The following is a 114,706-nucleotide window of genomic DNA, read 5'->3' as shown; positions in this document are numbered from 1 at the left end:
ACCGAGGCCTACACCGCCGTGTTCGACGCGTTCGCCGCCCAACTGGCCCCCGGCGGCACCCTCGTCGTCTGCGTCGACGACCCCGGCGCGGCGGCGTTCGCCGAACGCGCCCGCGCCCGCGGAATCCCGGTGATGACCTACGGCAGTGGGCCGGGGGAGCTGAACGGCCGCCTGCTGGACTGGCAGCAGCACGGCACCACCGCCACCGCGCGCATCCAGGTGGCCGGCGAGCCCGAGGCCCGGACGCTGTCGCTGGCGGTGCCGGGCCGGCACATGGCTCTCAACGCCGTGGGCGCGTTGCTGGCGGGGCTGGCCGCCGGCGCGCCGACGGAGGCCCTGCTGGCCGGACTCGCCGGGTTCGAGGGGGTGCGCCGGCGCTTCGACCTGGTCGGCACCACCGCCGGGGTGCGGGTCTTCGACGACTACGCCCATCACCCCACCGAGATCCGGGCCACGTTGGCCGCGGCGCGCAGCATGTTGGCCGAAGCGGGGGCCGGGCGGCTGCTGGTGGTGTTCCAGCCGCACCTGTATTCGCGGACCAAGGCGCTGGCCGCCGAGTTCGGCGCGGCGCTCAGCGCCGCCGACGAGGTGTTCGTCCTTGACGTCTACGGCGCCCGCGAACAACCGTTGGCCGGGGTCAGCGGGGCCAGCGTCGCCGAGCACGTCAGCGCCCCGGTGCACTACCTGCCGGACTTCTCCGCGGTGGCGCAGACCGTGGCCGCGGCCGCGGCCCCCGGTGACGCGGTGATCACCATGGGTGCCGGTGACGTCACGCTGCTGGGGCCGGAGATCGTGACCGCGGTGCGCGGCCGGGCCGAGGCGGGGGAGCGGGCGTGACCGACCCGGAGCACCCGCTGACCGAGCCCGCCGCCGACGACGAGACGGTCGCGCCCGCCGACGACGACCAGGCGGCCACGCCCGCCGCCGACGACGATGAGTTCGAAGGCCCGCGCCGGCGGGCCCGGCGCGAGCGGGCCGAGCGCCGGGCCGCCCAGCAGCGGGCACGGGCGATCGAGGAGGCCCGCCGCGAGGCCAAACGCCGCCTTCGGGGCTCCGCGACGCCCACCACCGCGCGACCGGTGCCGCGCGGCGCGGTGCGCGGCCTGAAGATGCTGCTGTGGGGCGTGCTGGCGGTTGCGGTGACCGTCGGGCTCGGCCTGGTGCTGTATTTCACGCCGGTGATGTCGGTGCGCACCCTCGACGTCGTCGGGTTGGCTGCGGTCACCGACGCCGAAGTCCTCGACGCCGCCCAGGTCGCTCCGGGCACCCCGCTGCTGCAGGTCGACACCGACGCGGTCGCCGACCGGGTGGCGACGATCCGGCGGGTGGCCAGCGCCCGGGTGCAACGTCAATACCCTTCGACGTTGCGGATCACCATCGTGGAACGGGTGCCGGTGGCGGTGCGGGATTTCCCCGACGGGCCCCACCTGTATGACCGGGACGGCGTCGACTTCGCCACCGGTCCGCCGCCGCCGTCGCTGCCGTACCTCGACGTGGCCACCCCCGGACCGACCGACCCGGCGACCACCGCCGCTCTCGACGTGCTCACCGCGCTGCGCCCCGAGGTGGTCGCCCAGGTCGGCCAGATCGCGGCGCCGTCGGTCGCCTCGATCACGTTGACCCTCGTCGACGGGCGCACCGTGATCTGGGGCACCTCCGACCGCACCCAGAAGAAGGCCGACACGCTCGCCGCACTGCTGACCCAGCCCGGCGAGGTCTACGACGTGTCCAGCCCGGACCTGCCGACTGTGCGCTGATCGCCGCGGCACGGGAAAAAATTCGCGGGGCGCGACTCGGCGCGCCTTCCCGGTTCCTGCGGGATTCGCCCCTACCGTTCTGTTTGCACGGAACTACTTGACATAACTCTAAGCCTCTGGTTGAGGTTGAGGGTTTGCCCGGGGGGTTCCGGAACCGACAAACCCGTCAGGGAGGACCGAATGATGACCGCCCCGCACAACTACCTCGCCGTCATCAAAGTCGTCGGCATCGGCGGCGGTGGCGTCAACGCCGTCAACCGGATGATCGAGCAGGGACTCAAGGGCGTGGAGTTCATCGCGATCAACACCGACGCGCAGGCGCTGCTGATGAGCGACGCCGACGTCAAGCTCGACGTCGGTCGCGAATCCACTCGCGGGCTCGGCGCCGGAGCGGACCCCGACGTCGGTCGCAAGGCCGCCGAAGACGCCAAGGACGAGATCGAGGAGCTGCTGCGCGGCGCCGACATGGTCTTCGTCACCGCCGGGGAGGGTGGCGGCACCGGCACCGGCGGAGCGCCGGTGGTGGCCTCGATCGCCCGCAAACTCGGTGCGCTCACCGTCGGGGTGGTCACCCGGCCGTTCTCGTTTGAGGGCAAGCGGCGCTCCAATCAGGCCGAGGCCGGGATCACCGAGTTGCGGGAGAGCTGCGACACCCTCATCGTCATCCCCAACGACCGGCTGCTGCAGATGGGCGACGCGGCGATCTCGCTGATGGACGCCTTCCGCAGCGCCGACGAGGTGCTGCTCAACGGGGTGCAGGGCATCACCGACCTGATCACCACCCCGGGGCTGATCAACGTCGACTTCGCCGACGTCAAGGGCGTGATGTCCGGCGCGGGCACCGCCTTGATGGGGATCGGGTCGGCGCGCGGGGACGGGCGGGCGCTCAAGGCGGCCGAGATCGCGATCAACTCGCCGCTGCTGGAGGCCTCGATGGAGGGCGCTCAGGGCGTGCTGATGTCGATCGCCGGCGGTAGCGACCTGGGGCTCTTCGAGATCAACGAGGCCGCCTCGCTGGTCCAGGATGCCGCCCACCACGAGGCCAACATCATCTTCGGCACCGTCATCGACGACTCGCTCGGCGACGAGGTGCGGGTGACCGTGATCGCCGCCGGCTTCGACGCCAGCGGGCCGAGCCGCAAGCCGGTGGTCGGTGCCGCACCCGGCGCCCCCGGCGCCCAGAGCGGTGGTGCCCCCGGCGGCGGCGGTCAGTCCTTCACTCCCGGGCAGGCCGGGCGGGTGTCCTCGTCGCTGTTCGAGCCCGCCGATGCGGCCAGCATCCCGGCGCCGACCAACGGGGCGACGGTCAGTGTCGGCGGCGGGCGTGACGACGATGACGACGACGACGTCGACGTGCCGCCGTTCATGCGCCGCTGAGTGACGCCGGGCCGATGAGCGTGCGGATCCGTCGGGTGAGCACCACCCGCGCCGGCGGTGTCTCGACACCCCCGTTCGACACCTTCAACCTCGGCGACCACGTCGGGGACGCACCGGAGGCGGTGGCGGCCAACCGAGCCCGGCTGGCCGCGACGATCGGGCTGCCGGTCGAGCGGGTGATCTGGATGCACCAGGTGCACGGCACCCGCGTGCAGCGGGTGACCGGCCCGGGGCCGACGGTGCCCGACACCGACGCGCTGGTCACCATCGAGCCCGCTCTGGCGCTGGCGGTGGTCACCGCCGACTGCGTGCCGGTGCTGCTCGCCGACGCCCGCGCCGGGGTGATCGGCGCCGCGCACGCCGGCCGGGTCGGCGCGCAGCGCGGGGTGGTCGCGGCCACGGTGGACGCGATGATCGCCGCCGGAGCCGCGCGCGAGGACATCTCGGCGTTTCTGGGACCGGCCGTCAGCGGCGCCCATTACGAGGTGCCCGCGGCCATGGCCGACGAGGTCGAGCAGGCGCTGCCGGGAAGCCGCACCGAGACCATCGCCGGGACCCCGGGATTGGATCTTCGCTCCGGAATCGCTTGCCAGCTAAGGTCTTTGGGCATCACGGCGATCGACGCCGACCCGCGCTGCACGGTCGCCGACCCTCAGCTGTTCAGCCATCGCCGCGACGCTCCCACCGGCCGACTGGCATCGCTGGTGTGGATGGAGTGACCGCTGTGACAGGAGAGACGGGCCCGCCCTCCGGTCGCGACCGGAGGGCGCCTCGGGCCTTATCGGGGTCAACGCCCGACCAGCCGCCCCGGAACGGCCCAGGAAAACCCGCGTGAATCGGGATGGCGCCGTGTGCGTGTCGGTACCGCGGTTACCGCGATGCGGCGGTTACGGTCACCGTGAATCGTCACTCCAGTCACATCTTCATCACGAACATCATCTCGCTTAGAAGGGCCCCGCGATGAGCACACTGCACAAGGTCAAGGCCTACTTCGGTATGGCTCCCATGGAGGACTACGACGACGAGTACTACGACGACGACGGCCGGGCCCCGATGCGGGGATACGGCCGGCGGGGCGACCGGTTCGGCGACGAGGAGTTCGACCGCTTCGAGCGTGACTACGAGGATCCCCGCGACGCCCGTGACCCGCGCGCCGATCTCGACGACTTCCCTCCGGGCAGCTACCGCGGTGGCTACGACGCCGACCCGCGGGAGCCGCGGTTCCGGCCGCGGGAATTCGAGCGCCCGCACGACCTGGGTCGCAGCCGGTTCGCAGGACTGCGCGGAGCGACCCGCGGGTCGTTGGCGATGGACCCGCGGCGGATGGCCATGCTGTTCGACGAGGGCAGCCCAATGTCGAAGATCACCACCCTGCGGCCGAAGGATTACAGCGAGGCCCGCACCATCGGCGAGCGCTTCCGTGACGGCACCCCGGTGATCATGGACCTGGTGTCGATGGACAACGCCGACGCCAAGCGGTTGGTCGACTTCGCCGCCGGGCTGGCGTTCGCGCTGCGCGGATCCTTCGACAAGGTGGCGACCAAGGTGTTCCTGCTCTCACCGGCCGACGTCGACGTCACCCCCGAGGAGCGTCGCCGGATCGCCGAGACCGGGTTCTACGCCTACCAGTAACCGCCCATAATGGCTCACCGGTAGCGCCGACCAGCACCGGTGGTGTCGCACCCACCGGCGATGCGAGGCGGTGCGCGGGACTCGGTAGGGTGGTCGACGTCGGGCTGGCCGCCGGTCAGCGATCCGTGCTCATCGGAGTGGTCGTTTAGGTGGCGTAGATGGCGTTGTTCTTCGGGATTCTCGGTTTCGCGCTGTTCTTGTTCTGGCTGTTGCTGATCGCGCGGATCGTCATCGAGTTCGTCCGGTCGTTGAGCCGCGATTGGCATCCGCGCGGGTTCACCGTGGTGATCCTCGAGCTGATCATGAGCATCACCGATCCGCCGGTGAACCTGTTGCGCCGGTTGATCCCTCAGCTGACCATCGGCTCGATCCGGCTGGACCTGTCGATCATGGTTTTGCTGGTGGTCGCGTTCTTCGGGATGGAACTGGCGTTTAACCAGGCCACGGGGTAATTCCGGGGCCCGCGACGGTCTTCGTATCGGCATCCGACCGTGTCGATATTGAGATTGAAAATCCCTCTTATTTATTGGGCTGCAGGGTAATCTGCGCGTCAGGTGTGACAGGATGGGCGCCAGTTACTTGCCGGGTACCGTATCGTTCAGCACGATCACATCAGTTCGATAAGCGACGGTCCAGACTTGAGGGGTTCGACAATGCCGCTGACACCAGCCGATGTGCACAATGTGGCGTTCAGTAAGCCGCCGATCGGGAAGCGCGGATACAACGAGGACGAAGTCGACGCGTTCCTCGATTTGGTCGAGGGAGAGCTCGCCCGCCTGCTGGAGGAGAACTCCGATCTGCGTCAGCGTGTCAGCGAACTGGACCAGGAGCTGACCACCGCCCGCGCCGGCGGCGGGGCCGCCGCCCAGGCCACCCCGGCGGTGCCGCTGTACACCCCCGAACCCGAGCCCGAGCCGGTCCGCGAGCCGGCGCGGGCGGTCAGTGACGGCACCGACGAACAGCACCTCAAGGCCGCCGCTCGGGTGCTGAGCATGGCCGAGGACCAGGCCGACCGGATGACCAGCACCGCGCGCGCCGAGTCGGAGAAGATGATGTCCGACGCACGCGCCAACGCCGACCAGATCGTCACCGAGGCCCGTCAGACCGCCGAGACCACCGTCGCCGAGGCCCGCCAGCGTGCCGACTCGCTGCTCGCCGACGCGCAGAGCCGCTCGGAGGCCCAGCTGCGCCAGGCCCAGGAGAAGGCCGACGCCCTGCAGGCCGACGCTGAACGCAAGCACTCCGAGATCATGGGCAACATCAACCAGCAGCGGACCGTGTTGGAGGGGCGCCTCGAACAGCTGCGCACCTTCGAACGCGAGTACCGCACCCGGCTCAAGACCTATCTGGAATCCCAGCTGGAGGAACTCGGCCAGCGCGGCTCGGCCGCGCCGGTGGACACCAGTGCCGGCGGGGACCCGAGTGGTTACGGTCAGTACAACCGGGGAAGTAACTAACCACGCCGTCGCGACCGCGATGTCGGGAGCAACACGGTTGGAGGGGAAACGATGCTGATCATCGCGTTGGTGCTGGCGGTCATCGGCTTGGCCGCGCTGGTCGTCGCGATCGTGACCAGCAACGCCGTCGTGGCGTGGGTCTGCATCGGTGCCAGCGTGCTGGGGGTGTTGCTGTTGACCGCCGACGCGCTGCGTGAACGCCGCCGCCGCGGTGTCAGCGCGGCTGAGGAGGAGCACCCCGACATCGCCGACCCCGAGGCGGGGGAGGACCTCGAGGAGACCGAGGATATCGACGAGGCCGAGGAGTCCGAGGATGGCGCGGGCGCCGCGGTCGAAGCCGGTGACTCCGAGGACTCGGAGGTGACCCCCGACCCGCTGAGCAGCGAGGACTCTGCGGAGGACTCTCAGGAGGCCGCCGACGACGGCGGTGAGGCTCCCGAGGCCGACGACCGCGACGACTAGCGTCGTCGCCGGGCCGGTTCAGCTCCGCGGGGCCAGCAGCGCACGCACCTCGTCGTCACTGACTTGGTGAAAGTCGACGAACGCCTGCCCCACGGCCTCAAAGGTCGCCGGGGTGTGCACCGCCACCACCACGTCGGCCTCGTGCTCGAGGGTGCGGAACACCGACGGCGGGGCCACCGGCACCGCCACCACCACCGCGGCCGCGCCGCCCGCGCGCACCGCTTGCACCGCCACGCGCATGCTGGCCCCGGTGGCGATCCCGTCGTCGACGAGCAGCACCGTCTTGTCGCGCACCGCTACCGGCGGCCGATTCCCCCGGTAGGCGCCTTCACGGCGGTGCAATTCGGTGCGTTCCCGGTCGATGACCCGTTGCAGTTGCTCGTCGCTGACGCGAGCGTCGGCGATCACCGCGTCGTTGAGCACCACCGCGTCGCCGCTGGCCAACGCCCCCATAGCCAACTCCGGCCAGTGCGGCACGCCGAGTTTGCGGACCAGAAATACATCCAGGGGCGCGTCGAGCGCGGCGGCGACCTCGGCGGCCACCGGCACCCCGCCGCGGGCCAACCCCAACACGAGCACATCGGGGCGGCCACGGTAGGCGGTGAGTTGCTCGGCCACCGCCTGGCCGGCCTCGCGGCGGTCACGGAAACCGCGGAAGCCCCGGGAGCCGCCCAAGGTACGCATCACTGCTCAGGGTGGCATCAACGGCGTGTTTTTGCAGCCGGTTCACCCCGCGTCAATGGTGGTTCGTGTGTTTCATGGGCGTAGGGCGGCGACGGGTATCACCTGGATTCCGTCCTTGCGGGTGTAGCCGTAGGTTGCCGTGGTGATGACGCCCAGAACGGCGGGGTCACCGGCTTTCTCCGTGTCTATGGTCGAGGCGAACCTCAGCAGGGTCCCGGCGGCGGCGTCGATGCGGCCGGGGCCGAGTTTCATTTTGAAGGCTCCCCACGTCCCATCGGGAACCTGAAGGATGACATCAACCTCTTTGCCATTGCTGTCCCGGTAGTGCGCAACGGTTCCGCGTAGGGGTGAGGACAGTACCCGCAGATCCCGCACGACGAGGGACTCGAACAGCGGTCCACCGAAACTGAGATCGTCCAGCAGCCGTGTCGGGGTGCTGGCAAGTGCCGCGACGGCCAGTGAAGGATCGACGAAGTGGCGTTTGGGTTCTTGTCGCAGCGTCGCCCTGGATCGCAGGTGCGTTGACCAGGCCGGCACGTCGTCGATGAGCATGAGCCGTTCGAGTGCGGCCAGGTAATCGTAGATAGTGGTTCGAGCGAGTTCTGTTTCGTTGTCGCCCAATGTTTCCCGCGATAGCGCAGAGATCTTCACCTCGGTTGCGGTGTTCCGCGCCAGTGACGTCAGTAATCGTCGCAGGCGCTTGGGGTCGCGTCGCGGCCCAGAGATCGATGGGATGTCGACTTCGCGCGCGTGATCCAGATAGTCGATGTTGCGCTGCAGTGCGCTGTCGACGGTGCTGCCCAGGTTGGAGGGCCAGCCACCGACGGCGATGCGATCGATGATCTCTCGTACTCCCAGTCCGGGATCTGGACAGGACGTGTGCTCTCCGGCCAGGAGGCCGGCCACAGAGATCTCGCCGGTGGAATCGCCGACCTCGTACAGCGACATCGGGCGCATCGAGACCTTGGCGCATCGCCCGGCCCCACTATGTCGCATCACGTCGTCGGTCGGAGTCGATGAACCGGTGAGGATGAACTGTCCGACTGACCGCCGGTCATCGCGCGATCCGAGGTCGAAGTGATTCTTATAGCTGCATCGCTAACAAAAAATGTGTCCGAGGGGGGACTTGTCCGTCTACGACACGGGTCGTGGTCTGGCGATTGGGGCGCTGACCGCTTCGGTCAAGCACCGGTCCACCTTTTTCGCTCAATCGCGACGCCGAGGAGCTCGCCCATCGGGCGGCCAGCCGTCGGTACCGGACTCAAGCGGAATATTCAGAGATCGAAGCAGGATCGAAAAGAGCCGCCAATTGGCGATTGCTCCGACAAGTTCGACCAAAACCGCGTGATCGCTATTGAACGCCTTCTGGCACCCAGCCCAGTTTTCCTCGGAGATGACCCCGTCGCGTACCACATCATCGGTCGCTGCGAGGACCGCACGCTCGACTGGCCCGAGGCTTTCGGAATTCTGCCAGTCGCGCACCGCGAGGAGATCACGCTCAGGCACGCCGAGCAGTGTGGCGATTCGCCAATGTTGAGTCCATTCGTATTCGGAGCCAGTGATCCAGCCGATGCGCAAGATGACCAGCTCGCGTAGCCGCGCGTCAAGGGAACCGCGGAAGAGTAACGCGTCCAGCAGCCCATACAGCGCAACCGCCACACGCGGCTGATGAAGTGCCACGCGGAATACCGACAGCTCTGCCAACTCTTCGGGCAACCCACATTCGGCAGCTCGCAGCTGGGCCTGCTCACGGTCGAGCATCGGTACGCGTTCCGCCATGGTCACGGGTGGCCCTCTCTGTTGAACCTCTGCACCGCCGTTAGGGCGTGGGCAAAAAGACGTTGTGGAGCGCCCCACTTGATCGGGCACTTTCATCTGCAAGCGAAGTGAGCAGCTGTGCGAGCCCAGCGAATCCGGTTGATTCTCTGGTGATCCGGTCGAACGGCCAGCGGCCCATGGCGAGAATCTCGAGGGCTGCCCGGTAGGCGGGATACTCCACGCCGAGTGCGCCTACGACGTGTAATTCTTTATAGACCAACAAGTCTGGTTCAAACCGGGGCGCGCCGCCTCCTCCGCGGGTGCCGGCCACCACAATTGTGCCGCCGGGCCTGGCAAGGCCGACGGCATCGGCGAACGCGGAGGGTGCTTTGGCGGTGACGTCGACGACCACGTCGGCAAGCCGTCCGCCTGTCTCACGCTGAAGCGCGGTCGCTGCATCGTCCTGCGATACATCGATGGGCAGGTCGACACCGAATGATCTGGCGATGGCCAGTCGTTGTTCGTCGCGTGGGCCGACGCCGGTCATCGCGACGAACGCGGCTCCCGCCTCTTTGGCCGCCACCGCCGCACAGATTCCGCGGATGCCGGGCCCCAGGATCGCTACGACGTCCCCGGCCTTGGTGTCGGGAAGAGTCGCCCCCCATTGGATACCGGCCCCGAGAGGGTTGAACAACGTGGCGAGAACGGGGTCCATGTCTTCGGCAATCGGGAGCAGCATCGCGTCCCACGGAAGCTCCACATGGGTGGCGTATCCGCCCCATAAGCCCGCGCCGATCTCCACGTCGACGAACCCGAACATGGTGGCGATGCCGTTCACCGCGCACCGCCGGTATTCGCCGCGGCGGCACTCGGGGCAGTCTCGGCAGGACCGGAACACCTCAACGGCCACGCGCTGGCCGGCTTGTACACCCCAGCGTTGGCCGGCCGCAGCGCCGACATGTTCGACGATGCCGACGATTTCGTGCCCTGGAACGAATGAGAAGCCGGCAGGCAGGTGTCCGGTGAATTGTTCGTGATCTGTTCCGCACAGACCGCATGCTTCAACTCGCAGGATCGCACCCCGGTCGCCGACGTCGGGGATGATCATCTGGCGCCGCTGCAGACTCCGCGGTCCGGTCAGCACCATCGCCTCGGCGATCATGGAAGCTCGAATCCGGTGAACGACCCTGTGTTTCGGAGGCACACCGTTTTACCTACATACATTTCCCCGCCCATCGCCTCGGCAATCTGCGGATCGTCGCTGCGTGCGACGACTCTTCGCCCGTCGGACAGGTGCGCGATGATCGGAGTCCATCGAGGTTGCCCGTCTCGGTCGTAGACGACGGTGTATCCGTCCACTGTCGCGCAACCGGTCGCCTCGTCGACGCCTGCGACACCCAACCTCGATGAATCGATCTGAGCTTGCTCGACCGCCGTGTCGAGCAGTCGCCACCCGGTTGGTGGCGGGGTGGCCGACCACAGACCGACCGAATGCTTCGTCGAATACCACCCGAGGCCGGTGACGAGTCCGACATCGGTTGGGTCGCGTCTACACCGTCGGACCATCTCAACGATCGAGTGGCTGACGTAATTGTTTCCGGGACCGCCGTGATACGGCAGGCCTCCGGTTACTGTGAGGCCTCTGTCGTCGAGGGGGTCCAAGTCGAGAGCCTCGGCAGTCATCTCAATTGCCGACGGGAAGCAGGAGTAGAGATCGAACCACCGGATGTCGTCGATGGTCAACCGCCCCGCATTGAGAGCCTTCCGTGCCGCTACCTCGATACCCGATGAGCGACTGAGGTCCGGCCGTTCCACGGGGAAGTACACGTCGTTGCAAGTCGCTGCTGACCAGGGAAAGACCCAACGATCGCGCGCGACGCCCAATTCGTCCGCCACCTCGGCCGCCATGAGAATGAAGGCGGCAGCCATGTCGACGGACATGATGCTGTTGAGCAACTTGGGATAGGGCAAGCAGACCATGCGGTTTTCCGCGGTGACTTCGCTGAGTTCGGTGGCACTTCGTGCGCGTGGGAACCAGGCCTGTTCCGGATGGCGTGCCGCCTCGGCTGTGAACGGTGCCATCAGCGTGCCCAGCCACTCCCGTTGAGCATCGAAGTCGCGGCCGTGGCGCGCGGCGATCGCGGACTCGAAGATGGGATACACCTCGTGCGGCCAACTCAGACCCACCGACAATTCGGCTTGACTCAGCCCGGGGCGGGCGTCGCCCAGGGATTCGTCGCCGGAGCGGGGTGGGGGCGGCGAGTCGAGAAGTGCCCTGCCCTGAAGCTTGCGTGCGGAATGCCCGCTCTCCGCCCCGACGACCAGGACGACATCTGCACGGCCTTCGCGTATTTCGCCACCCAACACCTCGACGAGATACTGCGGGGTGTTTCCGCCGACGGGACAGCTGATGCGGCGGGCGGGACTGATGTGCATCGCTTCGGCGATCCTGCTGGCGGGATTGTCGCGCGGTATGACCAGGATGCCGGGAGTCGCGACGGTGTCGATGCGCCGCTCGACCGGGCGACCTGCGTCTTTGACCGCGCGGCGTGCGGCTTCTACCGCCAAGTCGATCGGGTCCACGAAGTCGTTCCCGCGATGGGTAACTTCGCCCACGCCGACGACAACCGGGGTACGCGCTTCTACCAACATCGGCATCGGCATCCGCTCAGGGCCACGGGGCTGACTTGAGACATAACTGCGATGGTGTCATGTGCGTGGGCAAGTCACAATGGTGTGCGCGCGCGGCATACTGGCTGTGTGTCGACGAGGTTGTTGAGATGGGGCGCCGCCGCGCCGACAGATCGTGGGTCCGCTCGCGACCGGTTGCTCGATGCTGCCGAGCGGTGCCTCGAGAGTTGCGGTGTGGTGGGCACGACTATGGAGGACATCGGCAGAACAGCGGGTGTGTCCAGGGCAACGGTGTATCGCTACTTCCCCAGTCGGGAGGCGGTGATGTCGGGCGTCATCATTCGCGCCGCCGAGCGCTATCTCGACCGCATCAGCCCGCGGATCGCGGCGCACGCCGACCTGGGCTCCGCGCTCGTCGACTTCGTGGAATACACGGTTGAGGCCGCGCGCCGCGAAGAGATCATCGGATTGTTGTTCGGCAGCGACGAGGAACTAGCCGGCGTGGGTCTCGCGGCGGGGACCTCGACGTCCCTCTTCGAAATCGTCACCGAATTTCTGCGTCCCATCTTCACCAGACACTGGAGTTGCGTGGAACCGGGCGTCTCCGTCGACGACGCCGCCGAGTGGGTTGTCCGCACGATACTGAGCCTGCTGACTGTTCGAGGGCCGCGGGAGCGCAGTCGTGACGGACTCCGGGCGTTTCTGTCGAGGTTTCTCCTTCCGGCGATCCTGGCGGGTGACCACGCTCGACCGATGTGACATCTATGGAGTAATGTCTCGACGGCAGATGAGGTAGGAGGGCCTGTGCAATTCACCACGTTCAACGAACAGGTCGCTGAGCAACTCAAGAGCGCAGCAGAAACCACGGGCGGGTTGGCCGGTTACCTCGGCTTCCGTCACACCGAATTCGCTGCGGGACGGCTCGTCGCGGAGATGGACGCACGCGACGACCTGAAGACGCCGTTCGGCAACCTGCATGGGGGCTGCTTATCGGCCATGGTCGACCACTGCCTCGGCGTGGTGTTTTATCCCGTGATTCCACTGGGATCTTGGGTCGCGACAACGGAGTTCAAACTGAATCTGCTTCGTCCGGTCTCCAGCGGCACCTGTGTAGCCACAGCTGAGATCATCGCGCTGGGCAGAACCAGCGGGGTGGCGCGGATCGACATCTGCAACGACGGCAGAGCGGTGTGTGCGGCCCAGGGAACCGTCACCGTCGTCGCACCGAAGACGAGCTCCTGATGTCGGCAAAGAGAACAGGCGATTCGTCGGCTCCTGTGGTCGAGCGCGTGCCCACGGCAGACGGGCTGGCGCTGGCCGTCGACCTCTACCACTGTGACGCACCGCGGGCGGTCGTGTTGCTCCTTCACGGCGGCGGTCAAAGCCGACACGCCTGGGACGTCACCGCCCAACGCCTGCACCAGCGGGGATACACGGTGGCCGCGTACGACACCAGGGGACACGGGGACAGCGACTGGGACCCCGACGGACGCTACGACATGGACCGGCTGGGGTCCGACCTATTGGCCGTGCGCTCATACGCCGATTCCGGCCGCCCCGTCGCCGCGATCGGCGCATCTCTGGGCGGGTTGACCATTCTCGGAACACACTTGCTCGCCCCGCCGGATCTATGGCAGGCCGTCGTGCTGGTTGACGTCACTCCGAGAATGGAGATGGACGGCGCCCGACGAGTCGTAGCGTTCATGTCGGCACACCCCGAAGGTTTCGACAGCCTAGAGTCGGCCGCTGACGTGATCGCCGCCTACAACCCGCACCGCCCTCGCCCCGAAAACCTCGACGGGCTCCGAAAAGTCCTCGCCCGTCGCGAAGACGGTCGCTGGTCCTGGCGATGGGATCCAGCCTTCGTGACGTCGAATTTCCAGTTCCTGCAGGGTGATCCAGACGAGGGCGCTGAGTACTTCGAGATGATGAGCGCCTTCCTTCTCGATGGTGCGCGGCAGGTGTCCGCGCCAACGCTGCTGGTCCGGGGCCTACTATCTGACATCGTCTCCGAAGAGACAGTAAGGCATTTCCTGACCGTCGTTCCGCACGCGCAAACCGTTGACGTGTCGGGCGCGGGACACATGATTGCCGGCGACAACAACGACGCATTCTCGACGGCGGTCGTCGAATTCCTCGACAGGACCATATGAACCCTGCTGTCGGTTGACTGCCCATGTAGGGCTGGCGCCTATCCTGCTCCTATGCCAACTGAACCAGTGCGGGTGTCTTTCCGCCGGCATGTGCGCGAAAAGGTTTTGAGGGCGACACGAGAACTCGCCATCGAGAAGGGCTGGGATCAGGTCCGGATGAGCGAGGTTGCCGAATCGGTCGGCGTCTCCCGCCCGACGTTGTACAAAGAGTTCGGCGACAAACAGGGGCTCGGCGACGCGCTTGTGGTGTCGGAGGGCCAGCGCTTTATGGAAGGCATTCTTGCCGTCCTTGCCGAACACGTGGGCGACGTGCGGGGCGGCATCACCGCAGCGGTGCAATTCACCCTCTGTGAAGCAGAAGACAGCCCGCTCCTCAAGGCAGTTCTGACGTCCAACGCTTCGGGGAATGATCGCGGTGGCTCGTCGTCTACTGGAGTCCTACCTCTTCTGCCGACGTCGGCTTCCCTGCTTCAGCTCTGCTCCGCGGCTCTGATCACGTGGTTTAACGACCACTTCGACGATCTCGATCCCGAAGACGTTGAGGAGGTCGCAGATGTTCTGGTGCGACTGACAGTGAGTCATGTTGTACTCCCCGCCGCGGACATCGCCACCACCGGTGAGCGGATCTCCCGCGTAGCACTCAGGTACCTGGGAGTTGTCCACAGTTTGTAGCCAGCAAGCTCTCGTGTCAGATCGAGCCGGCGAGGAGCTCTGAGCGGTCAACTCGGAGCTGCTGGCTGATGGCCCGCTTACTGGACATGAAATCGCGAGGACGATTGACGCAGTCGGCGGCGATGAGTTCGCCCTCGCGGAAGTAGAAGCAGCTGAAGTCACGGTCACGCGACGGGTCACCACTGAGCAACAGTTCGTCGTATCCGGCGTTGAGACCGGCAATCTGGAGTTTGAGATCGTACTGGTCGGACCAGAACCACGGAAGCGCAGCGATTGCGCTGTGTTTTCCGCAGATTGTCGCCGCAGCGATCTTGGCCTGCTCGCCGGCGCTCGATACGGATTCCAAACGAATACGCGAGCCGTATCGAGCCATGGTGTGGCTCGTGCAGTCGCCGGCGGCCACGATGTCGGGGTCGCTGGTGCGGGCCTGGTCGTCGATCACGATGCCGTTGTCGACGGATAATCCTGCGGCCGAGGCGAGCTCGGTGTTCGGCACCACACCGACGCCGACGATGACCAAGTCGGCGGGGATCGATTCGCCGTCAGCCAGCACGACCTCCTGCACCCCACCGTTACCGGAGAAGGCTTCGACGAGGGCGTGTGTTCGGATCTCCACTCCCTCGCCGCGGTGGATTCGCGTGTAAAACGCGGAAACCTCCGGCGCGGTGACCCTTTCGAGTACACGCTCGGTTGCCTCGAGGACGGTGACGTTCATGCCGAGCGAACACAGCGAGGCCGCCGTTTCCAACCCGATGTAACCGCCGCCCACGATCACAACCCTCCGACCCGGTGTGGCGGCGGCACGGATCAACTCGACGTCTGCAGCGGTACGCAGGTAGTGAATTCCGGGAAGATCCACCCCTGGTGTGGGGAGTCGTCTGGCCCTTGCGCCGGTGCACAACGCGAGCTTGGTGTACGTCAGCGTGTCGCCGGTGCTCAGAGACACACGCTTGGCACTCCGGTGGATCGCCTCCACGGTCGCATTCAAGAGTCGAATGTGCTGCTTTTCGTAGAAATCAGCGCCGCGAATCAGGAGGTCGTCGAGGCCGTTCTTGCCGGCCAGGTATCCCTTCGACAACGGAGGCCGGTGGTAGGGCAGTCCCCCCTCGTCGCCGATGAGCACGACCTCCCCAGACCACCCCTCCCTTCGAAGATTAGCTGCCAACTGCGCGCCGGCGTGGCTCGCGCCGACGATCACCGCTCGTTCGGGAGTCATGCACTCGGCCTGGGAGTGAGGCGAACCATCAGCTTGCTGATACCCCTGACGAAATTCGATTGCACATACTCGGGTTCGCCGACCACCTCGATGTTCTCAAAGCGAGGGAGCAATTCCTCCCACAGGATTCGAAGCTGCAACTCAGCAAGTCGGTTTCCCATGCACCTGTGCACGCCGAACCCGAACGAGATGTGATTGCGGGCGTTGCTCCTATCGATGATCAACTCATCGGCCCGCTCGAAGACACGCTCATCGCGGTTACCAGAGGCGTACCACATCACGACCTTGTCGCCCTTGCGGATGAATTGCCCGTTCAACATGATGTCTTTTTTCGCGACTCGGCGCATGTACGCCAACGGGGTCTGCCAGCGAATGATCTCGGACACCATGTTGGGAATCAGGTCAGGGTTCGCCTTCAACTTCTCGAACTGATCGGGGAACTGGTTCAAGGCGAGAACCCCTCCGCTCATCGAGTTGCGAGTCGTGTCGTTTCCCCCGACGATCAGCAATACCAAATTGCCGAGGAATTCCATCGGGCGGTCGATGAGATCCTTAGTGTCCTCGTTGGCCTGCAGCATCGTGATCAGATCGAAGCCCGGTCGCTCCCCGTTGGCGGTACGGGCCGCCTTGTCATGCCAGAGAGCGCTGAGCCCCTTCGCCATGTCGACCATGCCACGAAACACTCTGTCGTTGTCGGAAGGACCGCCATTGGCTTGCTCCATGGAGGTGGCGAGGTCCGACCATTCCACGAGCTTGTGCCGCTGCTCGTACGGGAAGTCCAGCAGGGTCGCGAGCATGCGCGCTGTCAGTTCGATGGAGACGTGGTGCACCCAATTGAACGGCTGATCCACCGGTAGATCGTCCAGCACTTCCTGGACACGCGAGCGGATCAGCCCCTCCATCTCGCGCAGGTTCTTCGGCGCGACAACCCCTTGGACGGAAGCGCGCTGCAAGTCGTGTTGTGGCGGATCCATCGCGATGAACATGGCGATGTCCATAAAACGAGGCGGTCTCCCGATGATGATGAACGGCTCTGCGGAGAAAGCCTCGTGGTTCTTGTCGACGGCGATGATGTCCGCGTGGCGGGTCACCGACCAGAACGGGCCGAACGGACTGCGAGCCTGGTAATGCACCGGCGCCTCGTTGCGCACGCGTTCGAAGTAGGACTTCCAGCGGCCTTGGCGGTAGAGGAACGGGTTGCTGAGATCGATGTCGGCGATATCGACGTCCTCGACCGGAGGAATGGGCGTCTCGGTGAAGATCTTCTTACCATTGGTTCCGGTTACCCACCGACGTGTCTTGTCGTAGAGGTGTGCGCCGCGGATTTGCAGCTCCAGAGGCACGGCAGACTGGGCTTTGGCGGCCACTGCCGCGGGAATACTCATTATTGTTTCCTCCAAATCCATGACGTTGTTTCAGAGCTGGAACTCAGGTAGCTCGACCGTCAAGCCATCCCATGCCTCGGAGGCGGCCATCTGGCAGGACAGCCTCGACGTCCGCTGACGCTCGGGGTTCATCGCGAGCATCTCCTCTTCGTTGGCGCCGCAGAGTCCCACCGTGTCCGACCACTCGGGAGCGACGATCACGTGGCATGTTCCGCATGCGGCTTCCCCTCCGCAATCGCCGTCGATGCCGGGCACCGCGTTATTGACCGCAATCTGCATCAAGGACTGCCCTTCGGCCAAGGGGGCTTCGTACTTCTCGCCGTCATGAGAGACGAAGGTGACGACTGCCATGATTAACTCTCCTCAATCTGGAACTTCTCTTTTTAGTGTTGTCGCGCGTGACCAGCGTCGCTAGACTCGCAGGAGTCAAAGAGTTGTGTTTTTAGCTCACGCGCAGGGAGGCACGTGAAACTCGACGACTCGGGTATGCCAGCGCTGGCTTTCCTGCAGATGCTGGACAGTGAGGCGCTGGGGCATGACGCCAGCATTGCGCTGCGCAGCATCATGGTTCGCGAGCACGTCACCGAGTCGATGTTGGTGGGCCGCGACGCGCAGGTCCCCTTACGGTGGTTCAGGGAGATATATTCCGATTTCGATTGTGATCAGGGAACCCGTCTGGGTTTCGCGTTCGCTGAACACGCCAAACTGACGTCCTTTGGGGCACTCAGTGTTCCCTTGGTCAGCGCGGGCTCGGTAGCCGAGGTTGTCGAGTTGCTTGCTTATCTGCCGGTGATCACCACAGCCCTCAGCCCGTCGTTCCATTCGACGGAACGCGGCCTCACGATCGGGCTCACCGGTCGCACCGGTGACGCGGGCCTGAACTGCCTGGCCGTCACCTACGGTGGGCTGGCGCTGTTGCGTCTGCTCGACATGCTCGCGGGTGCCGTACCGAATATTGAACTGCATCTGAGTCATTCAGCGCCGGAGTCGTGGGTTCTTCATGACGAAGTGTTGGCGGGTCGGATCTTCTTCGACGCCCCCAGCTCGTTCGTCCACGTTCCCGCGGCTACGCTGGAGGAGGTCTGTCGATTCTCCGATCCTGTGGCGTACCGGATTGCCGTCACCGATTTGCAGCGAACTCTCGATCAACGACGTGACACGTCGGTCTCCGAAAAAGTAAGGGACCTGCTCGAGAAAGATCCCGGAAAAACGAACATCAGCCGGACGGCGGGCGAGCTCTCGATATCCCCGAGCACGTTGAAGCGGCGCCTGCGCGAAGAGGGGACCACCTTTCGAGAATTACGTCAGTCGTTCTTGCAGGAGCGAGCAATTCTGCGAATTCTCGACAGATCGGTGTCTGTAAGCGAGATCGCGGCAGAACTCGGGTACGCGGACCTCACGAACTTCACACATGCGTTCAAACGGTGGACCGGTCGGTCACCGCGCCACTTCAGAAAAACGCGCGACTGAGCGCGCAAAGTTCCGCCCGGGCGCGTGCCGGGCGTCCACCGGAACCAGCGGGCTTCGCGATCGGCCTCATCTGTCACCTGGACATCGTCGAGAAACGACACGATCGGCGCGGGTTTCGGTCATCGCAGCACCCTCTTGGGAAGAGGCGCAACGACATCCAGAGAATCCATACCGCGCTGGCGGCGGGTGCGGGCCGGGGGTGACGCGGACCCCCTAGTCACGCTATGCTAACCGTCGTTCACGTCGGGACCGGCGTTGAACGCGTGGTCGGAAGGAGTCCGGATGCCACACGACCAGCCGGCCATCATCGGTGCCGCCGAAGTCGCTCCAGGAAGAAACGTTCCGTACACCTCCACTGAATTGCATGTGCGCGCCGCGGTCGCGGCTCTCGCCGACGCAGGGGTGGTCCCAGACGAGGTCGACGGTCTCGTGTGCGCCGGGCCGATGACGAACGAGGGTTCGATCTTCCTGTCCGAGGACCTCATGGACTATCTCGGGCTGCACAACCTGAAACTTCAGATGACCTGTCAGCTTGGCGGCGGGACCCATCTGGCCATGACGCGCATGGCGAGTAACGTCATCGCCCGGGGCGAGGCCGAGACGGTGCTGGTCGTGTCGGCGGGCAAGTTTCCACCGATCCGCGATGGCGGGCGCGAACTGATGGCGCTGGTGTGTGACCACGCGTTCGAGATGCCCTACGGACCCTCCGTGCCGGCGCTGTACGGTTTGATCGCGCAGGCCTGGATGCACGAGACGGGACAGGGCAAGGCGGACATCGCCGAGGTCACCGCGTCGCAGGACCGGTGGGCCGCGCTGAATCCCGCGGCGATCGCGCACCGCTCACAACGCCTGACTGTGGAGGACGTGCTGGCGTCCCGCCCGATCGCCGGGCCGTTCCACTTCTACCACTGCTCGATTCCCTGCGAGGGCGGTGGCGCGCTCGTGCTGGGCTCGGCCCGCCGGGCTCGCGCGGGCAAACACCGGCCGGTACACCTGCTCGGGTTTGGAGAGGGTCACACCCACGGTTTTCTGACCTCGCTGGCCCGCCCGGGTCGTACCGGGGCCGCCCGTTCGGGTCCGATGGCCTTCGAGCGCTCCGGACGGGCGCCGGCCGACATCGACATCGCCTTGCTCTACGACGCCTTCGCCTCAAACCCGGCGATGATCCTGGAGGAGGCGGGCTTCGTGAAGCCCGGCGGGGCAGGCGATTTCTACCGTGACGGCCGCGCCGATCCGGGGGGCGACCTTCCGGTGAACACCGACGGCGGCCTGATCCGGTTCGGGCACACCGGGACCTCCTCTGGCATTTCGCAGATCCTCGAGGGTTATTGGCAGTTGTCCCGGTCGCGCCGAGGGCCGTCAGGTCTTCGGGGCGGACACCGCGTTCGTGCACAGCTACGGCTCGATGCTGTGCAGTCACGTCAGCATGGTGATGGAGGGAGCGTCATGACCGCAGCTTCGAGTTCCCTCGACGGTCTGCACGATCCTGAGGCGCTGCCGCCGCTGACCGATGTCAACCGTCCCTACTTCGCAGCAGCGGCCCGCGGCGTACTCGTCTTCCAGCGGTGCGCGAACGGCCACCCGTTCCTCTACCCGCGGCTGGTGTGTCCCGTCTGCCATGACGGTGAGTTGGCCTGGGAGACCGCGGCGGGTACTGGTGAGATCGTCAGTTTCGCGCCGGTGTACCGCCCCCCGTGGGACTCGTTCCCGCGCAGCGAGCCGTACGTCGTCGTGCTCGTTCGTCTGGACGAGGGGCCGCAGTTGTTGGCCAGTCTCGAGGGCGTGGCCCCCGATGAAGTTGCGATCGGCGCAAGAGTGCGCGCAGTGTTCGAGCGGGTGAACGAGGACCTTGGGCTGGTCCGATTCAGGCCGGCGGCGTCGTGAGCACGTACGGGGTCTCGGTGCTCGGCGCGGACTTGGCCACCCTTGTCGAGACCGCCGAGGCTACCGACCTCGCCGGCTTCGACGCCGCCTGGGCCTCGGAGTTCTACTCGCGCTCCGGCTCGATCTCGATGGCCGCGATGGCCGCGCGCACAAAGCGCTGCCGCATCGGGTCGTCGATCCTGTATGGCGTCGGGCGCAGCCCGCTCGTGCTCGCCACCGAGGCGCGTGACCTCGACGAGCTTTCAGGCGGGCGCGTCGTGCTCGGGCTCGGCAACGGCACACGCCGCATGATGAGCGACTGGCACGGCGTGGAGGACACCTCCGCTCCCGCTCTGCGCATGGAGGAGCTGGTCCCGCTCGTGCGTCGGATCTGGAACCTGCACGAGGGCCCCGTGCGCCATGAGGGTCGCTTCTATCGGATGAATCTCGTCCCGACCGGCGACGTCGCGCCGCCGCAGCGGGCCATCCCGATCATCACCGCGGGCGTGCGTCCGCGGATGTGCGAGGTGGCAGGGCGCGTCGCCGACGGGTTGGCCGGTCATCCGCTATTCACCACGACCTACGTCGAGGAGGTCGCCCGCCCAGCCGTCGTGCGCGGTGCGGAGCGGGCCGGACGCGATCCCGCCGACATTGAGATCGTCTCGATGGTCATCTGCGCGGTGCACGACGACCCACAGATCGCACGCCGTGAGGCCGCGCAGCAGATCGCGTTCTACTCCTCGGTGAAGACCTACGAACACGTTCTCGATGTGAGCGGCTTCGCCAGGCAGGGGGCGGCGATTCGCGACGCGTTCGCGCGGCGTGACCTGCCGGCCATGTTCGCAGCCGTCACCGACGACATGATCGACGCGATGGCGGTGGCCGGCACCGCCGCCGAGGTCCGAGAAGGGCTGCGCCGCTACGAGGGCGTGCTGGACCACATCGTTCTCTACTCACCCTCGATCGGCCTCGCGCCCGAGCGCATCGCCGAGAACCTAGGCAGCCTCATTCGCGATTGTGCACCGGCCTTCGCCGGCGGGAAAGGTGACCAGAGTGGCTGACGCATCGCTCATCGGGACGCAACTCGGGAGCACCACATTTCCCGTCGACCGGTCCAAAGTGCGCGAGTTCGCGCTGTCCCTCGACGACCACGACCCGATCTACCAGGACGCCGCAGCGGCCCGCGCCGCCGGCTTCGGCGCGATCCCCGCTCCGCCGACCTTCGTCGTCTCCTCGGCTCACTGGCGCGCCGACGACGACATGTTCGGCGCCCTCGGGCTCGACCTGCGACGCGTACTGCACGGTGAGTGCGGCTGGGAGTATTTCGCGCCGGTGGTCGTCGGCGACGAGCTCACCGAGACGCGTCGGGTGTCGAACGTGACCAGCCGCGAGGGCAAGCGCGGCGGCACCATGACAATCGTGACGATCGAGACCGACTTCACCAACCAGCGCGACGAACTCGTCGTGCGCCAGACCGACGTCTTGATCGAAACCGGAGGCTCCACCCAATGACGACATCCCCCGCGCCGGTGGCGTTGGCCGCCGGCGACGAGATGCCGAGCTCACAGTTCGGCCCGCTGACGCGCTCGCACATCGTCCGCTACGCCGGGTCCGGCGGCGACTTCAACCCGATCCACCATGACGAGGAGTTCGCCCGCGCGGCCGGCATGCCCGGTGTGTTCGGTATGGGACTGCTGCACGGCGGTGTGCTCGCCCAGCGGCTGACCGCCTGGGTGGGGCTGGCCAACATCCGCTCGTTCCGCATCCGGTTCACCGGTCAGGTATGGCCCGGTGACCTGCTCAGCTTCGGCGGCAGGGTCACCGGCGTGCGCGAGGCCGGAGGGCAGCAGGTGGCAGACCTCGAACTCGTGGTCACGCGCCAGTCCGGCGAACCCGCGATAAAGGGGAGCGCCGTCGTGCAGGTGGCCCGGTGAGCGCGCCAACGAGCGACGTCACCGGCCTCGGGATGACATTCGGGACCTTCGACGAAGGCCGGGCGTGGGTCGGTCATCGCTCCGAACCGCGGCGTGCGTGGTTCCCGATCGACCGCTCGATGGTGTTGTACTACTGCTCGCTCGTCGAGGACGCGAACCCCCGTTACTGGGAGGGTGAGGACTGCCCGCCCGGGCTGCTGATGAGCCTCGGCTTCGCGCCGCAGTGGGTGCCCGGGTACCTAGCGCGTGCCGACATGATGTTCGCGCTCAGCGTCCCGTTGCCGGGCCACCACATCATCAACGCCTCGACGACGACGGAGTTCGAACGCCGGCCCCGGGTAGGCGATCACGTGTCGATCGTGGAGGAGATCGCCTCGATCTCCGAGCCGAAGACGACGCGGGTGGGCACCGGCGTGTTCATCACCACGGTGAGTACGTTCTCCGACCAGCACGGTGAGGTCCTCGGCCGCAACACCAACGTGCTCTTCCGATACGACACCGCCGATAGTGAAGGCGCATCATGAACGGATCCACCGAGCACAGCATGGTCCGCTTCCCCGTGCGGTTCGAGGACATCGCCGTCGGCGACACCCTGACGCCCGTCTCGATCGAGATCAGCTACAAGCGCATCTGCATGAACGCGGCTTCGACATGGGACTGGTTCCCCGGTCACCACGACCCCGACTACGCGCGCAGCCAGGGCCAGCGCACAATCTACCTGTCAACCCTCTTCTTCCATGGCTTCATCGACCGCGGCCTCAACGAATGGGCCGGACCCGACGCGCTCATCCGGCGCCGCAGAATCTCAATGATCCGGTCGATCTACCCGGGCCAGACCGCGACCCTGAGCGGCAAGGTCGTGGCCAAACGCGACGATGGCGGACGGCGCCTCGTCGACCTCGAGTTGCTCGTCTCGAGCGAAGATGGTCCGTGCGTGCCGAGTGAAGCCACCGTTGAGCTGGCCGACCCGTTTGTCGAGGTGCCGGGGTGAACTGCCACTCACATGCGAGACGACGGTGAGGGACGGAGGCTCGGTGGCCGAGCAACCGATTCGCTACGAGGTCGTCGACAGCGTGGCCTGGCTGACGATCAACCGGCCCGAGGCGCGCAACGCGCTGAACAACGCTGTGCGCACGGGGCTTATCGACGCGGTACTCCGCTTCAATGACGACGACGCGGCGAAGGTGCTCGTCCTCACCGGCGTGGGCGATAAGGCGTTCTGCGCCGGCGGGGACTTGAAGGAGATGGCGCAGAACGCGCTCAAGGTGCCCCCGAAGGACTTCGCTCCGCAGTTCGGCCGCAACATCGATGTCGCGAAGCCGACGATCGCGGCCGTCAACGGTGTCGCGTTCGCCGGGGGCTTCCTGCTCGCGCAGCAGTGCGACCTGGTCGTGGCCGCCGAACACGCGACCTTCGCCGTCAGCGAGGTCAAGGTCGGCCGCGGTTCGCCGTGGGCGACACCCCTGTCGTGGCTGGTGCCCCCGCGCGTTGCCATGCAAATCCTGCTGACCGGCGACCCGATCACCGCCGCGCGCGCCCACCAGGTCGGCTTGGTCAATGAGGTGGTGCCGGCCGATCAGTTACGCGAGCGTACCCAGCAGTTGGCGCTCAGCATCGCCGCGAACGCACCGCTGTCCGTGCTCGCGTCCAAGCGCACCGTGTACCTCTCGGCGCAGCACCACCTCGCCGCCGCGTACGACCTGGCCGACGAGATATGGGAGCCGGTCTATCTGAGCGACGACGCGCAGGAAGGCCCGGCGGCGTTCCGCGAGAAGCGCGCGCCGCAGTGGAAGGGACACTGACATGGCGGTGAGCATGCAGTCGGTTATCACCGACATCGAAGCGGAGACGGCAGCCCTACGCGGATTGGTCGCGCCGCTGACCGAAGGTCCGCGCGGCTGGGACGCGCCGACTCCGGCCGTGGGCTGGACGATCCGCGACCAGATCAGCCATCTGGCGTTCTTCGACGACGTCGCGGTGCGCTCGGCCACCGACCCCGACGGGTTCAGCAGCGACTACCTGCCGATGATGGCCGACGGAGCCATCTCACCCGACGTCATCGCCGAGCGCTACCGTCAAATGCCGGCTGCCGACCTGCTCGCGTGGTTCGACACGTCGCGTGCCGCCCTCGTTGCGGCGTTCGCGGACATTGACCCGGCGACCCGCCTGCCGTGGTTCGGGCCGCCGATGAGCGCGGTCTCGTCGCTGACAGCGCGACTCATGGAGACCTGGGCGCACGGCCAGGACGTCGTCGACGCGCTCGGCGCGACCCGCGAGGCCACGGCACGGCTGCGTCACGTGGCCCACATCGGGGTGGGTGCACGCGCGTTCAGCTACCTGGCCAACGGTCTGGACCTGCCCGCGGACCCGGTACGCGTTGAGCTGACCGCTCCGGACGGCAGCGTCTGGACGTGGGGGCCAGCCGACGCGGCCAACCGCGTGAGCGGGCCGGCGCTCGACTTTTGCCTGTTGGTCACCCAACGCCGCCACCGCGACGACACCGCTTTGGTCGCCGACGGCCCGCTGGCCGACCAGTGGCTCGCGATCGCCCAGGCCTTCGCGGGGCCCCCTGGCGGCGGGCGCGTGGCGGGCCAGTTTGCAGGGCGTCAGCGGTGAGCGTCCCGGTCCGCATCGGCAACTGCTCCGGCTTTTACGGCGACCGCATCGCCGCAGCCCGCGAGATGGTCGAGGGCGGACCGATCGACGTCCTGTGCGGTGACTATCTGGCCGAGCTGACCATGCTCATCCTGGCCAAGGCCCAGGCCAAAGACCCGTCCGGCGGGTACGCGCGGACTTTCCTCACCCAAATGGAACAGGTGCTGGGCACCTGTCTCGATCATGGCATCAAGGTCGTCGCGAACGCGGGCGGGCTGAATCCCGCCGGCTTGGCCGCCGCGTTGCGCGAGCTGTCCGCCCGTCTCGGCCTCACCGCGCGCGTCGCTCACGTCGAGGGCGACGACCTACGTGGCGACCTCCACGCAATCACGCCGCCCGTCGGCGACATCAAACCGGTATCGGCCAACGCGTACCTCGGCGCCTGGGGCATCACCGAGGCGCTGCGTTCGGGCGCCGACGTCGTCGTGACCGGCCGGGTCACCGACGCATCCCTGGTCGTCGGTCCAGCCGCCTGGTGGCACGCCTGGGCACCCGCCGACTGGGATCGGCTCGCGGGCGCGGTCGTCGCCGGGCACGTGATCGAGTGCGGCCCTCAGGCGACGGGCGGCAACTACGCGTTCCTGGACGAGATCACGGACCGCCGCTACCCGGGGTTTCCGATCGCCGAGGTCGCCGAGGACGGCTCTTCGGTGATCACGAAGCATCCCGGCACCGGGGGACTGGTCTCAGTCGGCACGGTCACCGCCCAGCTGCTCTACGAGACCGCTGAACCTGCCTACCTCGGCCCCGACGTCGTCGCCCACTTCGACACCATCCGGCTGGCTCAACAGGGTGAGCACCGCGTCGCGATCAGCGGTACGAAAGGCAGTCCGCCGCCGGACACGTTGAAGGTGGCGTTGAATGAGGTGGGCGGCTTCCGTAACACAATGACCATGGTGCTCACCGGCCTCGACATCGGGGCCAAGGCGGCTTTCGCCGAACAGCAGCTCTTCGACGTTCTCGGCGGACGCGACGCCTTCGACGAAGTCGACGTGAGGCTGTTGCGTTTCGACGTCTCCGACGCACCGACGAACGAGCAAGCCTGCGCGCACCTGCGTGTGACGGTGAAGGACGCCGACCCGCGCAAGGTGGGCCGAGCCTTCTCCGGGGGGGGTCATGGAGATCGCCCTGGCTGGTTTCGCCGGCTTCCACACCACCACGCCACCGTCCTCGGAGACCGCCTTCGGCGTCTACCGGCCGGCCTACGTAGCGCGGTCGGCCCTCACGCACGTACTCGTCGACGCCGACGGCACACGGCACGAGATCCCCGACCCGCCGACCGGTGCCGTCCCGCCGGCTAGGATCGCCGCGCTCGCGAAGCTGCCAGTGCCGTCCGGGCCGACACGTCGCGCGCCGCTCGGGTCGGTACTCGGCGCGCGGTCCGGAGACAAGGGCGGCAACGCTAACCTCGGCCTGTGGGCACGGGATGACCCTGGGTACGCGTGGGCGCGTGACTACCTCAGCGTCGAGCGGCTGCGCACTCTGCTCGGGCCGGAGACGGCGCACCTGCCCATGGAGCGCTTCGAACTGCCGAACCTGCGCGCCCTCAACGTGGTGGTGCACGGCTTGCTCGGTGACGGGGTGGCCTCCTCGACCCGGCTGGACGCACAGGCCAAGGGGCTCGGGGAATACGTGCGGTCCCGCATGGTGGACATTCCCCAGTCGCTGCTCGACACACACTAAATCCGGTGCGGGGCGCCGTCTACCTGCTGTGTAACCGCGCGGCTGAACAGCGCCGCAACGGCCGCGGCGGCCAGCATCGCCTCAATCGTCGCGTCGTCCAGCGACGCCGGCATGTACGCGGACGCGTTGAGCAATGACAGCACGGCGGCGACCAGGCCCTGTGCGCGCTCACGGTCCAGATCGCCCCGTGCTCGTACGAGTGCCTCGACCCAAAAGGACTCGTAGCTGTGCTGTCGGCGTCGCAGGGCACGGGTCGCCAGCGGCGACAGCGAGCGGTGCTCGCGGGCGTAGACGGCCAACAGGCCGCGTCGTCGCGCGCCGAAGGCCGCGTGCAGGTCGACAAGGGCGTGCAGGACCTCCGTCGGTGTGCCGGCCGTGGTGGCGCGCCGGGCGCCGGCCAGCAGCTCAGTCATGGCGGCGTCGCATAACTCGCGAAGGATCGCGTCCTTGTTCTGAAAGTGCCGGTAGACGGCCGGCCCGCTCACCCCTGCTGCGGCACCGATGTCGTCGATGCCCACGGCGTGAAAGCCTTGCCGCGCGAACAGGTCGGCGGCGGCCTCGAGGAGCAGTTTGCGGCGCAAACCGGCCACTTTCAGGCCTCCTGTCGATTTGTGGTTACGTTGTTCGCCGTCCGATCCGCTGGGCTGGGATCCTACCGACGCTGGGGTTGCCTGCGTCGGCACCCGCCGCACCGAATCGAGGGAGGTGAACGAAACCGCTAGCCCCCGCCGATGCTGTCGATCCTTTTCTCAGTTCATGATTTAGGGGCCCTGCTCCGAACCCGCGATGTGCAGCGGCACGACTCAGCGCAAAACGACTCCGCCCTCGATGCCCGTGAACTGCGCGCGCAGCTCGGTCTTGAGCAGCTTGCCGGTGGCGTTGCGCGGCAGTTCGGCGACGAAGTGCACGTCACGCGGACACTTGAAGTGTGCCAGCCGCTCCCGGCACCACGCCACGATCTCCTCGGCGCTCGGCGCCTGCGTCGCCGGGTCGGCAACCACGACCGCGACGACGCGTTCGCCCCACTTCGCGTCCTTACCGCCGATCACGGCGGCGTCGAACACCGCCGGGTGGCGGAAGAGGACCTGCTCGACCTCGATCGGGTAGACGTTCTCGCCGCCGGAGATGATCATGTCCTTCTTGCGGTCGACGAGGGTGATGAAGCCCTCCGCGTCCATGCGCCCGAGATCGCCCGTGTGGAACCAGCCCCCGCGCAACGCCTCGGCGCTCGAATCGGCCTTCATCCAGTAGCCGGTGAACACATTCGGACCGCGCACGATCAGTTCGCCCACGGTGTCGGTCGCGACGTCGCGGTCGTCGTCGTCGACGATGCGGGCGTCGACATGCATCGCGACGCGGCCGATCGACCCGGCCCGCGTGCTGATGTTCTCGGCGTCGAGGACGGTCACCAGGGGAGCGGTCTCGGTCATGCCGAAGCCCTCGGTGAAGGGCACGCCTCGCTCGCGCATGAAGTCGATGACCGTGAGGGGGACGGGCGACCCGCCGCCCATGGCGAAACGCAGCGCAGACAGGTTGAAGGAGTCGAAGTCGGACACCTGTGTGAGAGCGGTCCACATGGCCGGCACCATGAACTGAACCGTGACGTGGTGGTCGGCCATCGCCTGCAGCGTAGCTCGCGGCTCGAAGGACGGCATGATGACGCTGGTGCCGCCGACGTAGAGCAGCGGCAGGGTGTGTACTCCCAGCCCGCCGATGTGGAACAACGGCGCCACCGCGACGGTGACGTCCTCGCCCCGCAGGCCGATGTCGGTGCCGAGGACGTTGATCGCGTTCCATAGCAGGTTGTCGTGGGTGAGGATCGCGCCCTTGGGTCGGCCCGTCGTCCCCGACGTGTACATGATGAACGCGGGGTCGCTGCCGTCGACGTCACCGTTGAGCGGTTCGGGCGCGGCGCCCGAGACGACGTCTTCGTAGCCGAGCTCGCCCGGCGCCGGCGCCCCACCGGCGCGTACGACATGGCGCACGCGGACTCCGGACTCGGTGACGGCGCTCTTGGCCTGCGCGGCGAACGGCTCGTGGAAGACCAGAACATCGGCGCCTGAGTCGGCCAGGATGTAGCCGATCTCGGGTCCGGCAAGGCGCACGTTGAGCGGAACTGCAAGTGCGCCGATTTTGGCGCAGCCCAGCAGCACCTGGATGAACTCGGTCGAATTGACCAGCAGCATCGCGACCCGATCGCCCTTGCGCACGCCGAGGGCGATGAGTGCGGCGGCGACCTGGTTGGTGCGCCGATCGAGGTCGGCGTAGGTGATGTGCGCGCCGTTGCTGATCAACGCGGTGCGCCCGCCGTTGAGGAAGGCGCGCCGGGTCACCCACTGACCGATGCCGAGTTGCATGCGATTCCCTTTCCGTCCGCGGCGACTCAGTAGGACGCGGGCAGTTTCAGGCTGTGCTGCGCCACGAAGTTGAGGATCATTTCGCGGCTGATCGGCGCGGTGCGCATGAGCCGGGCCGGACCCCACAACGTGGCGAGGCCGTACTCGGTGGCCATGCCGTTGCCGCCGTGGGTCTGAATCGCCTGGTCGAGCGCCAGGATGCCCGCCTCGGCTGCGGCATATTTCGCCATGTTCGACGCCTCACCCGACCCCGGATCGCCGGCGTCGTGCAGGGCGGCGGCACGCTGGGTCATCAACCGGGCCAGCTCGACCTGGATCTTGGCGTGGGCGAGGGGGTGCGATACGCCCTGGTGCGAGCCGATCGGCGCTCCCCACACGTGGCGGTTGCGGGCGTAATCGGCGGCTTTATCCAGCGCGTAACGGCCGATGCCGTTGCCGAGCGCTGCCCCCATGATTCGCTCCGGGTTCAGGCCCATGAAGACCTGGCGCAGGCCCTCGTTCTCCGTGCCGATAAGGTTGGCGGCCGGCACGCGGACGTCATCGAAGAATAGAGTGAACTGCTTCTCTGGAGTGACCGCCTGGACCGGGATGAGTGACTTGGTGAGCCCGGGGACATCGGTGGGCACGACGAGCAGGCTGAGTAGTCCGCGACCACTGTCGTTGGTAGACGTTCGGGTGACGACCAGGATCGCTTCGGCTTCGTCGACACCGGAGATGTAGTACTTGGTGCCGTTGATGACCCAGTCGTCGCCGTCGCGTTTCGCGGTCGTGGAGATGTTGTGCGAGTTCGAGCCCGCGTCCGGCTCGGTGATTGCGAATGCCATGATCGTCTCGCCGCTGGCGATGCCCGGCAGCCACTGCTGCTTGAGTTCCTCACTGCCGAATGCCTGGATGATCGTGCCGCAGATGGTTGGCGAGACGACGGTCATCAGCAGCGGGCAGCCCGCCGCGGCGAGCTCCTCACCGACGATCTGCATGTCGTAGATGCCGCCGCCGCCGCCGCCGTACTGCTCGGAAAGGTTCACCCCGAGGAAGCCCTGTTTGCCCACGGCCTGCCACAGCTCGGTGCTCTTCGCGCCGGCCAGCGATTTTTCCAGGTAGTACTCGTGTCCGAAGTCCTTGGCGATCTCGGCGACCGCCTTGCGCAGGTCCTGACGTTCCTCTGTCTCGTGCAATTCCATGACACTCCTCACATCGGTATCGACGCGCCACCGATCGGGAGCGCGCCGGGTTCATTAGAGCTCGGTGGCGTCCGACGCCACTTCACCGCCGTCCACCGCCTCGACCACGGCGAGGACGTCACCGCTCGAGACCTGATGGCCGACCTGGACCGGCAGGGCGCTCAGCACCCCGTCGATCGGGCTCGCGACGGTGTGCTCCATCTTCATCGCCTCCAGGACGACAAGGGTTTGGCCCGCCGAGACCGTCTCGCCCTCGGCGACCGGTAGTCGGATCACCGAGCCCGGCATCGGCGCGGTGAGCGACCCGGGCGGGTTGAGAGTGCTCGGGTCGACGAAGCGTGGCGCCAGCCGCAGGGCGGAGTAGCCGGCGACCGAGTCGAGGTGGGCAACATCGCCGTCGAGGACGACATCATAAGTGCGGCGCACCCCGTCGACGCGCAGCACCACCCGCTCGCTACTGCCCTCGACAACCTCGACGTCGGCCAACGGCTCGTCGTCGACCTGCAGGCAGGTCCCTGTCGAACCTAACGTGTACCCGACGCGCACTTCGCGCCCACCCTGGGTCTGCCAGGTCGTGGTCTGCGGCTGCGAAGGGTTGTTGCGCCAGCCGGCGGGCAACGTGGCCTGCAGAGTTGCGACGGCACGCCGCGCGGCCACCCCGGCCACGGTCGCCGCGACGGCGTGCAGGCGCTCGGACTGCGTGTCTGGGAGGGCAGCGCCGAGTTGGGCGACGTCGTGTCGGTCAAGGAACCCAGTGTCGGTGCCCCGCCCGGCGAACTCGTCATGGCGCAGGACGCGAACAAGCAGGTTGCGATTGGTGGTCACGCCGTGAATACGGGCGCCGGCCAGCGCCGCCGAGAGGCTGGCAAGTGCCTCGTCGCGCGTTGGTGCCCACGCGATGACCTTGGCCAGCAGCGAATCGTAGTAATGACTGATGACCGAACCGGCACGAAAACCCGAGTCAACCCGCACGCCGGCAAGCGCCGGGACATCCAAGGTGCGCAGGGTGCCGGTACAGGGCCGGTAGTCATCGGCCGGATCCTCGGCGCACAGACGGGCCTCGACCGCGTGACCGCGAATTCGCGGGTTGTGCATCTCCTCAGGCAGCGGGCGGCCCATGGCTACGAGCAGCTGGGCACGCACCAGGTCGAGGCCGGTGATCAGCTCGGTAACCGGGTGCTCGACCTGCAGCCGGGTGTTCATCTCGAGGAAGGCGAAGGAGTCGGCTTTGCCATCCTGAGCGGCGTCGTAGACGAACTCGACCGTCCCGGCGCCTACGTAGCCGACGGCGCGCGCGGCGGCGATGGCGGCCTCGCTCATCCGAGCGCGCAACGCGTCGTCGACGACCGGTGACGGCGCCTCCTCGATCACCTTCTGGTGTCGACGCTGCACGGAGCACTCGCGCTCGAACAGAGAGACGACGTTTCCGTGCGTGTCGGCCATGATCTGGATCTCGACGTGGCGTGGGCGCTGGACGTAACGCTCGAGGAAGACGGTGCCGTCGGCGAACGCGGCGGCGGCCTCACGCGAAGCGGAGGTGACCGCTTCGTCGAGCTCGTCCGGCGACGCGACAATGCGCATGCCTCGGCCACCGCCGCCGGCGCTGGCCTTGACCAGCACGGGGTAGCCGACGTCGGCGGCCAGCTTCGCCAGCTGCTCGGCCGATAGCCCCGTCGTGTCGCCACCGGGCAGCACAGGCACCCCCGCGTCGGACATCGTCTTCTTGGCCTGCAGCTTCGAGCCCATCGCGTCGATCGCCCCGGGCGGCGGACCGATGAAGACGAGGTCGGCGGCGGCACAGGCGCGCGCGAACCCGGCGTTTTCCGAAAGGAAGCCGTAGCCGGGGTGTACTGCGTCCGCGCCGGTGAGCGAGGCAGCGGCGATGATCCGGTGGATGTCGAGGTAGGTCTCAGCGGCAGACGAGCCGGGAAGGTGCACGGCCTCGTCGGCGTCGGCGACGTGCCACGCGTCGGCGTCGGCGTCGGAATAGACCGCGACGGTGGCGATGCCGAGATCGCGGCAAGTGCGGAACACCCGCCGCGCGATCTCGCCACGGTTGGCGACCAGGACCTTGCGGATCTTGGGCATCGCCATCACATCCGGAACACGCCGTAGCCACGCTGGCCACGGACCTCGCCGTTGTGGATCACCGACAGGCAGAACCCGAGAACGGTCCGCGTATCGCGGGGATCGATGATCCCGTCGTCGTAAAGTCGGCCGCTGTTGGCCAGTGCGACGGATTCGCGCTCGATCTGTTCCTCGACGGCGGCGCGCATCTGGGCGTCGGCCTCCTCGTCGAAGGGCAGCCCGCGGTCGGCGGCGGACTCGCGCGCCACGATGGACAGCACTCCGGCCAGTTGCGCCGGACCCATCACGGCCGACTTCGAGTTAGGCCAAGCGAATAGGAAACGCGGCGAGTACGATCGCCCGCACATGCCGTAGTTCCCGGCACCGTAGGACGCACCCATGGTGATGGTCACGTGGGGGACCGTGCTGTTGGATACGGCGTTGATCATCTTGGCGCCGTCCTTGATGATGCCGCCCTGTTCGTACTCGGCACCGACCATGAAACCGGTGGTGTTCTGCAGGAAGATGAGGGGGGTGTCGATCTGATTTGCCAGTTGGATGAACTGCGAACCTTTCTCGGCCTCCTCACTGAACAGGATGCCCCGTGCGTTGGCGAGGATGCCGACTGGGAAGCCGTGGATCGAGGCCCAGCCGGTGACGAGTGACGTGCCGTAGAGAGGTTTGAACTCGTCGAAGGCCGAGCCGTCGACCACTCGGGCGATGACGTCGCGGGGGTCGAAGGGCACCTTCGGATCGACCGACGCGATGCCGAGCAGCTGATCGGGGTCGTGCACCGGTGGGTGCGGCGGCGTGGTGGGTCCGGGGCCGTTCTTCCGCCAGTTGAGCCGCGCCATGATGCGACGGCCGATGCGGATCGCATCCTGCTCGTCCTCGGCCATGTAATCGGCCAGCCCCGAGGTGCGGGCGTGCATGTCGGCGCCGCCGAGCGACTCGTCATCGGAGACCTCGCCCGTGGCCATCTTGACCAGCGGCGGACCCCCGAGGAACACCTTGGAACGGTTGCGAACCATCACGACGTAGTCGCACATGCCCGGGACGTACGCACCTCCAGCGGTGGAGTTGCCGAAGACCAAGGCCAGTGTCGGCAGCCCCGCTGCGCTGTGCTGTGTCAAGTCGTGGAACAGCTGTCCGCCGGGCACGAAGATGTCTGCCTGTGTGGGCAGGTCGGCGCCGCCAGACTCGACGATGTTGATGATGGGCAGTCGGTTCTCCCGCGCGATGGCCATGCCGCGGAACACCTTGCGGAAGGTATAGGGGTTCGATGCGCCGCCGCGGACGGTGGGGTCGTGGGCGATGATCATCGACTCGATGCCCTCGACTACGCCGATGCCGACCACCACGCTACCGCCGACGGGGAACTTACTGCCCCAGGCGGCGAAGGGACATAGTTCGAGGAACGCCGTGTCGGGGTCGAGCATCAGCTCGATGCGCTCGCGGACGAGCAGCTTGCCCCGCTTGCGGTGGCGCGCAACGTATTTCGCGCCTCCGCCGCCGTTGACCAGCGCCAGTTGCTCCACGATGGTGTGGAGTTGCGCGCTCAGTCCTTCGCGGTTCTTGAGATACCCGGGCGCGGTGTCGTCGACCCGGTCGGGCAAGACCTGTACCAAAATTTTCCCTCCGGGCGAGCATCGACGTCATCTGCTAGGCGCTGATGTTAGCCGCAATTAACATCAGGTGACAACGGCGGCAGGGCTTGCGTCAGATTTGTTTCCCGCGCCGCGATTCCGTCGAAGCGCGATGGATCGAAGCGGTGCGCTTCGCTGCAGATCGAGCGATCAAAGGAATTGACTGCGGGCGCGACGGCACACACAGGGCCCTTGCTAGGTCGTATCGAGTTCCTCGTCCGGCGCGCGTGGAGTCTACGGTCGCGATCTCGGGTGAACGCCAGCAGTGATTATCAGCGTCGCGCCATGCGCCTCAGCCAACCGAGTCGTATATAAATCCGGGTCGGTCAGAATCTATCGGGTCTCGTCAACTGCGGCCAGCCGCGGAGCGGCCTGATCAGGCGCCTGCCCGAGGGTATATAGGCCGAGACTGCCGAGAAAACCCGCACAGTGCTCGATAAGCATTTCAGTCGAGAGGTTCAGTTGTCCGTCTATCCAGCGACGGAGTATCTCGAACAGGCCCCCGACACCGTAGGTGGCGGCGAGATCTGCGACTTGAAGCACCTCGCTGGGTATATCGAGGTGCAAGCGGGCCTCTCTGAGCACCAGCTCCGCAAAATCGGTCATCAGCTCGCTTCGCAGCTGCCGAAGGAGGGGTTCTGCGCCCGATTCGACAAACAGTATGCGGGCCATGCTGGGATCGTTCTCGATCACCTGAACCAGGGCCTTGATCGGAGCGTAAGCGAGTTCTTGAGGAGCAACCGTGTCGTCCGGAATGGCGCTGGTTATCACCGCCTGGAAGGTGGCGGAGATCTTGGCAAATACCGCGCGCAAGAGTGCGTCTCGGGGGCTGCTGCACGGATAGGTGACAACTGATCTGTCTGGTCGAGTGACCGGGCTGGAAGGATGTCGCTGTGCCCAAGCCCTACCCCAAAGAGTTCCGTGAGGATGTTGTTCGTGTTGCTCAGAACCGGGACCCGAAGACGACGTTGGAGGAGATCGCCGAGGACTTCGGGATCCATGCCACGACGCTGACGAAGTGGCTTCATCAGGCCGACGTCGAGGATGGCGTGAAGCCCGGGATGACCGCAGACCAGTCGGCGGCGTTGTGGGAGCTCAAGCGCCGCAACCGGCTGTTGGAGCAGGAGAACGAGGTCCTGCGGCGGGCGGCGGCGTATTTGTCGCAGGCTAATCTGCCGGGAAAAGGCTCTACCCGCTCGTGAAGGAGCTCGCCGCCGACGGGATCCCCGTCGCGGTGACGTGCCGGGTCCTCAAGCTCGCCCGTCAGCCCTACTACCGCTGGCTGGCTAATCCCATCACCGACGCCGAACTCACCGAGGCCTACCGCGCCAACGCGCTGTTCGACGCCCACTGCGAAGACCCGGAGTTCGGCTACCGTTTCCTCGTCGATGAGGCCGGCGACGCCGGTGAGCCGATGGCGCAGCGGACCGCGTGGCGGATCTGCTCGAACAATGGCTGGTGGAGCGCATTCGGGAAGCGCAAACGCGGCAAGAACGGCAAAGCCGGCCCACCGGTGCACGATGATCTGGTCGGCCGGGACTTCACCGCGCACGCGCCAAATCAAGTGTGGCTCAGTGATATTACTGAGCATCGCACCGGCGAAGGCAAGCTCTATTTGTGTGCGATCAAGGACGTGTTCTCCAACCGGATCGTCGGCTACAGCATCGACTCTCGGATGACCTCGCGGCTGGTCACCCAGGCCCTCAACAGTGCAGCGGCACGTCGTGGTGAGGTCGCCGGGTGCATCCTGCACAGCGACCGCGGCAGCCAGTTCCGCAGCCGGAAATTCGTCCGCGCCCTGGGACGCCTCGACATGGTCGGCTCCATGGGCCGCGTAGGGGCAGCCGGGGACAACGCCGCCATGGAGAGCTTCTTTTCCCTGCTGCAGAAGAACGTCCTGGACCGCCGCCGCTGGGACACCCGCGAACAGCTGCGCATCGCCATCGTCACCTGGATCGAGCGCACCTACCACCGCCGACGCCGGCAAGCCGGCCTCGGCCGGTTGACCCCCATCGAATACGAAGCAATCATGACCACACCGGCCAGTCAGGCCGCGTGACCGAAACTGTCACCTAACCGTGCAGCAGACCCTCGGTCGCGAAACTGCTGGTAGAAGTACCGGCTCGTCACTCCTGACTTCGCACACACGGCGGTCACGGTGCACGCGGTAGCTCCGTGGGTGCCCATGATTGAGACCGCGGCATCAATCAACATCACGCGGCGCTGCGCATCGCGTTGAGCTGCGGACAGCCCGCCATAAACACGTGCTGGACTCATGTCCTACAGTCTGGCAGTCTTATCTGACAAGGCATAAAGTCAGATCCAACTTCGAGGAAGGACCTCCAGTGTCGGAAGATCAAGCCCGGACCAGGACCCGCGTGCTGCCAAAACCCAGGCGTGTTCGTTTTCCGATGCCGACCTCCACGAAGCGGCAACACTTCGTGGATGGCGACCTGGTGATGAGCCATTTCATCTCGGTGCTTTCTGCGACGTTCCCGGAAGGCGAGGATTTCTTCATCCGATCGGTCAGGAACTTCCAGAGCTCCATCGACGATCCCCAATTGGATACAGCGGTCAAGGGTTTCATCGGACAAGAGGCCACACATCGACACCAGCATCGTCTCCTCAACGAGCGACTCCAGGTCATGGGGTATCCGACGGCGCGAATCGACCGTCATGTCGCACGCCTGATCAAGCGATTGGAACGGCGCTTTTCGCCGGAAATGCGGCTGTCCATGACCTCCGCGTTGGAGCACTACACCGCTACGCTGGCAGAAATCATTCTTACCAGCGAAGACGCCCAGAAGCTCATCGGACAGACAGAGGTTCGACCGATTCTGCTGTGGCATGCCTTCGAGGAGTCGGAGCACAAAGCGGTTGCCTTCGATGTCTATCGGCTCGTGGGAGGAACCGAGCGCACCCGTGTACGCGGCATGCGGATCGCTTCAGTAATTCTGTTCGGCGAACTCATTCTGCAGACTGCCCTGTCCATGGCCGCTGACAAAGCCTCATATAACCCGGTCACGTTGGTGCGCAGTCTGTACCGCTTCAGTCGCACCCCGATGTTCACCGCCGATGCGCTGCGGCGTTTCCGTTCCTACAATCGCCCGGGTTTCCATCCTGATGATTGGGACAGCGCCGCGGTCCTGGAGCATTGGAGCAAAGAACTGTTCGACCAAGACGGTTCACAGCGAGTTATCGCTTCGTCGGGATAGCAAAGATGCGGAAGTGCGGCGACGCAGGAGCACCGTTCCTGCGTCGCTCCTTCCGAACAGGGTGCGACGCGTCGGTCGACTCACGGATTCGGTGCTCGGTGGCCGGTGAAGGTGGCGGTCGGACCCGCAAATGCGGTTCGCAGCGATCGCCACGGGGCTGGCTGGCCCTGTTGTGAGCCTCGATCAGTCGCTGATGACATAGCGTTGAGCCAGGGTTTCAGCAAGTCTGCTGGTGTGCGCGACCACTTCTTTCTCGGTCACCGCAAGCAAACCGGAGTGCCAGGCGGTGATGACTTCGACGAATCCCCCGACAGCGATCAGGGTGTCCATGCGAAGGGCTATCTCGTCGGCATCTTGTCGGAGGTGTGGCCGGCTTGCCTCAACGACCAACTGCGTTGCTTCCTGTAGCGCCACGGCGCGGCGGTCTTGTAGCGGTGAGCTACCGACATGCTGAGCGAGGAGGATGCGTGCCCGGCCGGGATCGCGTGCGATCCGGTCGACCACGATGGTGATCGCCGCGGTGATGGTTTCGATCGGCGGCCGATTCGCACGCTCGTTGAAGAGCGCGGCGACCTCGCCGAGCATGTCATTGCGGACGCCATCCCACGCAGCAACGAGCAGCTCATCGCGCGTCTTGAAGCCCTCGTAGAAGTATCGATCGTTCAGCCCTGTGCGGGCGCATACGCCGCGCATAGTGACCGCGGCCCAACCGCTCTCACTCCAAATCTCGGTTGCGGCCTCGATCAATTGCTGCCGTCGCTCGGCACGACGCTCGGCCCCGGTCCGACCACCCCAGCGCTTGTTTCTCGACCGCACCTCTCCATCTTGACAAGGTGCTCGTTCCACCACCAAACTGGTGGCATGCGACACCAATGGTGGCTGGTGCCCCCAGATGAGAGTTTCCCCACAGCAGACGTCCATGTCGCGACCCGAAAGGCAGACGGATGAGATTGCTGCCCTTCGGCGGCGCACCAGGCAGAACGCACCGCGCCGATGCAGTCGTCACGGGCGCAGGAAGCGGTATCGGCCGCGCATTCGCCGTGGAGCTTGCGCGCCGAGGTGGACGCGTGGTGTGCGCCGACAAAGATCCCGTCACTGCAAAAGAGTCGGCAGAGTTGGTGAGGCAGGCTGGCGGCGAGGGCTTCGACATCGCATGCGATGTCACCGATCTTGAGCAGGTCCGCAACCTCGCTGATGTGAGCGAAGACTGGTTCGAGAAGGCTGCGAGCCTCGTCATCAACAACGCCGGAATCGGTGCGGGCGGCAACCGCATCGGCGCGACGTCGATCGAGGACTGGAACGCGGCGATTTCTGTCAACCTCTGGGGCGTTATCTACGGCTGCGAGACTTTTGTGCCTCGGCTCCGCAGCAATGGGCATGGCGGAGTCATCAATGTGGCGTCGGCAGCGAGCTTTGGCTCGGCCCCTCGGATGGCGGCTTACAACGTGAGCAAGGCCGGGGTGCTCGCTCTGTCGGAGACATTGGCGGCCGAACTGAGCGGTACTGACATCAACGTCACAGTGCTTTGCCCCACCTTCGTGAAGACGAACATCGTCAACAATCCTCAAATCGACGAGGCGGCTGCAAGACTCGCGGCCAACCTGATGAAATGGACCGGCATTTCGCCACAGCACGTTGCTCGAACGACGTTGAACGCGCACGATCGCGGACAAATTTATGTAGTACCCCAACTCGATGCCAAAGTCTTGTGGCAACTCAAGAGAGCCCTACCCGGCCCCTTTACTCGCACGCTGGGCCTCGTGGAGCGCATGGCCTCATGGAACGATTCAGCCGAGTAGAGGAGCAGGGAAAATGGCTTTCGCATACAGTGACATGCTCGAGACAATCAAAAACAAGCAATGGGCTCTTGCCGATATCGATTGGAACGCCCCTGGCGCGGAACTGATCACCGATGAACAGCGTCCCAAACTCAAGCAATTCATGTCCGACGTGGTGTGGATTGAGCATGTTGGAGCACGTGCCTTCGCCGCGATGGCTCCAAAGGCGCCATTCGAAGCGCTCGGAGACATTTACCGTTACTTTCACGCCGAGGAGCAGCGTCACGCCAATGCCGAACTTGCCTTGATGCGTCGCTGGGGCATGCTCGAGGAAGGCGAGAAACCGGTCCCGAACAAGAATATTCGGCTGGTCATCGAATGGCTGGACCGTTATGCGGAAGCCCTGCCCCTGACCGTCATCGGGGCCGCGATTCCGGCACTGGAGACTGCGCTCGATGGAGCGCTGCTGAAGTTTCTCCTCGATGAGGTTGACGACCCTGTGTGCGGGGAGGTGTTCAACAAGGTCAACAGCGACGAATCAAGGCATCTCGCGGTTGGCTTCCAGGTCTTGAATGACCTGGGCGCCAGCCCGATGCGAATCCACGCCATTCAAACTGCGGGTGCTCTTGTCGACCCGCGAATTCTCACCGGCGCTTTGCTGTATATCCCGCTCCTGACGCGCATGTTGATGAATCTCAACGCTATGGGTCTGTCCGAGGAGAAGTTATACAACGCAGTGACGCGGTATGCCAATGTCGGCGATCGCAGTGAGCATACGCGGAGGGTGCCCGGCTATCACATCTTGAAGGCGCACATGTCGTCGTCCATCAAGCGGTCCCAGCCTCTGCACTTCGTGTCTCAGCGCCTTGGCAATGCGATCGATGTTTTCCCTGTTCAGATTTTCGGTCGGCCGCCATCCTGGACGGACGAACTGACCTACGAACCGGTTGCCAAATGACAGGCACCACGACGACGTTGATCGTCGGCGCCGGGTTCGCAGGTATCGGTGCGGCGATCAGACTGCTTCAAGAGGGCACGGATGACTTGGTCATCCTGGAACGGTCAGATCGCGTCGGAGGCACCTGGCGAGACAATACTTATCCCGGTGCGGCCTGCGATATTCCCTCGCTTCTCTACTCCTACTCGTTCGAGCCGAATCCGGGCTGGACTCGTACCTACTCGGGGAGCGCTGAGATCCTCGAATATATCGACGATATGGTCGCCAAGTACGATCTTGCCCGGTTCATCCAGTTTGATACCGACGTGACTGCCTTGGAATTCGATGAGAGTGCCGGCATCTGGATGGCCGACACGGCAGATGGAAAGCGGTATCACACCCGGTCAGTTGTGATGGCCAGTGGACCACTTGCCAACGCCAGCTTTCCCGATATTCGGGGTATTGACTCGTACGGTGGAAAAAAGATCCACAGCGCTCGATGGGACCATGGCTACGATCTCGGCGGTAAGAGGGTTGCAGTCATCGGGACAGGCGCGAGCGCGGTTCAGATCATTCCCGAGCTCGTAAAGTCGGCTGCCTCGGTCAAAGTCTTCCAGAGAACGCCCGGCTGGGTGTTGCCCAGGGTGAACTTCAGGCATCCGGCCTGGGCGCGTTCGACCTTCACACACCTGCCGGTGAGCGAACAAGCGCTCCGCGACGCGTGGTTTTGGGCCCACGAAGTGATGGCAGTGGGTATGGTCTGGAACACCGCCGCGACGTCCGCGATACAGCTGGCGGCCAAGGCTCATCTCCGTCGGCAGGTGAAAGACTCCTGGTTGAGACGTCAGTTGACGCCCCATTTCAGGCCTGGATGCAAGCGCATGCTCATGACCAGTGATTATTACCCTGCGCTACAGGCGGATAACTGCAAGCTGATCAGCTGGCCGATCGCCACATTGTCACCCAACGGTGTTCGGACCGCCGACGGTGTCGAGCACGAAGTGGACTGTATCGTATTTGCCACTGGCTTCGATGTGGCCAAACGTGGCACCCCGTTCCCGATTAGCGGCCTCGGCGGTCGGAAGCTCGGCGATGAATGGTCTCAGGGGACATTTGCCTTCAAGAGCGTGAGCGTGGCCGGGTATCCGAACTTATTCTTCACTTTCGGACCGAATTCGGGGCCAGGCCACAACTCGGCGCTCGTATATATGGAGGCTGCAATTGACTATATAGTCAAGGCGATCAAGCTCCTTCAGCAAAATGACATCGGCACTTTGGATGTGAGGGAGGATCGTCAGGACCGCTATCACTCCGAAATTCAGCGCCGCCTTCGACGAACGACTTGGAATTCGGGGTGCAGCAGTTGGTATTTGACCGAGGACGGCTACAACGGCACGATGTACCCAGGTTTCGCGACCCAGTTTATGAGAGAACTATCCCGCTTGGATCCTCATGATTACGTGATAACCCGGCGCGACGATACACACGTCGAGCTGACGCAATCACTCTGAATACAAGTTTGCAAGGCTGACCGTCAGAACGGTGAAATACAGGAATGGATCGCAAGTCCGACCGTAATTACGAGATAATTATCATAGGAGCTGGATTTTCCGGCATCGGGTCTGGCATTAGCTTGATGAAGGCGGGATTTACCGACTTCTTGATGGTTGATGACGCCGATGGCGTAGGTGGTACGTGGCACTGGAACACCTACCCGGGTATCGCTGTCGATATACCGTCGTTCAGTTATCAATTCTCATACGAAATGCGGCCCTCTTGGTCGCGCACGTACGCCCACGGCAATGAGCTCAAAGCCTATGCCGAGCGATGTGTTGAAAAGTATCGGCTCTGGGACCATATTCGTTTCAACACAACCATTACCGAGGCTTGTTTCGACGAGAACGCAACACGGTGGCATTTGACCAGTGCCAATGGTGAGGAGTTCACGGCACGCTTCGTGATAAATTGCTCCGGCGTTCTCAGTCGGCCAAAGTGGCCTGAAATCAAGGGGGTGCGAGATTTCGCCGGCGTTACGCTCCACACGGCTAGATGGGACAATGCCAAAGATCTCAGCGGGAAGAGGGTTGCAGTAATCGGTACCGGTGCATCGGCGGTGCAACTGATACCCGAAGTCGCAAAGAAAGCAGAGAGTCTGACGGTATTTCAGCGAACTCCAATTTATTGTCTGCCGAAGCCAGACTTCCCCATACCGACGTGGGGTGGAAGGCTTCTACATTTCCTGCCGGGGGCACAATTGGCGACCCGGACCGCCAGCCAGGCGTTCGTGGAAATCACTTTCCCAATCGCCGCTCACTTTCATACGGTGATACCGTTCGCCGATGTCATGGAGAGCGCCGCAAAGCGGTACATGCGGCGTGAGGTCCATGACCCGACGACGAGAGAACAACTCATTCCGCGCTACTCGTTGGGCTGTAAACGACCCAGCTTCCACAATTCCTATCTCGCAACCTACAACCGGTCCAACGTTTCGCTCGAGACGAGCGGCATAACCCATATCGACCATGCATCCGTCCATACTCGAGACGGCAAAGCTCATCCCATTGACGTCTTGATCCTGGCCACCGGCTTCAAAGTGATGGAGTCGGGCAACATGCCTACTTACGTATTGAAGGGACGCGGCGGGCTGGAGCAGGCTACATGGTGGGGCGAGCATCGACTGCAGGCCTTCGAAGGGGTGAGCGTCCCGGGATTTCCGAATCATTTCAACATCTTCGGCCCGTACGGCTACAACGGTTCCTCGTACTTCACGCTCATCGAGGCGCAGAGTCGGCACATCGTCCGGTGTCTTCGTCGCGCGCGGGCGCTGGGTGCTAACTGGGTGGAGGTCAAGAAGGAGGCGAACGACCGTTATTTCGCCGAAGTGCTAAGGCGGCGTCACAGACAGGTTTTCTGGCAGCCGAGCTGTTCCAGTGCCAACAGCTACTACTTCGACAGGCACGGTGACGTTCCACTCCGTCCATCAACGACTCTGGAGACCTATTGGCGGAGCCGCACCTTTCGCCTCTCGGACTACCGATTCGAGAATCGGCCCGAAGAGGTGTGTCCCCGGTGACCAGAATGGATGCCCCTGACTGGCAGCCCAGTCTTGCCAGTCATCTCGTCGCGATGTCCTCGCGAACCACGCTGCGGCCACTGGCGCAGCTGATGCCATCAAACGCCTACGGACTTGCGGTGATGGATCGCGTGCTTCGAACAGCGCTCGTAGCCTCACGGCCTCGGCGCGGCGTCACAGTGCGCAAGGTTGACACTGTATTCGCCGGAGGCCCGGTTCGTGGGGACTGGATCACCACGCCTGCCATTAATCCGCATGCCAACCCTTTGCTGTACATCCACGGCGGCGCCTATTCTATGTGCTCGCCGGAGACGCACCGCGGTCTTCTTGGTGAACTCGCCTCGGCGAGCGGGCGCCCCATCTTCGCAGTGAAGTATCGTCTTGCCCCGCGGTATCCCTATCCCGCAGCCGCGGACGATGCGCTGAATGCGTATCGCTGGCTTACCAGCGGAGGGTCCCCGGGTTCTTGTCAGCGCACCGTCGCGGTTGCCGGCGATTCAGCGGGCGGTCAGCTCACGATGGCCACGGCCTTGGGCGCTCGTGCAGTTGGATTGCCGCTCCCTGATGCGATGCTGCTGATGTCTCCCGTCCTGGATCTCAGGTGCGAACTTGCCAGAGCGCGTGAACTTCGCCGCCGGGATCCTTTTGCCTCCGCTCAATCAGCGGCGCGCGCTCTTGACCTCTACGTAGGTGGCGCAGATCGCGGAGATCCGCGCCTCAGCGTGCTTGACGCGGACCTCACCTCGATGCCGCCGATCCTCATTCAGGTGGGCGGGAGAGAAATGTTGATCGATGACTCGCGCCGTCTCGCCGAGCGACTTCAATCAGCTGGATCCCACGTCGACATCCAGGTATACCGGGGACAGATCCATGTATTCCAGGCTATGTTCCGGATTCTTCCCGAAGCCCGAGACGCGATTCATCGAGCGGGACGCTTCCTTGAAGCCTCGGAAGTCAGGTGAAAGTGTCCGAACAGGCAATGCTCCTACACCTACACCACCTCGACCGCCGCAGCGTGAAGTCAGTCGTCTCTGCCTCATGAGCAGCAACTTCGCGACGGCCTGTCGCGCGTACGATCCGTCGATCGTGATCATCGGGGCCGGCTTCGCCGGGGTTGCGATGGCCCACCGGCTGAAGAAGGACGGGTTCACGAACTTCACGATCCTGGAAAAGGCTGCAGACATCGGGGGTGTTTGGCGTGACAACACCTATCCGGGAGCGGCCTGCGACGTGCCGTCAGCGTTGTACTCACTCTCGTACAAGCCCAATCCTCGTTGGTCACGGCGATATGCCGAGCAGCCCGAGATACTCAAGTACCTCCAACAACTCGTGGAGAGTGGCGGACTGGCCGCGCATCTGCGTACCCAGACCGAAGTTGTCGCAATGACCTTCGATGACCAGCCAGGGCGTTGGACCCTGGTTACGAACTCGAACGAGACAATAACCTGCGATGTCGTCGTCTCGGCCGTGGGTCAGCTCTCCTTGCCCCACGTACCCGTTATTGCCGACGCAGACACCTTCCAGGGGCCGCGCTTTCATTCGGCGCGTTGGGACCGATCGGTTTCGCTTCGCGGCAAGCAAGTAGCCGTCATCGGCACAGGAGCTAGTGCCATCCAATTCGTGCCACACATCGCCCAGGAGGCGGAGCATGTCACGCTATATCAGCGCACGGCTCCGTGGATCTTGCCGAAGTGGGACAGCAGGTATGGAGTCCTTCACGACAGGGTGAGCGAGTTATTGCCGATGGCGCTGCGCCTCGAGCGTTTCGCGGTATGGCTAATTTTCGAGTTGCTCGCTGTGACGCTAGTCGACGCGAAGCCCCTCTCACGCGTCCTCGGTGCGATCGCGCGCCGCCACCTACATCGGCAGGTTGCTAGCCCATCTTTGCGCGAGCAATTGATGCCTTCGGACGCGCCAGGGTGCAAGCGAGTGCTGTTCTCGAATGATTACTATCCAGCAATCGCGAGTGATCGCGTGTCGTTGGTGCCGAAGGCTATCGCAGAGCTCTGCGACAACGGTGTCAAGACCGTGGATGGAAAGTTTCGTCCTGCAGATGTCGTGATCTACGGAACCGGGTTTCGCGCCACCGATTTTCTCGCCCCGATGTCCGTGCGCGGCTCTCGCGGAGTCTCCTTGGCCGAGGGTTGGAAGACCCAGGCGTACGCATATCTGGGCATCACTGTCCCCATGTTCCCGAACCTGTTCCTGCTTTATGGTCCCAACACGAATGTGGGCTCGGGGTCGATCCTCTACATGATCGAGTCACAAGTCCGTCACATCGCAACGCTCATCAAAGCCGTGGCTGCTCATCCGGGTCATGCGATCGATGTCAGGGCGGAGAGCGCGCAACGCTACAACACGCGCTTGAGAAGGCGACTACGGAGGTCGGTGTGGGCGCTGTGTGCGAGCTGGTATCGAACCTCGAGCGGGGAAATCCCGACGAACTGGCCGGGGCCTACCTTGGTTTATCGACTCCTTACCCGGAAGCCGCACAGCGGCGATTACGTCTTGAGAAACGTCGGGCGTCTAAAGGTCGGAGACCCTGCAGAACCGAGCCTGGCCGACTAAGGGCACGAGACGCGCACTTAACCGCTAGGCCAATAATGTCTAGATATTGACATCAATGGCATCTTTGTAAAGACTGGTGGACGCCGTCAAAGCGGCCCAGCGTCCAGGAGGAACCATGACGAATCACCTTCTCGCACCTGCGCACCACGTGAAGGAGCGGTTGTCCTCTGTGATCATGGTCCCCGCGCCTCACGCCGTCGACGACAGATGGCGTCGATGGAGCCGGGACTGGCCGGTTCGTGAACTGGCACCGGCACCCGCGGGCAGTGGATTGAAAGCCGTCCGGGGGGATGCCGGACTGCCCTTCGTAGGTCACACGCTCGACTACATCCGATTCGGCTCGGATTTCAGTCGAGAGCGCTACGACCGTCTGGGTTCGGTGTCGTGGATGGGCGCGTTCGGCACCAAGATGGTGGTCATCGCCGGCCCTGACGCCACTCGAGAGGCGTTCACGAGCGAAGCGAAGGCATTCTCTCAGGATGGCTGGTCCTTCCTGATCGACGCCTTCTTCCATCGCGGTTTGATGCTCATGAGCTTCGACGAGCACTTGATGCACCGGCGCATCATGCAGGAGGCGTTTACGCGTCCGCGCCTGACCGGATACGTCGAACAGGTAACGCCATGCGTTCGCTCGGCAGTGCCTGCGTGGCCGGTGGGCCCGTCGGTTCGAATCTACCCACTGTTGAAGGAACTCACCCTCGACATCGCTACCGACGTCTTCATGGGCGGCCGCGGCAAGGACGAGAGCGATGCTGTCAACAAGGCGTTCGTCGCTACGGTCCGGGCGGCGAGTTCCCTTGTGCGTGCTCCGCTTCCGGGAACCAGATTCCGCGCTGGTGTGCAAGGGCGGCGCGTTTTGGAGGACTACTTCTTCCGGCATCTGCCGGCCGCGCGAGCCGGTGAAACGGAGGATCTGTTCGCTGCTCTCTGTCAAGCCACGACCGAAGACGGGGAGCGGTTTTCCGACGAGGATGTGGTGAATCACATGATCTTCTTGATGATGGCGGCCCACGACACCTCGACGATCACCACCACAGCGGTCACCTATTTCCTTGCCAAGTATCCGCAGTGGCAGGAGGCTGCGGCTGCGGAAGCCGCGGCCATCGGTGACGGGTTGCCGGACATCGAGGCCCTGGAGAAGATGACGGTCATCGACCTCGTGATCAAGGAAGCGCTCAGACTGCTTGCACCTGTTCCGCTGGTGATGCGCAAGACGGTTCGAGATGTCGCCATCGATGGATATCACATCCCCTCGAACACGTTATGCGCTATAACGCCTGCCGTAAATCACTTCGATCGAACGATCTGGAGTGATCCGGGGCGGTTCGATCCCTCACGTTTCGACGAGCCTCGGCGCGAAGACCAACACCACCGATTCGCCTGGGTTCCGTTCGGAGGTGGAGCGCACAAGTGCATCGGCATGCAATTCGGGACGCTCGAGGTCAAAGCAATCCTGCACAGGATGCTGCGTTCGCTCACCTGGACGGTGCCGGAGAACTATCACGTCCGATGGGACAACACCTCCCTGCCCATTCCGGTGGACGGACTTCCGTTGCAGTTGAAGCGCCGATGACCGTCGACCACAGGCCCTACCTCGAACCCACGGAGTTTCTTGACTGGCAACAAGATTCGGTACGTGACTTCGTGTCATCGACGATCCGTGATGCCTGCGGCGACACCGAGAAGGCCATCGCCATCTTCACCGCGGTCCGTGACTCCATTTGGTACGACCCCTACACGGTGACCGACAACCCGCACGCGTATCGCGCCAGCACCGTCGCGACCGCAGAACGGGCCTACTGCGTCCCGAAGGCCGTGCTCTTGACTGCAGCGTGCCGAGCGGCGGGAATCCCGGCGCGGCTGGGGTTCGCCGACGTCCGAAACCACCTCCAGACCAAGGCATTGCGCGAGCGGATGGGTGGTAGCGACGTTTTCGTCTACCACGGCTACAGTCTCATGTTCCTCAACGGTGCGTGGGTAAAGGCCACCCCGGCGTTCAATCGCGAGCTGTGCGCACGCTTCGGTGTCTCGCCGATCGAGTTCGACGGCCGTAGCGACGCGCTACTCCATGGTTTCACCGCTGACGGCACCCAGCACATGGAGTATCTGCGCGACCGGGGAGCCTACGACGATCTACCCCTAGCAGACATCCTGCAAGCACTGAGAACGCATTACGGCACATTCATCGATCAGCCGAACAGCCGTCCCGACCTCTTCGCCTGAAAGGGCACTACACGATGCAAAGCACAATGCAAAATGTTCCGCTCACGGTGTCGGCGATCGTCCAGCATGCGGCAGCCATACACGGTGACAGCGAGGTCGTCACTCCGACCGGAAATGGATATCGGAGAACGCCTTACCGCATTGTGCTGGCGCGAGTGGCTCGCCTTGCCAATGCGCTGCGCAGTCTTGGCGTCACGGCAGACCAACGCGTGGCCACCTTCCAGTGGAGCAACCAGGAACATCTGGAGGCCTACTGTGCGATTCCCTCCATGGGCGCGGTCCTGCACACGCTCAACATTCGTTTGGCCCCAGAGCAACTGGCGTACATCGCCAACCACGCGAGCGATCAGATCGTCCTAGTCGACGCTTCGGTTGCCCCGTTGTTGGCGCGCGCGCTCCCAGCGATGGCGTCGGTGCACACCGTCATCGTCACCGGAGAGGGCGACCTTGCCCCGCTACAGGGATGCGGGAAGACCGTTCTGCGTTACGAGGAAGTGCTTGCCGGCCAAGAAGAATCATTCGACTGGCCTGAGCTCGACGAGCTGTCCGCCGCGGCCATGTGTTATACGAGCGGTACCACCGGAGATCCCAAAGGCGTCGTCTACAGCCACCGTTCGACGTACCTTCACTCCCTGACCGCCTGCACAGCTAACGCTTTGTCAGTCAGCGAGGCCGACCGTCTGCTGGCCATCGTCCCAATGTTTCACGCCAATGCGTGGGGGCTTATTTACGCAGCGTTGATGTCCGGTGCGGATCTGGTACTGCCTGACCGGTATCTCCAAGCCGAACCGTTGGTGTCGATCATCGAAGACACCAGACCGACCTTGGCCGGTGCAGTGCCGACGATCTGGAACGATGTCGACCGATATCTGGATTCGCACCCTGAGCGGGACATTTCTTCGTTACGGCTGGTCGCGTGCGGGGGGTCTGCTGTTCCGCTTTCGTTGATGCGGGCATTCGAAGAGAAGTACGACGTGCCCATTGTGCAGGCCTGGGGTATGACCGAAACCTCTCCGTTGGCGACCGTTGCACGTCCGCCTCACAGAGCCGACGCGACGCGGCGCTGGGAGCTGCGCGCATCCCAGGGCCGGCCGATCTGCGGTGTCGAAATCCGGTTGCGGGACGACGACGGGAAAGACGTGCCGTGGGACGGGCAATCAGTTGGGGAGATCCAGGCGCGCGGTCCCTGGATCACCGGGTCCTATTTCGGAGACAACGATACGGAGAAGTTCGACGAAGGATGGCTGCGTACCGGTGATGTGGGCAAGATCGAGGCCGAGGGCTATCTGACACTGACCGACCGCTCGAAAGACGTCATCAAGTCAGGTGGCGAATGGATCTCCTCGGTGGAGCTGGAAAACACGCTGATCGGCCACCCTGCCGTGTACGAAGCGGCGGTAGTCGGCGTCGCGGACGATAAATGGCAGGAAAGGCCGTTGGCGCTTGTCGTCGTCCACCCCGGAACCGATGTTGACATTGACCAACTCCGATCGTTCCTTGCGGACAAAGTCGCCAAATGGTGGATTCCCGAGCGATGGAGCTTCGTGTCCGATATTCCGAGAACGAGCGTCGGAAAGTACGACAAAAAGGCCATCCGTGCGCGCCACTCTGCCGGCGAATACCTCATCGAAATCGAAACGTCATAACGTCAAATCCCTGAAATTCCAACTGTCGGAAGGTAATCATGTCCTCACCAATCTCTCCCTGGATGAATGCCGAATTACTCGAGCTTCGTGACCTCGCTGCGAAGTTCTTCTCGGCCGAATTGGCGCCGCATGCGAACCGCTTTGCAGACCAGCACCACGTCGACCGAGAACTGTGGAACCGAGCAGGCGAGCTGGGCCTGCTCTGCATGTCTATACCTGAGGAATACGGCGGAGGCGGTGGCACTTTCGCGCACGAAGCGGTCGTGCTTGAAGAGCAGGCCCGCATAGGTGACAGCTCATGGGGCGCGGGACTGCACAGCGGAATCGTCGCCCACTACATCCTGCAGTACGCGACTGAAGAGCTGCGCGCGCAGTGGCTTCCCAAGATGGCGTCCGGTGAAATGATCGGGGCGATCGCCATGACAGAACCGGGGACCGGGTCCGATCTGCAGAGCGTCAAGACAAAAGCCCTCCTGGACGGTGACGAGTACGTGATCACCGGCTCCAAGACTTTCATCACCAACGGCCAACAGGCCGACCTCATCATCGTTGTTGCCAAGACAGATCCGAGCCAGGGCGCTGCGGGCATCTCTTTGATCGTTGTCGAGGCTGACCGGGCGGGATTCCGGCGCGGCAAGGTTCTCGACAAAATCGGCCAGCGCGGCCAGGACACCTCCGAGTTGTTCTTCGATGAAGTGAGAGTTCCGCGCTCGCATCTACTGGGCCAGTCTGAGGGACAGGGCTTCATTCAGCTGATGACGCAGCTGCCACAAGAGCGACTCATCGTCGCGGTGGGGGCTGTCGCAGCGATGGAACTTGCCCTGGAGCAGACGCTCAAGTACACCCGTGAGCGGGAGGCGTTCGGTCGGCCTGTCTTTGGCTTTCAGAACACTAAGTTCACGCTGGCTGAAGCCGCGACAGAAACGCGCATCGCACGAGTGTTCCTCGACTACTGCATCGACCTGCACCTTGCGGGTCAACTCGACGTGCAGACCGTCGCCATGGCGAAGTGGTGGACCACTGAGCGAGCGATGAAGGTACTCGATGACTGTATGCAGCTTCACGGCGGATATGGCTACATGACCGAGTACCCCATCTCGAGGTTGTGGGTGGATCAGCGCGTGCAAAAAATCTATGCCGGCACGAACGAGGTGATGAAGGAAATCATCTCGCGTTCCCTATGACTCAGAGGAGTTGCCGCCCGCACGTTAGTCATCTAGAGGAGGAGGACTGATGGCATCGATGGTGGTGCCGTATCGCCACGACATGGGCGGCCACTGCGGATCGGGGGCTCTTCGGGATTTGACCGAATGGGCCGGGATCCGTTGGGGTGATGACACCCCGGACGAAGGCATCGTGTTTGCTCTCGGCGGGGCCCTCGACTTCTCGTATGTTCGCTCGGCCCACCTACGTCCACCGATCTACCTCGTTGGACGCAGCGCGGACCTCGAAGACGAATACTTGACCCGGTTGGGCGCGCGCTTCGAGTGTCGTTCGACAGACGACCCCGATCTCGGGTGGAAATGGGTGACCGAACAGATCGATGCCGGTACGCCGGTCATGGTGTGGACTGACATCGCCGAATTGCCCTATCTGAGAACGCGTCTGAGTATGAGCCGGCACGATGTCGTGATCGTAGGGTACGACGACGACGAGGAACTCGCCTTCGTGGTCGATAACGATCGCGATACACCTCAAGCCGTGCCTTACGAGAATCTACGGAAGGCGCGGGCATCGACGGGATTTCCCGTCCCCACGCGGCACACCACCTACGTAGTCGAGTGGCCCGGCGCGGCACCAGATCTCGGCAATGCTGCCCGGTCGGCCTTCCGTAGGTCCGCGGACGCGATGCAGGGTTCGTGTGTGAGCGCGCCGATCACCGAGGACTCCGATTGTGAAATTCAGGTGCGTGGGCTACCAGGGGTATCGACTTTTGTGGAGGATCTCAAGCGGTGGCCGAAGATCTTTGACGACGACACCCTCGACGGAGCCTTGTTTGCGCTGAGCGCCTTCATCGAAAAAGCCGGAACCGGAGGCGGTCTGTTCCGAGATCTGCAAGCACGTGGATGTCGGCGCGTCGCTGAAGAGTTGAGTTTCGAACCTGCGTTTAAAGCAGCGGAGGCTGCAAAGACCGCATCTGAGTTGTGGACCGCGGTTGCGCACGCCGCTTATGACCGCGGTGCAGATCCGCACCGAAGAGCGAGCGGCGCCGCGTCCGTGGCTGCGCAATTGCCGACAGCCGAACGTCGACTCGCGGAGGCGCTGAGGGAGGCAGGAGATCTACTCCTATGAGTTCTGATTGCTTCGGAGCAAGCCGAACTGGTTGCGACCCAGCAGATTTATTTGAGCGCTTTGAATTGTGTCATAAGAAGGGAGAATCACGATGGCTGTCTTCGCTGATGCGGAAGAGGTTTACCGCTACCTCGCCGGCATCTTTCGACGAGGTTTGGAGAACGAAGACCTTGCGAACAGACTTGCCGGGTCCGGGGTGGTGTTACGGATCCACTACACCGATCCGGATGCGGTACTAACCGTGGATATGCCGGAGAAGGTCGTAGAGACCGGCGCGGACAGTGGCGTTACACCGAATGTCGAATTGTTCATGTCCGCGGATACCGGCAACAGGTTCTGGTTGGGGAAGGTGAACTTGACCATGGCGATGGCGAAAGGAACTGTACGAGCGAAAGGTCCTGTCACCAAACTGATCAAGCTCATACCGCAGGCAAAGAACCTCTTTCCGGAATACCGGGCAATCCTTGAGGCCGACAAGCGTCACGACCTGCTCAATGTGTGATGTCGGTGCGGTACCGCGCCCGGGCACGGGTGAGCGGCGCGGGCCTCTGGGCGATGTGCCCGGAGATCATCCAGGACAGTTCGCGCGACCACCGTGCGCGGTCGGGATAACTACTCGAGAAGCGTAATTCGATAGAAGGGACTTCAACATGAAGACACGTGCGGCTGTTTTGTGGGGCTTGGAGCAGAAGTGGGAGGTCGAAGAAGTCGATTTGGATCCGCCAGGTCCCGGGGAGGTCCTCGTGCGGCTGGCGGCCACCGGCTTGTGCCATTCCGACGAACATCTGGTGACCGGCGACCTCCCGATCCCATTGCCGGTAGTGGGGGGTCATGAGGGTGCTGGCACAGTCGTGGAGTGCGGCGAAGGGGTTGAGGAACTGTCCGAAGGTGATTCTGTCATCTTGACCTTCCTTCCCTCGTGTGGGCGCTGCTCGTACTGCGCGCGCGGCATGGGCAATCTCTGTGAGTTGGGAGCGGCGCTCATGATGGGACCGCAGATCGACGGCACCTATCGCTTTCACGCACGAGGCGAGGACGTCGGGCAGATGTGTTTGCTCGGGACGTTTTCCGAGTACACAGTGGTGCCGCAGGCGTCCGTGGTCAAGATTGACGGCGGAATCCCCCTGGATCGGGCAGCCTTGATCGGTTGCGGCGTCACGACCGGTTACGGATCTGCGGTGCGGACTGGGGAGGTGCGCGCCGGGGACACCGTCGTGGTAGTGGGAGCGGGCGGAATCGGAATGAATGCGATTCAGGGCGCGCGAATCGCGGGAGCGCTGGCGATTGTGGCGGTCGATCCGGTGAAGTTCAAGCGAGAGCAAGCGAGCGGGTTCGGTGCGACGCACACCGCGGCCTCGATGGATGAAGCTTGGTCGCTGGTCAGCGATATGACGCTGGGCAAGCTGGCTGATGTCTGCATCCTCACCACCGATGTGGCTGAGGCCTCCTACACCGCGGAAGCGCTGGCCTTGGTCGGAAAGCGCGGGCGCGTCGTGGTCACGGCCATCGGGCACCCCGACGACTCATCGATCTCAGGATCACTGCTTGAAATGACGCTTTACGAGAAGCAGATTCGTGGCGCTTTGTATGGCTCATCCAATGCGCCGCACGATATTCCGCGACTGGTCGAGCTGTACTCCGCTGGGTTGTTGAAGCTCGATGAATTGGTCACCCGCGAATACTCCCTCGACCAAATCAATGAGGGCTACGAGGATATGCGTTCAGGAAAAAACATCCGAGGGCTGGTCCGGTTCTGAAGAGCATCATGCCCACTGCTGGTCTTCATGTCCTTGCGTCGCTGCAGATCATGCGGCCGGGCCGCTTGGGTGGTTGGCGTCGCGTCCTTCTTTCCCGTCGTGAGGACGGCAAGCATCAGACACCTCATAGATCATTTATCAAATTCTCTGGAGGCTGAGATGACGGACGCTGGCACGACCACGGCAAGCGGGGATGGGGCTGCTCGTTTCGCTATCGCCCCGGAGGTGTGGACCACGCCGGAGCGACGAGCGCTGAGCCAAATGGCGCGGTCTTTCGTGGAACGTGAAATCGCGCCGAAGCTAGCGGAATGGGAGCACGTGGGTGAGATTCCGCGCGACCTGCATCTCAATGCTGCCGAGGTGGGGCTTCTCGGAATCGGGTTCCCGGAAGAAGTCGGCGGCAGCGGCGGCAATGCGATTGACTCTGCACTGGTCACTGAGGCCATCCTGGCCGCAGGCGGGTCCACTGGCGTCTGCGCCGCCTTGTTCACCCATGGCATTGCCCTTCCCCACATTGCCGCCAATGGCTCCGACGCCCTGATTGAACGATATGTCCGTCCGACGCTCGCAGGAAAGATGATCGGCTCGCTGGGCGTTACCGAGCCTGGGGCAGGTTCAGATGTCGCGAATTTGCGCACACGCGCAGTGCGCGACGGCGACACCTACGTGGTCAACGGAGCAAAGACGTTCATCACCAGCGGAGTTCGGGCGGACTTCGTTACTACGGCGGTACGCACCGGCGGACCGGGTTACGGTGGAGTTTCATTGCTCGTGATCGACAAGAATTCGCCTGGATTCGAAGTGTCCCGCCGGTTGGACAAGATGGGATGGCGATGTAGCGACACCGCCGAGTTGTCTTTCGTCGACGTTCGCGTACCGGCTGAGAACCTGGTGGGGGCAGCAAACAGCGGGTTTTTGCAGATCATGCAGCAATTTCAGGCTGAACGGCTCGGCATCGCCGTCCAGGCGTACGCGACGGCGGGTCGGGCTCTCGATCTCGCCAAGAGTTGGGCGCGGGAGCGTGAAACGTTCGGTAGACCCTTGACGGGGCGCCAGGTCATTCGCCATAAGCTCGCGGAGATGGCTCGACAGGTCGACGTGGCGTGCACCTATACCCGTGCGGTCATGCAGAGGTGGCTAGCGGGGGAGGATGTCGTTGCCGAGGTGTCGATGGCCAAGAACACCGCTGTGTATGCGTGCGACTACGTGGTCAATGAGGCGGTTCAGATCTTTGGTGGGATGGGCTACATGCGTGAGTCTGAGATCGAGAGACACTACCGAGACTGCCGGATTCTCGGAATAGGCGGCGGCACCAACGAAATCATGAATGAGATCATTGCCAAACGTATCGGACTCTAGTTCTTGATACCAGTAAAGAAAGTTCTCACATCGCAGGTCAACGACGGTCAGGCGGCTGTTGGTCCAGCCTGCCGCTCGCGGCGTCTCGATGCGGCGAGGAGCGAGGGCAGCTGCGCTTCGTCGTGATGCCAGAGCTGTGGTGGCCTGCGACTTAGTTCCGGCGCCGGTCGTGGGTGCATGTGTGCGTGGCGGCGGACGGAGGGCGAAGCGCAGGGAGCGGCGCGGACGGGAGCGCCAGCGTACGGGAGCAGAGCGAGCGTAGCGAAGCCTGCAGGTAGCCGCCGTTCCTCGCAGATCCTGGCCTCCAGGATCTACGTCATAAGCTGCGAGGGGGCTGCGTCATGGTGCTGTGGCTCGTAAGCTGGCGGCTGTGAGCGGGGTTCTGACGCAGCGTGCACGGCGCGAGACCGAGACGCGGCTGGCTGAGCAGCCGCGGCGGTTGGCGCATGTCCGGGGCGTCGCGGCGACTGCCGAGCGGTTGAGTCGGCGTTTCGATCCCCAGACAGCGGACTGTCTGGTCGCAGCGGCGTGGCTGCACGATATCGGTTACGCATCGTCGTTGCGCCGGACCGGGTTTCATCCGCTCGATGGAGCGGAGTACGTGCGAGCGGCCGGCTTCGGGGAGCTGGCCGCCTCCTTGGTGGCCTTTCATACCGGAGCGCACGCGGAGGCTGCCGAGCGGGGCTTGTCAGGCTTATCCGCGTTCAGTGATCCGCCCAGCGATTTCCTTGATGTGCTGACTTTTTGCGATCTGACGACCGGACCTGACGGGGCGCCGATATCACCGCGCGATCGGTTACGCGACGTGCTGTCGCGTTATGGATCCGAGGACCCGGTGCACCGGGCGGTCGACGCGGGCCGCGACGAATTGTTGGCGGCCGTCCGGCGAGTACGCGACTGGCTATAAACCCAGCCGGTTAGCCGAGGTAGGGGCCGTCGCGGTGTTGCAGGTAGTGCTCGATGCGCAGCCTCATCGACGGATGCATATCCAGGTTAGGGATCTCGTCGGGTGCAGTCCAGGCGATGTCCGTGCTTTCGTGGTCGATGGCAAGGGTGCCGCCGAGCACCGTGGTGGTGAACAGGAGCGAGAATTGCTGGCGGACTTCGCCATCGGTGAACGCGACCACGTGGCGGGGATTGGTGTAGACACCGACCAGACCCGTGACTTTGACGTCAAGCCCGGTTTCCTCTTTGACTTCCCGCACGGCGGTGTCGGCGATAGTTTCGCCGATGTCGTGGCCGCCGCCCGGTAGCGCCCACAGGGTGTTGTCGCGGCGTTTGATCAGCAGAATGCGACCGTGTTCGTCGGTGACGATGGCCGAGGCCGACGGAACGACACTGTTGGGCGCCGGGGCGTTGGGGTCGTTGTAGTAGTCGGTGCGCATCGGGGTCAGCCTTTCGAGGTCAGCGGTCTGGCATGGTCCCAGACCTGGGTGAAAGCGTCTTCAAGGGTGGCCCAGAGCCGTGGCTCGTGGTGACGTGACAGAACCAGCACAGGGTTGTTGCGCCCGGCTGAGCCGTAGATGTGGAAGTTGACGATCATGGCGTCATCGACCCGAAAGATCGACGTGTAGAGCGCGGTGTCGTGGGTGCGGATGTCCAGCCCCGGGGTGCCGGCGTGAGGGGCGAGCAGTTCCACGGACGTGCGGCAGCGGGCGATGACGGCCTCGCCGATCCCTTCCTCCTCGCCGCGCAGGATCGTGGTGGGGGTGTCGGGGTCCCCGACGAGAAACCGCACCGTCACACCGCGGGCGGCGGCGGCGAGCAGGGTGTCGAGGAATCCGTCGAGGGTGTCGAACAGGAACGTGGCCGCCAGGACGAGGATGTCGATGCCGGTGGTGGCGTCGGCGAAATGCTGCTGCCACATGGTGATGGGTAGCTGGGTGCGGCTGGCATACAGGGTCGCGGTGAACGGCCCACCCGCAGACGCTGTTGCCACTGCGCTCGCGGTGGAGGGTGGGTACTGGTTGGGCCACAGGTCATGCGGGGTGCAGTCGAGCACCTCGCTGGCTCTGTGGGCGTTGTGTTCGCGAATTCTGTAGTCGCTATCGGCCAGCCAGCGTCGCACCGACTTGATATCGACACCCACCGCGGTGGCGAACCGCTGCGAGGACAGACCTTTGGCGTGTAGCCGCTGCACGAGGCGATCGTTGGGAGTGATGGCGGCCTCGGTGCCGTCCTGCTCGTCCATCGTGCCAGCGCACATCTTCCCGTGTCGTCCGTATCCATCCCTCAGCGCGTGGTGTCTAGTTTGCCATGCGACTGCCGCCACCCGGCGGCGATAGTGCCGGTGTGATGTCCGTGGGTATGTCCGGGCCGTGTCCGAAATGCCCGTGGATGTGTCGGAAATGTCGGCATATGTCTCTCGCAACGTCCGTGATGTCCACGTGAACTGAGTCCAGCGCCGGACCGGCGTCAACAGCTCACGAAAGGACCAGTAGGACAATGCGTTTGAGAATCGATACGTCTGGGACTCGTTTTATCGTCACCCGCGCTCCTGAGCCACGGCTGAACTTCGAAACCGGCGCCCCGAAAGTCGACACCGCCACCGGGATGCCGATGTACGCCACCCAGGTCCTCGCGCTGGATGACTCCGGCGGCGAAGTGCTCATTGTCACTGTGGCAGGAGACCCCAAAGTGACAGTCACGCAGCCTGTTTCGGTAGTTGGTCTGGTGGCCATCCCGTGGGCCCAAGGTGATCGCAGCGGGGTGGCGTTCCGTGCTGATGCCCTCACCGCCGCCACCGCCAGTGGTGCTGCGCCGAGTGAGCAGACACGCCCGCAGAAGTAACAACCCCCAAGCGGGTGTGGGGTGCGGTGAGCAGATCATCGCACCCCGCCACCCCGACACCCCGGGCATTGCTGTTGACCACACGCTCACGGAGGGCATCTCTCATGACATCGAACAAGAAGAACACCACCAACAGTGGATCAGGCGATGACGACTGGTTCGGAGAACTGGTCATGTCGCTGTTCACCGCATCCGGGTATGTGCTGTGGTGGGCGGTGCTGTTCCCGGCGATCAGCGTGCCCATCATCGCCAGCCTCGTCCTTGCTATCAGCCACGGCCCACGCGTGGGCCTGATCTGCGCGATCGTGTGCAGTGCCGGGTATGCGGGCTGGGCCTGGCTCCAACCGGGGTCATTTCGCGCCTGGGTGACCGAACCGGTACGGCGGCGCTGGCTCACGTGGTCGCGCTACACCCGCACCTGGGAATCGACCTGCACCTTGCACGGCCTGACCGCCACCCTCGGCGGACGCACTCTCACTCCCACCCTGCGCACGGTGACGATCGGTAAAACCACCGATGTGCTCGTGGTGCGGATCGTCACCGGCCAGTCCGTGGCAGATTGGCATAAACAGTCCGACGCGCTGGCCGCCGCGTGGCGCGCCGGCCGCATCAGCATCACCGCCATCTCGCCCGGCGAACTGCGCATCACGTTAATGCGCGCAGACGTGCTGGCTGAACCGATCGCCCTGCCCATGCCAACCCCGGCCACCCCGGTCGATCTGGTGTCGGTGCGGGTCGGGATCACCGAAACGCGACATTGGTGGCAGGTGCCGCTGCTCGGTCACCACGTGCTGATCGCCGGGGCAACCGGCGCAGGCAAAGGCTCAGTGCTGTGGTCGTTGATCGCCGGCATTGCCCCCGCGGTGAAGACCGGGCTGGTCCGGTTGTGTGTCATCGACCCCAAAGGCGGCATGGAACTCGGTGCCGGAGCACCCCTGTTCACCGTGTTCACCCACGACGCCACCGACACCACCCTGGAGTTGCTACGCCAGCTCGTCACGGTGATGCACGCCCGGGCGAATCGTCTGCGCGGCCACACCCGCCTACACACCCCCACGACGTCGGAGCCGTTGTTCGTTGCGGTGATCGATGAGATCGCCGCACTGACCGCATACGTGACCGACCGCAAGGTCCGCACCGAAGTCGAACAACTCCTGGGCCTGCTGCTCTCCCAAGGCCGCGCAGTCGGCATCAGCGTGGTCGCCGCGGTCCAAGACCCGGCCAAAGACACCCTGCCGGTACGGCAGCTGTTCACGGTGCGGATCGGGTTGCGGCTGACCGAAGCCACCCAAACCACCATGGTCCTCGGCCAAGGGGCGCGCGATGCCGGGGCAGAATGCGACCGCATCCCCGACACCACCCCCGGGGTGGGCTACATGATGGTTGACGGCACCGCCCACGCCCAGCGGGTGCGGGCCTTTCACGTCACCGACCACGACATTACCGCCCTGGCCAGCCGGTTCCGCCGAACCGCGAGGCGACCGAACAAGCCCCACCAGCCACACAACACCGATACCGGCCACACCGCGAGTGAGGGCAGCGGTGAATAGCTCCACGACATCGGCGCAGCTTGTCCTACCGGGTGTTCCGGATACAGCTGACACCGCCCGGGTGGTCGAGCAGATGGTGCGGCGCGCCGCCTCGATGGGATACGAATCCTGGTGGCGACGAGCAGAATCCGTCGGATTCTGCGCCCACCCCATCCAGCTGATCGGTGCCGATGAGTACGGGCGTCAGCGGGTGGTATGGACGCGCTGCAACAACCGTCGCGCCCACATCTGCCCCTCCTGCTCGGATCTCTACGCCCGCGACACCTGGCAACTCGTGCACGCCGGTGCCGCTGGCGGTCACCACGGCATGCCCACCACGGTGGCCGATCATCCGCAAGTGTTTGTCACTCTCACCGCACCGAGCTTCGGGGCCGTCCACACCGCCACGAAGTCACGGGAGAAGGCAGCGCAGGTGTGCCGCGACCAGCACCGGGTCGGCGGCTACCGACGCTGCCCGCATGGAAAACAATTGTGGTGCAGCATGTCCCATGATCATGGCGACGAGCGGGTCGGCCAGCCGCTGTGTCCGGAGTGCTACGACTATGCCGGGCATGTGCTGTTCACGTGGCACCTGCCCGAACTGTGGCGACGCTTCACCATCACCCTGCGGCGCGCCCTACGCAAAAGCCTGAAAGCCGCCGGAGTTGACCCGGATACGGTGCGAGTGAGCTTCATCAAGATCGTCGAACTGCAAGCCCGCGCTATCCCACACATCCACGCACTGATCCGCCTGGATCCCCACGACGACCTTGACCGCCCCGGGTGGGAATCACCTATCGGTGCAGTCGAACTCGCTAAGGTCATCCAGTACGCCATCCGCACCGTCACACTCACCGTCAACGACCCGACAGCCGATGGCGGTGGGCAGACGATACGGTTCGGCACACAGATCGACACCCAACCGCTAACCGCATCGGTGGATCCGCCGCCAAATGAGCACAATTCAGGCTCAAGCCGGTCCATGTCTAGCCGGCTGGTGGCGCGCTATCTCGCCAAGTATGTCACCAAATCCTTGGCAGCCCTCGGAATCAGCGCACGCCGCCTATCTACGGAAGCCATACCCGACCTGGACGTGTCCGAGCATGTGCGGACCATCCTGACCACCATCAGCGATCTCGCGGACAAAGGACTGTCCGGCATCGGGCGGTGGTTGCACACCCTCGGATTCCGCGGCCACATCACCAGCAAATCCCGCCGTTATTCGACTACCATGACCGTGCTGCGCGAACAGCGCGCCATTTGGACGCGTCAGGAAAGCTCGAAAAGCACTGCATACCAATACGATCCCGACTGTGACTTCGCCGGTGGCGATGATCTGGTGGCGTGGGAGTTTGACCGTGCCGGCCCCGGCAGCCTCGGCGATCGCAGTCTCGTCTATTCCGCGGCCCTCCAACGTATTCACATCCGCCGCATCGGACTAGTGGAAGCCCGTCGCCACACACGCAGCCAGCATTGGGATCCACCAGGGGCAAGCGATGGCTGAACGATGCCCAACCCCACATGCTCGCTCCGAATGTGACGCTCGAATTAATGCACCGAGCATGTCAGAGGGAGGTGTTCAAATTGACCTGCCGAACCGGAATCGGCTTCCGCGCGAGGCCAACCGCGCGCTGGTAAACGTCATACTGGCTGTGCGGGACCGGACCCGCGGATCACGAAGGGAAGTGGCATGAGCCTCAGGTTCGCTTTCTATGGCCGAGTGAGTACCGAGGACGCTCAAGATCCCGAGGCGAGCCGCAGCTGGCAGAAACGTCGTGCCATCGATCTGATCACTCCGCATGGCGGAGTCCTCGCTGTCGACTACTTCGATATAGGTCAAAGCCGTTCGCTTCCCTGGAAACGCAGACCGGAGGCTTCACGTCTGCTTGCAGATGTCACTTCTCGTGACCGTGGCTTCGATGCCGTGGTGATCGGGGAACCTGCTCGCGCGTTCTACGGACCGCAATTTGCGCTCACTTTCCCGGTGCTCACGCACTACGGGGTTGGCCTATGGGTGCCTGAAGTCGGCGGAGCGGTTGATCCCGGATCCGAGGCACACGACCTCGTGATGACGCTCTTCGGCGGTATGAGCAAGGGAGAACGCGCACGAATCCAGATGCGCGTCCGTACCGCGATGTCGGCACTCGCGCAGGACACAACCAGATACCTCGGCGGTCGCCCACCGTACGGGTATCGACTCGTCGATGCCGGCCCGCATCCCAACCCTGCCAAGGCAAGTCTTGGGCAGCGGCTCCATCGTCTCGAACCCGACCCCGCGACATGTTCGGTCGTCGAGCGGATCTACCGCATGTACGCCGATGGTGCTGGCTTGCGCTTCATCGCACAGCAGCTCACCGACGATGGAGTGCCATCACCAAGCCAATATGACCCGGAGCGGAACCGGCACCGTGATCCGCGCGGATGGTCCCATTCGGCGATCCGCGCAATCCTCGACAACCCGGCGTACCGCGGTATTCGTGTGTGGGGCAAGCAGGAGAAATACGAGGTCTTGGTCAACCCCGACGATGTCGCTGCCGGGTACGAGACTCGCATGCGGTGGCGTGACGAGGTCGACTGGATCGCACCTGACCGGCGAACGCACGAAGCGCTGATCACTGACGAGCTGGCGCGGGCTGTCCGACTTCGGATGCAGGCGCGGCGGGGTCCGGGTCTTGTGTGTAGCAGAGAATCGACGGTGCCATATGCGCTGCGCGGGCTGCTGTTCTGTGCCGCATGTGGACGCCGCATGCAGGGCGCCGCCCGGCCGGGGAAGCAAACAACGCGGATCCTCTACCGTTGTGAGTTCGGCAAGTCACGTTCTGTACCTGTGGACCTGAGTGATCATCCGCGCACCGTCTATCTCCGCGAAGACGCAGTGACAGCGCGACTCGACGAATGGATCGCCACTCTGGCCGATCCAGAAGACCTCGCACGCGGGCAAGACGTGGACCCGGCGGCCGGACCTGGCTACGCCGCCTTGCAGCGCCAGCTGAGCGAGGCGAATGCCAAAGTGGCTGCCTTGATCACCGCCGTGGAGTCTGGCGTGGCCGTTGAGGATCTAACTGCTGCGTTGCGTCAACGTACCGCCGAGCGCGACGAGCTGAGGGCACGCGTTGAGCGAGTGGCGCGGCCCCGCGCCATGTGTGCCGCCGAGATCAGTGAGTTAGTTAAGGAGTTAGGCGGACTGTCGGTCATCCTCGGCGCGGCAACCGGAGCTGAGCGCGCCGAGGTGTACGCAAGCTTGGGCCTGCGTCTCGACTACGACCCGCATCTTCGGCGAGTCACGGCGACTGCCGACCTGAGTCGTGTCGCCGGATGTGTCCGAGGGGGGACTTGAACCCCCACGCCCGTTAATAGGGCACTAGCACCTCAAGCTAGCGCGTCTGCCATTCCGCCACTCGGACCGATGCCCCGACAACGCCGGGGCAGCTAAGGCTATCGGATCACCGTCGGTGGACCCAAACCCGGCGGGCCCGACGGCGGGTGCAATGGTAGGAACGGTGAGTGTGAACCCTGCCCCGAGCGTCCCGGCCGCCCGCGATGAGGTGGTCGAGTTCGTCAGTCGGCTGATCCGGTTCGACACCACCAACACCGGGGAGCCCGAAACCACCGTCGGGGAGGCCGACTGCGCCCGCTGGGTAGCCGCGCAACTCGAGGCGGTCGGCTATGAGACCGAATACGTCGAATCCGGGGCACCCGGGCGCGGCAACGTGATCACCCGACTGGCCGGCGCCGACCCGAGCCGCGGAGCGCTGCTGATCCACGGCCACCTCGATGTGGTGCCCGCCGAGCCCGCCGACTGGAGTGTGCACCCGTTCTCCGGGGCGGTGGAGGACGGCTATGTGTGGGGCCGCGGCGCCGTCGACATGAAGAACATGATCGGGATGATGATCGCGGTGGCCCGCCGGTTCAAACGTGCCGGGGTGGTGCCGCCGCGTGATCTCGTGTTCGCGTTCGTCGCCGACGAGGAGGCCGGTGGGCGCTTCGGGGCGCAGTGGCTCGTCGAGCACCGCCCGGACCTGTTCGCCGGGGTCACCGAGGCGATCGGGGAAGTCGGCGGCTTCTCGTTGACCGTGCCGCGCCGCGACGGCGGCGAGCGCCGACTGTATCTGATCGAGACCGCCGAGAAGGGCATGCGCTGGATGCGGTTGACCGCCCGCGGGCGCGCCGGGCACGGCTCGATGATCCACGACGACAACGCGGTCACCGCCGTCGCCGAGGCGGTCGCGGCGCTGGGCCGCCACCGGTTCCCGCTGGTGCTCACCGAGGCGGTGGGGGAGTTCCTCGCCGCGGTGGCCGAGGAGACCGGCCACGACTTCGACCCGGCGTCACCGGACTTGGAGGGCACGATCGCCAAACTCGGCCCGATCGCGCGACTGATCGGGGCCACACTGCGCGACACCGTCAACCCCACCATGCTGGCCGCCGGATACAAGGCCAACGTCATCCCCGCGGTCGCGGAGGCGGTGGTGGACTGCCGGGTGCTGCCCGGCCGGCAGGCCGCCTTCGAGGCCGAGGTCGACGAGCTGATCGGCCCGGACGTCAGCCGCGAATGGATCACCGCGCTGGACGCCTACGAGACCGGATTCGACGGCGACCTGGTCGACGCGATGAACGCCGCGCTGCTGGCCGTCGACCCCGAGGCCCGCACGGTGCCCTACATGCTGTCGGGTGGCACCGACGCAAAGGCGTTCGACCGCTTGGGAATCCGGTGTTTCGGGTTCATCCCGCTGCGCCTGCCCCCGGAGCTGGATTTCACGGCGCTGTTCCACGGTGTCGACGAGCGTGTGCCCGTCGACGCCCTGCGGTTCGGCACCGAGGTGCTCGAACATTTTCTGACCCACTGTTAGCACACACGAAAGGAACATCGATGAGCACGAATGCATCGCCGGACCCCTACGCCGCGCTGCCGCAGCTGCCGAGCTTCACCTTGACCTCCACCTCGATCACCGACGGTCAGCCGCTGGGCAACGCCCAGGTCTCGGGCATCATGGGCGCCGGTGGCGAAGACGAGAGTCCGCAGCTGAGCTGGTCGGGATTCCCGGAGGAGACCCGCAGTTTCGCGGTCACCGTCTATGACCCCGATGCCCCCACCGCGTCGGGGTTCTGGCACTGGGCGGTGGCCAACCTGCCGGCCACCTGCACCGAGTTGCCCGCTGGCGTCGGGGACGGCAGCCTGCTGCCCGGTGAAGCGCTGACCCTGGTCAACGACGCGGGGATGCGCCGCTACGTCGGTGCCGCCCCGCCCGCCGGACACGGTGCGCACCGCTACTACGTCGCGGTGCACGCGGTGAAGGTGGAGAAGCTGGAACTGTCCGAGGACGCCAGCCCGGCGTTTCTGGGATTCAACCTGTTCATGAACGCCATCGCGCGCGCCGTCATCGTCGGCACCTACGAGCAGCGCTGAACGGCACTGCGTAAGACCCGCGGGGCTGGCTCGATGCTGCCGCTCAGCGCACCGCCGAGCCGACCGCCTCGGTCAGTGAGGTGAACCCGCCGGCGCGCAGGCGCGCGGCCAGCGCATCGTGAATGCGCTTGACCCACAGCCCGCCGCCGTAGACGAAGCCGGTGTAGCCCTGCAGCAGCGACGCCCCGGCAGTGATCCGCTCCCAGGCGTCGTCGGCGGTCTCGATGCCACCGACGCTGATCAACACCAGCTGGTCGCCCACGCGGGCGCGCAGCCGGCGCAGCACCGCCAGCGACCGGTCGGCCACCGGAGGCCCGGAGATCCCGCCGGGGCCCAGCGCATCGACGTCACCGGTGGCCAGCCCGGCCCGCGACACCGTGGTGTTGGTGGCGACGATGCCGGCCAGGCCCAGCTCGACGGCCAAATCGGCGATGGCGTCGACGTCGTCGTCGGAGAGATCCGGGGCGATCTTCACCAGCACCGGGGTGGTGGTCTCCGCGCGCACCGCCGCCAGGATCGGGCGCAGCGCATCCACCGCCTGCAGGTCACGCAGCCCCGGGGTGTTCGGCGAGCTGACATTGACCACCAGGTAAGCGGCCCGGGAGCCGAGCAGCCGGGCGCTGTAGCGGTAGTCGTCGACCGCCCGCGCCGGCGGGGTCAGCTTGGTCTTGCCGATGTTCACCCCGATCGGCACGCCGCGCTGCGCGGGGCCGGCCGCGGCCAGCCGGGTCGCCAGGGCGGCCGCGCCGGCGTTGTTGAACCCCATCCGGTTGAGCAGCGCCCGGTCGGCGGGCAGCCGGAACAGTCGCGGTTTCGGGTTGCCGGGCTGCGCTTCGGCGGTGACGGTGCCGATCTCGGCGTAGCCGAACCCGAGTGCCCCCCAACTGGTGATCCCGGTGCCGTCCTTGTCGAACCCGGCTGCCAGCCCCAGCGGGCCGGGAAAGCGCACACCGAACACGGTGCTGGCCAGCACCGGGTCCGACGGCGCCAGGGCGTGCTGCAGCCGCCGGCGCAGCGGCGCGGGCGCGGTCGCCCCGCGCAGCGCGGCGAATACCAGGGTGTGGATGCGTTCCGGCGGCACCGTGAACAACAGTTGCCGCACCAGGCGATAGGCCATCTAATGCTCCGGTTGGTCGAGGAGATGTCGTGTTTTCTTGCGGCGCAACAACACCCGTCGGCTTCCGTCGGTGTACAGCCGCACGCGGGTCAGCTCCCAGCCGCGGTACTCGGCTTCGATCGACAACCTGATCGAGGCGGTCAGCCGCGACACCTCCGGCGGCAGGCGCAGCGGCACCCACTCGTAGTCGTCGGAGAGCCCGCTGCGCCACCCGGCCGGCCACCGGCCCACCGTCGAGCTCACCGCCGCCGTTCCGGGTGCTCGATCACCTGCACCCCGTCGCCGACACCGGAGACCACATACAGGGTGTCGGCGGCGTCGTCGAAGGCCAGCACATTGGGTTGTCGCACGGTCGGATAGCGCACCTTCTCCACGGGGATCCCGGTGCTCAGATCGTAGCCAACGACGGTGTTGGTGCCGGTCTGCGCCACCCACGCCAGAGTGGCCGAGCCGGCCAGGCCGTAGGGATCCTCGGGCACCGGGTAGGCCTGCCGCATCACCAGCGGGTCGGCGCCGAACACCAGCAGCTGGCCGCCGCGGGTGTCGACGGCCAGCACCCGTCCGGCCGGGTCGGCGGCCAGCGTGGTAGCCCCCGATCCGGCGCGCAGCGACTGCCGTGGGTCGCCGTCGGGGCCGATCGCGGTCACCGACGTCTGCCCACGGTCGAGCACCACCGCCACATCGCCGTCGGTGACGATCGCGTCGACCCGGGCGAAGTCCCGGTGCCGTTTGGCCACCGCGGTCTCCGAAGCCATCGTGTACACGGTGCCGTCGGCGCTGCCGAGCACCAGGTTGCCGTCGGCGCGCCGCGCGATCGCGGTGAACTCGACATCGCCGGCGTCGTCGACATCGATCCGGTTGGCGTGCCCGGCCGCCAGGTCGACGACGAAATAGCCGCCCCGGGTGGCCAGATAGGCGGTGCCGTTCCCGTCACCGGTGAGCGCACTGGCCGGACCCGGCAGCGCGATGCTGTGCACCTGGCCCCCGTGCAGGATCGCCAGGCTGGTCGGGGTCTGCGGATCCGCACCGGGGACCAACACCGCCAGCCCGGCGCCGGGATCGACGATCGCCGCCCGAGGCTGGCCGGCCAGCGGATACACCGTCCCGGCCGGTGGGTGGGCGGTCGGCGGGGATTCCGCGGGGGTGGCCGCGGGGATCGTGCGGGGGGCGGTGTCGATGGGGTTCTGTGAACACCCCACCGCGGCGAAAACCACCGCGGCCACCAGCGCGACGACCAGCGCCCGCCCCGGCAGCGACGAGCGGCGGATGCGACTGGCGAGGTTGGGCAACGGAGAAACCTTCGGTGTTCGGGGAACCGGGATCGGTCCCGAGTGTAAGGAACGGTACGTGCCACCAGCGCGAAACGCCCGCCGCCCCGCGTGCCGGTAACCCCGACACGCACCAGGCTAAGAGGTATGGTCGAGCGTATGACCCTTGCCGCAGATCGGCCGCAGATCGGCCAGGAGTTCGTCATCGAGGACATGTCGACGGGGGTTTTCGGCAGTGGCTTCGGTGCTGTGGGTGACGGACGCAGTTTCGCCTTCCGGGTGGACCACCAGGCGTTGACCGTCGAGGTCTACCGGCCCCGGCTGGCCGGGCCGGTGCCGCAGGCCGAGGACGTGGTGGCCACCGCCACCCGGCCGCTGATCGGCATCGACGTCTGCGACGAGCGCAGCCTGGCCGCGGCGGTCCGCGACGCGGTCGCCGACGCCGAGCCGGTAGCCCGCTGAACCCGTTCCCCTGACCTCGGCGGCCCACCGGTACGGTCATCGGAGTGTCGGTGGTCGAGGAGATGTCGTGGCTGCAGACCATCGTGTTGGCGGTGGTGCAGGGGCTGACCGAATTCCTGCCGATCTCCTCGTCCGGGCATCTGGCGATCACCTCGCGGCTGTTCTTCGACGCCGACGCCGGCGCCTCGTTCACCGCGGTCACCCAACTGGGCACCGAGGCGGCGGTCATCATCTACTTCGCCCGCGACATCGTCCGGATCGTGCGGGCCTGGTTCTCCGGGCTGCGCTCACCGGCGCACCGCGGCGCCGACTACCGGCTGGGCTGGTACGTCATCGTCGGCACCATCCCGATCGGGGTGGCCGGACTGGTGTTCACCGACCTGATCCGCTCCGGGGCGCGCAACCTGTGGGTGGTGGCCACCGCCCTGGTGGTGTTCTCCGCGGTGATCGCGGCTGCCGAATACCTCGGGCGCCAGACCCGTCACGTCGAGCAGCTGCGGCTCTCCGACGCGCTGATCGTCGGTGCCGCCCAAATGCTGGCGCTGGTGCCCGGGGTGAGTCGGTCGGGGGCGACGATCAGCGCGGGACTGTTCCTCGGGCTCGACCGGGAGCTGGCCGCCCGGTTCGGGTTTCTGCTGGCCATCCCGGCGGTGTTCGCCTCCGGGCTGTACTCGCTGCCCGACGCGTTCCACCCGGTCAGCGAGGGGATGAGCGCCACCGGGCCACAACTGCTGGTCGCGACGCTGATCGCGTTCGTGGTCGGCTACGCCGCGGTCGCCTGGTTCCTGCGGTTTTTGGTCAGCCACACCATGTACTGGTTCGTCGGCTACCGGGTGCTCGCCGGGATCGCGGTGATGGTGCTGTTGGCGACGGGGGTGCTCACCACATGACGGTGCTGTTGGTCCGCCACGGCCGCTCCACCGCGAACACCGCGGCGGTGCTGGCCGGACGCTCCGCGGACGTGGACCTCGACGACACCGGGCTCGCGCAGGCCGAGGCACTGCCGCAGCGGCTGGCCGGTCTGACGATCAGCGCGATCGTGCATTCGCCGTTGCTGCGGTGTCGCCGCACGGTGGCGCCGCTGGCGGCGGCGACGGGGCTGGCCCCGACCGCCGACGAGCGGCTCATCGAAGTCGACTACGGCTCCTGGACCGGGCGCCGCCTCGCCGAGCTGACCGACGAGCCGCTGTGGCGGGTGGTGCAGGACCAGCCCAGCGCCGCCGTCTTCCCCGACGGGGAGTCGCTGGCCGCGGTGCAGGCCCGCGCGGTCGCCGCGGTCCGCGAGATCGATCGCCACCTGGCCGCCGAGCACGGCGGCGACGTGCTCTGGGTGGCCTGCACCCACGGCGACGTGATCAAGGCGGTGCTCGCCGACGCGGCCGGAACCCACCTGGACCAGTTTCAGCGCCTGGTCGCCGACCCGGCGTCGATCAGCGTGATCCGCTACACCGCGCGCCAGCCGTTTGTGTTGCACGCCAACCACACCGGAGAGCGATTGACCGCCGCGCTGCGGCCACCGGCCGCCCCGGACGACGGCACCGACTCCGCCGACACCGCCGTCGTCGGCGGGACCACCGACTAGAGGAGCCTCGGCCGGTTGCCCCGGCCGGTATTTTGGAACTGCCATGCCCCGTGCCATCCACGTCTTCCGCAGCCCCGATCGGTTCGTCGCCGGCACCGTCGGGCAGCCCGGGGACCGCACTTTTTATCTGCAGGCGGTCCACGACACCCGCGTCATCTCGGTGGTGCTGGAGAAGCAACAGGTCGCGGTTCTCGCCGAACGCATCGACGCGCTGCTGGTCGAGGTCAACCGGAGGTTCGGCACCCCCATCCCGCCCGAGCCCGACGCCGTGGCCGACCTCGAGCCGCTGATCACCCCGATCGAGGCCGAGTTCCGGGTGGGCACCATGGGGTTGGGCTGGGACTCCGACGCGCACACGGTGGTGGTGGAGCTGCTCGCCGTCAGCGACACCGAATTCGACGCCTCGGTGGTGCTCGACGACACCGAGGAGGGCCCCGACGCGGTCCGGGTGTTTTTGACCCCCGAGTCGGCGCGGCAGTTCGCCAGCCGCTCCAACCGGGTGATCGCTGCCGGTCGCCCGCCGTGCCCGCTCTGCGACGAGCCGCTGGATGCCGACGGTCACATCTGTGCGCGCACCAACGGCTACCGGCGCGGCTCCTGGGCCGGTGATGACCCCGTCGGCTGAGGTCCGTGCTGCGCTCGACGACGGTGAACTCGAGGTGCTGGGACGGCTGCGCGCCGCCAGCAACGCCACCTTCTTATGCCAGGTGAGCGTCGGCGACGTCGCGGTGCACTGCGTGTACAAACCGGTCGCCGGCGAGCAGCCGCTGTGGGATTTCCCCGACGGCACGCTGGCCGGCCGGGAACGTGCCGCCTACCTCGTCTCGGAGCACCTGGGCTGGAACATCGTGCCCTACACCGTCATCCGCGACGGTCCAGCCGGCCCCGGCATGGTGCAGCGCTGGGTGGACGACCCCACCGACGGCACCGACGACGCCCCGCCGGCGGATCTGGTCGACGTGGTGCCGGCCGGGCGGGTCCCCGCGGGCTATCTTTCGGTGCTCGACGCCTACGACTATGCCGGAGCCGAGGTCACCTTGATCCACGCCGACGACCCCCGGCTGTACCGGATGGCGGTGTTCGACGTGCTGATCAACAACGCCGACCGCAAGGGCGGGCACATTCTGCCCGGCGCCGACGGGGCGCTCTACGGCGTCGATCACGGGGTCGCCCTGCATGTGCAGGACAAACTGCGCACGGTGCTGTGGGGCTGGGCCGGCAAACCGGTCGACGAGGACACCTTGGCGCCGGTCGCGCAGTTGGCCGCCGACCTCGATGACGGCACCGGTGAACTGGCCGCCGCACTCGCCGAGAACATCACCGCCGCCGAGGTCGGCGCGCTGCGGCACCGGGCGCGTGCGTTGCTGGCCGATCCGGTGATGCCCAGTGCCGATCGTCACCGCCCGATTCCGTGGCCGGCGTTTTGACCGCGAGCACCCCAGCGGTGCGCGGCTGCGCGACGCCCCCGATACTGGGACGGTGACCACGACTCCCGCCGAGCAGACCGATGCGGCGCTGGCCGCCACCGTCGCCGAGGACGCCGGCCGGCTGCTCATGGAGGTGCGCGAGGAGGTCGGGTTCGACTCGCCGTGGGATCTCGGCGACGCCGGCGACAAGCGCGCCAACACGCTGATCCTCAATCGGCTGCGCGCCGCCCGCCCCGGCGACGCGATCCTCAGCGAGGAATCCCCGGACAGCCGGGCGCGTCTGCACGCCGACCGCGTCTGGATCGTCGACCCACTCGACGGCACCCGCGAATACTCCACGGTGGGGCGTAGCGACTGGGCGGTGCACATCGCGCTGTGGCAACGCGACGGCGGTGACGGCGCCATCACCGACGCCGCGGTCGCCGTGCCGGCCGCCGGTCAGGTGTATCGCAGCGACACCGTGCGTGCCGGGGAGCTCACCGGCACCCCGGCGACGGTGCGGGTCGCGGTCAGCGCCACCCGGGCCCCGGCGATCCTGCGCTACGTGCACCGGTTGGTGCCGCTGGAGCTGGTGCCGATCGGATCCGCCGGCGCCAAAGCGATGGCGGTGGTGCGCGGCGATGTCGACGCCTACCTGCACGCCGGCGGCCAGTGGGAGTGGGATTCGGCCGCGCCCGCCGGGGTGGTGTGGGCTGCCGGGCTGCACGCCTCCCGGCTCGACGGGTCCCCGCTGCGCTACAACCGGCCCGACCCCTACCTGCCGGACCTGCTGATGTGCCGCCCGGATGTGGCCGCGCCGCTGCTCGACGCCATCCGGCAGATCATGGCCTGAGCGGCACGTCTTACAGTCGACGGTATGCACTCTTGGTCGGCGGCCCCCGTTCCCGTGCTGCCCGGGCACGGTCCCCAACTGCGGCTCTACGACACCGCCGACCGCGCGGTGCGCCCGGTCACCGCGGGGCAGACCGCGACCATGTACGTCTGCGGCATCACCCCCTACGACGCCACCCATCTGGGCCACGCCGCCACCTACCTGGCGTTCGACCTGATCCACCGGGTGTGGCTGGATAACGGCCACCGGGTGCACTACGTGCAGAACATCACCGACATCGACGACCCGCTGTTCGAACGCGCCGCCCGCGACGGCATCGACTGGCGCGCGCTCGGCGACCGCGAGGTGGCGCTGTTCGCCGAGGACATGGCCGCCCTGCGGGTGCTGCCGCCGCACGACTACGTCGGGGCCACCGAGGTCATCGACGAGGTCATCGAGCTGATCGAGAAGCTGCTCGCCGCCGGAGCCGCCTACCAGCTGTCCACCGCCGACGGCAGCGACTACGCCGACGTCTACTACCGGGCCGGTGCCACCCGCCAGTTCGGCTACGAGTCGAACTACTCCCACGAGCTGATGCTGGAGTTGTTCGCCGAGCGCGGCGGGGATCCGCAGCGCCCCGGCAAATCCGATCGTCTCGACGCGCTGTTGTGGTCGGCGGCGCGGCCCGGCGAGCCGAGTTGGCCGTCCCCGTTCGGCGACGGTCGGCCCGGCTGGCATGTGGAGTGTTCGGCGATCGCGCTCAACCGTCTCGGCATCGGCCTGGACATCCAGGGCGGCGGGTCGGACCTGATCTTCCCGCACCACGAATACTCCGCCGCGCACGCCGAATCGGCGACCGGGGAGCGCCGCTTCGCCCGCCACTACGTACACGCCGGAATGATCGGCTGGAACGGGCACAAGATGTCGAAGAGCCGCGGCAACCTGGTGCTGGTCTCCGCACTGCTGGCCGACGGGGTCGAGCCCGCCGCGATCCGGCTGGGGTTGCTCGCCGGGCACTACCGCGCCGACCGGTCCTGGGACGACACGGTGTTGGACCAGGCCACCGCGCGGCTGGCGCACTGGCGGGCGGCCACCGCGCTGCCGGCCGGCCCCGACGCCACCGACGTGATCGCCCGGCTGCGCCGCTACCTCGCCGATGACCTCGACACCCCCGGCGCGCTGGCCGCCGTCGACGGGTGGGCCACCGACGCCCTGGACTACGGCGGGCACCACCAGGGCGAGCCCGCGGCAGTGGCCACCGCCGTCGACGCCCTGCTGGGGGTGACGTTGTAGGCGCGCCCGGGTAGCGTTCCGCCATGGGCTCTGGCGATGACACCGTCGTGGACACCGTCGTATTGATCACCGGAGGGGCCGCCGGGATCGGCGCCGCGTTGGCCCGCCGGCTACACGCCCAGGGGGCGTCGCTGGTGCTCACCGACCTCGATGCCACGGCGCTGGACGCCACCGCGGCGAGCCTCGGCGGGCAGCGGGTGCACACCGCCGTCGCCGATGTGCGCGACCTGGCGGCGATGCAGGCCGCCGTCGACGCCGGGGTGGCGCGGTTCGGTGGGCTCGACGTGGTGGTGGCCAACGCCGGCATCATCAGCGTCGCCTCGCTGCTGCAGGTCGATCCCGGCGCGTTTCAACGGGTCCTCGACGTCAACGTCGTCGGGGTGTTCAACACGGTGCGCGCGGCGCTCCCGGCGGTGACGGAGCGGCGCGGCTACATGCTAATCGTCTCCTCGCTGGCCGCCTACGCCGCCGCGCCCGGGCTGGGCGCCTACGCGGCATCCAAGGCGGCGGTGGAGCAGCTGGCCAACGCGCTGCGCCTGGAGGTCGCCCATCACGGCGTCGCCGTGGGCTCGGCGCACATGTCGTGGATCGACACCGCGATGGTGCACGACACCCAGGCCGACCTGTCGACCTTCGACGAGATGATCACCCGGTTGCCCCCGCCGCTGAACCGGACCACCTCGGTGGAGGACTGCGCGGCGGCGTTGGCCGCCGGGGTGGCCGCGCGTCGCCGCCGGATCAACCGGCCCCGCTGGGTGGGAGTGGTGCGCTGGCTGCGCCCGTTGCTGTCCACGTCGGTGGGCGAGGCGCCGGTGCGCCGGTTCGTCGCCGACCTGCTGCCCCGGATGGACGCCGAGGTCGCCGCCTTGGGCCGATCCACCAGCGCCCACACCGAAGCGCTGGAACACGCCGGGGACCACGACCAGCCCGCCGGTCCGGGTGGGGAAGGGTTGCCGCCGCCGCAGGGTTGAACCCTGTGATGGCGTGACCGTGCACCTACAGGAAGGACCGGCGTGACCGACCCGAACCCCACCCCCGGCCCCGAGGAGCTGGTCTGCTCGGCGAAGGGCTGCCAAGCCCCGGCCGCCTTCCAGGTGGTGTGGAACAACCCCAAGATCCACACCCCGGACCGGCGCAAGATCTGGCTGGCCTGCCCGGAGCATCGCCAATACCTCTCCGAATACCTGGGCCGGCGTGACTTCCTGCGCGAGGTGGTGCCGGTGGACCCGGACCCGCAGTAGCTGGGCCGTCAGCCCCGCACCGTTAGCTCCATCCCGTTAGCTCAACGCTGCTGGCTCAAGGTTTGTGCAGTCAGGGCGATGAAAAGCCCACAATCGTCGCCGTGAGTGCACATACCTGCGCCGTGAGTGCACATACCTGTGCCTGGTTGGGTCGTGACGGCCGTGATCGGGCCGACGGGGGTCAACCCAACGGCGTGCCTCAGCGCCGGCGGCGCCGCAGGTAACGCTCGAACTCCGCGGCCAGCGCATCCCCGTCGATCTGGCCGAGTGCCTCGTGCATGTCGACCTCGGCGTCGCCGCGTTCCTCCAGGGACGCCACGTAGTCGGCGATCTCTTCGTCCTCGGCGGTCATCTCGCTGACCAGCTGTTCCCACTCCTCGGCCTGGGCGGGCAGGTCGGCCAGCGGCACTTCGATGTCGAGGACCTCCTCGACGCGGCGCAGCAACGCCACCGTGGCCTTCGGGTTCGGCGGCTGCGACACGTAGTGCGGCACCGCCGCCCAGAACGACACCGCCGGGATGCCGCGGCTCACACAGATCTCCTGCAGCACCCCGGCGATCCCGGTCGGCCCCTCATAGCGGGTCTCGGTCAGGCCGAACCGGGCTGCGGATTCCGCCGAGTACGCCGCCCCGGAGACCGGCACGGGGCGGGTGTGCGGGGTGTCGGCCAGCAGCGCCCCCAGGATCAGCACCGTGTCGACACCGAGGTCTTCGGCGGTGTCGAGCAGCTCGGTGCAAAATGTGCGCCACCGCAGGTTCGGCTCCACCCCGTGCATCAACACGATGTCCCGGTCGGCGCCGGGCGGGCGACAGTAGGCGATCCGCATCGACGGCCACACCAGCGCGCGGGTCACCCCGTCGACAAGCCGGATGACCGGGCGGCTGACCTGGTAGTCGTAGTAGCCCTCGTCGTCGATCTCCACGATCGGCACGCCCGCCCACACCGTGTCGAGGTGCTCCAGTGCGCCGGTGGCGGCGTCGCCGGCATCGTTCCACCCCTCGAACGCGACCACCACGATGGGGTCGTGCAGGTCGGGCAGCGCAGGGCCATCGGGCGGTCTGGTCACGGAAATCAGCCTACGGCGTGCGGCCCGCGCCTTGGAGCCTTCGTGTTGGAGCCGTCGTGCCGGCCCCGCACGACGAAGTAGACTCTTCAGCGTCGAGAGGCGTTGCAACGGCGTGTCGGGTTCTACCGGTGGCCGCCACGCTCGACGGAGTTCAAGGACGCCTTCCGTCACGGAGGGAGCCCGCGTGAATAACTTTGAGCCCAACATCCGGCCCGATTGCACCGATGAGCTGACCGCCGCGCTGCGTCAACGGATCGTGGTGATCGACGGCGCGATGGGCACGGCGATCCAGCGGGACCGTCCCGATGAGGCCGGTTACCGCGGCGAGCGGTTCAGCGACTGGCCGAGCCCGCTGCAGGGCAACAACGACCTGCTCAACCTGACGCAGCCACAGATGATCGAGGGCATCCACCGCGAGTATCTCGAGGTGGGCGCCGACATCATCGAGACCAACACGTTCAACTCGACCGCGATCTCGCTGTCCGACTACGACATGGCGGAGTTGGCCTACGAACTGAACTATGCCGGCGCCGCGCTGGCCCGTAAGGCCGCCGATGAGTTCAGCACGCCGGAGAAACCCCGTTATGTGGCGGGCACCCTGGGGCCGACGACGCGGACGGCGTCGATCTCACCGGATGTCAATGACCCCGGTGCCCGCAACATCACCTACGACCAGTTGGTCGCCGCCTACCTCGAAGCCGCGGGTGGGCTGGTCGACGGCGGTGCCGACCTCATCCTCGTCGAGACGATCTTCGACTCGCTGAACGCCAAGGCGGCGGTGTTCGCCGTCGAGACGCTGTTCGAGGACCGCGGACGCCGGTGGCCGGTCATCATCTCCGGCACCATCACCGATGCCTCCGGGCGCACGTTGTCCGGCCAGGTCACCGAGGCGTTCTGGAACTCGATCCGGCACGCCAAGCCCATCGCGGTCGGCCTCAACTGCGCCCTGGGCGCCCCAGAGATGCGGCCCTACATCGCGGAAATGGCGCGGATCGCGGACACCTTCGTCTCCTGCTACCCCAACGCCGGGCTGCCCAACGCGTTCGGCGAGTACGACGAGAACCCGGAGCGTCAGGCTTCCTACATGGCCGACTTCGCCGACGCCGGCCTGGTCAACCTGGTCGGGGGGTGCTGCGGAACGGCGCCGGAGCACATCGCCGAGATCGCCAAGGTCGTCGAGGGCAAGCCGCCGCGCGAGGTACCGAAAATCGAGGTGGCCACCCGGCTGGCCGGCCTGGAGCCGCTCAACATCACCGATGAGTCGCTGTTCGTCAACATCGGTGAGCGCACCAACATCACCGGCTCGGCCCGGTTCCGCAACCTGATCAAGGCCGAGGACTACGACACCGCCCTGTCGGTGGCCTTGCAGCAGGTCGAGGTCGGCTCACAGGTCATCGACATCAACATGGACGAGGGCATGATCGACGGCGTCGCCGCGATGGACCGGTTCACCAGACTGGTCGCGGCCGAACCGGACATCAGCCGCATCCCGGTGATGATCGACTCCTCCAAATGGGAGGTCATCGAGGCGGGCCTGAAGAACGTGCAGGGCAAGCCGATCGTCAACTCGATCTCGATGAAGGAGGGCGAGGAGAAGTTCATCCGCGAGGCGCGGCTGTGCCGCAAATACGGCGCCGCCGTGGTCGTGATGGCGTTCGACGAGCAGGGGCAGGCCGACAACCTGGAGCGCCGCAAGGAGATCTGCGGGCGCGCCTACCGGATCCTGACCGAGGAGGTCGGATTCCCGGCCGAGGACATCATCTTCGACCCGAACTGCTTCGCGCTGGCGACCGGCATCGAGGAACACGCGACCTACGGCATCGACTTCATCGAGGCCTGCGCCTGGATCAAGGAGAACCTGCCCGGGGTGCACATCTCCGGCGGTATCTCGAACGTGTCGTTCTCGTTCCGGGGCAACAACCCGGTCCGCGAGGCGATCCACGCGGTGTTTTTGTTCCATGCCATCAAGGCCGGCCTGGACATGGGCATCGTCAACGCCGGAGCGCTGGTGCCCTACGACTCGATCGACGCCGAGTTGCGCGAGCGGATCGAGGACGTCGTGCTCAACCGTCGCGCCGACGCCGCCGAGCGGCTGCTGGAGATCGCCGAACGGTTCAGCACCGCAGCGAAGACCGGGGAGGATGGGGCTCCCGCGGCGGCCGAGTGGCGATCGCTGCCGGTCCGCGAGCGGATCACCCACGCCCTGGTCAAAGGCATCGACGCCAACGTCGACGAGGACACCGAGGAATTGCGGGCCGAGATCGCCGCCGCCGGCGGGCGGCCGATCGAGGTGATCGAGGGCCCGCTGATGGACGGCATGAACGTCGTCGGCGACCTGTTCGGCGCGGGCAAGATGTTCTTGCCCCAGGTGGTGAAGTCAGCGCGGGTGATGAAAAAGGCCGTCGCCTACCTGCTGCCGTTCATCGAGGCCGAGAAGCGGCCCGGTGAAGCCGAGCACACCAACGGCACCATCGTGATGGCGACGGTGAAGGGCGATGTCCACGACATCGGCAAGAACATCGTCGGGGTGGTGCTGCAGTGCAACAACTACTCCGTCGTCGACCTCGGCGTGATGGTGCCCGCCGACAAGATCCTGGCCGCGGTCAACGAGTACGACGCGGACATGGTCGGCCTGTCCGGCTTGATCACCCCGTCGCTGGAGGAGATGGCGGGTTTCGCCGCCGAAATGGAACGCGAAGGCCTCGAGATCCCGCTGCTCATCGGCGGCGCGACCACCTCGAGTGCCCACACGGCGGTCAAGATCGCCCCGCGACGCAAAGGTCCGGTGATCTGGGTCAAGGACGCCTCCCGGTCGGTGCCGGTCGCCGCCGCGCTGCTCGACGACAAGCAACGGCCGACGCTGCTGGAGCAGACCGAGAAGGACTACGCGTCGCTGCGGGCACGGCACGCCCAGAAGAGTGAGCGGCCGATGGTGCCGCTGGAGAAGGCCCGCGCGAACCGGACGCCGATCGAGTGGGACGGCTACACACCGCCGGTGCCCGTTACCGGGACTGGGGTGTGGGAATTTCTCGACTACGACCTCGCCGAGCTGCGCGAGTACATCGACTGGCAGCCGTTCTTCAACGCCTGGGAGATGAAGGGCCGCTTCCCCGACATCCTCAACAACCCGGCGTCGGGGGAGGCCGCCCGCAAGCTCTACGACGACGCCCAGCAGATGCTCGACGACGCGATCAGCCAGAAGTGGCTGACGGCCAACGCGGTCATCGGATTCTTCCCGGCCAACGCCGTCGGTGACGACGTCGAGGTCTACACCGACGACACGCGCACCGAGGTGCGAACGGTATTCCACAACCTGCGCCAGCAGGGTGCGCACCGCGAAGGCATCGCGAACAAGTCACTGGGTGATTTCATCGCACCCAAAGAAACGGGTCTGGCCGACTACATCGGCGCCTTCGCCGTCACCGCCGGCCTGGGCAGCGGCGAGAAGATCGCGGAGTTCAAGGCAGACCTCGACGACTACAGCGCGATCCTGCTGGAGTCGGTCGCCGACCGGCTCGCGGAGGCCTTCGCCGAACGGATGCACCAGCGGGTTCGCAAGGAGTTCTGGGGATTTCAGCCCGACGAGGCCTTGGACAACGACGCACTCATCGCCGAGAAGTACCAGGGAATCCGCCCCGCGCCGGGCTACCCGGCGTGCCCAGAGCACACCGAGAAGGCGACGATCTGGAAGTTGATGGACGTCACCGAGCGCACGCGCATCGAGCTGACCGACTCGATGGCGATGTGGCCCGGTGCCGCCGTCAGCGGCCTGTACTTCTCGCACCCGCAGTCGCAGTACTTCGTGATCGGCCGGTTGGCCCAGGACCAGGTCGCCGACTACGCCAAGCGCAAGGGCTGGACATTGCCCGAGGCCGAGCGCTGGCTCGGCTCCAACCTCGGCTACAACCCGGAGGACTGAGCCCTGTCAGCACTGAGCGCCGTGCTGTGGGACATGGACGGCACCCTCGTCGACTCCGAGAAGCTCTGGGACATCGCGCTGGTGGAGCTTTACGCACATTTCGGTGGTCGCCTCGACGCCGCGGTGCGCCACGCCACCGTCGGCAGCTCTGCGGAGGCCGCGATGCGGATCGTCTACACCGACCTGGGGCGTCCGCTGGACCCAGCACTCATGCGTGCGTCGATCGCGTGGATGCACGCCCGGGTCGGTGAACTGTTCGGTGCCGGGTTGTCGTGGTGTCCGGGGGCGCGGGAGCTGCTCGACGCGCTGGCCGCCGCCGCGGTGCCGATGGCGCTGGTGACCAACACCACCCGGTCGCTGACCGATCGCGCCCTCGAGCAGATCGGTGGGCACTACTTCGCGGCCTCGGTCTGTGGCGATGAGGTGGTGCACGCCAAACCGGCCGCCGACCCCTACCGGGTGGCGGCCGCCGCGCTGGGGGTCGCCCCGGCGCACTGCCTGGTGATCGAGGACTCGGTGACCGGGGTGACCGCCGCACAGGATGCGGGCTGCCCGGTGCTGGTGGTGCCCAACGCGGTCACGGTGCCGGCGGGCCCGGGCCGCCACCACGTCGAATCGCTGATCGGACTGGGTCCGGATGACCTGCGCCGGATCCATGCCGGGCTGGGCTCCGCCGAAACCGATGTGACGGTGCCGGCGGAGCCGTGAAACAATCCCTGCCTGTGAAGACCTTCGAGGATCTCTTCGCCGAACTCGGGGAGCGTGCGCGCACCCGGCCCGCGGGCAGCGCCACGGTCGCCGCCCTGGACGCCGGGGTCCATACGGTGGGCAAAAAGATCCTCGAGGAGGCCGGTGAGGTGTGGCTGGCCGCCGAACACGAAGGCGACGACGCGCTGGCCGGCGAGATCAGTCAGCTGCTGTACTGGACGCAGGTTCTGATGATCGCGCGGGGCCTGACCCTCGATGACATCTACCGGAAGCTGTGACCGTGCTGCGCGTTGCCGTGCCCAACAAGGGCGCTTTGAGTGAGGCGGCCGCCGAGATGCTCGGCGAGGCCGGATACCGCCGTCGCGGCGACACCAAAGACCTGACCGTGCTCGACCCGACCAATCAGGTGGAGTTCTTCTTCCTGCGCCCCAAGGACATTCCGATCTATGTCGGCTCCGGTGACCTGCACTTCGGGATCACCGGCCGGGACCTTGCGCTGGAATCTCAAGCGCCGGTGCGTGAACGGCTGGCCCTGGGCTTCGGCCGGTCCAGTTTCCGCTACGCCGCCCCGGCGGGGCAGGACTGGACGGTGGCCGATCTGGCCGGCACCCGTATCGCCACGTCGTATCCGAACCTGGTGCGCAACGATCTCGCCCAACGCGGCATCGAAGCCGAGGTGATCCGACTCGACGGGGCGGTGGAGATCTCGATCCAACTCGGCGTCGCCGACGCCATCGCCGACGTGGTCGGCTCCGGGCGCACCCTGCGACTGCACAACCTGGCGGCCTTCGGTGAGTCACTCTGCGATTCCGAGGGGGTGCTCATCGAACGCGACGCCCCGGACGAGACGCTCAACGGTGCCCGCAGCCATCTGGCCGCGCGGGTGCAGGGAGTGGTCTTCGGTCAGCAGTACCTCATGCTCGACTACGACTGCCCCCGAGCGGTGCTCGACGCCGCCTCGGCGATCACGCCGGGGCTGGAATCGCCGACGATCGCTCCGCTGGCCGACCCCGACTGGGTGGCCGTGCGCGCGTTGGTGCCCCGTCGTGACGTCAACACCACGATGGACCGCCTCTCCGAGATCGGAGCCAAAGCGATCCTTGCCTCCGATATCCGGTTCTGCCGGTTTTGAGCCGTGTTACCGTCCGGTGATCATCGAGCCCGGGCAGGGAGGACGCCGTGACGCACTTCGTTGTTCTGTTACTGGCCGCGGGAATCGGTGTGATCGCCGGATTGCGGGCGCTGACCGCGGCGGCGGTGGTGTCGTGGGCCGCCGCGCTGCACTGGATCAACTTGAACGACACCTGGGCGTCGTGGATGGATACCCCCGTCACGGTGACCCTGCTGACGATCCTCGCGCTCATCGAACTGGTCACCGACAAGCTGCCCAGCACCCCGGATCGCACCATCGCGGTTCAGTTCGGTGCGCGGCTGGTGCTGGGGGCATTCGCCGCCGCGGTCATCGGCACCGCCTGGGGCTACCCGTGGAGCGCGCTGGGCGCCGGCGTGTGCGGCGCGGCAGTGGGCACGTTCGGCGGCTACGAGATCCGCAAACGCCTGGTGCCGGCCACCGGCGGCCACCACCTGTCGGTCGCGCTGCTGGAGGACCTGGTGGCGGTACTCGGCGGGATCGGCATCGCCGCGCTGGTCGCCGTGGCCTGATCCGGCCGGGCCGGTTCGCGCGGGTGAGCGCGCGGCTGGCAGGCTAGACCACCGTGTCTGTTACCGGCCCGTTCACCGTCGGCGACCGTGTCCAACTCACCGACCCCAAAGGCCGGCGCTACACGGTGGTGCTCGCCGCCGGTGCGGAGTTCCACACCCACCGGGGGGCGGTGCTCCACGACGACCTGCTGGGGCTGCCGGAAGGCAGCCTGGTCAAATCGACCAACGGTGACCCGTTCCTCGCGGTGCGTCCGCTGCTGGTCGACTATGTGCTGTCGATGCCGCGCGGGGCGCAGGTCATCTATCCCAAAGACGCCGCCCAGATCATCCACGAGGGCGACATCTTCCCCGGTGCGCGGGTTCTGGAGGCCGGCGCCGGCTCCGGGGCGATGACCTGTTCACTGCTGCGGGCCGTCGGGCCGACCGGGCAGGTGATCTCCTACGAGGTGCGCGACGATCACGCCGAGCACGCCCGGCGCAACGTCGCGACGTTCTTCGGCGAGACCCCCGCCACCTGGCGGCTGGTCCTCGGCGACCTCGCCGGCACCGACCTGCCCGACGGATCCATCGACCGGGTCGTGCTCGACATGCTCGCCCCGTGGGACGTGTTGGCGGCGGTGGCGCGGCTGCTGGCCCCGGGCGGGGTGCTGATCGTGTACGTGGCCACCGTCACCCAGCTCTCGCGGGTGGTGGAGGCGCTACGCGAACAGCAGTGCTGGACCGAGCCGCGGTCCTGGGAGACGTTGCAGCGCGACTGGGACGTGGTGGGCCTGGCGGTGCGCCCCCAACACAACATGCGCGGGCACACCGCGTTTCTGGTCTCGGTACGCCGCCTGGCGCCCGGGGTGATCACCCCGACCCGGCAGCGCCGAAAACGTCACATTTAGACCGTGAACATCGGCCGGATCGCGGCCGCCTCGATGTCGTCGAGTGCGTACGCACCCGGCACGGCGGTGCTACGCAGCGCCGCCGGGAACGGGTCACGACGGCGACGGAGATCGCGACGGTGCGTCGGCTCTTCGGCGGCGGCGTAGAACGCACCTGCCGAGTAGTGGTGGGTGGCGTCGGCCGGCAGGTAGTCGCGGACCAGCGGCGGCCGCCCCGCTGGCGCTCACCAGGTAGTCGCGCAGAATCGAACCGGTCGCCAGCACTGCGCCGCGCCGCGCCGCATAGGCGATGAAGAATCGACGAATTGTGTTACGCCAGCGGGGGTCCCGCAACGGATCGGCCAGCACCGTCAGATGGTCGCAGACCGTCGGAGTGTTCCTTGCCGCTCCGAGGCCACCGCTCAGGCAGGGCCGGCGGGTGGTGAACGCGAGCGAAAAGTCCTCGTTGTGGAAGCAGGCGTAGAAGCGCTCTTCGCCGTCGCGGTCCAGCCGATACTGGAACGGCTCGACGTTGCCGAACCGGCGCGGCAGCGCCTCGGGGAGCATGGATTCGGCCAGTTCCAGCCACAGTCGCGGTCCGTCGACGGGGTCGGAGCCCGCTGTCGGGGTGTACCAACGGAGTTGCACGATGCTGGCCCGGCCGGTGCTCGGGGCGGCAACCGCGCGAAACTTCGCTGTGCCCAACGGTTCACCGGACTGCTCATCGACGGCCACCCCCTCGGATGCCGTGGCCAGTTTCTTGGCGAACCGGACCGCGGTCGGCACCTCAGCGGCAGTGCTGCCCTCGACGATCACCTGCCAGCAGAGTCCCGGTTCCAGCACATGCGGCACCGCCGCGACGGGCACATCTTCGGGTTCGATCCGGAATGGCCCGAAAACGGTGAACGAGTAACCAGCGCCGCGCCGTACCTTGGTCTCGACGTCATCGGCCGCCTCGACCGACAGTCCGGCAATCGACGCGATAAGGGCCGGTAGGTCGAGTGGGATGTCTCGGCCCGGGGCGTACACGGTGAGATCGTAGGACATCGCGGGACCTCAATCGTCGCTGCGGCGCAGGCCCCGACCGGCGGAGAGCAGCTCGATCTCCGGGCGGCCGGCCAGCAGCCGTTCGGCGGCGTCGAGCACCGCGACGACGTGGGCGCGGTCCCCGGCGGCGACCGCCACCCCGATCCCGGCGCGCCGATGCAACTCGGGTGTGCCGGTCTCGGCGGCCGACACCGCGAACTTGCGGCGCAACTCGGCGATGATCGGCCGGACCACCGACCGCTTCTGCTTCAACGAGCGCACGTCGCCGAGCAGCACGTCACATTCCAGCCAGCCGATCCACATCGGGGCTCACCCGGGCGGCTCGGGCGCCTCGGGCTCCGGTGGCGGGGCCTGACCGGGCTCCTCCGGCGCGGGGGCATCCGAAGCGGGGCCTTCCGGCGCGGGGGCCTGAACGTCCATCAGCATCGTGAAGGTGTCCTTGGACAGCTGCCACTGATCGTTGGTGCGCACGAACTCCATCGGCAGGGAGAAGCCCGGATCGTCGCCGTCCTTGGTGACCGTGATGGTGGCCAGCACGTCGTCGGGCGGGCCGCCATCGGCCCAGCCGAGGTCCGCGGCGGTGAAGGTCGCCGGACGGTAGCCGTTGTCGCGCATGGCGGCGGCGAAGCGGTCCAGGGTCTCGGCGTCCTCGCCGCTGGAGCCCTGCACCAGGGTGAGTTTCTCGCCGCCGGGAACCTCCGGGTCGGCGAGCCGGTAGAGCACGTCGGTGAGCGCGCCCGGCTCCGGCAGCCCAGCATCCACCGGCGGTGCCGCAGGTGTCGTCGAGGCCGACACCTGCGTGCTCAACGCCGGCGGCGGGGCCGCGTCCGGGGCGCACCCGGGCAGCGCCAACGCCGCGCCGAGCGCCACGGCACCACCGAGCGCGGTCAGTGTCCGGCGCATGCCTGCTCCGCTCAGCGGGCCCCGGCGGCCTGCATGATCGTCATCGCCGAGGTGCGCGACAGTTTCCAGCCGCCCTGATTGACGAAGGTGATCGTCATGGTCTGCGGGGCCATGTTCGGACCCGAGACGGTCACGTCCGCGGAGGCGGTGCCGGGACCGGCCGGGGTGACGTTGGCCACATCGAAGGACAGCGGCAGGCTGCCCGCATCGGCGGCCTTCTGCAGTCGCTTGTCGGCGACGTGGCCCTCCACCGGGCCGATACCGCCTTCGACCAGGTAGCTCTTGCTGGCGAACGGCGTGCCCGGGTTGGCCAGACTGGACAGGATGCCGACGAGATCGCCGGCGGTCGGCACGTCGGCGACGGGGTCCAACGGCAGCGGCGCGCCGAAGACCACCGGCTGGATCTGGGGGGCCGTCGGGGCCGGTGCTGGGGTGACGCCGGCCGCGGCGGCACCGAGGGCCACCACCGCCGCCACGCCTGTGGCTAGGGATTTCACGATGAGATGCGTCCTTTCAGTCGGCCCGACTCGGGCCAACTGGGAAACAAGGTTAACAGCGCCGCCGGGTGTGTCGAATTCTTACATCGCGCATCCGATCGCGATCGCCGGTAGCGTTGAACTAGCCACCCGCCGGGTCCGGCGCGGGAAAGGAGGGTTCCCATGGGCGAATCAGAGCGTGACGCGTTCGGTGTTCCTCGCGACAACTCCCCGTCCGGCGCGCTGTCGAGCGAAGACGCCGCGGAATTGGAGCAGCTGCGCCGTGAGGCCGCGAGCCTGCGCGATCAGCTGCGTTCGGCACCCGGTGCCCGCGCGGCCGGGCGCAGTTCCCGCGAGTCCGCCCAGCTAGAGGCCCAGGTCGATTCGCTGACCACGCGCAACAGCAAGCTGATGGAGACCCTCAAAGAGGCCCGCCAGCAACTGTTGGCGCTGCGCGAGGAGGTCGACCGGCTCGGTCAGCCGCCCAGCGGGTACGGGGTGCTGCTCGGCGTCCACGACGACGACACCGTCGACGTGTTCACCTCCGGACGCAAGATGCGGCTGACCTGCTCGCCGAACATCGAGACCGCGGAGTTGCGCAAGGGCCAGACGGTGCGGCTCAACGAGGCTCTGACCGTGGTCGAGGCCGGCAGCTTCGAATCGGTGGGGGAGATCTCCACGCTGCGTGAGGTCCTCGGCGACGGTCACCGCGCGCTGGTCGTCGGCCACGCCGACGAGGAACGCATCGTGTGGCTGGCCGACCCGCTGATCGCCGAGGATCTGCCCGACGGGGTGCCCGATGCGCTCAACGACGACACCCGCCCCCGCAAACTGCGGCCCGGGGATTCGCTGCTGGTCGACGCGAAAGCCGGCTACGCCTTCGAACGCATCCCCAAGGCGGAGGTCGAAGACCTGGTGCTCGAGGAGGTGCCCGACGTCAGCTACGCCGACATCGGTGGGCTGGGTCGCCAGATCGAGCAGATCCGCGACGCGGTCGAACTGCCGTTCCTGCACGGGGAGCTCTACCGCGAATACCTGCTGCGTCCCCCCAAAGGGGTGCTGCTGTACGGCCCGCCCGGCTGCGGGAAGACGCTGATCGCCAAGGCGGTCGCCAACTCGCTGGCCAAGAAGATGGCCGAGGTGCGCGGCGACAACGCGAAGGAAGCCAAGTCCTACTTCCTCAACATCAAGGGCCCTGAGCTGCTGAACAAGTTCGTCGGCGAAACCGAGCGCCACATCCGGCTGATCTTCCAGCGTGCCCGCGAGAAGGCCTCCGAGGGCACCCCGGTGATCGTGTTCTTCGACGAGATGGACTCGATCTTCCGCACCCGCGGCACCGGCGTCTCCTCCGACGTGGAGACCACGGTGGTGCCGCAGCTGCTCAGTGAGATCGACGGTGTGGAGGGCCTGGAGAACGTCATCGTCATCGGTGCGTCCAACCGTGAAGACATGATCGACCCGGCGATCCTGCGGCCCGGGCGTCTCGACGTCAAAATCAAGATCGAACGCCCCGACGCCGAGGCCGCCCAGGACATCTTCTCCAAATACCTCACCGAGGACCTACCGGTGCACGCCGACGACCTCGCCGAGTTCGACGGCGACCGCGCGGCGTGCATCAAGGCGATGATCGTCAAGGTGGTCGACCGGATGTACGCCGAGATCGACGACAACCGGTTCCTGGAGGTCACCTACGCCAACGGTGACAAGGAAGTCATGTACTTCAAGGACTTCAACTCCGGGGCGATGATCCAAAACGTCGTCGACAGGGCCAAGAAGAACGCCATCAAATCGGTGCTCGACACCGGCCAGCCGGGGCTTCGGATCCAGCATCTGCTCGACTCGATCGTCGACGAGTTCGCCGAGAACGAGGACCTGCCCAACACCACCAACCCGGATGACTGGGCGCGGATCTCGGGCAAGAAGGGCGAACGGATCGTCTACATCCGCACCCTGGTCACCGGCAAGAGTTCGTCGGCCAGCCGGGCCATCGACACCGAGTCCAACCTCGGCCAATATCTGTAATCGCCCGTCCGGCGGGTGCATTAATGTCACGGGCATGACGATGCGCATGACCGGGTCGCTGCTGTCGGCGGTGCTGCTCGCGCCGCTGGCGGGGTGCAGTCTTTTGTCCTCCTCCGGTGGGCCCGATTACGGGAAATTGGAGTCGGCGATCCACGACAAACTCGTCGAGGAGTACGCCGGGATCGGCCATGAGCCCTCGGAGGTGACCTGCCCGCGGCCGAAGGAGACCCCCAAAGCCGGGGAGGTGTTCGTGTGCACCACCCACGTCGACGGCAACGACGACCTGACCGTGCACATCGAGGTCACCGCCGGCGACGACGGCCGCGCCGACTTCAAGACGGTCGACACCCTCTACGACCTGCCCGACGCCGCGGAGAAGCTCGGCACCCAGATCTCCGAGGACCAGGGTTTCGCGGTCACCGTCGACTGCGGGCAGGGCGTGAAGGTCGTCGCCGAGGGGGACTCCTTCGAGTGCACCGCCACCGACCCGGCGGGTCAGAACCGCACCGTCAAAGTGACCGCCGGACCCGTCGACAAGGGCGACACCTGGGAGCTGCTGCCCTGACCGCGCGGCATCACCGCCAGAACCCGCCCGGCGGGCACACCCTAGGGTGGACGGCATGCAGCGGATCATCGGGACCGAGGTCGAATACGGCATCTCCTCGCCGACCGACCCGAGCGCCAACCCGATCCTGACCTCCACCCAGGCGGTGTTGGCGTACGCGGCGGCCGCCGGGATCCAGCGGGCCAAACGAACCCGCTGGGACTACGAGGTGGAATCCCCGCTGCGCGACGCCCGTGGCTTCGACCTGAGCCGCACCGCCGGGCCACCGCCGATCGTCGACGCCGACGAGGTCGGCGCCGCCAACATGATCCTCACCAACGGTGCCCGGCTCTACGTCGACCACGCCCACCCGGAGTACTCCGCGCCCGAATGCAGCGACCCGCTGGACGCCACCATCTGGGACAAGGCCGGCGAACGGGTGATGGAGGCCGCGGCGCGCCACGTCGCCAGCGTGCCCGGGGCGGCCAAACTGCAGCTGTACAAGAACAACGTCGACGGCAAGGGCGCTTCCTACGGCTCCCACGAGAACTACCTGATGAACCGGTCGACCCCGTTCTCGGCGGTGATCGCCGGGCTCACCCCGTTCTTCGCGTCGCGTCAGGTGGTGACCGGCTCCGGCCGGGTCGGCATCGGCGCCTCGGGGGAGGAGCCCGGCTTCCAGCTCTCCCAGCGGGCCGACTACATCGAGGTCGAGGTGGGCCTGGAGACCACGCTCAAACGCGGCATCATCAACACCCGCGACGAACCGCACGCCGACGCGGACAAATACCGGCGGCTGCACGTCATCATCGGTGACGCCAACCTCGCCGAGACCTCCACCTACCTCAAGCTGGGCACCACCGCGCTGGTGCTCGACCTGATCGAGGAGGGGCCCCAGCACGGCCTGGACCTGGCCGACCTGGCGCTGGCACGCCCGGTGCACGCGGTGCACGCGATCAGTCGTGACCCGTCGCTGCGCGCCACCGTCGCGCTCGTCGACGGCCGCGAGCTCACCGGCCTGGCCCTGCAGCGCATCTACCTCGACCGGGCGGCCAAGCTGGTCGACGCCCGCGACCCCGATCCCCGCGCCACCGACGTCCTGGAAACCTGGGCGAGGGTGCTCGACCTGCTCGAACGCGACCCCGCCGAGTGCGCGGAGCTGCTGGACTGGCCGGCCAAGCTGCGCCTGCTGGAGGGCTTCCGGCAGCGGGAGAACCTGCACTGGTCGGCGCCACGGCTGCACCTGGTCGACCTGCAGTACTCCGATGTGCGGCTGGACAAGGGCCTGTACAACCGGCTGGTGGCCCGCGGGTCGATGAAGCGGCTGATCAGCGAACAGCAGGTGCTGCACGCGGTGGAGCACCCGCCGACCAACACCCGCGCCTACTTCCGCGGGGAGTGCATGCGCCGGTTCGGCGCCGATATCGCGGCGGCCAGCTGGGATTCGGTCATCTTCGACCTCGGCGGCGAGTCGTTGGTGCGCATCCCCACCCTCGAGCCGCTGCGCGGCAGCAAGGCCCACGTCGGCGAGCTGCTCGATTCGGTGGACAGTGCCGCCGAACTGGTCGATCAACTCACCACCTGAAGCGTCGTACCCCGCGGCGGCGGACCGCCCGCCCGGTAGGCTGAAGGACGCTGGCAGGTGCGGGTGACCACCGGCCAACCAACGAGCAGGAGGCAGCGATGGCTCAGGAGCAGACCAAGCGCGGCGGTGGCGGCGGCGATGACGACGACGTCACCGGCGATGCCGGAGCCGGTCAGGAGCGTCGCGAGAAGCTGGCGTCGGAGACCGATGATCTGCTCGACGAGATCGACGATGTCCTGGAGGAGAACGCCGAGGACTTCGTGCGGGCCTACGTGCAAAAGGGTGGCGAGTGACCTGGATGTTCGACGCTGCCCAGCGCGCTGACCCCCGATCGGCGTTCAGCGAACTCTCCTCGTTCTCCGAGCTGTTGCGCCGACAGGCCCCCGAGCTGTTGCCGACGACGGCTGCGGAGACCGGACAGATCGGTGATCGGTTGCCGCACGGCACCACGATCGTGGCGCTGAAATACCCCGGCGGTGTCGTCATCGCCGGGGACCGACGGTCCACCCAGGGCAACATGATCGCCGGGCGTGACGTGCAGAAGGTGTACATCACCGATGAATACACCGCCACCGGGATCGCCGGCACCGCCGCGGTCGCGGTCGAATTCGCCCGCCTCTACGCGGTGGAGCTCGAACACTACGAGAAGCTCGAAGGGGTGCCGCTGACGTTCGCCGGCAAAGTCAACCGGCTGGCGATCATGGTGCGGTCCAATCTCGGCGCGGCAATGCAGGGGCTGATCGCGTTGCCGTTGCTGGCCGGCTACGACATCGACGCCGCCGATTCGGCCGGCGCCGGGCGGATCGTGTCGTTCGACGCCGCCGGCGGATGGAACCTCGAGGAAGAGGGCTACCAGTCGGTGGGGTCGGGCTCGCTGTTCGCCAAATCGTCGATGAAGAAGCTCTATCACCGTGTCCACGACGCAGACTCGGCGCTGCGGGTGGCCGTCGAGGCGCTCTATGACGCCGCCGACGACGACTCCGCCACCGGCGGGCCGGATCTGGTGCGCGGGATCTTTCCGACCGCGGTCACCATCGACGCCGACGGCGCCGACGACGTCGCCGAGGCCCGCATCGCCGAGCTTGCCCGCGAGATCATTCAAAGCCGCTCGCGCGCGGACACTTTCGGTCCCGATGCCGGTGATGCCGAGACCGGCGGCCAGGGGGGTGCGCAGTGAGCTTCCCGTATTTCATCTCCCCCGAACAGGCCATGCGCGAACGCAGCGACCTGGCGCGCAAGGGCATCGCCCGCGGCCGCAGCGTGGTGGTGTCGGCCTATGCCGACGGGGTGCTGTTCGTCGCGGAGAACCCGTCGCGGTCGCTGCAGAAGGTCAGCGAACTGTATGACCGGGTCGGCTTCGCCGCCGTCGGCCGGTTCAACGAGTTCGACAACCTGCGGCGCGGCGGCATCCAGTTCGCCGACACCCGCGGCTACGCCTACGACCGCCGTGACGTCACCGGACGTCAACTGGCCAACGTCTACGCCCAGACACTGGGGACGATCTTCACCGAGCAGGCCAAACCGTATGAGGTGGAGCTGTGCGTGGCCGAAGTGGCCCACTACGGCGAGACGAAGAACCCTGAGCTGTACCGCATCACCTACGACGGCTCGATCAACGACGAGCCCCACTTCGTGGTGATGGGCGGGACCACCGAACCGATCATCGCGGCGATGAAGGAGTCCTACACCGAGGGCGCGCAACTCGCCGACGCCGTCCAGGTGGCGGTGCGCGCCCTGCACGCCGACAACGGTGAGGGCGCCGAACCGCGGATGCTCGGCCCGGGCACCCTGGAGGTGGCGATCCTCGACGCCGGCCGTCCCAAACGCGCATTCCGGCGGATCAGCCGGGCCGCCCTGGAAACGCTGCTGCCGGAGCCGGAGCCGGAGCCCGATCCCGCCGAGTAGCCTCTGCGAGCTCCCGAGGGCGGCATTGGTGCGGCAATCCCGAAGCGCTGCGCCCCGACCCAGTACGCTCAAGGGGTGCAGCGACGAATCATGGGCATCGAGACCGAGTTCGGCGTCACCTGCACGTTCCACGGCCAGCGCCGGCTGTCCCCGGACGAGGTGGCCCGCTATCTGTTCCGCCGCGTGGTGTCGTGGGGCCGCAGCTCCAACGTGTTTCTGCGCAACGGCGCCCGGCTGTATCTGGATGTGGGCAGCCACCCCGAGTACGCCACCGCCGAATGCGACAGCCTGCTGCAACTGGTCACCCACGACCGTGCCGGGGAGCGGGTCTTGGAGGACCTGCTCATCGACGCCGAGCAGCGACTCGCCGACGAGGGGATCGGCGGGGACATCTACCTGTTCAAGAACAACACCGACTCCGCCGGCAACTCCTACGGCTGCCACGAGAACTACCTGATCGTGCGGGCCGGGGAGTTCTCCCGGATCTCCGACGTGCTGCTGCCGTTCCTGGTCACCCGCCAGCTGATCTGCGGCGCCGGCAAAGTGCTGGCGACCCCGAAGTCGGCCACGTTCTGCCTGAGCCAACGCGCCGAGCACATCTGGGAAGGGGTTTCCAGCGCCACCACCCGCTCCCGGCCGATCATCAACACCCGCGACGAGCCGCACGCCGACGCCGAGAAATACCGGCGGCTGCACGTCATCGTCGGTGACTCCAACATGAGCGAGACCACCACCATGCTCAAGGTGGGCACCGCGGCACTGGTGCTGGAGATGATCGAAGCCGGCGTCGCCTTCCGCGACTTCTCCCTGGACAACCCAATCCGGGCGATCCGCGAGGTCAGCCACGACATCACCGGGCGCCGCCCGGTGCGACTGGCCGGCGGGCGGGAGGCCAGCGCGCTGGACATCCAGCGCGAGTACTACGCCCGTGCGGTGGAGTACCTGAAGAACCGGGCGCACGACGAGCAGCTGGAGCAGGTCATCGACCTGTGGGGCCGCCAACTCGACGCGGTGGAGAGTCAGGACTTCGCCAAGGTCGACACCGAGATCGACTGGGTGATCAAACGCAAGTTGTTCCAGCGCTACCAGGACCGCTACTCGATGGAGCTCTCCGACCCCAAGATCGCGCAGCTGGACCTGGCCTACCACGACATCAAGCGTGGCCGCGGGGTGTTCGACCTGCTGCAACGCAAGGGCCTGGTCGCCCGCGTCACCACCGACGAGGAGATCGACGCCGCCGTCGACGTCCCGCCGCAGACCACCCGGGCCAAGCTGCGCGGCGAGTTCATCAGTGCCGCGCAGGCCGCCGGGCGCGACTTCACCGTCGACTGGGTGCATTTGAAGCTCAACGACCAGGCGCAGCGCACCGTGCTGTGCAAGGACCCGTTCCGCTCCGACGACGAGCGCGTCAAACGGCTCATCGCCTCGATGTGACCCGCCGCGCCTGACCCCGCCCCGGCCGGGTCAGCGCTTAGGCTGGTAGCCGTGGCGAAACCCAAAGTCGAGCGGCTGTTGAACCTGGTGATCGCTCTGCTGTCCACCCGCGGGTATCTCACCGCCGAGAAGATCCGCGCCAGTGTGGTCGGCTACGACAACGCCAGCGACGAAGCCTTTGCGCGGATGTTCGAACGCGACAAGGCCGAACTGCGGGAGCTGGGCATCCCGCTGGAGGTCGGCCGCGCCTCCGCGAGTGACCCGATCGAGGGCTACCGGATCACCAGCGACGACTACAAGCTGCCGGAGATCACGTTGAGCGCCGGGGAGGCCGCCGCGGTGGCGGTCGCCGCGCAGCTGTGGGAGACCCCGGAGCTGATCACCGCCACCCAGGGGGCGCTGCTCAAGCTGCGGGCCGCCGGCGTCGACGTCGACCCGGATGCCTCCACCGCGATCGCCCCGGCCACCGACCTGCCCGGGCTGCGCGGCGGCGAGGAGGTGCTCGGCGCGCTGCTGGCCGCGGTCGACGCCGGCCAGCCGGTCGCCTTCGATCACCGGCCCAGCCGCGGCCGACCGGTCAACCGGCGCACCGTCGAACCGTGGGGGGTGCTCACCGCCCACGGACGGTGGTATCTCGTCGGCCACGACCGCGACCGCGACGACACCCGGGTGTTCCGGGTCTCACGCATCGTCGGCGCGGTCGAGCCGGTCGGGCCCGCCGGGGTGGTCACCCGCCCCGAGGGAGCCGACCTGCGCGCCATCGTCACCGCGGCGGTCTCGGCGGCCAGCACCGAGGAGGAGGTGACCGCGCGGCTGTGGGTGGCCGCCGGGCGCGCCACCGGGCTGCGCCGGTTCGCCACGGTGCTCGGCGCCGAGCGGCGCGGCGACCGCGACGGCGAGCTGATGACGGTCACGCTGCGCGCCGGGGACCAGCTGACCCGGCTGATCGCCGGGTACGGCGCCGACGCGGTGGTGCTGGAACCGCCGGCACTGCGCGAGGAGGTGCTGGCCCGACTGCACGCCAACACGGAGGTGGACCAGTGACCGGGATGACCGGAAGCGCCGAACGGCTGGTGCGGCTGCTCAATCTGGTGCCGTACCTGCAGGCCAACCCGCGGGTGCACCGCGCCAAGGCGGCCGCCGACCTCGGGGTCAGCGCCGAGCAGCTGGCCAGCGACCTGTACCTGCTGTTCGTCAGCGGCCGGCCGGGCTACCTGCCCGACGACCTGATCGACTACGTCGACATCGACGCCGATCACCTGGAGGTGACCTTCTCCGCCGGACTGGACTTTCCGCTGCGGCTGACCTCCCCGGAGGCCACCGGGCTGCTGATGGCGCTGCGCGCGCTCACCGACGTTCCCGGCGCGGTGGACGCCGCCGCCGCCCGCAGCGCGATCGCCAAGATCGAGGCGGCGGCGGGAGCGGCCACCGGGGCGGCCGACGGCGCCGCCGCCGTCGCCGAGCCCGCCCCCGCCGAGGGGGAGAGCGCCACGGCGGTCCGTGACGCCGTCGACACCCGCCGCGCGCTGAGCATCGACTACTACGCCGCCTCCCATGACACGCTGAGCACCCGGGTCGTCGACCCGATCCGGGTGGCGGTGATCGGCAACCACAGCTATCTGGAGGCGTGGTGCCGGGAGGCCGACGGGGTTCGGCTGTTCCGGTTCGACCGCATCGTCGACGCCTCGGTGCTCGACGAGCCGGCCGCGCCGCCGGAGCCGGCCGTGCAGGCCGGCACCGACACCTCGCTGTTCACCGCCGCACCCGGGCTGCCGGCGGCCACGCTGCGGGTGGCGCCGTCGGCGGCGTGGATGTTCGAGTACTACCCGATGCGGGTCACCGCCGAGGCCCCCGACGGGTCCTGCGAGGCGACGATGACCTACGCCTCCGAGGAGTGGATGACCCGGCTGATGCTCGGCTTCGGCGCCGAGGTGCAGGTGCTGGCACCGCCGGCCCTGGCCGACCGGGTGCGTGCTGCGGCCGCCGCCGCGGTGGCGGCCTACCGCGCCGACCCGTAACGCGACGGCGGTGTCGGCGGTGCGCGGCAGCCTCACCGCCGGCGTGCTGCGGTAGCATCGGGGCGACGTCTGGAGGTAACCAAAGTGGGCAGTCTGAGTCCGTGGCATTGGGCGATCCTGCTGATCGTGGTGATCGTGCTGTTCGGTGCCAAACGACTTCCCGACGCAGCACGGTCGCTGGGCAAGTCACTGCGCATCTTCAAATCCGAGGTTCGGGAATTGCAGAACGACACCAAGGCGCAGAACCCGCCGCCGGCGGCACCGCCGACCCAGGTCTCCGCCGAGCGTGTCGACCCGCCGGCGGCCGACGGTCGGTCGGCATAGCCGCGACCGGTCCCGCCGTGCGGGCTGACCGCACCGACACCCACTGATGGCGCGCACTCGTAGTTTGTTCACCCGGCTGGATCCGCGGCAGCGCCGCAGCCGCACCAACCCGGACGGCACCATGGCTCTCGCCGACCATCTGCGGGAGCTGCGCACCCGGCTGCTGATCTCGCTGGCGGCGATCGTGGTGACCACCATCGCCGGGTTCTTGTGGTATTCGCACCCGGTGTTCGGGGTGGAGTCCCTCGGCGAGTGGCTGCGCCACCCCTACTGTGCGCTGCCGCCGTCGGCGCGCGCCGACATCAGCGCCGACGGGCAGTGCCGGCTGTTGGCGACCGCTCCGTTCGACCAGTTCATGCTGCGTCTCAAGGTCGGTCTGACCGCCGGGGTGGTGCTGGCCTGCCCGGTCTGGTTCTACCAACTGTGGGCGTTCATCACCCCGGCGCTCTACCAGAAGGAACGCCGCTTTGCGGTGACGTTCGTGGTCTGCGCGGTGGTGTTGTTCATCGGCGGGGCGCTGCTGGCCTACCTGGTGTTGGCCAAAGCGCTGCACTTCCTGCTCACCGTCGGCAGCGACGTACAGGTCACCGCGCTCTCCGGTGACCAGTACTTCGGGTTCCTGATCAACCTGCTGCTGGTGTTCGGGATCAGCTTCGAGTTCCCGCTGCTGATCGTGATGCTCAACGCGGTCGGCGTGCTGCCCTACGCGCGGCTGCGGCAGTGGCGCCGCGGGCTGATCTTCGTGGTTTTCCTGTTCGCGGCCATCTTCACCCCCGGCTCCGACCCGTTCTCGATGATCGCGTTGGGACTGGCGTTGACGCTGCTGTTGGAGTTGGCCATCCAGGTGTCCCGCCTGCACGACAAGCGTCGCGCCAAACGGGCGGCGGCCGGGCTCGCCGACGACGAGGCCGCCACGATCGAGCCACCGACCCCGGTGGCGTCCCCGGAACCGGCACCCAGGGTCGATGACTCCATCACCTGACCCGCCCGACGCCGCCGCCGAGGGCCGGCTGGGGCGCTTCGCCGCGGGGTTGCCGTTTCCTCTCGACGGGTTCCAGCAGCGCGCCTGCGCAGCACTGGACGCCGGGCACGGGGTGCTGGTGTGCGCGCCCACCGGCGCCGGCAAAACCGTCGTCGGCGAATTCGCCGTGCACCTGGCGCTGACCGGTGGCGGGAAATGCTTCTACACCACCCCGATCAAGGCGCTGAGCAACCAGAAGTACGCCGACCTGCGGGAGCGCTACGGCGCCGAGCAGATCGGGCTGCTCACCGGGGACCAGTCGATCCACGGTGACGCCCCGGTGGTGGTGATGACCACCGAAGTGTTGCGCAACATGCTCTACGCCGACTCCCCGGCGCTGCGGGGCCTGTCGCACGTGGTCATGGACGAGGTCCACTTCTTGGCCGACCGGATGCGCGGCGCGGTCTGGGAGGAGGTGATCTTGCACCTGCCCGAGCAGGTGCGGCTGGTCAGCCTCTCGGCGACGGTGAGCAACGCCGAGGAGTTCGGCGGCTGGATCCAGACGGTGCGCGGCGACACCACCGTCGTCGTCGACGAGCACCGCCCGGTGCCGCTGTGGCAGCACATGCTGGTCGGCAAACGGCTCTACGACTTGTTCGACGACGACGGCGGCCGCCCCGGCGCCCCCGGGGCGGTCAACCCCGACCTGGTGCGGCACATCGCGCACCGCCGGGAGGCCGACCGGCTCGCCGACTGGCAGCCGCACCGGAACCGGCGGCGCCACCCGGTGCGCAGCTACCGCCCGCCGGGACGCCCGGAGGTGATCGGCACCCTGGATGCGGCGGGCCTGCTGCCGGCGATCACGTTCGTGTTCTCCCGCGCCGGCTGTGACGCCGCGGTCAAACAGTGCCTGCGCTCACCGCTTCGGCTGACCACCGAGGAGGAGCGCGAGCGCATCGCGGCGGTGATCGACCGGCGCTGCGCGGACCTCGCCGACGCCGACCTGGGGGTGCTCGGCTACTACGAATGGCGCGAAGGCCTGCTGCGCGGGCTGGCCGCCCACCACGCCGGGATGCTGCCGGGTTTCCGGCACACCGTCGAAGAACTGTTCACCGCCGGGCTCACCAAGGCGGTGTTCGCCACCGAAACCCTGGCCTTGGGCATCAACATGCCCGCCCGCACGGTGGTGCTCGAGCGGCTGGTGAAATTCAACGGCGAGGAGCACGCCGCGCTCACTCCCGGCGAGTACACCCAGCTGACCGGGCGCGCCGGGCGGCGCGGCATCGACGTCGAAGGCCACGCGGTGGTGCTGTGGCATCCCGACATCGAGCCGGCCGACGTGGCCGGGCTGGCCTCCACCCGGACCTTCCCACTGCGCAGCTCGTTCGCGCCGTCGTACAACATGACGATCAACCTCGTCGCGCGGATGGGCCCCCAGCAGGCGCACCGCCTGCTGGAGCAGTCCTTCGCCCAGTACCAGGCCGACCGCTCGGTGGTCGGGTTGGTGCGCGGGGTGCAGCGGGGCCGGCGCATGCAAGCTGAGATCGCCGCCGAACTCGGCGGTGACGACGCACCGCTGTTCGACTACGCCCGGCTGCGCGAACAGATCTCGCAGCGGGAGAAGGCGCAGGCCCGCGCCTCCCGGCTGCAGCGCCGCCGGGCGGTCACCGACGCGCTCGCCGCGCTGCGTCGCGGCGACATCATCAGCGTCACCCATCGGCGTCGCGGCGGCCTGGCGGTGGTGCTCGACCCCGCCCGCGACGACGTCGACCCACGCCCGCTGGTGCTCACCGAACACCGCTGGGCCGGTCGCATCTCGGCGGCCGACTACGGCGGAGGGGCCGCCCTCGGGACGATGCGGTTGCCCAAACGGGTCGAACACAAGCAGCCCCGGGTGCGCCGCGACCTGGCCTCCGCGCTGCGCTCGGCCGCCGCCGGACTGGCCGTGCCGTCGCGCCGGCGCGACACCGACGAGACCATCACCGACCCGGAGTTGGTGACGTTGCGCACCCGGCTGCGTGAGCATCCGGTGCACCACGCGCCGGAACGCGACACCGGGCTGCGCGAAGCCGAACGCTACCTGCGCATCGAGCGCGACAACGCGGCGCTGGACAAAAAGGTCGCCGCGGCGACGAACTCGCTGGCCCGCACCTTCGACCGCATCGTCGCGCTGCTCACCGAGCGTGGGTTCATCACCGCCGACAGCACCGCCGATGATCCCGATCCGCAGGTCACCGAGGACGGCCGGTTGCTGGCCCGCATCTACAGCGAGAGCGACCTGCTGGTCGCCGAGTGCCTGCGCACCGGCGCCTGGAACACGCTGGCACCGGCCGAGCTGGCGGCGGTGGTCTCCGCGGTGCTCTACGAATCCCGCGGCGACAGCGCCGGCGGCACCCACGGGCTCGACGCGCCGACCGCGCCGATCCGCCGGGCGCTGGCGGCCACCCTGCGGCTGTGCGCGGAGCTGCGCGCCGACGAGCAGCGCCACCGGCTGGCCACCGGGCGCGAACCCGACGACGGGTTCGTCGCCGCGATCCATCACTGGGCGCGCACCGGTGACCTGTCCGCGGCGCTGGCCGCCTCCGACGTCGCCGACACCGGTGCTCCGCTGTCGGCGGGCGATTTCGTGCGGTGGTGCCGCCAAGTCCTCGATCTCCTCGACCAGGTGCGCAACGCCGCACCCGATCCGGGGCTGCGGGCGACCGCCAAACACGCCATCGACGCGGTCCGTCGCGGTGTCGTCGCGGTGGAGGGAGGGTAGGCCGGTAGGCTGGGCCGCGCACAGTCGCCATCGTCGGCGAACGCAGCACACAGGAGATTTCATGAGCGGACCGCAGGAACCCGATCCGGCGAACCCCTGGCAGCCCCCCACCGAGCAGGGCGACGCCACGCCGGCGGACGGGTCGCAGGACGCCGTGGGCTTCCCGGGCGAGACCGCCCAGTGGGGCCCGCCGGACCAGCCGCCCGGCGAGGCGCAGCCCGCGTACCCGCCGACGACGTACCCGGCGATCCCCGGCTATCCGCAGCCCGAGCAGTACAGCCAGCCCACGCCGTATGTGCAGCCCGGCCAACCCGGCGCCTACGGGCAGACCACCCAGTACGCCCAGCCCGGCCAGTACGGGCAGCCGATCCAGTACGCCCAGCAGCCCGGCCCCTACGGTCAGACCACCCAGTACCCCCAGCCGGGTCCGTACGGTCAGCCGGTGTCGGGGATGCCGCCCGCACAGCCCGGCGCCGAGGCTCCCACCGGCCACCACGAACATCACCTGGTCGCCGACGCCCGCACCAAGTTCCTGGGGCTGCCGATCAGCGGTCGCGCCGCGGTCACCCTCGGGGTGCTCACCGCCGCGATCGTCGCCGCGGTCCTGGTGGTCGGTTTCGTCTGGCCCGGATACTTCGTCACCACCAAACTGGACATCGCGAAGACCCAGGACCGTGTGCAGCAGATCCTCAGCGACGAAACCAACGGGTACGGCGCCAAAAACGTCAAGGACGTCATCTGCAACGAGGGCAAGGGCGACCCGACGGTCAAAAAGGACGACAGCTTCGACTGTGAGGTCAGCATCGACGGCACCAAACGCCGGGTGACGGTGACCTTCCAGGACGATTCCGGCACCTACGAGGTCAGCCGACCCCGCTGACCGAGGCCGATCACCGCGGCGTCTGCAGCGCGGTCTCGAGCCGCGTCACCGGGGAACCGAGCCCGAGACGCTCGGCGAGAGCGCCGACCCGCGCCGGATCGGCGAACGCCGACGGCAGCGCATCGGTCGGCTGCGACACGGTGACCGGCGCGTCGGTCACCACGGCGACCACCGCACCGGCGGCGGCGATGTAGTCGCCGGCCCCGGTCAGCTTGGTGCGCAGCCCCGCCGCCATCGCCGAGCCCGGATCCGCCGCGGCGTCCAGCACCGCCGCCAGCGAACCGTACGTCGTCAGCAACTTCGAGGCGGTCTTCTCCCCGATGCCGGGCACCCCGGGCAGCCCGTCGGACGGATCGCCGCGCAGCAACGCCAACTCCGCGTACGCCGCGCCGGCCCGCTGCGCGGGCAGGCCGTAGCGCTCGGCCACCTCCCTCGGGCCGAACAGTGTCGCATTGGCCAGCCCGCGACCCAGATACAGCACCCGCACCGGCACCGGGGCATCGGTGACCACCTGCAACAGGTCGCGGTCGCCGGTGACCACCACCACCGGGTCGGTCGATTCGCGTGCGGCCAGCGTGCCCAGCACGTCGTCGGCCTCGAAGCCCTCGGCGCCGGCGGTGGCGATCCCGGCGGCGTCGAGCAACTCCAGGATCCAGTCCACCTGTGGGCTCAGCTCGTCGGGCACCTCCTCGACGTCCGGGTCCGCGTCGGTGCCGGGTTCCTCCACGCGGTGGGCCTTGTAGGAGGGGATCAGATCGACCCGGAACTGCGGGCGCCAATCCAGATCGAGGCAGACCACCAGCCGGGCCGGCCGGTGGGTGGTGACCAGCGACGCCACCGAATCGAGGAACCCGCGCACCGCGTTGACCGGCGCGCCGTCGGGGCTGGTGATCGACGACGGTACCCCGAAAAACGATCGGAACCACATGCTGGCACCGTCGAGAAGCAGCAGGGGAGCGGGCATGCCCGCCATACTATTTCGTCGGCCATCGTCGGCCGTTAACCTGTGGCCTGTGAGCTCCCGATTCGACAGCGCCGTGTACGCCCGCCGACTGACCGCCGCCGCGCAGGCCACCACAGCGGCCGGGTTGGCCGGGCTGGTCATCACCCCCGGATATGACCTGCGGTATCTGCTGGGATCACGTGCGCAGACCTTCGAACGGCTCACCGCGCTGGTGGTGCCGGCGGCGGGACCGCCGACGATGGTGGTGCCGCGCCTCGAGCTCCCGGCACTGGCCGACTCCGCGGTGGGCGACCTCGGCATTCCGGTGCGCGACTGGGTCGACGGCGACGACCCCTACGCCCTGGTCGCGGCGGCCCTCGGCGGCGTCCCCGCGGGTGTGGCGAGCGCGGTCACCGATGCGATGCCGGCCCTGCACCTGCTGCCGCTGGCCGACGCGCTCGGGGCGACGCCGGTGCTGGCCACCGACGTACTGCGCGAGCTGCGGATGATCAAAGACCCCGCCGAGGTGGAGGCGTTACGCCGCGCCGGTGCGGCCATCGACCGGGTGCACGCCGCGGTGCCGGCGATGCTGATCCCGGGGCGCACCGAAGCCGAGGTCGCCGCCGACATCGCTGCGGCGATTGTCGCCGAAGGCCACACCGAGCCGGCGTTCATCATCGTCGGATCGGGGCCCAACGGCGCCGACCCCCACCACGAGTGTTCCGAGCGGGTGTTGCAGGGCGGCGATGTCGTCGTCGTCGACATCGGCGGCCCGGTGGTCCCCGGCTACAACTCCGACTGCACCCGCACCTACAGCATCGGCGAACCCGACGCGGAGGTGGCGCAGCGGTACGCGGTGCTGCTGGCCGCCCAGCGCGCAGCGGTCGCCGCGGTGCGTCCGGGAGTCCGCGCCGAAGAGATCGACGCGGCCGCCCGGGACGTGCTCGCCGAGGCGGGTCTCGGTGAGTTCTTCGTGCACCGCACCGGCCACGGCATCGGGCTGTCGGTGCACGAGGAGCCCTATCTGGTCGCCGGCAACACGCTGCCGCTGGCCGCCGGGATGGCGTTCTCGGTGGAGCCCGGCATCTATTTCCCGGGCCGCTGGGGTGCGCGCATCGAAGACATCGTGGTGGTCACCGACACCGGTGCCGAACCGCTCAACCGCCGCCCGCACGACCTGCTCGTCGTGTAGCACCGGGGGCTCCGCGCGTCAGTCCGGGGTGCGTTCCAGCAGACTCGCCGAACCCAGCACCCGCTGGATGTGCACCTCGATGACCACCCGGTTGGGGTTCTCCCGTGGGGTGCGGTAGCGCTGCGCGTAGCGCAGTTCGGCGTCGCGCACTGCGTCGGTCTCGTCGCTGACGGTGGCACTGCCCTCCAGCGACAGCCAGCGGGCGCCGTCGACCTGGCTGAGCACCGCGACACCGCCGCGCTCGGCGTTGACCGCCTTCTGCGAACCGCCGTTGGTGATCACCCGTGCGATGTGGGTGTTGGGGTCGAAGGTGAAACCCACCGCCACCACGTGCGGCGACCCGTCGGCGCGCAGCGTCGTCAGCATCGCCAGGTGGCGTTCGGTGAGGAACGCGTGCGCCTCGTCGGTGAGCCGGGTGGTGGTGTTCGCCATCGATGCCCACGCTATCGCAGGTGATAATCACAGGCGTGGAGGACACGGTGAGCGGACCGATCGTGATTTTCGGGGGCCGCAGCGAAATAGGGGTGCAACTGGCCCGCCGACTGGCGTCGGGGGCCACCGTGGTGCTGGCGGCGCGCCACGCCGACCGACTGCAGGAGCCGATCGCCGCGCTCAGCGCTGCCGGTGCCGCCGCGGTGCACTCGGTCGAGTTCGACGCCGACGACGTGGCCGGACACGGCCGGCTGGTAGCCGACCTGATCGCCGAATACGGCGAAATCGGCACCGCGGTCCTGGCATTCGGGATCCTCGGTGACCAGCAACGTGCCGAGGATGACGCCGCCTACGCGGTCGCGATCGTGCACACCGACTATGTCGCGCAGGTCAGCCTGCTGACGCATCTGGCCGCCGCGATGCGCACCGCCGGCCACGGATCGCTGGTGGTGTTCTCCTCGATCGCCGGGGTGCGGGTGCGGCGGGCCAACTACGTGTACGGCTCGGCGAAGGCCGGCCTGGACGGTTTCGCCAGCGGACTCACCGACGCGCTGCACGGCAGCGGGGTGCATCTGCTGATCGCGCGGCCGGGTTTCGTGATCGGGCGGATGACCGCCGGGATGAGTCCCGCACCGCTGTCGCGCACCCCCGACGCGGTGGCCGCGGCGACCGCGCGCGCACTGGCCAAGCGTCGCCGGGTGGTGTGGATCCCGTGGTCACTGCGGCCGCTGGCGGCGGTTCTGCGGATGCTGCCGCAACCGGTGTGGCGCAGGATGCCCCGATGAGCCGCATCGTGGTCGTCGGTATCGGCGCCGACGGCGTCGACGGACTCGGCGCGCAGGCCCGCGCCGAATTGGCCACGGCACGCCGGATCTACGGGTCCCGGCGCCAACTGGACCTGCTCGACGGTGCGGTCGACGCCACCGTGCACCGCTGGCCCTCGCCGCTGCTGCCGGCGTTGCCGGACCTGTTCGACGGCGCCGGCGACGTGCACGTGCTCGCCAGCGGCGATCCGTTGCTGCACGGCATCGGCACCACGTTGATCCGGCTGTTCGGCGCCGACCGCGTCACGGTCGTGCCGCACGTGTCGGCGGTGACCCTCGCGTGCGCCCGGATGGGGTGGGCGGTGGCCGAGACCGAGGTGATCAGCCTGGTCACCGCCGCCCCGGTCACTGCGCTGCGCCGCGGCGGGCAGGCGATCGTGTTGTCGGCCGGGGCGTCGACGCCGGCCGCGCTGGCCGAACTGCTGGAGTCGGCCGGGCGCGGCGATTCGGCGTTCACCGTGCTCGAGCAACTCGGCGGCCCCGCCGAGCGCCGCCGCGACTCCGACGCGCGGGCGTGGGCGCACGAGGCCCCCGGCGACGTCGACGACCTCAACGTCATCGCGGTGCGCTATCTGCCCGACGAACGCGTTTCTGCACTGCCCGATGACGCCTTCGACCACGACGGGCAGATCACCAAAGCCGACATCCGTGCGCTCACCCTGCTCGCGTTGAACCCGCGCCCGGGCCAGCGGCTCTGGGATGTCGGCGCCGGAGCGGGCAGCATCGCCGTCGAATGGTGCCGCAGCTGGCGCCAGTGCACCGCGGTGGCGTTCGAACGCGATGAGCAGCGTCGAAACCGCTTGTCCCGCAACGTTGACAACTTCGGTGTACGGGTCGAGGTACGCGGCGGCGCACCCGCGGCGCTGGCTGACGCGCCTATCCCCGATGCCGTGTTCGTCGGTGGCGGGCTGACCGAGCCGGGGTTGTTGCACGAGTGTCTGGACGCACTTGCTTCCGGTGGCCGGCTGGTCGCCAACGCCGTCACCGTGGAATCAGAAGCGATTCTGGCCCAAGCGTTTTCGGAATACGGTGGTGAACTGCGGCGGTTCCAGCACGCGCAGGCCGCACCACTGGGATCGCTGACCACCTGGCGTGCCCACCACCCGATCACCCAGTGGGCGGTGACGGTGCCGTGACGGTGTATTTCATCGGGGCAGGACCCGGCGCGGCCGACCTGATCACCGTGCGCGGGCAGCGGCTGCTGCAACGCTGCGCGGTCTGCCTGTACGCCGGATCGATCATGCCCACCGACCTGCTGGAGCACTGTCCGCCGCAGGCGCGCATCATCGACACCGGGCCGCTGACTCTCGACCAGATCATCGAAGAGTGCGCCGACGCCCACACCGCCGGTGTCGACGTGGCGCGGTTGCACTCCGGTGACCCGTCGCTCTACAGTGCCCTCGCCGAGCAGTGCCGGCGGCTGGACGCCCGCGGCATCGACTACGAGATCGTGCCCGGCGTACCGGCATTCGCGGCGGCCGCGGCCGCGCTGCGGCGGGAGCTGACCGTGCCCGGGGTGGCCCAGACGGTCACCCTGACCCGGGTGGCGACACTGTCGACGGCGATGCCCGCCGGAGAGGAGCTGACGGCGCTGGCCGCGCCCGGAGCGACGGTGGTGCTGCATCTGGCGGCGGCCCAGATCGATACGCTGGTACCAGATCTGCTGGCCGGGGGGTACCGGCCCGAGACCCCGGCCGCGGTGGTGGCGTACGCCAGCTGGCCCGAGCAGACCGTGCTGCGCGGCACCCTGGCCGACATCGCCGGACAGGTCCATGCCGCGGCGATCACCAAGACCGCGGTCATCATCGTCGGGGAGGCGCTGGCCGCGACCGGATTCACCGACAGCTACCTGTACTCCGCCGACCGGCGGCGGGGGAGCGCTCCGTGAGTGCCCCGACGGTGCTGCTGCTCGGCGGGACCGCCGAGGCGCGGGCCCTGGCCGCCGCGTTGCATACCGAGATCCCGGTGATCAGTTCGCTGGCCGGCCGGGTGCCCGATCCGGCCCTGCCGGTCGGTGCGGTGCGTATCGGCGGGTTCGGCGGCCCGGCGGGGCTGCGCCGGTGGCTGGCCGACCACCGCATCGAGGCCGTCGTCGACGCCACCCATCCGTTCGCCGCCACCATCACCGCCACGGCGGCCGCCGTCTGCGCCCAGATGGGGGTGGCGCACTTGGTGCTGGCGCGGCCGGCCTGGCCGGTCGAGGGGGCGTTGCCGGTGGAGTCCACCGCCGAAGCCGCCGACCTGGTGGCCCGCCGCGGGTTCCGGCGGGTGTTCCTCACCACCGGACGCTCGAGTCTCGCGGCGTTCACCGGCGGCACCGCCTGGTATCTGATCCGGGTGGTCACCGCCCCGGAGCCGACGGTGCTGCCGGCACGTCACCGGGTGGTGCTCTCGCGCGGGCCGTACCACTACGACGACGAACACCGGTTGCTGCGTGAGCACCGGGTCGACGTGCTGGTCACCAAGAACAGCGGCGGGACGATGACCCGGGCGAAACTCGACGCCGCCGCCGACCTGGGGGTCGCGGTGGTGATGGTGCAGCGGCCCGCGCGGCCGGCCGGGGTGCACACCGTCGCCGACGTGGGTGCTGCCGCCGACTGGGTCGGGGCCGTACTCGGCTGACTGGCGGTTATCCGGTCAGGTCGTCGGCGTCGGGGTCGAGCATCAGGGCGTCGCGGGCCCGGGCCACCCGGGAGCGGATCGTGCCCACCGGACAGTCGCAGACCGCCGCGGCGTCGGCGTAGGACAGCCCGAGCACCTGGGTGAGCAGCAGCGCCTCGCGCTGTTCGGCGGTGAGGTCGGCGATCATCGTCGTCACCTCGACGACGTCCTCGAATCCGCGGCTGGGCCGATGCCGCTCGGCCAGCAACTCCGGGTCGGCGCCGGCCGCGGAGCGCGGGCGGGACCGGGCATGGCGGATGTGGTCGGCGACGACGCGGCGCGCGATCGCCAACAACCAGGTGCGCGCGCTGGAGCGTCCGGAGAACCGTTCGATCGCGCCGATCGCCCGCAGGAACGTCTCCTGGGTCAGATCGTCGGCGCTGCCGACGTCGGCGAGGTAGGCGACGAAGCGCCACACGTCCTGCTGGGTGGCCCGGATGAAGGCCTCCAGCGCCCGGGCGTTGCGACCCGCGGCCGCCAGCGCCAACGCGGTCACCGCCTCGTCATCGCTGCGCGCGGTCATGGGGCCACCTTTGCCGATCTGCGGGTCGACCGAAGTCTACGACCCGCGGTCGTAGCCACGGAAGGGGGTTCTGAGGTTACGCGGCCGACTGGTTGACCGGCCGCAGATGGTCGCGCCGGCGCACCTCGGGCAATGGCGCCATCAGGGGTTCGGCGTCGCGGTCACGGCCGCGCCGGCGTGGCGGGCCGAACCGGTCGCGCACCACCAGCAGGACGAACACCAACCCCACCAGGATCGGAATATGGCTCAGGATGCGCGCCGCGGTGACCTGGCCGCTGGCGGCGTCGACGGCGACGTAGCCGATCAGCGCCACCGCATACGCGCCGGTCACCGCCGACACCCCGACCGCGGCGACCGTCCAGATCCCGGCCGCGATCATCGCCACCCCCAGGCCCACCAGCCAGGCGGTGGACTCGTGCAACAGGTGCGCACCGGTGGCCGCCCCGTGCCCCTCGGTGTGCACCATGCCGAAGTCCAGGCCGCCGATCTGTGCCGCCGCGACCGCGATCTGGCCGACCCCGACCGCGATCAACGCCCCGCGCCACCACAGTGACGCGGTGCTGACCGCCCGGGCGCGCACCGTCGCCAGGATCTGATCGGTCAGGTCCGGGCCCCGGCGGGCGCTGGCGGTGGCCAACTGCCGGGTGTGGGCGGCCGCACCGACCAGCCAGCCGCGACACCGCGCGCAGGACTGCAGATGGGCGTCGACCCCCGGGGGCAACTGCGGCTGTTGTTCGCCGTCGAGCCGCGCCGAGAGTGCCTCGCGGACCACCGCACATTTCACGCTTCCATGGTGGCGCATCGCCACCTGTGAGCCAAACCACACCGCTCGGCGTGATCGTCGGGAACTAATCGGGTCCTCGGGCCGACCACTGTAGGACCGCTGGGAAACCGCTGGAGCGCCGCTGGGGCGCGCGGGGTGACCGGCGGTCGGCCACGGTCACAGCACGGGAGAGGGGGTGACGGCAACCGATGATCGCACCGGTCTGGCTGGCCTCGCCCCCGGAGGTGCATTCGGCGTTGCTCAGTGCCGGTCCGGGGGCCGGGCCGATGCTGGCCGCCGCCGCCGAATGGTCCGGCCTGGGGGTGCAGTACACCGGCGCCGCCGAGGAGCTCACCGCGGTGCTCGCCGGGGTGCAGTCCGGCGCCTGGCAGGGGCCGACCGCGCAGCGCTACGTCGCCGCACACACCCCGTACCTGGGATGGCTGGCCGAGAGCGCGGCCAAAACCGCGATCGCCGCCGCCGCCCACGAGGCCGCCGCCGGCGCCCACACCGCAGCGCTGGCCACCATGCCGACCCTGGCTGAGCTCGCCGCCAACCATGCCACGCACGCGGTGCTGGTGGGCACCAACTTCTTCGGCATCAACACCATTCCGATCGCGGTCAACGAAGCCGATTACGTGCGGATGTGGATCCAGGCCGCCACCGTCATGGCCGGCTACCAGGCGGTCGCCGAACCGGCGTTGGCGTCGGTGCCGGCGCTGGCACCCGCCCCGCCGATCGTGGCGCCCGGCGGGGAGGCCGCCGCGGCGGCCCATGCCCCGGCGGGCGGTCCGGCCGCGGAGTCCGGCGCGCAGTTGCGCGCCCCCGACGCCACCGCCGACAAGCAGGCCGCCAGCAGCGGTGTCAGCTGGGATCAGCAGATCGCCGACTGGCTCAGCGAGTACAACATGGGTTTCGCCGACCCCATCGCCAAACAGCTGTGGAAACTGCTCGGCGTCGACGGCTACCCGCTGCCGCCGGTGGAGACCGCGACCCAGTTCGGTCAGCTGATCGGCCAGATCCCGGGCATCTCACCGGTGTTGGCTTCTGCATTGGGCTGGAGTGCCTACCACACGTTGATGCTGATCTGGCCGATGGGCCAGATCGCGGTGCAGATGGCCATCCCGGTGCTTGCCGGCGCGGTCCCGGTGATGGCCGCCGCGGCCGCTGGTGGCGGCGCCGCGGCGGGGCTGTCCGGGCTGGCGGGGCTTTCCGGACTCGAGTCCCAGACCGTCGACGTCCCCGCGACCGTGACCCCCGCCCCCTCCGGGGCGCCCGCCGGGATGGGCGCGGCCGCCGGTGGTGCCGGCGGTGCAGCGGGCAGCAGCGCCCCCGCCACGTCGGGCTCGGTTCCCTCGGCGCCGAGCGCCCCCGCATCCGGCGGTGCGGCCGGCGGGGGACCGGGGACGGGGTTCGGGCCCACCCAGACCACCGGGGCTGGGCTGACCGACACCCTGTATGTGGCCACCGCGGTCGGGGCCTCGGCCCGTCGCGGGGCCGGCAGCCGACGGGCCGCGCGCCGCCCCGACCCCACCGGCGCCGACGAGGACGCCACCGAGGCGACCCGGGAGCCGACCGCGTTCACCGCGCGGATGAAACACCGGCGGCGCCGCCGCGGCACGGCCACTGAGCGCGGGTACCGCTACGAGTTCCTCGACGCCGACCCGACTCCCGCCGCCGACGAGTCGTCCCCGCCCGCCGAGACCACCGACGCCTCACCGGCCGGTGCGGGAACGCTGGGGTTCGCCGGTGCGGCGGCGGCCCCCGGGGTGCGCGCCGCCGGGCTCGCCAGCGTGGGCGCCACGGCCGACGGCGCGGGAACGGTGCCGATGATGCCGACCAGTTGGGAACGCTGAGCCGGGCTCAACCGGGCTCAACCGGGCTCAACCGGGATAGCGCCGCGGGGTGAACACGCGCTCACCGTCGGGCCCGCGATAGCTGCGCGTCTGCGAGGACCCGACGATCACCAGGCAGCGCATGTCGATACCGGCCGGGTCCAGCTCGCCGAGCGTGGTCACGGCGACGCTCTCCTCCGGCCCCGGGGAAGCGCCGGAGACGTTGCGGCCCACCACGACCGGGGTGTCCGGTGCGCGGTATTCCAGCAGCACGTCACGCATCGCCGCGACCTGCCAGGTGCGGGTGCGTGATGCCGGGTTGTAGATCGCCAGTACCAGATCCGCGGCCGCCGCCGCACGCACCCGGTCGGCGATCACCGTCCACGGCTTGAGCCGATCGGACAGGGAGAGCATCGCGTAGTCGTGGCCCAGGGGAGCGCCGACCCGGCTGGCCACCGCCTGGGCGGCGGTCATCGCCGGAACCACCCGCACCGACACCGTCGGGAAGTTGCGGGCCTCCTCGACCACGGCGGCGGCCATCGCGAACACTCCCGGATCCCCCGATGACACCACCGCCACCGCCCGTCCCTGGGCGGCCAGGGTGCAGGCCAACCGGGCCCTGTCGGCCTCCTCGGTGTTGTCGCTGGGGTGGCGGCGTTGACCGTCGACGCTGGGCACCCGATCCAGATACGGCCCGTAGCCGATCAGATCGGTAGCCGCGGTCAGCGCGGCGCGACTCTGCGCGGTCATCCACGCCTCGTCGCCGGGCCCCAACCCCACCACGGTCACCGCAGCGGCCCGCGAGGCGGCGCGCCGGCCGCCCGGCAGCAGCGCCAGCGAGAAATACGGCACCGCAGCGTCATCGACGTCGGCGGCCGGCAGCACCCGCTGGCCGGCCGTGCTGGCACGTTCCACGTAGAACGCCTCATCGAGGCGTCCCGAGTCCGAGAGTGCCTGGCGCACAGCCGGATAGGATCGCCCCAATTTCATGATTGCCGCGGCGTCGGTGTCGGCGAGCCGACGGCTGAGTTCGGCGGCCCCGAGGGTTCCGGGAAGCACAGAGAGAACCTCGGTCCCGGTCACCAACGGGGTGGCGGTGGCCGCCGAAGCCGCACTGATCGAGGTCACCCCCGGGATGATCACGGCGTTGAAGCGTTCGGTGAGCCGGGTGTGCAGATGCATATACGAGCTGTAGAACAGCGGATCGCCCTCGGCGAGCAGCGCCACGTTGCGCCCGGCGCTCAAATGCGCGGCGATCCGCTCGGCGGCAACGGTGTAGAACTCCTCGATCGCTCCCGCATACCCGCCGGGGTGGTCGACGGTTTCGGTGGTCACCGGGTAGACCAGATGCTCCTCGATCTGGCCGTCCCGCAGATACGGTGCGGCGATCCCGCGCGCGATGCTGCGACCGTGTCGGGCGCTGTGATAGGCGACCACGTCGGCCTCGGCGATCACGCGAGCTGCCTTGATGGTGACCAGCTCCGGGTCGCCAGGGCCAAGGCCCACCCCGAACAGTGTTCCGTACCCGGTGTTTTCGCTCATTCTGTGCTACTCGCGATCGCGTTGACCGCCGCGGCGGCCATCGCGCTGCCGCCACGGCGCCCGGTCACCACCAGATAGCTCATGGTGCGGGGGTCCTCGATCAGTTCCTGTTTGGACTGCGCGGACCCGACGAACCCGACCGGACCACCCAGCACCGCCACCGGTGGCGAGGCCCCTTCGTCGATCAACTCCAGCAGCCGGAACAGTGCGGTGGGGGCGTTGCCGATGGCCAGTACCGCCCCGGCGAGGCGATCGGCCCACAGTTGCACCCCCGCCGCCGAGCGGGTGGTGGCCTCCCGTTCGGCCAGAGCGGCGGCGCGCGGGTCGGCGACCAGCGACACGACCTCGTTGTCGGCGGGCAACCGCGCGCGGGTGATCCCGGCGGCCACCATCGAGGAGTCGCAGAGCACCGGGGCGCCGGCGGCGAGTGCGGCGTGGGTGCGGCTGACGACGTCGTCGCGATAGGCGATGTGATCGACCAGATCGACTTGGCCGCAGGTGTGGATCAGCCGGACGACCACCCGGGCGATGTCGGTGGGAAACCGGGTCAGATCCGCCTCGGCGCGGATCGTCGCGAACGACTGTCGGTAGATCTCCGCCCCGGTGCGCAGGTAATCGAGCACCCGCTCACCCTACGGTCTGAGCTGACGGTAGCCGTCCCCGGTGGCGACCAGCACCTGCCCGACAGGGGGACTGCCGCAGGCACGTTCGCAGCCGACGAAATGGCGGTGGCCGTCGGCGGGGGTGTCGACCGCGGCGGCCGCGTCGGCGCGCACGTCGGCGCGGGCATGGGCACATCCGGGGCTGCCGACGCAGGAACTCACCGCCAGCCAGCGCGACTGCGCATCGAAGACCAATCCCAGCGGGGCCAGCACCCGCACCGCCGCGTCGGCGGCCGCCTCACCGAGATCACCGAGCAGCACCGAACGCCACGGGGTGATCACCACCGGCGCGTCGAGGGCCACCAGGTACTCCGCGACCCGCGCCGTCAGCACACCCAGCGGTACCGCGGCGCCCAACGTCACCCGCCCGTCGTCCTGCGTTATCCATCCCACCGGGGGACGCGTCGCCGGTGGCCAGGTCCGCCCACCCGGCTCGGTTGCTTCCATACCGTGGAGCAGGGCCGTGGGCCGCTCCAGTTCGGCGACCCGCCAGGCCGAGTCGCGCACGGTGAGGAACGTGGCGGCCACGTCGACCAGGGTGGGCACCACCGCGTCGTGATCCAGGCGCACCCCCGTGTCGCGCCCGGCCAGAAGCAGCGCCGCGCAGTCGGCGGAGAGCAGGTGAACGCCGATGTCGGTGGCGAGCCCACCGATGTCCCCCCGACCGTCGTCGAGCCCGAACCAGAACCGACCGGGCAACGCGGCCAACCGCGGGTCGGCGCAGAGTGCACGATCCAAGCCGGCGACGAGTCCGCGCACATCGGCCTGACCGCCGCAACGACCCGACAGCGGTGAGGCCACGATGTTGCGCACCCGTTCATGGCTGACCGACGGCAACAATCCGGCGGCCGCCACCGCCTCGGCGACCGCGACGGTGTCGGTGAGCCCCCGCAACTGGATGTTGCCCCGGGCGGTGAGCTCAAGGGCGCCGGAGCCGAACTTGACCGCGGCGCCGGCCAACGCCGACAGTTGCGTCGCGCTCAGGGCGCCGCCGGGCAGCCGGATGCGTGCCAGGGGCCCGTCGGCGGCCTGATGGGTCTGCAGCGCGCCGGGGCAGGCGTCGACAGTGCGGGTTCGGGCCACTCCTTTACCGTACGGCGCGTGAGATCGCAGGCGTAATATCTCTGCACACACCATCTGGGGAGGTGGTGGATCCGGGTGAACGGGGATAACGGCGCGCGGCCGGGTTGGCCGGTGGTGGGCCGCGACGACGAGCTTCGTCAGGCACTGACGATGCTCGGTGACGGCGCGCCCGGTGGAGGACCCGGTGGGGGACCCGGTGGGGGAATCGCGCTGACCGGCGCCAGTGGGGTCGGCAAGTCGACGCTGGCGCGGGAGTTGGCGACGGTACTCGGCGCACGCGGTCGGCCGGTGCGGTTCGTGCTGGGAACCGAGACCGGCCGGGCGGTCCCGTTGGGGGCGTTCTCCCGTGCTGTGCGTGTGCCGGGGGCGCGCGAGCCGGCCGTGATCCTGGCCGGCGCCTATGCCGATCTGGCGCAGGACGACGACCTGGTGCTGGTCGTCGACGACGCGCACCTGCTCGACCCGTTGTCGGCGATGCTGGTCCAGCAGGTGGCGACCAGCGGCGTGGCGCAATTGATCGTGACGATCGGATCGGGCGAACCCGTTCCTGACGCGGTCACCACGCTGCTGACCGATCGCCGACTCCGGTGCCTGCATCTCGAGCCGTTCGACCGGGAGAAGACCGCGCTATTGGCCGGCGCCGTGCTCGCCGATGCCGTCGATGATCGGTTGATCGACGAATTGTTCCGGTACAGCGGCGGCAACGCTTTGCTGCTGCGCGGCCTGCTGGCAGCCGAATCCGACGGAGGTGCGCTGGTTCATGCCCCGGACGGGTGGCATCTGGCCGGGCGGCTGCGTCCCGACCGTGAACTCGAGGATCTGCTGGATTTGCGGTTGCAGGCGCTGGCACCCGACGAACTGGACACCGTGGAAACCCTGGCGGCGGGCGAAGTGTTGGATTGGCGGGTTCTGCGCGCCCTGTGCCGCCCTGAAGTCGTCGAACGGCTGGAACGTCGCGGGACGATCCAGATAGTCGCCGACGGCGCGGACCTGCTGGCGCGACTGATCCACCCCGTCGTCGGTGAGGCCGCGTTGCGCCGTGCCGGCCGTGTCCGCGTGCGTGAGCTCAACGGGTTGCTGGCCGTGGCGCAGCGAAAACATCTCGGTCACCGCACCGGAGAGTCACGGCTGCCCGACGTTCGTGGGCGGATCCGTCTGGCGCAGTACATGATGAACAGCGACCTCGCCCCCGACACCGATGTGCTCGTCACCGCCGCCGCGAGCGCGTTGACGATGGCGATGTTCGAGTACGCCGAAGAATTCGCCCGGTTCGCGTGGGAGCATCACGGCGGGCTGAATGCCGCGTTGATACTTGCCGAGACCCTCAGTTGGCAGGGGCGTGGTGTGGAGGCCGAGTCCCTGCTCGCCGAAGCGCAACCCGACGACACGGAAGCCACGGACGCCAAGGACGACACGGACGCCACGGACCAGTGGCAGCGGTGGGCGCGCGCCCGGGTGAGCCATTTGTTCTGGGGCTGCGGCCGTGTGGAGGCCGCACAACAGGCCCTGCGGGAAGCGACGGTCAGCGCTACCTGCGACCAGCACCGCGAGGCCCTGGCGGAACTGCGGGTCTCGCTCGCGTTCTTCGCCGGTGATCTCGATACCGCCATCAACGCCGGTCTGACGCTGCGATCCGGCGTCGGCCACCGTCGGACACGGGCGTGGCAGGCCATGATGACGTCGACCGCCTGGGCGTTGGGGCTGGCCGGCCGGTTCGATGAGGCGAGCCAGCTGGTGAACACCGAACTGCGCAGCACAGGGGTCGGCGCCGTGGGAATGCAACGCCTGGCCACCGCCCTCGCCGAGTTGACCGCCCATCTCGAAGCCGGGGATCTGGCTGCCGCCGATCGGGTGGTCGACGCGTATGACTCGAAGGGCGTCGGCTTGTCCGGCGGCGATGTCGTCCAAAGTGCCATCCGCGGACTGACGGACCTGGCTCGCGGTTCGGTGGCGACTGCCTGCAACGCGTTGACCGATGTGGTCTCGGTTCTCACGCAGGGCTTCCCGGGCGGATGGGTGACGTTGCTCGCCGCTTGGTGTGCCCAGGCCCAGGGGGCGCGCGGCGATCCGGCTGCTGCCGCCGCCGCACTGGACAGTGCCGAGCAGGATGCGGGCCCCCAGGTGGCCGTCTTCGCTCCGGAACTGGAGTTGGCGCGAGCGTGGGTGCGGGCCGCCGCCGGCGAGATCACCGCCGCACGCTCTCACGCCGCGCGCGCCGCGCAGATGGCGCAGCGGACCGGGATGGCGGCGGTGGAGGCGCGCGCTCTGCACACCGCAGTCCGGTTCGGCGATAGGTCATTGGCGGGTTGGCTCACCGAACTGGCTGACAGGTTGGGCACGGACATGGCGGCCGCCTTTGCACTGCAGGCGCGAGGGATGGCCAGTCACCGCGGTGATCTGCTCGATGCGGCGGCCGCTCGATTCACAGCGTTGGGAGCGATGGCATTGGCCGCCGACTCCGCGGCACAAGCGGCCGGTGAATACGACCGTCTCGGTGATCGCAGTAGTGCGTTCGCGGCTGCGCATCACGCGCGCGTGGTGGCTGATGCCTGCGTTCTCGATTCGCCCGCGGTGCGTGCGGCGGCACGTCCGCTTCCCATCAGTGCGCGGGAGCGCGAGATCGCCGAGCTGGCTGTGGCGGGGTTATCGAATCGGCTTATCGCCGAACGCCTGTCGGTGTCGGTCAGGACGATCGACGGCCACCTGTACCGAATATTCGCGAAGTTGGGTATTGCACATCGCGACGAGCTCACGCCGCTGTTCGAAGAACTGCATCACGGCGACGACAACGTGCCGGCAACCTAGGCTGATCGCTCCGTCGAATCTCATTCGAACGGTTGAAATTCTGGTTTCGCAACATAATTCAGCCGTTCGGTTGACGACAGTCCGGGTGGCGCGTGGTTTTCTTCGGTAATCCACTGTGAGAACGGAGAACAAAAATGGCGCACGTATTGCCCGGGTTGCCGGGGTGGCATTTCCCGGATTGGCATTTCCCAGGGTGGCACTCTGGTCGGGTCGGTCATGAACACATTTTCGCCGGACTGCGTAGCAAGACGGCGACGCATGAGGGGATGGCGCGTGGGGTTGTCGAGCACGCCGAACCGCTTTTCATGCAGACGGCACGGATGGCTCGTGAGATGACCCACTTGTGACGGTGTGTCCATTGTTGGTGGGCTGGTAGAGAGCATGTGTGAACAGGAGTCGGGCGAGCTCAGCTTGGCGATGCGTGTTGGTTTTGTCGAAAACAGGGTCTGCTGCACGAATAGGTGACAGTTTGGTCACGCGGCCTGACTGGCCGGTGGGGTCATGATTGCTTCGAATTCGATGGGGGTCAACCGGCCGAGACCGGT

The 114,706-nt window shown here is 67.3% G+C and carries 111 protein-coding genes, 1 tRNA gene and 4 pseudogenes (1 of these 116 cut by a window edge); 81 read left to right on the top strand and 35 right to left on the bottom strand.

Annotation, left to right across the window (positions count from 1 at the left end; translation table 11 throughout):
* The 8 genes from murC to B8W67_RS03910 all read left to right on the top strand — a co-directional run.
* On the top strand, nt 1-837 hold the 3' portion of the coding sequence (gene murC / locus B8W67_RS03945) for a UDP-N-acetylmuramate--L-alanine ligase (RefSeq protein ID WP_085302354.1). Its footprint begins 561 nt before the window's first position; 837 of the gene's 1,398 nt are visible here — the last part of the coding sequence; its start codon lies off the left edge, out of view; its stop codon occupies nt 835-837.
* Nucleotides 834-1,757 carry a cell division protein FtsQ/DivIB gene (locus tag B8W67_RS03940; protein ID WP_109561701.1) on the top strand — a complete coding sequence of 308 codons (924 nt, stop codon included), beginning with the start codon at nt 834-836 and terminating at the stop codon, nt 1,755-1,757. The genes murC and B8W67_RS03940 overlap by 4 nt, the downstream gene beginning before the upstream one ends.
* Nucleotides 1,758-1,937: 180 nt before the next feature.
* Nucleotides 1,938-3,134: a cell division protein FtsZ gene (gene ftsZ / locus B8W67_RS03935; RefSeq protein WP_174254724.1), complete on the top strand. Its 1,197-nt coding sequence runs from the start codon at nt 1,938-1,940 to the stop codon at nt 3,132-3,134.
* A gap of 14 nt (nt 3,135-3,148) precedes the next feature.
* On the top strand, nt 3,149-3,853 hold the full coding sequence (gene pgeF, locus B8W67_RS03930; RefSeq protein WP_085302315.1) for a peptidoglycan editing factor PgeF: 705 nt from the start codon (nt 3,149-3,151) through the stop codon (nt 3,851-3,853).
* Between the two features lie 241 nt (nt 3,854-4,094).
* The gene (locus tag B8W67_RS03925; RefSeq protein ID WP_085302313.1) at nt 4,095-4,766 is read left to right on the top strand and encodes a cell division protein SepF; all 672 of its coding nucleotides are present in this window, start codon (nt 4,095-4,097) and stop codon (nt 4,764-4,766) included.
* Nucleotides 4,767-4,924: 158 nt separating this feature from the next.
* Nucleotides 4,925-5,218, top strand: a complete 294-nt coding sequence (locus B8W67_RS03920; RefSeq protein WP_069390827.1) for a YggT family protein — start codon at nt 4,925-4,927, stop codon at nt 5,216-5,218.
* A 201-nt stretch (nt 5,219-5,419) separates the two neighbouring features.
* On the top strand, nt 5,420-6,223 hold the full coding sequence (wag31, locus tag B8W67_RS03915; RefSeq protein ID WP_085302312.1) for a DivIVA-like cell division protein Wag31: 804 nt from the start codon (nt 5,420-5,422) through the stop codon (nt 6,221-6,223).
* A 51-nt stretch (nt 6,224-6,274) separates the two neighbouring features.
* Nucleotides 6,275-6,685 carry a DUF308 domain-containing protein gene (locus tag B8W67_RS03910; RefSeq protein WP_085302310.1) on the top strand — a complete coding sequence of 137 codons (411 nt, stop codon included), beginning with the start codon at nt 6,275-6,277 and terminating at the stop codon, nt 6,683-6,685.
* An 18-nt stretch (nt 6,686-6,703) separates the two neighbouring features.
* Here the strand turns inward: B8W67_RS03910 and B8W67_RS03905 are convergent, their stop codons facing one another.
* The 5 genes from B8W67_RS03905 to B8W67_RS03885 form a co-directional block, all read right to left on the bottom strand.
* Nucleotides 6,704-7,369 carry a phosphoribosyltransferase gene (locus B8W67_RS03905; RefSeq protein ID WP_085302308.1) on the bottom strand — a complete coding sequence of 222 codons (666 nt, stop codon included), beginning with the start codon at nt 7,367-7,369 and terminating at the stop codon, nt 6,704-6,706.
* A gap of 72 nt (nt 7,370-7,441) precedes the next feature.
* Nucleotides 7,442-8,317 (bottom strand): ATP-binding protein, encoded by an 876-nt coding sequence (locus B8W67_RS03900; protein WP_163797008.1) that lies wholly within the window; start codon nt 8,315-8,317, stop codon nt 7,442-7,444.
* 258 nt (nt 8,318-8,575) lie between these two features.
* The gene (locus B8W67_RS03895; RefSeq protein ID WP_005086626.1) at nt 8,576-9,154 is read right to left on the bottom strand and encodes a carboxymuconolactone decarboxylase family protein; all 579 of its coding nucleotides are present in this window, start codon (nt 9,152-9,154) and stop codon (nt 8,576-8,578) included.
* Nucleotides 9,155-9,188: 34 nt separating this feature from the next.
* Nucleotides 9,189-10,289 (bottom strand): zinc-dependent alcohol dehydrogenase, encoded by a 1,101-nt coding sequence (locus B8W67_RS03890; protein WP_005086624.1) that lies wholly within the window; start codon nt 10,287-10,289, stop codon nt 9,189-9,191.
* A complete protein-coding gene (locus B8W67_RS03885; RefSeq protein ID WP_005110545.1) occupies nt 10,286-11,779 on the bottom strand; it encodes an acetyl-CoA acetyltransferase in 1,494 nt (497 codons plus the stop codon). Before B8W67_RS03885 ends, B8W67_RS03890 begins: the two co-directional genes overlap by 4 nt.
* A gap of 51 nt (nt 11,780-11,830) precedes the next feature.
* Here B8W67_RS03885 and B8W67_RS03880 point away from each other — a divergent pair, with 51 nt between their 5' ends.
* From B8W67_RS03880 to B8W67_RS03865, 4 genes are all read left to right on the top strand, one after another.
* A complete protein-coding gene (locus B8W67_RS03880; RefSeq protein ID WP_014850466.1) occupies nt 11,831-12,517 on the top strand; it encodes a TetR/AcrR family transcriptional regulator in 687 nt (228 codons plus the stop codon).
* A 45-nt stretch (nt 12,518-12,562) separates the two neighbouring features.
* Complete coding sequence (locus B8W67_RS03875; RefSeq protein WP_005086620.1) at nt 12,563-13,000, top strand: PaaI family thioesterase; 438 nt, start codon at nt 12,563-12,565, stop codon at nt 12,998-13,000.
* Nucleotides 13,000-13,911 (top strand): alpha/beta fold hydrolase, encoded by a 912-nt coding sequence (locus tag B8W67_RS03870; protein ID WP_005086619.1) that lies wholly within the window; start codon nt 13,000-13,002, stop codon nt 13,909-13,911. The genes B8W67_RS03875 and B8W67_RS03870 overlap by 1 nt, the downstream gene beginning before the upstream one ends.
* 90 nt (nt 13,912-14,001) lie before the next feature.
* A complete protein-coding gene (locus tag B8W67_RS03865; protein ID WP_005116470.1) occupies nt 14,002-14,583 on the top strand; it encodes a TetR/AcrR family transcriptional regulator in 582 nt (193 codons plus the stop codon).
* A gap of 16 nt (nt 14,584-14,599) precedes the next feature.
* Here B8W67_RS03865 and B8W67_RS03860 read toward each other — a convergent pair whose 3' ends face one another.
* From B8W67_RS03860 to B8W67_RS03850, 3 genes are read right to left on the bottom strand one after another with little or no spacing between them, the layout of a single operon-like run.
* On the bottom strand, nt 14,600-15,799 hold the full coding sequence (locus B8W67_RS03860; protein ID WP_005086617.1) for an NAD(P)/FAD-dependent oxidoreductase: 1,200 nt from the start codon (nt 15,797-15,799) through the stop codon (nt 14,600-14,602).
* Nucleotides 15,796-17,184 carry a cytochrome P450 gene (locus tag B8W67_RS03855; RefSeq protein WP_005086616.1) on the bottom strand — a complete coding sequence of 463 codons (1,389 nt, stop codon included), beginning with the start codon at nt 17,182-17,184 and terminating at the stop codon, nt 15,796-15,798. Before B8W67_RS03855 ends, B8W67_RS03860 begins: the two co-directional genes overlap by 4 nt.
* A 30-nt stretch (nt 17,185-17,214) precedes the next feature.
* Complete coding sequence (locus tag B8W67_RS03850) at nt 17,215-17,535, bottom strand: 2Fe-2S iron-sulfur cluster-binding protein (RefSeq protein ID WP_005086615.1); 321 nt, start codon at nt 17,533-17,535, stop codon at nt 17,215-17,217.
* 114 nt (nt 17,536-17,649) lie between these two features.
* Here B8W67_RS03850 and B8W67_RS03845 point away from each other — a divergent pair, with 114 nt between their 5' ends.
* The 11 genes and pseudogenes from B8W67_RS03845 to B8W67_RS03790 all read left to right on the top strand — a co-directional run bounded on the left by B8W67_RS03845 (nt 17,650) and on the right by B8W67_RS03790 (nt 26,789).
* Nucleotides 17,650-18,654, top strand: a complete 1,005-nt coding sequence (locus tag B8W67_RS03845; protein WP_005086614.1) for a helix-turn-helix domain-containing protein — start codon at nt 17,650-17,652, stop codon at nt 18,652-18,654.
* Between the two features lie 282 nt (nt 18,655-18,936).
* Nucleotides 18,937-20,104, top strand: a pseudogene (locus tag B8W67_RS21615) (thiolase family protein).
* On the top strand, nt 20,101-20,538 hold the full coding sequence (locus tag B8W67_RS03830) for a Zn-ribbon domain-containing OB-fold protein (RefSeq protein ID WP_005061010.1): 438 nt from the start codon (nt 20,101-20,103) through the stop codon (nt 20,536-20,538). The pseudogene B8W67_RS21615 and the gene B8W67_RS03830 overlap by 4 nt, the downstream one beginning before the upstream one ends.
* Nucleotides 20,535-21,578: an LLM class flavin-dependent oxidoreductase gene (locus B8W67_RS03825; protein ID WP_005086613.1), complete on the top strand. Its 1,044-nt coding sequence runs from the start codon at nt 20,535-20,537 to the stop codon at nt 21,576-21,578. The genes B8W67_RS03830 and B8W67_RS03825 overlap by 4 nt, the downstream gene beginning before the upstream one ends.
* A complete protein-coding gene (locus tag B8W67_RS03820; protein ID WP_005086612.1) occupies nt 21,571-22,029 on the top strand; it encodes an FAS1-like dehydratase domain-containing protein in 459 nt (152 codons plus the stop codon). Before B8W67_RS03825 ends, B8W67_RS03820 begins: the two co-directional genes overlap by 8 nt.
* A complete protein-coding gene (locus tag B8W67_RS03815; protein ID WP_005086611.1) occupies nt 22,026-22,451 on the top strand; it encodes a dihydroxy-acid dehydratase in 426 nt (141 codons plus the stop codon). Before B8W67_RS03820 ends, B8W67_RS03815 begins: the two co-directional genes overlap by 4 nt.
* Before the next feature lie 32 nt (nt 22,452-22,483).
* Nucleotides 22,484-22,975: an FAS1-like dehydratase domain-containing protein gene (locus B8W67_RS03810; protein ID WP_174254765.1), complete on the top strand. Its 492-nt coding sequence runs from the start codon at nt 22,484-22,486 to the stop codon at nt 22,973-22,975.
* Complete coding sequence (locus B8W67_RS03805) at nt 22,972-23,442, top strand: hotdog family protein (protein ID WP_005086609.1); 471 nt, start codon at nt 22,972-22,974, stop codon at nt 23,440-23,442. Before B8W67_RS03810 ends, B8W67_RS03805 begins: the two co-directional genes overlap by 4 nt.
* A gap of 43 nt (nt 23,443-23,485) precedes the next feature.
* Nucleotides 23,486-24,253: an enoyl-CoA hydratase/isomerase family protein gene (locus B8W67_RS03800; protein WP_005086608.1), complete on the top strand. Its 768-nt coding sequence runs from the start codon at nt 23,486-23,488 to the stop codon at nt 24,251-24,253.
* 1 nt (nt 24,254) lies between these two features.
* A complete protein-coding gene (locus tag B8W67_RS03795; RefSeq protein ID WP_005116473.1) occupies nt 24,255-25,067 on the top strand; it encodes a TIGR03084 family metal-binding protein in 813 nt (270 codons plus the stop codon).
* Nucleotides 25,064-26,789, top strand: a pseudogene (locus B8W67_RS03790) (acyclic terpene utilization AtuA family protein). The gene B8W67_RS03795 and the pseudogene B8W67_RS03790 overlap by 4 nt, the downstream one beginning before the upstream one ends.
* Here B8W67_RS03790 and B8W67_RS03785 read toward each other — a convergent pair.
* The 6 genes and pseudogenes from B8W67_RS03785 to B8W67_RS03755 form a co-directional block, all read right to left on the bottom strand.
* Nucleotides 26,786-27,379 carry a TetR/AcrR family transcriptional regulator gene (locus B8W67_RS03785; protein WP_005086604.1) on the bottom strand — a complete coding sequence of 198 codons (594 nt, stop codon included), beginning with the start codon at nt 27,377-27,379 and terminating at the stop codon, nt 26,786-26,788. The pseudogene B8W67_RS03790 and the gene B8W67_RS03785 sit on opposite strands and share 4 nt — an antisense overlap.
* A gap of 213 nt (nt 27,380-27,592) precedes the next feature.
* Nucleotides 27,593-29,146 (bottom strand): acyl-CoA synthetase, encoded by a 1,554-nt coding sequence (locus B8W67_RS03780; RefSeq protein WP_005086603.1) that lies wholly within the window; start codon nt 29,144-29,146, stop codon nt 27,593-27,595.
* Nucleotides 29,147-29,172: 26 nt separating this feature from the next.
* Nucleotides 29,173-30,327 carry an acyl-CoA dehydrogenase family protein gene (locus tag B8W67_RS03775; RefSeq protein ID WP_005086601.1) on the bottom strand — a complete coding sequence of 385 codons (1,155 nt, stop codon included), beginning with the start codon at nt 30,325-30,327 and terminating at the stop codon, nt 29,173-29,175.
* A 54-nt stretch (nt 30,328-30,381) separates the two neighbouring features.
* A complete protein-coding gene (locus B8W67_RS03770; protein WP_005116476.1) occupies nt 30,382-32,415 on the bottom strand; it encodes an ATP-binding protein in 2,034 nt (677 codons plus the stop codon).
* 5 nt (nt 32,416-32,420) lie between these two features.
* Entirely contained in the window at nt 32,421-34,022 is a 1,602-nt protein-coding gene (locus B8W67_RS03765) for an acyl-CoA carboxylase subunit beta (protein ID WP_005086599.1), read from the bottom strand.
* A gap of 351 nt (nt 34,023-34,373) precedes the next feature.
* Nucleotides 34,374-34,865 (bottom strand): annotated as a pseudogene (locus B8W67_RS03755) (TetR/AcrR family transcriptional regulator); the annotation flags it as partial.
* 68 nt (nt 34,866-34,933) lie between these two features.
* Here B8W67_RS03755 and B8W67_RS03750 point away from each other — a divergent pair.
* Nucleotides 34,934-36,099 (top strand): IS3 family transposase gene (locus tag B8W67_RS03750; protein WP_109561700.1). Its coding sequence is split into 2 segments (ribosomal slippage): nt 34,934-35,218 and nt 35,221-36,099, totalling 1,164 coding nucleotides; the frame shifts between segments, so codons are not numbered across the junction.
* A 17-nt stretch (nt 36,100-36,116) separates the two neighbouring features.
* Here the strand turns inward: B8W67_RS03750 and B8W67_RS03745 are convergent.
* Nucleotides 36,117-36,317, bottom strand: a pseudogene (locus B8W67_RS03745) (TetR family transcriptional regulator); the annotation flags it as partial.
* Between the two features lie 68 nt (nt 36,318-36,385).
* On the opposite strand from B8W67_RS03745, the gene B8W67_RS03740 reads away from it, so the two are divergent.
* Nucleotides 36,386-37,255, top strand: coding sequence for a metal-dependent hydrolase (locus tag B8W67_RS03740; RefSeq protein ID WP_005086597.1), 870 nt, complete (start codon nt 36,386-36,388; stop codon nt 37,253-37,255).
* Nucleotides 37,256-37,438: 183 nt separating this feature from the next.
* Here B8W67_RS03740 and B8W67_RS03735 read toward each other — a convergent pair whose 3' ends face one another.
* The gene (locus B8W67_RS03735) at nt 37,439-38,071 is read right to left on the bottom strand and encodes a TetR/AcrR family transcriptional regulator (protein ID WP_005086596.1); all 633 of its coding nucleotides are present in this window, start codon (nt 38,069-38,071) and stop codon (nt 37,439-37,441) included.
* Nucleotides 38,072-38,199: 128 nt separating this feature from the next.
* Between B8W67_RS03735 and B8W67_RS03730 the strand changes: the two genes are divergently transcribed.
* The 15 genes from B8W67_RS03730 to B8W67_RS03660 all read left to right on the top strand — a co-directional run bounded on the left by B8W67_RS03730 (nt 38,200) and on the right by B8W67_RS03660 (nt 55,795).
* Nucleotides 38,200-39,054: an SDR family NAD(P)-dependent oxidoreductase gene (locus B8W67_RS03730; protein WP_005086595.1), complete on the top strand. Its 855-nt coding sequence runs from the start codon at nt 38,200-38,202 to the stop codon at nt 39,052-39,054.
* Nucleotides 39,055-39,067: 13 nt separating this feature from the next.
* On the top strand, nt 39,068-39,991 hold the full coding sequence (locus B8W67_RS03725; protein WP_005086594.1) for a hypothetical protein: 924 nt from the start codon (nt 39,068-39,070) through the stop codon (nt 39,989-39,991).
* Complete coding sequence (locus tag B8W67_RS03720) at nt 39,988-41,481, top strand: flavin-containing monooxygenase (RefSeq protein WP_005086592.1); 1,494 nt, start codon at nt 39,988-39,990, stop codon at nt 41,479-41,481. The genes B8W67_RS03725 and B8W67_RS03720 overlap by 4 nt, the downstream gene beginning before the upstream one ends.
* A gap of 44 nt (nt 41,482-41,525) precedes the next feature.
* Nucleotides 41,526-43,043, top strand: a complete 1,518-nt coding sequence (locus B8W67_RS03715) for a flavin-containing monooxygenase (RefSeq protein ID WP_005086591.1) — start codon at nt 41,526-41,528, stop codon at nt 43,041-43,043.
* On the top strand, nt 43,040-44,005 hold the full coding sequence (locus tag B8W67_RS03710) for an alpha/beta hydrolase (RefSeq protein WP_016895701.1): 966 nt from the start codon (nt 43,040-43,042) through the stop codon (nt 44,003-44,005). Before B8W67_RS03715 ends, B8W67_RS03710 begins: the two co-directional genes overlap by 4 nt.
* Before the next feature lie 76 nt (nt 44,006-44,081).
* Entirely contained in the window at nt 44,082-45,611 is a 1,530-nt protein-coding gene (locus B8W67_RS03705) for a flavin-containing monooxygenase (RefSeq protein WP_005086589.1), read from the top strand.
* Between the two features lie 115 nt (nt 45,612-45,726).
* Nucleotides 45,727-47,184: a cytochrome P450 gene (locus tag B8W67_RS03700; RefSeq protein WP_005086587.1), complete on the top strand. Its 1,458-nt coding sequence runs from the start codon at nt 45,727-45,729 to the stop codon at nt 47,182-47,184.
* The gene (locus tag B8W67_RS03695) at nt 47,181-47,834 is read left to right on the top strand and encodes a transglutaminase-like domain-containing protein (RefSeq protein ID WP_005086585.1); all 654 of its coding nucleotides are present in this window, start codon (nt 47,181-47,183) and stop codon (nt 47,832-47,834) included. The genes B8W67_RS03700 and B8W67_RS03695 overlap by 4 nt, the downstream gene beginning before the upstream one ends.
* Before the next feature lie 26 nt (nt 47,835-47,860).
* On the top strand, nt 47,861-49,480 hold the full coding sequence (locus B8W67_RS03690; RefSeq protein WP_005118169.1) for a fatty acid--CoA ligase: 1,620 nt from the start codon (nt 47,861-47,863) through the stop codon (nt 49,478-49,480).
* Between the two features lie 38 nt (nt 49,481-49,518).
* On the top strand, nt 49,519-50,664 hold the full coding sequence (locus tag B8W67_RS03685; protein WP_005086582.1) for an acyl-CoA dehydrogenase family protein: 1,146 nt from the start codon (nt 49,519-49,521) through the stop codon (nt 50,662-50,664).
* A gap of 49 nt (nt 50,665-50,713) precedes the next feature.
* A complete protein-coding gene (locus tag B8W67_RS03680) occupies nt 50,714-51,772 on the top strand; it encodes a BtrH N-terminal domain-containing protein (RefSeq protein ID WP_005086581.1) in 1,059 nt (352 codons plus the stop codon).
* Nucleotides 51,773-51,863: 91 nt separating this feature from the next.
* On the top strand, nt 51,864-52,274 hold the full coding sequence (locus B8W67_RS03675) for an SCP2 sterol-binding domain-containing protein (protein WP_005086579.1): 411 nt from the start codon (nt 51,864-51,866) through the stop codon (nt 52,272-52,274).
* 148 nt (nt 52,275-52,422) lie between these two features.
* Nucleotides 52,423-53,529: an NDMA-dependent alcohol dehydrogenase gene (locus tag B8W67_RS03670; protein WP_005086578.1), complete on the top strand. Its 1,107-nt coding sequence runs from the start codon at nt 52,423-52,425 to the stop codon at nt 53,527-53,529.
* Nucleotides 53,530-53,688: 159 nt separating this feature from the next.
* Nucleotides 53,689-54,888: an acyl-CoA dehydrogenase family protein gene (locus tag B8W67_RS03665; protein WP_005086577.1), complete on the top strand. Its 1,200-nt coding sequence runs from the start codon at nt 53,689-53,691 to the stop codon at nt 54,886-54,888.
* Nucleotides 54,889-55,258: 370 nt separating this feature from the next.
* A complete protein-coding gene (locus B8W67_RS03660) occupies nt 55,259-55,795 on the top strand; it encodes an HD domain-containing protein (protein ID WP_005116484.1) in 537 nt (178 codons plus the stop codon).
* Between the two features lie 10 nt (nt 55,796-55,805).
* Here the strand turns inward: B8W67_RS03660 and B8W67_RS03655 are convergent, their stop codons facing one another.
* Both B8W67_RS03655 and B8W67_RS03650 read right to left on the bottom strand, forming a co-directional pair.
* The gene (locus tag B8W67_RS03655; RefSeq protein ID WP_005086575.1) at nt 55,806-56,273 is read right to left on the bottom strand and encodes an NUDIX hydrolase; all 468 of its coding nucleotides are present in this window, start codon (nt 56,271-56,273) and stop codon (nt 55,806-55,808) included.
* Between the two features lie 5 nt (nt 56,274-56,278).
* Entirely contained in the window at nt 56,279-57,079 is an 801-nt protein-coding gene (locus tag B8W67_RS03650; protein ID WP_005086574.1) for a hypothetical protein, read from the bottom strand.
* Nucleotides 57,080-57,333: 254 nt separating this feature from the next.
* Here B8W67_RS03650 and B8W67_RS03645 point away from each other — a divergent pair, with 254 nt between their 5' ends.
* The 4 genes from B8W67_RS03645 to B8W67_RS03625 all read left to right on the top strand — a co-directional run bounded on the left by B8W67_RS03645 (nt 57,334) and on the right by B8W67_RS03625 (nt 62,544).
* Nucleotides 57,334-57,678, top strand: coding sequence for an SCO3933 family regulatory protein (locus tag B8W67_RS03645; RefSeq protein WP_005086573.1), 345 nt, complete (start codon nt 57,334-57,336; stop codon nt 57,676-57,678).
* Nucleotides 57,679-57,782: 104 nt separating this feature from the next.
* Entirely contained in the window at nt 57,783-59,228 is a 1,446-nt protein-coding gene (locus tag B8W67_RS03635) for an FtsK/SpoIIIE domain-containing protein (RefSeq protein ID WP_005086572.1), read from the top strand.
* Nucleotides 59,221-60,711 carry a replication initiator gene (locus B8W67_RS03630; protein ID WP_005086571.1) on the top strand — a complete coding sequence of 497 codons (1,491 nt, stop codon included), beginning with the start codon at nt 59,221-59,223 and terminating at the stop codon, nt 60,709-60,711. The genes B8W67_RS03635 and B8W67_RS03630 overlap by 8 nt, the downstream gene beginning before the upstream one ends.
* Nucleotides 60,712-60,897: 186 nt before the next feature.
* The gene (locus B8W67_RS03625; RefSeq protein ID WP_005086570.1) at nt 60,898-62,544 is read left to right on the top strand and encodes a recombinase family protein; all 1,647 of its coding nucleotides are present in this window, start codon (nt 60,898-60,900) and stop codon (nt 62,542-62,544) included.
* Here the strand turns inward: B8W67_RS03625 and B8W67_RS03620 are convergent.
* Nucleotides 62,526-62,611 (bottom strand) — tRNA-Leu (locus B8W67_RS03620). The two genes, B8W67_RS03625 and B8W67_RS03620, sit on opposite strands and share 19 nt — an antisense overlap.
* Nucleotides 62,612-62,695: 84 nt before the next feature.
* Between B8W67_RS03620 and B8W67_RS03615 the strand changes: the two genes are divergently transcribed.
* On the top strand, nt 62,696-64,057 hold the full coding sequence (locus B8W67_RS03615; RefSeq protein ID WP_085302304.1) for a M20/M25/M40 family metallo-hydrolase: 1,362 nt from the start codon (nt 62,696-62,698) through the stop codon (nt 64,055-64,057).
* Between the two features lie 20 nt (nt 64,058-64,077).
* Nucleotides 64,078-64,614: a YbhB/YbcL family Raf kinase inhibitor-like protein gene (locus B8W67_RS03610; protein ID WP_085302302.1), complete on the top strand. Its 537-nt coding sequence runs from the start codon at nt 64,078-64,080 to the stop codon at nt 64,612-64,614.
* 43 nt (nt 64,615-64,657) lie between these two features.
* Here the strand turns inward: B8W67_RS03610 and B8W67_RS03605 are convergent, their stop codons facing one another.
* The 3 genes from B8W67_RS03605 to B8W67_RS03595 are packed head-to-tail and all read right to left on the bottom strand — an operon-like array spanning nt 64,658 to nt 66,984.
* A complete protein-coding gene (locus B8W67_RS03605; RefSeq protein ID WP_174254725.1) occupies nt 64,658-65,731 on the bottom strand; it encodes a quinone-dependent dihydroorotate dehydrogenase in 1,074 nt (357 codons plus the stop codon).
* Nucleotides 65,732-65,974, bottom strand: a complete 243-nt coding sequence (locus B8W67_RS03600; RefSeq protein ID WP_069390833.1) for a DUF5703 family protein — start codon at nt 65,972-65,974, stop codon at nt 65,732-65,734.
* Nucleotides 65,971-66,984 carry a YncE family protein gene (locus B8W67_RS03595; RefSeq protein ID WP_275329553.1) on the bottom strand — a complete coding sequence of 338 codons (1,014 nt, stop codon included), beginning with the start codon at nt 66,982-66,984 and terminating at the stop codon, nt 65,971-65,973. Before B8W67_RS03595 ends, B8W67_RS03600 begins: the two co-directional genes overlap by 4 nt.
* Nucleotides 66,985-67,158: 174 nt before the next feature.
* Between B8W67_RS03595 and B8W67_RS03585 the strand changes: the two genes are divergently transcribed.
* The 9 genes from B8W67_RS03585 (at nt 67,159) to B8W67_RS03545 (ending at nt 73,815) form a co-directional block, all read left to right on the top strand.
* Nucleotides 67,159-67,461 carry a hypothetical protein gene (locus B8W67_RS03585; protein ID WP_069391000.1) on the top strand — a complete coding sequence of 101 codons (303 nt, stop codon included), beginning with the start codon at nt 67,159-67,161 and terminating at the stop codon, nt 67,459-67,461.
* Nucleotides 67,462-67,523: 62 nt separating this feature from the next.
* Nucleotides 67,524-68,351, top strand: a complete 828-nt coding sequence (locus tag B8W67_RS03580; RefSeq protein ID WP_085302348.1) for an undecaprenyl-diphosphate phosphatase — start codon at nt 67,524-67,526, stop codon at nt 68,349-68,351.
* Entirely contained in the window at nt 68,348-69,043 is a 696-nt protein-coding gene (locus B8W67_RS03575) for an Rv2135c family putative phosphatase (RefSeq protein WP_069390834.1), read from the top strand. Before B8W67_RS03580 ends, B8W67_RS03575 begins: the two co-directional genes overlap by 4 nt.
* A gap of 43 nt (nt 69,044-69,086) precedes the next feature.
* Entirely contained in the window at nt 69,087-69,668 is a 582-nt protein-coding gene (locus B8W67_RS03570; protein ID WP_069390835.1) for an Rv2134c family protein, read from the top strand.
* Nucleotides 69,652-70,470, top strand: coding sequence for an Rv2133c family protein (locus tag B8W67_RS03565; RefSeq protein WP_085302296.1), 819 nt, complete (start codon nt 69,652-69,654; stop codon nt 70,468-70,470). The genes B8W67_RS03570 and B8W67_RS03565 overlap by 17 nt, the downstream gene beginning before the upstream one ends.
* 127 nt (nt 70,471-70,597) lie before the next feature.
* The gene (locus B8W67_RS03560) at nt 70,598-71,302 is read left to right on the top strand and encodes a 3'(2'),5'-bisphosphate nucleotidase CysQ (RefSeq protein ID WP_234806652.1); all 705 of its coding nucleotides are present in this window, start codon (nt 70,598-70,600) and stop codon (nt 71,300-71,302) included.
* A 24-nt stretch (nt 71,303-71,326) separates the two neighbouring features.
* The gene (mshC, locus tag B8W67_RS03555; protein ID WP_069390838.1) at nt 71,327-72,574 is read left to right on the top strand and encodes a cysteine--1-D-myo-inosityl 2-amino-2-deoxy-alpha-D-glucopyranoside ligase; all 1,248 of its coding nucleotides are present in this window, start codon (nt 71,327-71,329) and stop codon (nt 72,572-72,574) included.
* A gap of 23 nt (nt 72,575-72,597) precedes the next feature.
* On the top strand, nt 72,598-73,545 hold the full coding sequence (locus B8W67_RS03550) for an SDR family oxidoreductase (RefSeq protein WP_085302292.1): 948 nt from the start codon (nt 72,598-72,600) through the stop codon (nt 73,543-73,545).
* Between the two features lie 42 nt (nt 73,546-73,587).
* Entirely contained in the window at nt 73,588-73,815 is a 228-nt protein-coding gene (locus B8W67_RS03545) for an acetone carboxylase (protein WP_069390839.1), read from the top strand.
* A gap of 199 nt (nt 73,816-74,014) precedes the next feature.
* Here B8W67_RS03545 and B8W67_RS03540 read toward each other — a convergent pair whose 3' ends face one another.
* Entirely contained in the window at nt 74,015-74,881 is an 867-nt protein-coding gene (locus B8W67_RS03540; RefSeq protein WP_372507482.1) for a PAC2 family protein, read from the bottom strand.
* A gap of 184 nt (nt 74,882-75,065) precedes the next feature.
* On the opposite strand from B8W67_RS03540, the gene metH reads away from it, so the two are divergent.
* The 6 genes from metH to B8W67_RS03510 are packed head-to-tail and all read left to right on the top strand — an operon-like array spanning nt 75,066 to nt 82,057.
* Nucleotides 75,066-78,800 carry a methionine synthase gene (gene metH, locus B8W67_RS03535; protein ID WP_085302291.1) on the top strand — a complete coding sequence of 1,245 codons (3,735 nt, stop codon included), beginning with the start codon at nt 75,066-75,068 and terminating at the stop codon, nt 78,798-78,800.
* Between the two features lie 12 nt (nt 78,801-78,812).
* Nucleotides 78,813-79,508 carry an HAD family hydrolase gene (locus B8W67_RS03530; protein ID WP_085302290.1) on the top strand — a complete coding sequence of 232 codons (696 nt, stop codon included), beginning with the start codon at nt 78,813-78,815 and terminating at the stop codon, nt 79,506-79,508.
* Nucleotides 79,505-79,786: a phosphoribosyl-ATP diphosphatase gene (locus B8W67_RS03525; RefSeq protein WP_085302289.1), complete on the top strand. Its 282-nt coding sequence runs from the start codon at nt 79,505-79,507 to the stop codon at nt 79,784-79,786. The genes B8W67_RS03530 and B8W67_RS03525 overlap by 4 nt, the downstream gene beginning before the upstream one ends.
* Nucleotides 79,783-80,640, top strand: coding sequence for an ATP phosphoribosyltransferase (hisG, locus tag B8W67_RS03520; RefSeq protein ID WP_174254726.1), 858 nt, complete (start codon nt 79,783-79,785; stop codon nt 80,638-80,640). Before B8W67_RS03525 ends, hisG begins: the two co-directional genes overlap by 4 nt.
* A gap of 47 nt (nt 80,641-80,687) precedes the next feature.
* Nucleotides 80,688-81,170 (top strand): DUF4126 family protein, encoded by a 483-nt coding sequence (locus B8W67_RS03515; RefSeq protein WP_069390843.1) that lies wholly within the window; start codon nt 80,688-80,690, stop codon nt 81,168-81,170.
* 53 nt (nt 81,171-81,223) lie between these two features.
* Entirely contained in the window at nt 81,224-82,057 is an 834-nt protein-coding gene (locus B8W67_RS03510; RefSeq protein WP_085302288.1) for a tRNA (adenine-N1)-methyltransferase, read from the top strand.
* Nucleotides 82,058-82,150: 93 nt separating this feature from the next.
* Here B8W67_RS03510 and B8W67_RS03505 read toward each other — a convergent pair whose 3' ends face one another.
* Genes B8W67_RS03505 through B8W67_RS03490 form a run of 4 tightly spaced genes read right to left on the bottom strand, consistent with a single transcriptional unit; the run spans nt 82,151 to nt 84,483 of the window.
* On the bottom strand, nt 82,151-83,083 hold the full coding sequence (locus B8W67_RS03505) for a hypothetical protein (protein ID WP_085302287.1): 933 nt from the start codon (nt 83,081-83,083) through the stop codon (nt 82,151-82,153).
* 9 nt (nt 83,084-83,092) lie between these two features.
* Nucleotides 83,093-83,386, bottom strand: a complete 294-nt coding sequence (locus B8W67_RS03500; RefSeq protein ID WP_085302286.1) for a DUF503 domain-containing protein — start codon at nt 83,384-83,386, stop codon at nt 83,093-83,095.
* A 6-nt stretch (nt 83,387-83,392) separates the two neighbouring features.
* Complete coding sequence (gene lppK / locus B8W67_RS03495) at nt 83,393-83,986, bottom strand: lipoprotein LppK (protein WP_085302285.1); 594 nt, start codon at nt 83,984-83,986, stop codon at nt 83,393-83,395.
* Nucleotides 83,987-83,997: 11 nt separating this feature from the next.
* Nucleotides 83,998-84,483 (bottom strand): MTB12 family secreted protein, encoded by a 486-nt coding sequence (locus B8W67_RS03490; RefSeq protein WP_109470010.1) that lies wholly within the window; start codon nt 84,481-84,483, stop codon nt 83,998-84,000.
* Between the two features lie 162 nt (nt 84,484-84,645).
* Here B8W67_RS03490 and arc point away from each other — a divergent pair, with 162 nt between their 5' ends.
* The 13 genes from arc (at nt 84,646) to B8W67_RS03425 (ending at nt 98,896) form a co-directional block, all read left to right on the top strand.
* Nucleotides 84,646-86,484, top strand: coding sequence for a proteasome ATPase (gene arc, locus B8W67_RS03485; protein ID WP_069390848.1), 1,839 nt, complete (start codon nt 84,646-84,648; stop codon nt 86,482-86,484).
* 34 nt (nt 86,485-86,518) lie between these two features.
* Complete coding sequence (locus B8W67_RS03480) at nt 86,519-87,049, top strand: DUF4333 domain-containing protein (RefSeq protein WP_234806651.1); 531 nt, start codon at nt 86,519-86,521, stop codon at nt 87,047-87,049.
* A 55-nt stretch (nt 87,050-87,104) separates the two neighbouring features.
* A complete protein-coding gene (dop, locus tag B8W67_RS03475; RefSeq protein WP_163797010.1) occupies nt 87,105-88,613 on the top strand; it encodes a depupylase/deamidase Dop in 1,509 nt (502 codons plus the stop codon).
* A gap of 98 nt (nt 88,614-88,711) precedes the next feature.
* Nucleotides 88,712-88,906 (top strand): ubiquitin-like protein Pup, encoded by a 195-nt coding sequence (locus tag B8W67_RS03470; RefSeq protein WP_069390850.1) that lies wholly within the window; start codon nt 88,712-88,714, stop codon nt 88,904-88,906.
* Between the two features lie 5 nt (nt 88,907-88,911).
* Nucleotides 88,912-89,790 (top strand): proteasome subunit beta, encoded by an 879-nt coding sequence (gene prcB, locus B8W67_RS03465; RefSeq protein WP_069391006.1) that lies wholly within the window; start codon nt 88,912-88,914, stop codon nt 89,788-89,790.
* The gene (gene prcA, locus B8W67_RS03460) at nt 89,787-90,518 is read left to right on the top strand and encodes a proteasome subunit alpha (protein WP_069390851.1); all 732 of its coding nucleotides are present in this window, start codon (nt 89,787-89,789) and stop codon (nt 90,516-90,518) included. The genes prcB and prcA overlap by 4 nt, the downstream gene beginning before the upstream one ends.
* 75 nt (nt 90,519-90,593) lie before the next feature.
* Nucleotides 90,594-91,952: a Pup--protein ligase gene (pafA, locus tag B8W67_RS03455; RefSeq protein WP_109470011.1), complete on the top strand. Its 1,359-nt coding sequence runs from the start codon at nt 90,594-90,596 to the stop codon at nt 91,950-91,952.
* Between the two features lie 51 nt (nt 91,953-92,003).
* Nucleotides 92,004-92,996, top strand: coding sequence for a helix-turn-helix transcriptional regulator (locus B8W67_RS03450; RefSeq protein ID WP_085302283.1), 993 nt, complete (start codon nt 92,004-92,006; stop codon nt 92,994-92,996).
* Between the two features lie 5 nt (nt 92,997-93,001).
* The gene (locus B8W67_RS03445; RefSeq protein ID WP_085302344.1) at nt 93,002-93,970 is read left to right on the top strand and encodes a helix-turn-helix transcriptional regulator; all 969 of its coding nucleotides are present in this window, start codon (nt 93,002-93,004) and stop codon (nt 93,968-93,970) included.
* An 84-nt stretch (nt 93,971-94,054) separates the two neighbouring features.
* On the top strand, nt 94,055-94,294 hold the full coding sequence (gene tatA, locus B8W67_RS03440; protein WP_069390854.1) for a Sec-independent protein translocase subunit TatA: 240 nt from the start codon (nt 94,055-94,057) through the stop codon (nt 94,292-94,294).
* Nucleotides 94,295-94,340: 46 nt separating this feature from the next.
* Nucleotides 94,341-95,276: a twin-arginine translocase subunit TatC gene (tatC, locus tag B8W67_RS03435; RefSeq protein WP_069390855.1), complete on the top strand. Its 936-nt coding sequence runs from the start codon at nt 94,341-94,343 to the stop codon at nt 95,274-95,276.
* Entirely contained in the window at nt 95,260-98,016 is a 2,757-nt protein-coding gene (locus tag B8W67_RS03430; RefSeq protein ID WP_069390856.1) for a DEAD/DEAH box helicase, read from the top strand. The genes tatC and B8W67_RS03430 overlap by 17 nt, the downstream gene beginning before the upstream one ends.
* Before the next feature lie 61 nt (nt 98,017-98,077).
* Entirely contained in the window at nt 98,078-98,896 is an 819-nt protein-coding gene (locus B8W67_RS03425; protein WP_069390857.1) for a DUF4333 domain-containing protein, read from the top strand.
* A 10-nt stretch (nt 98,897-98,906) separates the two neighbouring features.
* Here B8W67_RS03425 and B8W67_RS03420 read toward each other — a convergent pair whose 3' ends face one another.
* Nucleotides 98,907-99,860, bottom strand: a complete 954-nt coding sequence (locus B8W67_RS03420; protein WP_069390858.1) for a 5'-3' exonuclease — start codon at nt 99,858-99,860, stop codon at nt 98,907-98,909.
* On the opposite strand from B8W67_RS03420, the gene B8W67_RS03415 reads away from it, so the two are divergent.
* The gene (locus B8W67_RS03415) at nt 99,859-101,031 is read left to right on the top strand and encodes a M24 family metallopeptidase (RefSeq protein WP_085302282.1); all 1,173 of its coding nucleotides are present in this window, start codon (nt 99,859-99,861) and stop codon (nt 101,029-101,031) included. The two genes, B8W67_RS03420 and B8W67_RS03415, sit on opposite strands and share 2 nt — an antisense overlap.
* A gap of 18 nt (nt 101,032-101,049) precedes the next feature.
* On the opposite strand, the gene B8W67_RS03410 is transcribed toward B8W67_RS03415, so the two are convergent.
* Nucleotides 101,050-101,463, bottom strand: coding sequence for a F420-dependent biliverdin reductase (locus tag B8W67_RS03410; RefSeq protein ID WP_069390860.1), 414 nt, complete (start codon nt 101,461-101,463; stop codon nt 101,050-101,052).
* A gap of 2 nt (nt 101,464-101,465) precedes the next feature.
* Between B8W67_RS03410 and B8W67_RS03405 the strand changes: the two genes are divergently transcribed.
* Genes B8W67_RS03405 through B8W67_RS03390 form a run of 4 tightly spaced genes read left to right on the top strand, consistent with a single transcriptional unit; the run spans nt 101,466 to nt 104,909 of the window.
* The gene (locus tag B8W67_RS03405; protein WP_275329463.1) at nt 101,466-102,248 is read left to right on the top strand and encodes a decaprenylphospho-beta-D-erythro-pentofuranosid-2-ulose 2-reductase; all 783 of its coding nucleotides are present in this window, start codon (nt 101,466-101,468) and stop codon (nt 102,246-102,248) included.
* A complete protein-coding gene (cbiE, locus tag B8W67_RS03400) occupies nt 102,245-103,423 on the top strand; it encodes a precorrin-6y C5,15-methyltransferase (decarboxylating) subunit CbiE (protein WP_085302342.1) in 1,179 nt (392 codons plus the stop codon). The genes B8W67_RS03405 and cbiE overlap by 4 nt, the downstream gene beginning before the upstream one ends.
* The gene (gene cobM / locus B8W67_RS03395) at nt 103,420-104,175 is read left to right on the top strand and encodes a precorrin-4 C(11)-methyltransferase (RefSeq protein ID WP_069391008.1); all 756 of its coding nucleotides are present in this window, start codon (nt 103,420-103,422) and stop codon (nt 104,173-104,175) included. The genes cbiE and cobM overlap by 4 nt, the downstream gene beginning before the upstream one ends.
* The gene (locus tag B8W67_RS03390) at nt 104,172-104,909 is read left to right on the top strand and encodes a cobalt-precorrin-6A reductase (RefSeq protein ID WP_234806650.1); all 738 of its coding nucleotides are present in this window, start codon (nt 104,172-104,174) and stop codon (nt 104,907-104,909) included. The genes cobM and B8W67_RS03390 overlap by 4 nt, the downstream gene beginning before the upstream one ends.
* A gap of 7 nt (nt 104,910-104,916) precedes the next feature.
* Here the strand turns inward: B8W67_RS03390 and sigC are convergent, their stop codons facing one another.
* Both sigC and B8W67_RS03380 read right to left on the bottom strand, forming a co-directional pair.
* The gene (sigC, locus tag B8W67_RS03385; protein ID WP_069390862.1) at nt 104,917-105,471 is read right to left on the bottom strand and encodes an RNA polymerase sigma factor SigC; all 555 of its coding nucleotides are present in this window, start codon (nt 105,469-105,471) and stop codon (nt 104,917-104,919) included.
* Nucleotides 105,472-105,547: 76 nt separating this feature from the next.
* Entirely contained in the window at nt 105,548-106,255 is a 708-nt protein-coding gene (locus B8W67_RS03380; RefSeq protein ID WP_163797012.1) for a DUF2275 domain-containing protein, read from the bottom strand.
* A gap of 188 nt (nt 106,256-106,443) precedes the next feature.
* Between B8W67_RS03380 and B8W67_RS03375 the strand changes: the two genes are divergently transcribed.
* A complete protein-coding gene (locus tag B8W67_RS03375) occupies nt 106,444-108,090 on the top strand; it encodes a PPE family protein (protein ID WP_085302278.1) in 1,647 nt (548 codons plus the stop codon).
* A gap of 27 nt (nt 108,091-108,117) precedes the next feature.
* Here the strand turns inward: B8W67_RS03375 and B8W67_RS03370 are convergent, their stop codons facing one another.
* The 3 genes from B8W67_RS03370 to cobG are packed head-to-tail and all read right to left on the bottom strand — an operon-like array spanning nt 108,118 to nt 111,356.
* Complete coding sequence (locus B8W67_RS03370; protein WP_069390865.1) at nt 108,118-109,611, bottom strand: precorrin-2 C(20)-methyltransferase; 1,494 nt, start codon at nt 109,609-109,611, stop codon at nt 108,118-108,120.
* Complete coding sequence (locus tag B8W67_RS03365; RefSeq protein WP_085302276.1) at nt 109,608-110,234, bottom strand: precorrin-8X methylmutase; 627 nt, start codon at nt 110,232-110,234, stop codon at nt 109,608-109,610. Before B8W67_RS03365 ends, B8W67_RS03370 begins: the two co-directional genes overlap by 4 nt.
* A 9-nt stretch (nt 110,235-110,243) precedes the next feature.
* On the bottom strand, nt 110,244-111,356 hold the full coding sequence (gene cobG / locus B8W67_RS03360) for a precorrin-3B synthase (protein WP_085302274.1): 1,113 nt from the start codon (nt 111,354-111,356) through the stop codon (nt 110,244-110,246).
* A 75-nt stretch (nt 111,357-111,431) separates the two neighbouring features.
* Between cobG and B8W67_RS03355 the strand changes: the two genes are divergently transcribed.
* Entirely contained in the window at nt 111,432-114,161 is a 2,730-nt protein-coding gene (locus B8W67_RS03355) for a helix-turn-helix transcriptional regulator (protein WP_372507483.1), read from the top strand.
* A 20-nt stretch (nt 114,162-114,181) separates the two neighbouring features.
* On the opposite strand, the gene B8W67_RS20470 is transcribed toward B8W67_RS03355, so the two are convergent.
* The gene (locus B8W67_RS20470) at nt 114,182-114,616 is read right to left on the bottom strand and encodes a hypothetical protein (RefSeq protein WP_133056034.1); all 435 of its coding nucleotides are present in this window, start codon (nt 114,614-114,616) and stop codon (nt 114,182-114,184) included.
* Nucleotides 114,617-114,706 lie beyond the last annotated feature (90 nt).

The organism is Mycolicibacillus koreensis, assembly GCF_002104795.1.
GTDB classification, from domain to species: Bacteria; Actinomycetota; Actinomycetes; order Mycobacteriales; family Mycobacteriaceae; genus Mycobacterium; species Mycobacterium koreense.
Note: the sequence above shows the minus strand (reverse complement) of the source record. Positions and strands in the feature narration are given on the sequence as shown.

Coding starts and splice junctions, on each gene's coding strand:
- wag31 (WP_085302312.1), top strand. CDS start 5,420: ATGCCGCTGACACCAGCCGATGTGCACAATGTGGCGTTCAGTAAGCCG.
- B8W67_RS03700 (WP_005086587.1), top strand. CDS start 45,727: ATGACGAATCACCTTCTCGCACCTGCGCACCACGTGAAGGAGCGGTTG.
- B8W67_RS03905 (WP_085302308.1), bottom strand. CDS start 7,369: ATGCGTACCTTGGGCGGCTCCCGGGGCTTCCGCGGTTTCCGTGACCGC.
- B8W67_RS03370 (WP_069390865.1), bottom strand. CDS start 109,611: ATGAGCGAAAACACCGGGTACGGAACACTGTTCGGGGTGGGCCTTGGC.
- tatC (WP_069390855.1), top strand. CDS start 94,341: ATGGCGCGCACTCGTAGTTTGTTCACCCGGCTGGATCCGCGGCAGCGC.
- B8W67_RS03655 (WP_005086575.1), bottom strand. CDS start 56,273: ATGCGCACCGACTACTACAACGACCCCAACGCCCCGGCGCCCAACAGT.
- B8W67_RS03830 (WP_005061010.1), top strand. CDS start 20,101: ATGACCGCAGCTTCGAGTTCCCTCGACGGTCTGCACGATCCTGAGGCG.
- B8W67_RS03580 (WP_085302348.1), top strand. CDS start 67,524: ATGTCGTGGCTGCAGACCATCGTGTTGGCGGTGGTGCAGGGGCTGACC.
- B8W67_RS03650 (WP_005086574.1), bottom strand. CDS start 57,079: ATGGACGAGCAGGACGGCACCGAGGCCGCCATCACTCCCAACGATCGC.
- B8W67_RS03885 (WP_005110545.1), bottom strand. CDS start 11,779: ATGTTGGTAGAAGCGCGTACCCCGGTTGTCGTCGGCGTGGGCGAAGTT.
- B8W67_RS03910 (WP_085302310.1), top strand. CDS start 6,275: ATGCTGATCATCGCGTTGGTGCTGGCGGTCATCGGCTTGGCCGCGCTG.
- B8W67_RS03795 (WP_005116473.1), top strand. CDS start 24,255: ATGGCGGTGAGCATGCAGTCGGTTATCACCGACATCGAAGCGGAGACG.
- B8W67_RS03560 (WP_234806652.1), top strand. CDS start 70,598: ATGGAGGTGCGCGAGGAGGTCGGGTTCGACTCGCCGTGGGATCTCGGC.
- pgeF (WP_085302315.1), top strand. CDS start 3,149: ATGAGCGTGCGGATCCGTCGGGTGAGCACCACCCGCGCCGGCGGTGTC.
- B8W67_RS03900 (WP_163797008.1), bottom strand. CDS start 8,317: ATGTCGCTGTACGAGGTCGGCGATTCCACCGGCGAGATCTCTGTGGCC.
- dop (WP_163797010.1), top strand. CDS start 87,105: ATGCAGCGGATCATCGGGACCGAGGTCGAATACGGCATCTCCTCGCCG.
- mshC (WP_069390838.1), top strand. CDS start 71,327: ATGCACTCTTGGTCGGCGGCCCCCGTTCCCGTGCTGCCCGGGCACGGT.
- B8W67_RS03805 (WP_005086609.1), top strand. CDS start 22,972: ATGAACGGATCCACCGAGCACAGCATGGTCCGCTTCCCCGTGCGGTTC.
- ftsZ (WP_174254724.1), top strand. CDS start 1,938: ATGATGACCGCCCCGCACAACTACCTCGCCGTCATCAAAGTCGTCGGC.
- B8W67_RS03880 (WP_014850466.1), top strand. CDS start 11,831: ATGGTGTCATGTGCGTGGGCAAGTCACAATGGTGTGCGCGCGCGGCAT.
- lppK (WP_085302285.1), bottom strand. CDS start 83,986: ATGCGCCGGACACTGACCGCGCTCGGTGGTGCCGTGGCGCTCGGCGCG.
- B8W67_RS03810 (WP_174254765.1), top strand. CDS start 22,484: ATGACATTCGGGACCTTCGACGAAGGCCGGGCGTGGGTCGGTCATCGC.
- arc (WP_069390848.1), top strand. CDS start 84,646: ATGGGCGAATCAGAGCGTGACGCGTTCGGTGTTCCTCGCGACAACTCC.
- B8W67_RS03505 (WP_085302287.1), bottom strand. CDS start 83,083: ATGTCCTACGATCTCACCGTGTACGCCCCGGGCCGAGACATCCCACTC.
- B8W67_RS03890 (WP_005086624.1), bottom strand. CDS start 10,289: ATGATCGCCGAGGCGATGGTGCTGACCGGACCGCGGAGTCTGCAGCGG.
- B8W67_RS03550 (WP_085302292.1), top strand. CDS start 72,598: ATGGGCTCTGGCGATGACACCGTCGTGGACACCGTCGTATTGATCACC.
- B8W67_RS03920 (WP_069390827.1), top strand. CDS start 4,925: ATGGCGTTGTTCTTCGGGATTCTCGGTTTCGCGCTGTTCTTGTTCTGG.
- B8W67_RS03470 (WP_069390850.1), top strand. CDS start 88,712: ATGGCTCAGGAGCAGACCAAGCGCGGCGGTGGCGGCGGCGATGACGAC.
- B8W67_RS03690 (WP_005118169.1), top strand. CDS start 47,861: ATGCAAAATGTTCCGCTCACGGTGTCGGCGATCGTCCAGCATGCGGCA.
- B8W67_RS03850 (WP_005086615.1), bottom strand. CDS start 17,535: ATGGCAGTCGTCACCTTCGTCTCTCATGACGGCGAGAAGTACGAAGCC.
- cbiE (WP_085302342.1), top strand. CDS start 102,245: ATGAGCCGCATCGTGGTCGTCGGTATCGGCGCCGACGGCGTCGACGGA.
- B8W67_RS03420 (WP_069390858.1), bottom strand. CDS start 99,860: ATGCCCGCTCCCCTGCTGCTTCTCGACGGTGCCAGCATGTGGTTCCGA.
- B8W67_RS03570 (WP_069390835.1), top strand. CDS start 69,087: ATGCCCCGTGCCATCCACGTCTTCCGCAGCCCCGATCGGTTCGTCGCC.
- B8W67_RS03775 (WP_005086601.1), bottom strand. CDS start 30,327: ATGGAATTGCACGAGACAGAGGAACGTCAGGACCTGCGCAAGGCGGTC.
- B8W67_RS03730 (WP_005086595.1), top strand. CDS start 38,200: ATGAGATTGCTGCCCTTCGGCGGCGCACCAGGCAGAACGCACCGCGCC.
- B8W67_RS03410 (WP_069390860.1), bottom strand. CDS start 101,463: ATGGCGAACACCACCACCCGGCTCACCGACGAGGCGCACGCGTTCCTC.
- B8W67_RS03585 (WP_069391000.1), top strand. CDS start 67,159: ATGACCCTTGCCGCAGATCGGCCGCAGATCGGCCAGGAGTTCGTCATC.
- B8W67_RS03670 (WP_005086578.1), top strand. CDS start 52,423: ATGAAGACACGTGCGGCTGTTTTGTGGGGCTTGGAGCAGAAGTGGGAG.
- B8W67_RS03425 (WP_069390857.1), top strand. CDS start 98,078: ATGAGCGGACCGCAGGAACCCGATCCGGCGAACCCCTGGCAGCCCCCC.
- B8W67_RS03625 (WP_005086570.1), top strand. CDS start 60,898: ATGAGCCTCAGGTTCGCTTTCTATGGCCGAGTGAGTACCGAGGACGCT.
- B8W67_RS03500 (WP_085302286.1), bottom strand. CDS start 83,386: ATGTGGATCGGCTGGCTGGAATGTGACGTGCTGCTCGGCGACGTGCGC.
- B8W67_RS03645 (WP_005086573.1), top strand. CDS start 57,334: ATGCGTTTGAGAATCGATACGTCTGGGACTCGTTTTATCGTCACCCGC.
- prcB (WP_069391006.1), top strand. CDS start 88,912: ATGTTCGACGCTGCCCAGCGCGCTGACCCCCGATCGGCGTTCAGCGAA.
- sigC (WP_069390862.1), bottom strand. CDS start 105,471: ATGACCGCGCGCAGCGATGACGAGGCGGTGACCGCGTTGGCGCTGGCG.
- B8W67_RS03565 (WP_085302296.1), top strand. CDS start 69,652: ATGACCCCGTCGGCTGAGGTCCGTGCTGCGCTCGACGACGGTGAACTC.
- B8W67_RS03665 (WP_005086577.1), top strand. CDS start 53,689: ATGACGGACGCTGGCACGACCACGGCAAGCGGGGATGGGGCTGCTCGT.
- B8W67_RS03610 (WP_085302302.1), top strand. CDS start 64,078: ATGAGCACGAATGCATCGCCGGACCCCTACGCCGCGCTGCCGCAGCTG.
- B8W67_RS03480 (WP_234806651.1), top strand. CDS start 86,519: ATGACGATGCGCATGACCGGGTCGCTGCTGTCGGCGGTGCTGCTCGCG.
- B8W67_RS03720 (WP_005086592.1), top strand. CDS start 39,988: ATGACAGGCACCACGACGACGTTGATCGTCGGCGCCGGGTTCGCAGGT.
- B8W67_RS03695 (WP_005086585.1), top strand. CDS start 47,181: ATGACCGTCGACCACAGGCCCTACCTCGAACCCACGGAGTTTCTTGAC.
- B8W67_RS03725 (WP_005086594.1), top strand. CDS start 39,068: ATGGCTTTCGCATACAGTGACATGCTCGAGACAATCAAAAACAAGCAA.
- B8W67_RS03815 (WP_005086611.1), top strand. CDS start 22,026: ATGACGACATCCCCCGCGCCGGTGGCGTTGGCCGCCGGCGACGAGATG.
- B8W67_RS03860 (WP_005086617.1), bottom strand. CDS start 15,799: ATGACTCCCGAACGAGCGGTGATCGTCGGCGCGAGCCACGCCGGCGCG.
- B8W67_RS03635 (WP_005086572.1), top strand. CDS start 57,783: ATGACATCGAACAAGAAGAACACCACCAACAGTGGATCAGGCGATGAC.
- B8W67_RS03870 (WP_005086619.1), top strand. CDS start 13,000: ATGTCGGCAAAGAGAACAGGCGATTCGTCGGCTCCTGTGGTCGAGCGC.
- B8W67_RS03715 (WP_005086591.1), top strand. CDS start 41,526: ATGGATCGCAAGTCCGACCGTAATTACGAGATAATTATCATAGGAGCT.
- B8W67_RS03770 (WP_005116476.1), bottom strand. CDS start 32,415: ATGCCCAAGATCCGCAAGGTCCTGGTCGCCAACCGTGGCGAGATCGCG.
- B8W67_RS03415 (WP_085302282.1), top strand. CDS start 99,859: ATGCCCGCCATACTATTTCGTCGGCCATCGTCGGCCGTTAACCTGTGG.
- B8W67_RS03685 (WP_005086582.1), top strand. CDS start 49,519: ATGTCCTCACCAATCTCTCCCTGGATGAATGCCGAATTACTCGAGCTT.
- B8W67_RS03615 (WP_085302304.1), top strand. CDS start 62,696: ATGGTAGGAACGGTGAGTGTGAACCCTGCCCCGAGCGTCCCGGCCGCC.
- B8W67_RS03780 (WP_005086603.1), bottom strand. CDS start 29,146: ATGCAACTCGGCATCGGTCAGTGGGTGACCCGGCGCGCCTTCCTCAAC.
- B8W67_RS03675 (WP_005086579.1), top strand. CDS start 51,864: ATGGCTGTCTTCGCTGATGCGGAAGAGGTTTACCGCTACCTCGCCGGC.
- B8W67_RS03680 (WP_005086581.1), top strand. CDS start 50,714: ATGGCATCGATGGTGGTGCCGTATCGCCACGACATGGGCGGCCACTGC.
- B8W67_RS03430 (WP_069390856.1), top strand. CDS start 95,260: ATGACTCCATCACCTGACCCGCCCGACGCCGCCGCCGAGGGCCGGCTG.
- B8W67_RS03575 (WP_069390834.1), top strand. CDS start 68,348: ATGACGGTGCTGTTGGTCCGCCACGGCCGCTCCACCGCGAACACCGCG.
- B8W67_RS03605 (WP_174254725.1), bottom strand. CDS start 65,731: ATGGCCTATCGCCTGGTGCGGCAACTGTTGTTCACGGTGCCGCCGGAA.
- B8W67_RS03705 (WP_005086589.1), top strand. CDS start 44,082: ATGAGCAGCAACTTCGCGACGGCCTGTCGCGCGTACGATCCGTCGATC.
- B8W67_RS03445 (WP_085302344.1), top strand. CDS start 93,002: ATGACCGGAAGCGCCGAACGGCTGGTGCGGCTGCTCAATCTGGTGCCG.
- B8W67_RS03855 (WP_005086616.1), bottom strand. CDS start 17,184: ATGAGTATTCCCGCGGCAGTGGCCGCCAAAGCCCAGTCTGCCGTGCCT.
- B8W67_RS03925 (WP_085302313.1), top strand. CDS start 4,095: ATGAGCACACTGCACAAGGTCAAGGCCTACTTCGGTATGGCTCCCATG.
- B8W67_RS03405 (WP_275329463.1), top strand. CDS start 101,466: ATGCCCACGCTATCGCAGGTGATAATCACAGGCGTGGAGGACACGGTG.
- B8W67_RS03375 (WP_085302278.1), top strand. CDS start 106,444: ATGATCGCACCGGTCTGGCTGGCCTCGCCCCCGGAGGTGCATTCGGCG.